Origin of the sequence: Bathymodiolus japonicus methanotrophic gill symbiont (assembly GCF_019721995.1) — a bacterium.
Taxonomy (GTDB): domain Bacteria; phylum Pseudomonadota; class Gammaproteobacteria; order Methylococcales; family Methylomonadaceae; genus Methyloprofundus.
The window spans coordinates 42,501-154,080 of sequence record NZ_BLYC01000008.1; the positions used below are offsets into that span (position 1 = coordinate 42,501).

A 111,580-nucleotide genomic window follows, 5' to 3' on the forward strand; every position below is an offset into this window, starting at 1 on the left:
GCTGGTTCTCCTCGAAATCTATTTAGGTAGAGCCTCGTGTATAACTGTTGGGGGTAGAGCACTGTTACGGCTAGGGGGTCATCCCGACTTACCAAACCGTTGCAAACTCCGAATACCAACAAGTTTCAGCACGGGAGACACACGGCGGGTGCTAAGGTCCGTCGTGAAAAGGGAAACAGCCCAGACCGTCAGCTAAGGTCCCAAAATCTATGCTCAGTGGGAAACGATGTGAAAAGGCCCAGACAGCCAGGAGGTTGGCTTAGAAGCAGCCATCCTTTAAAGAAAGCGTAATAGCTCACTGGTCGAGTCGGTTTGCGCGGAAGATTTACCGGGGCTAAGCATAGTACCGAAGCTACGGATCGACGTTTATTTATAAACGGAGGTGGTAGAGGAGCGTTCCGTACGCCTGCGAAGGTTAACTGAGAAGTTGGCTGGAGGTATCGGAAGTGCGAATGCTGACATGAGTAACGATAATGGGGGTGAAAAACCCCCACGCCGAAAACCCAAGGTTTCCTGCGCAACGCTAATCGACGCAGGGTTAGTCGGGACCTAAGGCGAGGCCGAAAGGCGTAGTCGATGGAAAACAGGTTAATATTCCTGTACTTGTTCTAACTGCGATGGGGTGACGGAGAAGGCTAGATCAGCTTACTGTTGGAAATGTAAGTTTAAGCGTGTAGGCAGAGAGTTTAGGAAAATCCGGACTCTTAATGCTGAGGCGTGATGACGAGTTTTTCCTTGTGAAAAACGAAGTGATTGATGCCCTGCTTCCAAGAAAAACCTCTAAGCATCAGGTTAAAACAACCCGTACCCCAAACCGACACAGGTGGGTGGGATGAGAATTCTAAGGCGCTTGAGAGAACTCGGCTGAAGGAACTAGGCAAAATGGAACCGTAACTTCGGGAGAAGGTTCACCTTTTGTATGTGAAGCCCCTGCGGGTGGAGCAGAAGAAGGTTGCAATAAATTGGTGGCTGCGACTGTTTATCAAAAACATAGCACTCTGCAAACACGAAAGTGGACGTATAGGGTGTGACGCCTGCCCGGTGCCGGAAGGTTAATTGATGGGGTTATCTTCGGAGAAGCTCTTGATCGAAGCCCCGGTAAACGGCGGCCGTAACTATAACGGTCCTAAGGTAGCGAAATTCCTTGTCGGGTAAGTTCCGACCTGCACGAATGGCGTAACGATGGCCACACTGTCTCCAGCCGAGACTCAGTGAAATTGAAATTGCGGTGAAGATGCCGTATACCCGCGGCTAGACGGAAAGACCCCGTGCACCTTTACTATAGCTTTACACTGGACTTTGAACCTACTTGTGTAGGATAGGTGGGAGACTATGAAACCATGTCGCTAGATGTGGTGGAGTCACCCTTGAAATACCACCCTGGTATGTTTGAAGTTCTAACCTAGGCCCCTTATCGGGGTTGGGGACAGTGTATGGTGGGTAGTTTGACTGGGGCGGTCTCCTCCCAAAGAGTAACGGAGGAGCACGAAGGTACCCTAATCCTGGTCGGAAATCAGGAGTTTAGTGCAATGGCATAAGGGTGCTTGACTGCGAGACGGACAAGTCGAGCAGGTACGAAAGTAGGTCATAGTGATCCGGTGGTTCTGAATGGAAGGGCCATCGCTCAACGGATAAAAGGTACGCCGGGGATAACAGGCTGATACCGCCCAAGAGTTCATATCGACGGCGGTGTTTGGCACCTCGATGTCGGCTCATCACATCCTGGGGCTGAAGCAGGTCCCAAGGGTATGGCTGTTCGCCATTTAAAGTGGTACGCGAGCTGGGTTCAGAACGTCGTGAGACAGTTCGGTCCCTATCTGCCGTGGGCGTTTGAGATTTGAGGGAAGCTGCTCCTAGTACGAGAGGACCGGAGTGGACGAACCACTGGTGTTCGGGTTGTCATGCCAATGGCATTGCCCGGTAGCTACGTTCGGACAGGATAACCGCTGAAAGCATCTAAGCGGGAAGCCCCTCCCAAGATGAGATCTCACTGGAACTTAAAGTTCCCTGAAGGGTTGTTGAAGACTACAACGTTGATAGGCTAGGTGTGGAAGCTCAGTAATGAGTGAAGCTAACTGGTACTAATTGCCCGTGAGGCTTGACCATATAACACCAAATAGGTTTTACCTGTTTGAGTTATATGAAAGCGACAAGACGTTTTTACTGTAAGAGAGCGAAGACTCTTAAACTCAGACACAGATTTCCAATTATTTAGCCACAAGCTGAATAAGAGACGATTGATAGCGAGAGACATACCGCACAAGGTAAACATCAAAGCTAGTCAATCAACACCGATTGCTTGGTGACCATAGCGAGCGTGAACCACCCGATCCCATCTCGAACTCGGAAGTGAAACCGCTTAGTGCCGATGATAGTGTGGATTTATCCATGTGAAAGTAGGGAATTGCCAAGCTCTTAATATTAAAACCCATTCTTTAACCAGAATGGGTTTTTTTTTGCTTCGAACTTTGTTGTACAATATCAAGCACTACTCTGTAGAGCATGGCCTCAGCCCGCCTTTATCTTATTTTCAGCTATTTGGCGGGCTAAAGCCACGCCCTACGCTTTTAATGTTCTTATGGAAAAATTCCTTAAATCAGCCTGGGGTGATGTATTTGCTGTTATTGCAGGTGTTTTATTTACTTTGGCCTTTGCACCCTTTGATTACGCTTATTTAGTTTTTATTGCCCTAGCATTTTTTAGGTTATCTTTAATCGATCTAGGTGTTAAAAGATCGACATTAAGAGGCTTTCTGTTTGGGCTGGGCTTATTTGGGCTAGGTGTCTCCTGGGTGTTTGTCAGTCTGGTTGTCAATCAACAATCCGGTTTAGCGCTTCCTGTGTTGATGACATTTTTATATTGCAGTTTCTGGGCAATATTTCCTGCAATTGTGGCTTTTCTATACGCAAAAATATGCGTGAATAGCAAGATTGACTGGCTCATTTTTGCCTGTGTATGGATGTTTGTTGAATATATTCGAGGCGAATGGGCATTAGGCGGCTTCCCCTGGTTACAAGTAGCCTATAGTCAGCTAGAAACGCCTTTAACTGGCTATGCGCCAGTATTGGGTGTATATGGATCGGGGCTGGTTGTAACTATGATTTCTGCTTTGATGGCTGAGTTATTTATAACCAGTACCTACCGTATTCGCAACTTGCTGGTAATTATTTGTCTATTTAGTACGGGTGTTTTATTACAGTCGGTAAGCTGGACAGATGTTTCCGGAAAGCCGCTTAAAGTTAGTTTGATTCAAGGTAATATTGCTCAAAAGGATAAGTGGGCAGTTGAAAATCGCAATGCTACTTTGAAACAATACTATGATGATACTGCTGCCCATTGGCAATCGGATCTTATTCTCTGGCCGGAAACTGCTATTCCAGCATACTTTAATGACGTGAAGCAGGATTATTTATTACCCTTGGAGCAAGAAGCACAGGTACATCATACGGATATAATTACCAGCCTGCCATATAAAGACAAGGATGGTAAATTGTACAATTCTGTACTAGTTCTAGGTGAAAATCGCGGTATATATAAAAAGATTCACTTATTGCCCTTTGGTGAGTATTTACCCTGGCAACCTGTTTCGGGCTATATACTAGGTTTGATGAATGTTAGATTAGGCAGGTTTAGTTCGGGGGAAATTGATCAGCCTTTGCTGAAGGCTGCAGGGCATCATTTTGTCACTTCAATCTGCTATGAAGATGCTTTTGGTGAGCAGAGCATCCGTTATGTTGAGCAGGCAAAGTTTTTGGTTAATGTTACTAATGACGGCTGGTTTGATGGCTCGATTGAACCTTATCAGCATATGCAAATTGCCAGAATGCGTGCATTGGAATCCGGGCGATATTTATTGCGGGTAACAAATACTGGTGTTAGCGCTATTGTGGATGATAAAGGCAAGGTTACCAAACAAGCAGCCATCATGGAAAGGGTTGTTTTAACTTCAGATATAAGGCCTATGAGTGGCTTAACGCCATATGCAAGGATAGGTGATAAGCCAGTTATATTTTTTATTGTTTTAATAATATGTTATTCGCTTGTTAGTCGATATTATTTTAGATGCGAGGGTTGGTTTCATGGATAATGCAATAACATTACCTGACCAAAGATAACCCTGAAAATTGCTGGGCTACATTTTTTCTCCAACAAAATCTAAACCGGCCTATATGTTTTATCTTAGGGAGATGGAAACACACATCATCCAAAACTGCTGGTCTTTTTGCCCGTCCGCTGTCAGCCCCGGACGGGCTGATAGTCTCCAGAAGGCGCAGGGAAATTTGCCAATCCGAAGTGCGCGATAGCGCGCGAGGGAGGCTAAAATTTTATCCCGAATAGCCGTAGAGCCATTTGTGGTAGCCATGACTGAGCTGCTTTGTGCTCAGTCTGTGGCGGACGCAGGGCGGCTGGAGCATCTCCTATTCGCTGCGTAGGTGAACGAATTACGGCGACAGGAGTCCCGGAATTTCGTGAGGTAGCATGGCGCGCCTGTTCTGCGTTGTAGTAACAGTTACGTAGCCTGCTATGCGCCTGTTACTACGTCTTGAATACGAACAAAAACCCTGCCCAATATTGGACACTTATTTATTTCCAGCTCCCTTAGTTATGGATTTCTATATGCAATTCACGAAACTCGTTAGTAAGTTTATGGTTAGGTGCGTAATGCACCAGGGGTTGAGACTGGCTATGGGATTCACGCACTTTAACTGAAGGCGATATTTTACTATTTAATACTGGTAAGCCTTCAGCAATAAGTTCTTCTACCAGTTGTTTAGGTAAGTTTGCCTGCCCCTGGAACTGGTTAACAATAATGCCTTCAATTTCCAGATCTGCATTATGGTCCGCTTTTACTTCACTTAAGGTTTGCATGAGTGTGTAAAGGGCTTCACGAGCAAATGTGTCGCAATCAAACGGGATTAAGCATTTATTTGCAGCAATTAGTGCTGATTGACTATAGAAATTAAGTACGGGTGGGGTGTCGATATAGATCTCATCAAAGCCTTCCAGTTTATCCAGCTCTTCTTTGAATTTGAATATTTTATATCGAGATTCCAAGCGGCCTTGTAACGGCTCTAGTTCCGGGTGTGAGGGTAATACAAACAGGTTAGGGAAAGGTGTTTCGTGAATCACGTCCTGTATGCTACCGGATTGACCTCCGAACAGAGTGAGACTTAAGCAGCTCTTAAAAAAATGCGCAATGGTTTTATCAGAATCTGCAACCTTCTGTCCTAACAAATACTGTGTTGCATTTCCCTGTATATCCAGGTCGATGACCAAGGTCCGTTTACCTTCCATAGCGCTAATTGCCGCTAAGTTACATGCTATGGTAGATTTACCTACACCACCTTTTTGGTTAAAGATCACTCTGCGCATTTTATTCCCCTATAGTAGCAAGCAATTAAATTGTTATTATTATGTTAACTGAAGTTTCCCAATTATTGAGTAGCTGAAATACACAATGCTGGTGTATCGAGGTTTATTTTAGGTGGTTTTGCCATGTTTATAGCAAACCCCTACTTAATTCCCCTTAGGCAATAGCATTTGAAACGAATGAAAAGACTGTTTTTTTCATATAGTTGTAGCATAGTTTCAATTTTACCATAAATAATTATTGGGAAACTTCAGTTATGTTAATATTAGTGTAACTACTCAGCGTAATTTAAACTCATAACAGATTGATTTAAAATAATAATTAATGTATCTCTCTGAATTTTAGTCCAATTTTCACCCATTTTTAAAGGTGAAAATGACTAAAGTCAGGTTAAATTAAAATATATCCATTTGATTTTAAAGTTAAAAAACACGCTGAGTAGTTACATATTAGTTACGTATAAAAGTATGTGCACCGCATTCCGGACATTCAGGTATCACACTGGTACTTTTAAAGGCAATTACTTTGTTGCACTTTTCACAGCTTAATGTACCTGGCGCTGTTAATTCCCCTGTTTTATAAGGGTGACTATATTGCTTTGCCGTTGCAGATAATTGAGCCAGCTCTATACGCGTCTTATCCGCGACATCGAGAAACGACTCCAGGGCAAAGTTTTCTATCAATTCTATATCAAACTTAAGCCACTCTGACAGTGAATCATTACTATTATCTTCTAGCTTATCCGCTGCATGGTGTATATCTCTGGATACGGAGTCAGCGACATGGTTAATTTCATCCTGTGTCAGGCCACCTATTTCGCTTATTTTTTCTTTGGCAGAATCCAGCTTATCTGCAATTGTATGAATGGTATCATCCGTTGCTTCATACATGTATTCCATAAAGTCGTTGTAGGCTTTAGTTAATTTACTTTCACTCATAAGAATCACTCCCTAAAAAGGCTTTAGATTTAGTTCACTGTAAGGTATTCTAACGCTTTTGAATGCAAAAATACGAGTAACAATGCAAGAAAATTATAAACCACTGGAAATTGAGGCAGAAGTACAGGCTCAATGGGAACAATCAGGCATTTTTCAGGCCTCTGATGATGAGGGTCAAGAAAAGTATTATTGCTTATCCATGTTCCCCTATCCTAGTGGCCGTCTGCATATGGGGCATGTGCGCAATTATACGATTGGTGATGTGATTAGTCGCTATCAGCGTATGCAGGGTAAAAATGTGATGCAACCGATGGGCTGGGATGCCTTTGGCTTGCCCGCAGAAAATGCGGCGATGAAACATAATGTTCATCCTGCCGAATGGACTTATGAAAATATAGATTATATGCGTACCCAGTTAAAAGAACTGGGGTTTGGTTACGACTGGAGTCGTGAACTAGCGACCTGTGATCCAGCTTATTACCGCTGGGAGCAATGGTTTTTTCTGCGCTTACTGGAGAAAGACCTGGTTTATAAGAAAACATCAGCGGTGAACTGGTGTCCGCTTGATCAGACGGTATTAGCCAACGAGCAGGTGATTGATGGTTGCTGCTGGCGCTGTGATACTGCGGTGGAGAAGAAGGATATTTCGCAGTGGTTTCTAAGAATTACTGCCTATGCTGATGAGTTACTCACGACATTAGATAAAATGCCCGGTTGGCCTGAGCAAGTCAGGACTATGCAGGCAAACTGGATAGGTCGGTCAGAAGGTCTGGAAATGACTTTTACCGTGGAGGGGCAGGGAGATGTGCAGATATACACTACTCGTCCAGATACTTTAATGGGCGTTACCTATTTAGCGGTTGCTGCTGAACATCCCTTAGCTTTGCAGGTGGCAAAACAAAATACTGAAATAGCAGATTTCCTGGAAGAATGTCGGCATACAGAAACCTCTGAAGCCGCTTTGGAAACCATGGAAAAGAAAGGCGTGGATTCCGGATTTAAAGCCATGCACCCGGTTACTGGAGAATTAGTACCGGTGTGGATTGCTAATTTTGTATTAATGGGCTATGGCACCGGCGCTGTTATGTCGGTACCTGCGCATGACCAGCGCGATTATGAATTTGCGCAAAAATATGCGATTGATATTAAGCAGGTTATTTTTTCTGCAAATAATGACGAAGATAGTATTGCAGAACAAGCATTTACCGAGAAGGGTGTTTTGCAAAACTCAGCTGAATTTGATGGCTTAAGCTCGGCTGAAGCAGTCAATGCCATTGCGGATAAACTAGAAAAAACAGCTAAAGGGCAGCGCAAAACCAACTTCCGCTTACATGATTGGGGTGTTTCCAGGCAGCGCTATTGGGGAGCGCCGATTCCGATTATTTATTGCGATGAATGTGGTGCCGTGCCTGTTCCCGAAACTGACTTGCCTGTTGAGTTGCCTAAAGATGTGCTCCTGGATGGGTCAAATTCGCCCTTAGTAACTCATGAGGCATTTCTGAATGTAGCTTGCCCTAAGTGCGGTAAAGGTGCAAAACGTGAAACCGATACCTTTGATACCTTTATGGAATCGTCATGGTACTTTGCCCGATATGCCAGTAGCAAGGCCGACTCTATGCTGGATTCTAGTGCTAAATACTGGTTGCCAGTCGATCAGTATATAGGCGGCATCGAACATGCGATTTTGCATTTACTCTATGCGCGGTTTTTTACTAAACTTATGCGTGATGAAGGCTTGTTAGTCTGTGATGAGCCGTTTAAAAATCTACTAACCCAGGGCATGGTGTTAATGGATGGTACAAAAATGTCCAAGTCCAAAGGAAATACAGTCGACCCGCAACATTTAATAGCCGAGTACGGTGCTGATACTGTGCGCTTGTTTATCATGTTTTCAGCACCGCCAGAACAATCGCTAGAGTGGTCAGATAGCGGCGTAGAGGGTAGTTTCAGGTTTTTAAAGCGCCTCTGGAGACAGGTGCATTTGCATGTTGACGTAGGTGACTCGATACCGTTACTCGATAAGCAGGCTTTGACTGCGACTGAGAAAGAGCAGCGTAGACATATCCATCATGCGATAGAGAAAGTCACTGATGATATAGGCCGCAGACATCATTTCAATACCGCGATTGCAACTAATATGGAGCTATTGAACACGCTGACCAAATTTAGCGGTCAAAGTGAAAATGTAACGGCTATACGCCAGGAAGCACTGGAAATGATAGTGCTGATGTTGTATCCAATCGTACCACATATCTGCCAGCAGCTATGGCAGGGTTTAGGTAAAGCGGAAGATATTAATCGGATTTGGCCTGTATTAGACAAAACCGCATTAGTGCAGGATGAATTGCAAATGATCGTACAGGTTAATGGCAAGCTGCGGGGTAAGATAATGGTGGCATCGGATGCTAGCAAGGCAGACATTGAAGCCTTAGCTTTGGCAGAGCAAAATGTGCAGCGTTTTCTTGATGGTAAAGCAGTGAAGAAGCTGATTATTGTTCCTAAAAAACTGGTAAGTATCGTTGTTTAAATGTTCTTTTAAAGACTGGGTAGTTTTCAGAGGTAGTGTGCTTTTACTGACACTGTTGCTGCTTACAGCCTGTGGCTATCATCTACGTGGCGCAATTGATTTACCTGAAGCTTTGAATAAAATGTATGTAAAAGGCGCCTCTCCAGAACTGTCTGCTGCCATTGAACGGACCTTTAGAACGACCTCAGGTGAGTTAGTTGCAAGTCCTGAGGAGGCGGGGATGATCTTGAATGTGCTAGACGAAGATTACCAGCGCCGAACTGTTTCACTAGATGTAACGGGTTATTCCAATGAGTACGAGTTAATTTATCGCTTAAGCTTTGATTTACTGGATAGCGAAGGTAAAGAACTAGTGTCTAATCAAACCATAGAAGTGATGGAATCATATTATAATGCACAGACCAGTACGACCTTGCTATCAAAAGATAATGAAGAAATTGTCTTGCGTCGGGAGTTGTATGAAGAAGCGGTACGTTCGGTGATTCAGCGTGCAAGGGCTGAGTTGAAGAAAAAATTTCACTGATATGTGGTTAAAAGTAGAACAATTGACTGCCGCATTAGCCCGAAAGCTTGCGCCTATTTATTTTATTAGCGGAGATGAGCTTTTGCAATCAGGTGAAGCTGCTGATGCTGTTCGCTTAGCGGCAAAAAATGCGGGGTATGAAAATCGTGAGTTGTTAACCGTAGATAGACACTTTAACTGGGGAGATTTTCTGCAGTCTGCGGATTCATTGTCTATTTTCTCGGATAAGAAAATTATTGACTTACGTATGCCATCGGGGAAGCCAGGTATGGAAGGTAGCAAGGCGCTTGTTAGTTACTGTGAACGGCTACCCGAAGATACGCTGTTATTAATTACCTCGGGTAAAGTGGATAAATCCACCAAAAAATCAAAGTGGCTCACTACACTTGAAAAGCACGGCGTCGTGCTTCAGGTCTGGCCTTTAGAAGGCACTGATCTGGCAAAATGGATTGGGCAACGTATGCAGCGCAGAGGTTTAAGTACAGATAGTAAGGGACTAGGCATAATTTCTTCTCGAGTAGAAGGGAATTTATTAGCAGCAAGTCAGGAAGTCGAAAAGCTGTATGTGCTGTATGGGCAAGGTAAATTGACTGGCCAGCAAATTGCGAAAGTGGTGACGGATGCTTCGCGTTATGATGTATTTAATCTGGTCGATGCGGCCTTGTCAGGCCGAGTGGATCGCGTCAATAAAATTCTGCTTGGCGTGCAGCACGAGGGTATAGCCGCACCGGTTGTTCTCTGGGCATTAAGCCGTGAAATCCGTAGCTTGATTAGTATTCAGCAAAAAATAGACTCTGGTCAGCCGCGTAATAGAGTATTTATGCAGCAGCAAGTGTGGGATAAGCGGCAGAAAGTGGTTAACGATGCTTTAGCCAGGCTTAGCCGGAAAAAATTAATGAACACTTTATTAATTGCAGCTAGGGCAGACCGGCAAATCAAAGGTGAGCAGCTAGGTGATTGCTGGGAAAGTTTCTTGGAAATCAGCTTAGAGCTGGCATGTACTTAGTTTTTGTAGTGCGATGGTCTTCCGCAACACGCAACAGACATCGATAAAAAAACATCAGTGTTCCCATTGAAAGAAGAAGTACCTAAACAAAGCAGCCTATAACCTACCTGAAGGTAGCACCACTCGAATATTTCCATCTTTTTGATTTTAATCACTTATAACAGCAAATAGACACTCTGTAGGCACCGTAAAGAAACAACAAATAATTTCAAATAAAGCTTGCAATTGCCGAAGAATTTTTCTAAAAATTTCCGTTTTAATCACCTCATAAACGGATATCACCCATGCTTAAAGACCTACCACTCTCTGAACATATTCACCAACACTGCAATGAAAGTATGGAACGTGCCCTGTTAGCAGAGCGTCATCCTTTGTGGGCTCGTTCATGCCCAGAGTTGAAGGATATCGACTTTATTCGCCTTGGGTTATTACGCTGTATCAGTGTAGTCGATAGTGGTCGCCATTTCCTCCAAACCAATGAACAGATTTATGGCCAGCTGCTTCCCCACTCAACGTATTTTAAATCACTGAAGTCGCATAGACGAACAAGTATGCTTGAGGCATTTGAACAGCAGAGCTATCATCTTCACGCTGAAACACTGCTATCGCAAGGCATTGATTATCTTAAAGCATTCCCGGAACTTGACGAATACACCATAGAAGCAGCGGATGGACATTTTATTGATCATGCCTGCCATACTGAAAAAAACAGCAAGGGGAAAGTTTATGCGGCCGGGGGGATTTACGCGTTGAATCTCAGAAGTGGGTTGCTCAGATTTCTTTGTCTGGTGACAAACGGAACTCAGAGGCATCAAGAAATACCTGTGTTACGAGATCATATTGAAAAGCAAAACAAGGGAAATAACAGCTCTCAGAAACATCTCTATGTCTACGATAAAGCCGTCACCGACTTTGTCTGGTGGGATCGGCAGAAACGACATGCTAATTACATGATTTCAATGCTAAAAGAAAATTCAATTGCGACTCTGGTTGAGTCTATCCCTTTTGACTCCCGCCATGAGATCAATACAGGGGTTGAAGCATACAGTGTGTACGAAAACAAGGGCATCAAATTTAACGTGGTGGATTACCGTGATCCAGAAACCGGAAAACTTCACCGGTTTGTGACAACCTTGCCAATGACTATTAACCCTGGAACCATTGCCATGCTGTATTTCAAGCGATGGACGATTGAAAAGACATTCAATAACACTAAAAGTAATTTCAAGGAAACTAAAGCTTGGTCTTCCAATACCCGCTCACTTGAAAATCAAATGCGCCTGACTGCAATGAGCTATAATTTAATGCGCGTGTTTGAAGAGATTTCAAAAACACAACAGCCAGAATTGATTCATCCATCGGATAAAAAATATAGCGAGGCTCTGGAGATAAGGCAGCAACAGGCTCAAAAACGAGATCGTTTTGTGAATCCATTATTTTTCCAGGCAAGAATATCTCGTATCAGCTCGTATACCATTCGGGCAGTTCAAAACGCAATAATAACAGGAATGTCTTTACAGTGCTTTATGAGCTCTCTTGTGGCGAGGTTAGTTTCACGGCCTCAATTGATAGGGGAACACTGATGTAAAAAAACCTGATTCAAAACAGTTTGTCCTCACTATGGCTTCTATTCTCAGACAAGCTCCTAGAGGACGTTAATGAATTATAGACTTTCAGAAAATTAATTTCCGAACAAACAAAAACGACAGAGGGGAAACTGGCTTATAATTTTCGTCCCAACACTAACGGAAACAGTCAAAAATGGTATCCCTCACTTTTTCAAAGTCAATTGTAGGCCGACTAAAAAAAAATATGGCGACAACTCTCAAGCTAAGTAATATTCGTTTATATCGATTAACTCAAGCTCTACTCTGGTTCAGTGAATGCATGGGAATCAAAGAAATAGCACGCCTAATGGGAGTCTGTGAAAAAACCATTATAAATTGGCTGAAAACATTCATGCATAAAGGTGTCGGTTGGTTAATAGGGCAACACTATCAAGGACGTGGTCGGAAGTCAAAGTTAACTAAAGACCAGAAAAATAGATTGGTTGAGTTGATAAAGAAAGGCCCAGAAGACAATGGATTTCATTGTGGAATATGGAATACTGCGATGATTGCCGAGCTTATTTGGTTAAAACTTGAAGTTCGTTATAACTTGAACTATTTATCAAGCCTAATGAAAAAACTGGGCTTCAGTTATCAAAAAGCTCGTTTTGTGACTGATCGCCAAGAAGAAGAAAAGTACGAGCTTGAAAGAAAAACGTGGCTGGAAGAAACATTGCCTGCCATTATGGAAAAGGCGGTAGAAGAAAAGAGTGTCGTTTTATTCGGTGATGAGGTGTCATTTGCTATGTGGGGTTCATTGGCACGAACCTGGGCTCCAATAGGAGAGCAACCCACAGTGAAAACATCAGGGATTCGAAAAGGGTTGAAAATGTTTGGTACGATCGAACTCGAAGGAGGGAGTTTTCAATACCGAGAATCATTGGCTTATGAGATAAAACCAAAGTCACTTAGACTTTTAAAAGAAGCTGGGCTGCCTCAAGAATTTTTAGCTATTCTTAAAAGCTTAAAAAATGAGAAATATCCAACACAGAAGCTTTTTATGGAAGCGATATATTCTATTGCCGACAACGTCTTAATCGAGAGTTATAAGCCAATGATATTACAACACGCTGAAACATCTGGGCGTTTTAATGGTGAAAGCTATGTTGAGTTTTTAACACAATTGCTGGCTTATTATAAAGGCAAGATTATTCTAATTGAAGATGGTGCCCCGTATCATGGAAGCGGTGTTATTAAGGAATTTAAGTTAGCTAATGTAGATCGTTTGACAGTAGAACGTCTCCCTGCGTTCTCGCCGGATTTTAATCCGATTGAGAAATTATGGAAAAATACGAAACGCGATTCGACTCATATGAAGTATTTTAAAACTTTTGAAGATCTTCATGATTCAGTTGTGCAAACTTTTAACACTTATATGTATGATGCCAGTAAAGTGATTTGTGTTATGCAAAAATTGCGGGAAGATTTCGTTGTTACCGCCTAAGTTTAAGCGCTCCAAATTTGGAAATTATTTATCTGAGAAACTATAGCAAAAGCGCTGCTTAGGGAAAATGCAACTGAAACAGCTGCCTTTACCGGACTGACTGCGAATTTGTAGCTGAGCATCATGACGGGAAAGCGTGTGTTTGACGATGGCAAGCCCTAGGCCTGTGCCACGCGTTTCATGATTGCGCTGGGCATTAGCGCGGTAGAAGCGCTCGGTTATTTTAGGAATTTCATGTTCGGGTATACCTTCTCCCCGGTCAGTAATATCCAGGATCAAGTTTTCACCCGACAGATACCATTGCACAGTAACAATAGAATCTTCTGCGGAATACTTGAGTGCATTAACAATTAAATTGGAAAAAGCTCCCCGAAGTTCCTGTGCATCACCGATAATCTTAATGTCGGTATCTATAAACAGCTCAATACGACTGTTGAGCTGTTCCAAGGCACTGCTTTCCTGACACACCTGCTTTAATAGTGGGTCGATTTCAACACATTTATGTTGTGTCTTTGTCGTTTCCAGGTTTGCGAGTAGCAGCAAGTCATCCACCAAATATTGCATGCGTAGAGTTTGATTATTCATCTGCTGTAATGAGTGACTTAACAGGGCTGAGTGATTATCATCCATATCAGTCAGCGTTTCCAGGTAGCCTTTTAAAACGGTGAGTGGGGTGCGTAATTCATGCGATATATTGTCGACAAAGTCTTTGCGCATGCGTTCGATATTTTTTAATAATGTGACATCGTGCGCGACTAATAAATGCGCATTTTTAGCATAACTTACAATTTTTAGTTGCAAGGTAATACGCTCGTTCGTCGGTGCTTTAATGCTTAGCACGGAAGCGGGGTCTTTGTTGCTGAGAAACTCAATAAAATCTGGGGTGCGCACTAGATAAGGAAAGCTCTGTCCGGTATCTTTCTTTCTTAGCCCCAGTGTGTTTTTTGCGGCATTATTAAACCACGAAATCTGATCATGCTCACCAAGGGCTACGATAGCATCGGGCAAGGCCGCTGTCGATTGACGGAATTGCTCAATAATTTGTCTGAGTTGTTTTTTGCGTTTTTTATTGGCTTTTTTCAGGCGAAAAATATAATAATAAATTTCAGCCCAGGCACCGTAAGTTGTTGGATAGTTTGATTTTTCCCCTGCTTTTAGCCATTGCTCCATCTGGTGCAACAAAAATGCCTGGCGCAGACTATATACAATACAGATAATGAGTAGTAAATATACAAAGTGACCAATAAATAAGCTGATGATAGCTGCCAGGATGGTCGAAATAATTAGGAGTAATAAATCCCTATACAAAGAAGTCATTAGCTGCTTTTTACAGAAAAACGGTAGCCAAAGCCGCGCACAGTTTGTAGCCAGTCCTCGCGTTGATGGTTAGCCAGTATTTTTCGTAAACGACGGATATGCACATCGACTGTACGTTCCTCTATATAAACATTACGCCCCCAAACCTGGTCTAATAGCTGTGTGCGGTTATAAACTTTATCCGGGTGGGTAAGGAAAAAACTGAGCAGTCGAAATTCTGTAGGGCTCACTTCTATCTCTTTATCTGCAATGATAACGCGGTGTTGTTCTGTGTCGAGCACAATATCCTGAAACTTGATTTGGGTTAAATCATGGATTTTCCCACTTCTGCGTAATACTGCTTTGATTCTGGCGATTAGTTCTTTAGGTGAGAAAGGTTTGGTTACATAATCATCAGCCCCGATATCCAGGCCGTGGATTTTATCAGCTTCCTCACCTTTTGCTGTGAGTAAGATAATTGGCAGGTCACGATAATCATCACTAGACTTTAAGCGCCGTGTCCACTCATCACCTGTGACACGGGGAAGCATCCAGTCCAGCAGGATCAAGTCAGGCAGGTTGTCATTCAAGATCGTATGAGCCTGCGCAACGTCAGCTGCTTCCAGCACGTTAAAATCATATTGCTGTAGCACCATAACCAGCATGCTGCGAATTGCCTGTTCATCTTCAACGACTAATATTGTAAATTGGCTCATAATGTATTTAGCATCCTGTTTTGCCGAAGCATTGTATACCATTTTATATGACGGTTTTATGACAGTTTTTTTCTATACTGGAATAAACTACGTCCAGTTTGCTTAGGGAAGGTGAAGTTGATTAGTTGTATAAACTTAGTTATTATAATGAATTAGAGTAGATTTTGAGATAGCTAAAATTTTCTCTACTAATATAGACCCCTTGAGGACTTGATTTTGAAGTTCTAAATACCTGGGTTTATATTTTGTTGTCGCTTATGTAGCAACGTGCTGGATAGATGTACATATGCTTGTAATTTTGAGATTAGTTTCAATAATATACAAATTCCTCTATCAGTCAAACCAATACGCTGCTGCACATGTAGGGTTATAAACCCACTCGGCTATTCCAGCATGTGTCAGCAGTAGGCTTAGACTAATATCCAGGATAAAAGCGTTGCAAGTGGCGAACACTTTTGTTGCCGAAAGTCAGGACTGGGTAACTAGCTACAAAGTTACCAAAACTGTTAGAAATAGATTTTCTCACTATCAGCACATTTTTCATTTGCTGAGTGTAAAAAACTACATTACCCTGAATGTTTATGTTAGAGTGAAATGCGTTCGGTTTAAATTAAAACTGAAGTTTCCCAATAATTATTTATGGTAAAATTGAAACTATGCTACAACTATATGAAAAAAACAGTCTTTTCATTCGTTTCAAATGCTATTGCCTAAGGGGAATTAAGTAGGGGTTTGCTATAAACATGGCAAAACCACCTAAAATAAACCTCGATACACCAGCATGGTGTATTTCAGCTACTCAATAATTGGGAAACTTCAGAATTAAAAGTAATTAATTCTTTATAGAATACCTATGGAAAGAACTAAACAAAATGGCTTTGTCAGGTCACACCGCCCTAAAATTGTTGCGCTTATCCGCTTGCTCGATATCGTAATTATTGGGCTGCTGTTACAGCTATTATTAAATCATTATACATTGGACTTTTCACAGTTTCAGGTGTGGTGGTTACTGATTGCGATAACAATGTTTGAATTTTTTGCAGAATTAAATCTGTTATATAATGCGCCACGCGGGGTGAATTTAATAACTGAATCCCAGCGTACAGGAGGCGCCTGGTTAGGTGTTTTAGTAGCATTCTTTCGCTGAAAATCATGGAAACGTAGCTTAGCGAAGTGGTGATTTTTAGTCCCTGATAGGCGGCGACAGGGCAATTCGCTGATTCGACGTGTGCTAGCAGCACGCGAGAGGAGCAAGAATTGCATTCCGAATAGCCGTCCAGCCAGTGAGGTAGTAATGACGAAGCTGCTTTTGTGCGTAGTCATTGCGGACGCAGGGCGTTCAGGGCATCTCCCATCCGCTGCGTAGGTGAACGAATTATGGCGACAGGAGTCCCAGAATTTCGTGAGGTAGCATGGCGCGCCTGAGTTTCCTTGAAATTACTTTTAGTGTTATTGAATGTCTTTTCAATCGTCCATCGCTTGAAATACAGCATGGCAATGGTTCCAGGGTTAATAGTCATTGGCAAGGTTGTCACAAACCGGTGAAGTTTTCCGGTTTCTGGATCACGGTAATCCACCACGTTAAATTTGATGCCCTTGTTTCCGTACACACTGTATGCTTCAACCCCTGTATTGATCTCATGGCGGGAGTCAAAAGGGATAGACTCAACCAGAGTCGCAATTGAATTCTCTTTTAGCATTGAAATCATGCAATTAGCATGTCGTTTCTGCCGATCCCAGCAGACAAAGTCGGTGACGGCTTTATCGTAGACATAGAGATGTTTCTGAGAGCTGTTATTTCCCTTGTTTTGCTTTTCAATATGATCTCGTAACACAGGTATTTCTTGATGCCTCTGAGTTCCGTTTGTCACCAGACAAAGAAATCTGAGCAACCCACTTCTGAGATTCAACGCGTAAATCCCCCCGGCCGCATAAACTTCCCCCTTGCTGTTTTTTTCAGTATGGCAGGCATGATCAATAAAATGACCATCCGCCGCTTCTATGGTGTATTCGTCAAGTTTCGGGAATGCTTTAAGATAATCAATGCCTTGCGATAGCAGTGTTTCAGAGTGAAGATGATAGCTCTGCTGTTCAAATGCCTCAAGCATACTTGTTCGTCTATGCGACTTCAGTGATTTAAAATACGTTGAGTGGGGAAGCAGCTGGCCATAAATCTGTCGCTGAAAATCCTGGAAACGGAGCTTTAGCGAAGTGATGATTTTTAGTCCGCGATAGCCGTAGGGCCGTTGTTTTGTCGGAGTCTGAGCGTTAGGGAAGGTAGAGACAAAATAAAAGGCCATCCGACACGGCGTCAAGTCATTTGGAGCCTATGTTCCGACCCCTTGTTGGGTCGGGACGAGGTGACGAGGACGAATCGGGGCCGCCGGAGGCATAAGTGGTCGCGTTAAGTTTTTGCTGCTTGCTTGGGCTGGGATGCCCAAAACAAGCTTTCGCAAAAATAGCGACTCCCCAATCATTGGTTTGGAGGAAATGGCGACCACTATCGACTACACTGATACAGCGTAATAACCCAAGGCGAATAAAGTCGATATCCTTCAACTCTGGGCATGAACGAGCCCACAAAGGATGACGCTCTGCTAACAGGGCACGTTCCATAATTTCATTGCAGTGTTGGTGAATATGTTCAGAGAGTGGTAGGTCTTTAAGCATGGGTGATATCCGTTTATGAGGTGATTAAACAGGCGCGCCATGCTACCTCACGAAATTCCGGGACTCCTGTCGCCATAATTCGTTCACCTACGCAGCGGATGGGAGATGCCCTGAACGCCCTGCGTCCGCAACGACTACGCACAAAAGCCGCTTCGTCATTACTACCTCACTGGCTGGACGGCTATTCGGAATGCAATTCTTGCTCCTTTCGCGTGCTGCTAGCACACGTCGAATCAGCGAATTGCCCTGTCGCCTATCAGGGACTAAAAATCACCACTTCGCTAAGCTCCGTTTCCATGATTTTCAGCGACGGAAATCTTTAGAAAAATTTTTTCGGCAAATGCAAGCTTTATTTGAAATTATTTGTTGTTTTTTTTACGGTGCCTACAGAGTGTCTATTTGCTGTTATAAGTGATTAAAATCAAAAAGATGGAAATATTCGAGTGGTGCTACCTTCAGGTAGGTTATAGGCTGCTTTGTTTAGGTACTTCTTCTTTCAATGGGAACACTGATGAAAAAGGTAGTGAGGTTGCCTTGATCTTTGATGAATTCGACTCATAAGTGCACCACTCTTAATTTACGGACATCAACGCCAGTATTTTCAAAAAACACCTCCTAAGGCAACTAGCAATAAATAACCTACCCAAAATATAAGATATATTGCTCAGATTGTTGTATTCTAATGGTTTTAATGTAAGCACCCAACGAAGCGCGTACTTGCCCTATTCAGGCGGATCTGATTTTTTAATATTCCAAGGCAACAAGGCTTCTACTTTATCAGCCGTATCAGCATAGGGTAAAGCAGTGAGAACCTGCTTAAGATATGCATAAGGCTCCCGTCCATTTGCTTTAGCCGTTTCGATCAGACTGTAATGTATTGTGCACTGGCATGGGCACCCGCCGGTGTATCAGAAAATAACCAGGCTTCCCGCCCTATCACAAACGGCCGAATCGCATTTTCCGCCAGAATATTGCTTATATTGAGCTCACCATGGGTGCAATACACATTGAGTTTTTCCCACTGGTTACTCAGGTTAGTCATTGCCTTGCCGGATGGTGGAGACTGAGATTCCATCCTTTTCCTTCAGTCGTCCACAGGTCTGCTCAGGACTCCAGTCTTGTTGCAAGCAGGCAGAGATTGTTGTTCTCAAAGAGTCGTCATCTTTACGGCCTTTTCTTTGCTCTTATGTCTTGCCTTCGTTTTGATCTGCGCCTGTTGGTATCGATAGCCTTTTATTCAAGTATTAAGCGCTACATCTTGGCTAACGGTGGTGTGGCAGCAACCTATATCTCTGGCTACTTGTCGAATTGAATCTCCATTACCAAGATCTATTCCAATATAATCTCTCTCTTCAGAGGCTAGTTATGTCTACATAATTCACTCCGTTTTTGCAAGAACCGGAAATTATAGCGCCGACCAGCCTCTGTCGTAACAAAATAAAATTTTACTATATTAGTGTTTTATTATATTATAGGTCGTTAGTATTCTTACACTACCTCATGAATCAGGAGTCAGACCCATGCTATTTAAACAACTATTTGACACAGAAAGCTGTACTTATACTTATTTAATTGCCGACCCAGACAATAAAGAAGCTGTTTTAATTGACCCAGTGGATACGCAACTAGACGTGTATCTCGACTTATTAAAAGAACATAAGCTTACTTTAAAGTATTCACTAGAAACCCATGTGCATGCTGATCATGTCACCGCAAGTGGCATGTTGCGCCAAAAGCTAGGTGCAAAAACAGCCGTCAATTCGCTTTGTGGTGCAGACAGTGCAGATACTCAGATTCAGGATGGCGATATCTTTGAATTCGGAGCGAATGAAACAATCAAGGTTATTTCTACGCCGGGACATACACCTGGCAGTACGTCATTTTTGTGGCGCGATAGAGTTTTTACCGGTGATGCTTTATTAATTGATGGCTGTGGACGCACTGACTTTCAAGGCGGTAGTGCAGGTGCGCAATATGACAGCATTACCCAGCGATTATTCACCTTGCCAGACGATACTATCGTTTATCCAGGTCATGATTATAAAGGCCGCTGGATTAGTAATACCGCTCAGGAGCGTCGATCTAACTCCCGCCTAGCGGGTAAAACCAAACAGGAATTTGTGGATATTATGCACAATCTGAATTTGCCGAAGCCTAAGTTAATCGATATGGCTGTTCCGGCAAACCGTTATTGCGGCATCGATGAAGAGCTTGCAAATCAGGCGGCTGAGCAGCGAGTCGAAGGCTCTGACCCTAAGCGTCAGACGTCAACTATGGAAGAGCTGGTCAATCAGGTCAGGCCGAATATCACTGAAATTGCCGTACAAAAAGCCAGAGATATCATTGACAATAGCGCAGTGACAATTGTTGATGTAAGAGAAGAGAATGAGTTTAATGTCGGTCATCTGGACAATGCTATTTTGCTACCACGCGGTGTGCTGGAATTTAAAATCAATTCGGTGCCAGCACTTGCAGATAAGTCGGCTGCAATTATTGTCTACTGCGCTACAGGAAAGCGCTCTGCCCTTTCTGCTAACACCATGCAAAATATGGGCTACACCAATGTGCTTTCAATTGCAGGTGGTTATGAAGCTTGGAAACAGCAAACTTAAAGAGTATTATTGAGCCAGCAAAACTCAAATAAAGTTTTGTAAATCATTACCCTACAAAAAATAACAATTATAATTAACATTACAAACAGCGAGGAATTATGTCTGAACTACACCACTCTATTCTTATTGTTGGCGGAGGGGCTGCTGGAGTCTCTGTCGCAAATAATATGCATCGTAAAAACCCGAGCATAGATATTGCCCTGATCGAACCTTCTGAAAAACACTATTATCAACCCGGCTTTACTATCATTGGCGGAGGGGCTTATACATTAAAAAGAGCCACTAAAAATGAAGCGGATCTGATCCACTCTAGTGTTAACTGGATTAAGGATTACGCGGAGAGCTTTCAACCCAGTGATAATAAAGTCACCTTAAAGTCTGGCGATGTGATCAGCTATGACTTTTTAGTCGTCTGCCCTGGCCTGCAACTGGATTTTAATAAAATAGAGGGTTTAGTTGGAACATTAGGCAAGAATGGTGTGTGCAGTAATTATTCTGCAGATACAGTTGAATATACCTGGGAAGTCTTGCAAAAACTGGAATCAGGCAATGCCCTGTTTACCCAGCCACCGATGCCCATTAAATGTGCCGGTGCGCCACAAAAAATCATGTACCTGGCCGCTGACCGTTTCCGTAAAAAAGGTATCGCGGATAAAGTAAATGTGGAGTTCCTTAATGCAGGACCTGGTATGTTCGGTGTTCCTTTCTTTGCTAAAGCACTGAGCCTGGTTATTAAAGATTATGGTATTACTACGCACTTTAATCATAATTTAGTAGCGATAGATGGCGAAGCTAAAACCGCAACTTTTGCCGCGACTGATGCCGATGGTAATACATCTACAGTCACTAAAGAATTTGACATGATTCATGTCACACCTCCGCAAAGTGCGCCAGATTTTATTAAGGCTAGTCCTCTCGCTAATGATGGTGGCTGGGTAGATGTACACCCAGGTACTTTACAGCATACTGTGTTCAGCAATGTTTTTGGGCTCGGCGATGTAACGTCTACACCGAATGCTAAAACCGCTGCAGCAGTCAGAAAACAGGTGTCTGTCGTAGTCGATAATATTCTTAAATTAATAGCGAGCCAGGAAGTTATAGAAGGCTATGATGGATATGGTTCTTGCCCGCTAACGACATCTTTAAACACGGTGATGTTAGCCGAATTTTCCTATGGTGGAAAAGTTACGCCGTCATTCCCGCTCCTGGATCCAAGAACTAATAGTCGCCTATGGTGGTTTGGTAAAACTTCCGGTTTTCCATGGTTATACTGGCATATTATGATTAAAGGTCTACGTATTGATATTCCTCATAAAGAATCCTACGCAGAGAAATTTACCAAAGAAGACTGATAGGCAACTCTCAATAAACAAACTAATTAACCCTCGTTCCCACGTTTTGTATCACTGCGATTAAGTTAATAATTAAATCAATAAATTACACACTGTAGGCTGATGATATGGACTCCTCTCCCACCAACAGTGTCATAATGCACCTAAGAGTAATAACGGAGCAAAGAGGAGCCCGACATGAATAATAGCGTAATTGGATTGGATATAGCAAAAAATATTTTTCACATGTATACATTTGATGAAAAAAAATCACAACCTGTTAAGAAAAAGCTAAAACGAGCTGAGCTTTTAATATTTTTTGCAAATTATCCAGTGAGCTTAATTGGAATAGAAGCCTGTGGCGGAGCTCATCACTGGGCAAGAGAGTTAACTAAACAAGGGCATGAAGTCATTTTTCTTAATGCCCGTTATGTAAAGGGTTTTGTGGTGGGGAACAAAAATGACTTTAATGATGCCGCTGCTATATTTGATGCGGTTACCCGTCCAAATAAGCGCACAGTGTCGATAAAAACGATTGAACAGCAAGACATTCAACTTGTTCATAGAATACGTGAAGGCCCTGTTGGCAAACGTACTGCGCTGGTTAATCAAGTGCGAGGGCTACTCAGTGAAAGAGGCATTGTTATTCCTAAAGGTATAACTCGATGTTCAAGTTTTCAGCTATAACTGGGCTAAGAAAAGTAAATTTTTCCGGCTTTGTTTTATAAGTGATTGATTTACAATGATGTTGATGCTTTCTTTGTCAGTAAAATTATCAATAAAATCAATTAGTTAAAAAACTTGAACATCGAGTATAAAGAAAGTAAGAGTAGAATTACCGTTGATTTTAGAAGATAGCGACAATGATTTGACTGATTTAAGTCGAGAAATGTTTGCTGAGCAATATGAAAAACTAGTTGCACTAGATGAAGAGATTAAACAACAGGACAGACGTATTAGCCGGCTATGTAATAGCAATCAGTTAAGCCAGCGTTTTCTTGATGTGCCAGGTATTGGGGCAATAACAGCCACCATCATTGCCTCAGACATAGGGGCAGGTAAAAGCTATCAGAGTAGCCGAGATTATGCAGCCAGCTTAGGGATTGTTCCGAGACAACATAGCAGTGGTGATAATCAGGTTTATTTAGGAATTAGTAAGCGAGGTAACCGCTATATTCGTACGATGTTAATTCATGGAGCACGATCGGTGTTAAAGCACTGTAGTGGTAAAAAAGATAAATTAAGCCTATGGCTACAAGCACTCATTGAGCGGCGTGGATTTAATAAAGCCGCCGTTGCGCTGGCCAATAAAAATGCCCGAATACTGTGGGCGATGGCGAGTCAGGATAAAGAATATGATGCAGCTCTGACATAGTTAGAGTGCATAAGCAGGGTTGCCCACCCTTTGCCCACCGACTGCGAGCTAGGAGGGCTCTTCGTCTGTGGACAAAGCGTGGATAACCCTGAGATAACCGAGTAACCAAGATTGTGGAGGCAAGTTAACCAATATTGATGACAACAACAGGTCAGACCGATACTTTTACAGAACCCGTGCAACCCAGAGAGTCCATTGCGAGACCGTTAGGCTGGTAGGGTCAAAAAGTATGCGAATAGATTCATCAGGAGTCCTGAGGCAAAAAGCCTCTGTTAGAGACCGAATATATGGCTGCAATCTTGTTCACTGTTATTAGCATCAATTATGTAAAACTTGGCTTGCAATAAACGAGGAGTCCATATATGGGTTAGCTTATCTAAGCATAGCGGAGATAACGTAACCCAGCATTTTGTGAATTACCTAACATGCTGGGTTACGTTATTATTGCTACGTAAAATAATCTAACTCACCCTATGCTGTAAGATTTTGTTATTTAAATAAATGTTCCTTAACTTAATGCAGTGAAGCTTTGTGTGGAAATGTTTATTGTAGAGCGAACTTAACCCCGCGCTACCCTGTCCACCACTCCCTGATTACATCCACGCGTAAAAACTTCATGGCTATGCAGCGAACCAGCAACTGGATTAACACCTACTTCCCAATCTCTACCTGGTTAAAAAATTACACCCGCGAAGACCTGAGTGGCGATGTTTTTGCCGGTATTATTACTGCCATTCTATTAGTTCCCCAGGGTATTGCTTATGCAATGCTGGCAGGGTTGCCTGCGCAAGTCGGTTTATATGCCAGCATATTACCGCCGCTGATGTATGCACTTTTGGGCACCAGCAGAACCTTGTCGGTAGGTCCTGTTTCCATCGCTGCAATTATGATCGCCAGTGTTTTAGCCGCCCCCGAAATCACCGCCTTAGGTGGCACAGTGGAAAATGCCATTATTCTGGCAGCGGAAGGGGGGGTAATTTTATTGTTGATGGCGATGCTACGCATGGGAGGGCTGGTTAATTTTATCAGTCATCCGGTGCTAACAGGATTTACCAGTGGAGCTGCAATATTGATCGTATTAAGCCAGGCCCCGCATTTATTTGGCTTAACAAAAAACCAGTGCGGCCTTGATCTACTCTGCTACAGTAACTATTTTCAGCAACTCAATCTCTATACTTTGGCGCTTAGCCTGTTTAGTATTACTCTGTTACTTGCATTCGGCTCTCCTCTGTCTACACTGCTCAAGCGCTTTAATGTTAAGCCAAGCTTGATTACCGGACTTAGTAAAAGCGCCCCGCTATTAGCCGTCATCATTACCACTTTAGTGGTAACTGTATATCAATTATCAGACCTGCAACATGTTGCTATCGTCGGTGAGATTCAGCCCGGTTTGCCAGATATTAGCTTTGCATTTTTCACTAATATGACTCAATGGCAGGCTTTATTACCCGGCGCGACTTTTATAGCTATTATTGCCTATGTAGAAAGCGTTGCTATTGCCAAAGTTACCGCGAACCTAAGAAACCAGAAAATCAATCCTAACCAGGAGCTCATTGCTCTGGGGGTATCTAATTTAGCGACTGCATTTTCAGGTGGCATGTCAGTTGCGGGGGGATTTAGCCGTACCATGGTTAACTTCTCCGCCGGTGCGCGCACGCAAATGGCAATGCTCATAGCCGTTGTATTGCTTAGCATAGCAGTGATGTTTTTTACCGAGCAGTTTACTTATCTGCCTAAAGCAGCATTAGCCGCCATTATTCTTATCGCAATTTTTCCGTTGATAAGATTACGCGAAATAATTAGCACCTGGAAATATGATTCTGGCGACGGGATTGCCCAACTAATAACATTACTTGGCGTGTTAGTCCTAGGCATCGAGGAAGGCATCGCCCTCGGCGTTATTATTACCATATTAAGTTATTTGCGCCGCACTAGTCGTCCGCATATTGCAGTCGTTGGGCGTATAAAGGCAACCGAGCATTTTAGAAATATCAAGCGTCACCAGGTCGAAACCTGGAAAAATCTATTATTAATCAGGATCGATGAGAATATCAGCTTCGCCAATGTCAGTTATATTGTTGATTTTATTGAAGATGAAACTAATAACAATGCTGACTTAAAGCATGTCGTGCTAATTTTCTCTTCAGTTAGTTACATTGATAGCACAGCTTTTGAAGCGCTAGAAAATCTGATTAGCGCATTAAAAACCAAAAAGATCTTATTACATTTAGCTGAAGTGAAAGGTCCTGTGCTGGATAAACTAAAACAAACCAGTTTTCTTGACCAGTTAAGTCCCGGTAAGGTCTTTTTCCAGACTATTGAAGCGGTAGAAAAGCTTAATAAGCAATAGCTATTTTTTCGAACTATACCCGTCAATACAGCGCTAGCCGACGCTGAAAATCATGGAAACGGAGCTTAGCGAAGTGGTGATTTTTAGTCCCTGATAGGCGACAGGGCAATTCGCTGATTCGACGTGTGCTAGCAGCACGCGAGAGGAGCAAGAATTGCATTCCGAATAGCCGTCCAGCCAGTGAGGTAGTAATGACGAAGCGGCTTTTGTGCGTAGTCGTTGCGGACGCAGGGCGTTCAGGGCATCTCCCATCTGCTGCGTAGGTGAGCGAATTATGGCGACAGGAGTCCCGGAATTTCGTGAGGTAGCATGGCGCGCCTGATGGGCAGGCAGTGCTGATTTCAGTGCTTACTATGCTGATGATGTCGGATTTTTTTAGACACTGGCTGACTCTTACGGGAAGAAGCTCCATCCAGCCTAATGTTTATGAGCCTAATCAGGGCTCTGCTTTTGTCTGCAATCCTAAACCGGGTTTTTTGATGCTTATTCCTGGATGTTCTTTAATCGCTTGGGGTTAAGTTTAATAACTGAAGTTTCCCAATTATTGAGTAGCTGAAATACACAATGCTGGTGTATCGAGGTTTATTTTAGGTGGTTTTGCCATGTTCATAGCAAACCCCTACTTAATTCCCCTTAGGCAATCGCTGTCAGCCCCGGACGGGCTGATAGTCTCCAGAAGGCGCAGGGAAATTTGCCAATCCGAAGTGCGCGATAGCGCGCGAGGGAGGCTAAAATTTTATCCCGAATAGCCGTAGAGCCATTTGTGGTAGCCATGACTGAGCTGCTTTGTGCTCAGTCTGTGGCGGACGCAGGGCGGCTGGAGCATCTCCTATTCGCTGCGTAGGTGAACGAATTACGGCGACAGGAGTCCCGGAATTTCGTGAGGTAGCATGGCGCGCCTGAGCATTTGAAACGAATGAAAAGACTATTTTTTTTCATATAGTTGTAGCATAGTTTCAATTTTACCATAAATAATTATTGGGAAACTTCAGTGCACATTAAGAACCTCTTTTAGAAATATTTATAGTAATGGTAACAATTCTCATTTAGAAGTAAAGTGTTAATTGTGATTTTTGTAGAAATACAGTACGCGCTTCGTTGGGCGCTTACGCCTGAATTGCAAAAAAAAATATGTAGTGCCAACACCTAGGCATGATTTACGTATCCACTTGTTTTTAAATAACTTGTTGTCATTAAAATCGAAAGATGGGTTAGATGCTAACTATTAGCAAATGGCAAGGGCTAATCCTCGAGGAATTACAGGCGGTTCAATCCTTCTGCTATGTTCATCAGTGTTCCCCTATCAATTGAGGCCGTGAAACTAACCTCGCCACAAGAGAGCTCATAAAGCACTGTAAAGACATTCCTGTTATTATTGCATTTTGAACTGCCCGAATGGTATACGAGCTGATACGAGATATTCTTGCCTGGAAAAATAATGGATTCACAAAACGATCTCGTTTTTGAGCCTGTTGCTGCCTTATCTCCAGAGCCTCGCTATCGCTGAAAATCAGGGAAACGGAGCCTAAGCGAAGTGATGATTTTTAGTCCGCGATAGCCGTAGGGCCGTTATTTTGTCGGAGTCTGAGCGTTAGCGAAGGTGGAGACAAAATAAAAGGCCATCCGACACGGCGTCAAGTCATTTGGAGCCTATGTTCCGACCCCTTGTTGGGTCGGGACGAGGTGACGAGGACGAATCGGGGCCGCCGGAGGCATAAGTGGTCGCGTTAAGTTTTTGCTGCTTGCTTGGGCTGGGATGCCCAAAACAAGCTTTCGCAAAAATAGCGACTCCCCAAAAATTTGATGCCCTTGTTTTCGTACACACTGTATGCTTCAACTCCTGTATTGATCTCATGCTGGGAGTCAAAAGGGATAGACTCAACCAGAGTCGCAATTGAATTTTCTTTTAGCATTGAAATCATGTAATTAGCATGTCGTTTCTGCCGATCCCACCAGACAAAGTCGGTGACGGCTTTATCGTAGACATAGAGATGTTTCTGAGAGCTGTTATTTCCCTCGCTGAGAATCATGGAAACGGAGCTTAGCCCATCTTCGTCACTATTGATGATGTAGTTGTTATAAATCAATTGGTTGAAATTTTAAAAAGTAGCCAGTTGGCACTACAGATTTTGTGTTTTTGTATAAAACGTTGGATTTTTTAGAGTATTTTTGTCGCATGTAAATTACACTCAAATAATGATGATTTTTTTGACAAAAGTTAATGAATTTATCGACAAAAATAATATAAATGGCACTACAAAACTTTCAAAAAAAACACCATTGATTTTAAAGAGAATTTTTCGACAAAAAATCGCTTAAACCGATGAATCAATGGCTTAGAAAGATGAAAGTGACGAAGATGGGTTAGCGAAGTGGTGATTTTTAGTCCCTGATACTCGATGTTCAAGTTTTTCCATCCCATTGCCATCAAACTCTTACCTTCACCCAGCAGAACAATACTTTAATGATGGTGTTGGCCCTAAGCGCCCTAAATCTCTGCCAATCATATGTTTTCCTGATGGCATCAGTTGAAACACATCCTTTATTAATTCACCTAACTCTTTCAGCTTATCACCAGGATCTGGAAACTCTAGCAATGACGTGATGAACTCAAGCAGTACATCCATTTGAGACTTGCGCTGTAAGCTTCCTACGGTATACGCAGGTAGTTTGCTTTCAATGCGGGCTATTTGCTCTGGGTGAAGGAGAAGGCAATGGTCAAACAAAAGACTCAGAATCAGGCCACGGCTTGATCCCTCTTCATCTAATTGTTTGGCCTCCGCTGAAAATCATGGAAACGGAGCTTAGCGAAGTGGTGATTTTTAGTCCCTGATAGGCGACAGGGCAATTCGCTGATTCGACGTGTGCTAGCAGCACGCGAGAGGAGCAAGAATTGCATTCCGAATAGCCGTCCAGCCAGTGAGGTAGTAATGACGAAGCGGCTTTTGTGCGTAGTCGTTGCGGACGCAGGGCGTTCAGGGCATCTCTCATCCGCTGCGTAGGTGAACGAATTATGGCGACAGGAGTCCCGGAATTTCGTGTGAGGTAGCATGGCGCGCCTGACGCCCCCATCCTTCGCTGAAAATCAGGGAAACGTAGCCTAAGCGAAGTGATGATTTTTAGTCCGCGATAGCCGTAGGGCCGTTGTTTTGTCGGAGTCTGAGCGTTAGCGAAGGTGGAGACAAAATAAAAGGCCATCCGACACGGCGTCAAGTCATTTGGAGCCTATGTTCCGACCCCTTGTCGGGACGAGGTGACGAGGACGAATCGGGGCCGCCGGAGGCATAAGTGGTCGCGTTAAGTTTTTGCTGCTTGCTTGGGCTGGGATGCCCAAAACAAGCTTTCGCAAAAATAGCGACTCCCCGACATAAAGCTTCCAGTCCTCAAAGAAAACCTCAATCAGCCATCTCAACGTATAGGCTTGAATAATATCTTGTGTGCGCCAAGTCAGGTCTGTCGCCACTAAATAGCGATAGTCGTTTTCACCGTCATATTTTAAGGCAATGACAAAGCGTTTTTTACTGTGTGAACTCACCTTTAATCGTGCACTGCTGACAGTCACTTTAATCTCTTTGCCGCCACGTACGCGTATTATCTGATCAATGCCTTTGTTAATCGAATTAAAGTAGCTCTCGACTGACCTTATTCTACCTCTATAGTTTCTCAGATAAATAATTTCCAAATTTGGAGCGCTTAAACTTAGGCGGTAACAACGAAATCTTTCCGCAATTTTTGCATAACACAAATCACTTTACTGGCATCATGCATATAAGTGTTAAAAGTTTGCACAACTGAATCATGAAGATCTTCAAAAGTTTTAAAATACTTCATATGAGTCGAATCGCGTTTCGTATTTTTCCATAATTTCTCAATCGGATTAAAATCCGGCGAGAACGCAGGGAGACGTTCTACTGTCAAACGATCTACATTAGCTAACTTAAATTCCTTAATAACACCGCTTCCATGATACGGGGCACCATCTTCAATTAGAATAATCTTGCCTTTATAATAAGCCAGCAATTGTGTTAAAAACTCAACATAGCTTTCACCATTAAAACGCCCAGATGTTTCAGCGTGTTGTAATATCATTGGCTTATAACTCTCGATTAAGACGTTGTCGGCAATAGAATATATCGCTTCCATAAAAAGCTTCTGTGTTGGATATTTCTCATTTTTTAAGCTTTTAAGAATAGCTAAAAATTCTTGAGGCAGCCCAGCTTCTTTTAAAAGTCTAAGTGACTTTGGTTTTATCTCATAAGCCAATGATTCTCGGTATTGAAAACTCCCTCCTTCGAGTTCGATCGTACCAAACATTTTCAACCCTTTTCGAATCCCTGATGTTTTCACTGTGGGTTGCTCTCCTATTGGAGCCCAGGTTCGTGCCAATGAACCCCACATAGCAAATGACACCTCATCACCGAATAAAACGACACTCTTTTCTTCTACCGCCTTTTCCATAATGGCAGACAATGTTTCTTCCAGCCACGTTTTTCTTTCAAGCTCGTACTTTTCTTCTTCTTGGCGATCAGTCACAAAACGAGCTTTTTGATAACTGAAGCCCAGTTTTTTCATTAGGCTTGATAAATAGTTCAAGTTATAACGAACTTCAAATTTTAACCAAATAAGCTCGGCAATCATCGCAGTATTCCATATTCCACAATGAAATCCATTGTCTTCTGGGCCTTTCTTTATCAACTCAACCAATTTATTTTTCTGGTCTTTAGTTAACTTTGACTTCCGACCACGTCCTTGATAGTGTTGCCCTATTAACCAACCGACACCTTTATGCATGAATGTTTTCAGCCAATTTATAATGGTTTTTTCACAGACTCCCATTAGGCGTGCTATTTCTTTGATTCCCATGCATTCACTGAACCAGAGTAGAGCTTGAGTTAATCGATATAAACGAATATTACTTAGCTTGAGAGCTGTCGCCATATTTTTTTTTAGTCGGTCTACAATTGACTTTGAAAAAGTGAGGGATACCATTTTTGACTGTTTCCGTTAGTGTTGGGACGAAAATCATAAGCCAGTTTCCCCTCTGTCGTTTTTGTTTGTTCGGAAATTAATTTTCTGAAAGTCTATATCAGGCGCGCCATGCTACCTCACGAAATTCCGGGACTCCTGTCGCCATAATTCGTTCACCTACGCAGCGGATGGGAGATGCCCTGAACGCCCTGCGTCCGCAACGACTACGCACAAAAGCCGCTTCGTCATTACTACCTCACTGGCTGGACGGCTATTCGGAATGCAATTCTTGCTCCTCTCGCGTGCTGCTAGCACACGTCGAATCAGCGAATTGCCCTGTCGCCTATCAGGGACTAAAAATCACCACTTCGCTAAGCTACGTTTCCATGATTTTCAGCGATGGTAAAGATATCCATACCCACTATCCCCAAGCGAGCAAAAATCATGAGAATTTTAACCCTTCTTATCATTCTTAATGTATTAATCTGCCTGCCTTCAATAAGCCATGCGCAAAACGTACCAGAAGCACCTAATGGCATCGCATACCCGCAAGGCTTAACCAACTGGCGTGTTATCGGCACTTCACTACGTAGCGATAATAATACTCAGCGAGTTATCCTGGGCAATTCCATTGCCATAAAAGCCGCACGTGCAAAAACCGATAAACTAGTATGGCCAAAGGGAACGATTCTCGCTAAATTGGTCAGGCGCGCCATGCTACCTCACGAAATTCCGGGACTCCTGTCGCCATAATTCGCTCACCTACGCAGCGGACGGGAGATGCCCTGAACGCCCTGCGTCCGCAACGACTACGCACAAAAGCCGCTTCGTCATTACTTCCTCACTGGCTGGACGGCTATTCGGAATGCAATTCTTGCTCCTCTCGCGTGCTGCTAGCACACGTCGAATCAGCGAATTGCCCTGTCGCCTATCAGGGACTAAAAATCACCACTTCGCTAAGCTCCGTTTCCATGATTTTCAGCGGTGGAAAAACACCACGTTACCAACTTGGCAAACGGCAACGGTACCAGGAGAATTTGTGCATGCAGAAATCATGGTCAGAGACACAAAGAAATACGCGGCCACTGGTGGCTGGGGCTATGCTCGCTGGGCAGGGCTGGATTTAAAGCCGTATGGCAAAGATAGTGCTTTTGTAGAGATCTGCGCTAACTGCCATAAAGCAGCGGAAAGTACAGATTTTGTCTTTACGCAGCCTGCAAAAATACCCTAATTAAGGCTATAATATCGGATACTACCCTTAGGTCAGTCAATTCATAATCCATTAAAAATACATGGCACAATATATTTTCTCTATGAACCGGATGGGCAAAATAGTCCCGCCTAAAAAATATATCTTAAAAGATATTTCCCTATCCTTTTTCCCCGGCGCAAAAATTGGTGTCCTAGGGCTGAATGGCTCTGGAAAATCTACCCTTCTACGTATCATGGCAGGTGTTGATACTGAAATCGAAGGCGAAGCGATTCCCATGAAAGGGATTAATATTGGCTATCTGTCTCAGGAGCCACAACTGGATCCAGAAAAAGATGTGCGTGGTAATGTCGAAGAAGGACTGGGGGAAATACAAAAAATCGTCAACCGCTATAATGCAGTCAATGATGCATTTGCAGAGCCAGATGCTGATTTTGACGCCCTATTAGCCGAACAAGCTGAGTTACAGGAAAAGATTGAAGCTGCTAATGCATGGGAATTAGATAGAGAGCTGGAAATAGCGGCTGATGCGCTACGACTTCCCCCTTGTGATGCCGATGTCACCAAACTTTCAGGCGGTGAAAAGCGCCGTGTTGCCCTATGTCGATTATTACTATCCAAGCCAGACATGCTTACTGGATGAACCGACTAACCACCTTGATGCAGAATCAGTCGCCTGGCTAGAGAGATTCCTACATGATTACCCAGGAACAGTCGTTGCCGTAACACATGACCGGTACTTTCTGGATAATGTTGCAGGCTGGATTTTAGAGCTAGATCGTGGTCAGGGTATTCCATGGGAAGGTAATTATTCCTCATGGCTAGAGCAAAAACAAAACCGCTTGGCACAAGAAGAAAAACAGGAAACTTCGCGCCAGAAAGCCATGAAAGCCATGAAAGCCATGAAAGCCGAATTAGAATGGGTACGTTCTAACGCAAAAGGCCGGCATGCAAAAAGCAAAGCACGTTTAGCACGCTTTGATGAGCTGTCGTCTCAGGAAACCCAAAAACGGAATGAGACACAGGAAATCTTTATCCCCCCTGGCCCTCGCTTGGGTGATATGGTGATTGAAGCAGAGCATATCAGCAAAGGCTTTGGCGAGCGCTTATTAATTAACGACTTAAGCTTCAAATTACCACCCGGCGGCATCGTCGGCATTATCGGCCCTAATGGTGCGGGTAAAACCACCCTGTTTCGCATGATGTCAGATGTAGAAAAAGCAGATGCAGGAGAAATAAAGCTGGACTCAACAGTACAACTATCGCATGTTGATCAATCCCGCGATGTTCTGGATGACAATAAAACCGTCTGGGAAGAAATTTCCGATGGCCTGGATTTAATCACCGTAGGCACTTATGAAACACCCTCCCGTTCATACTGTGGTCGCTTTAATTTCAAAGGCGGAGATCAGCAAAAGCGCATTGGTGATTTATCAGGTGGAGAACGCAACCGGGTGCATTTAGCCACGCTATTACGTAGCGGCGGGAATGTACTATTACTTGATGAACCGACCAACAATTTAGATGTAGAAACCCTGAGTGCTCTGGAAGAAGCACTATTAGCCTTTCCAGGTTGCGCCGTGGTTATCTCGCATGATCGATGGTTTCTGGATAGAATCGCTACCCATATGCTGGCTTTTGAGTGTGATAGTAACGTGGTGTGGTTTGAAGGTAATTACTCAGATTATGAAGCCGACCGGCATAAGCGCCTAGGTACTGATGCGGATACCCCTCATCGCATCAAATACAAAAAAATCAGCCATTAAAATACTGCGGTGCCACTCGTGCACCACATAAAATATATGTTGACTGCGCCTATTTTTTCAGAGTATGTATTAAAATAATTGCTATAATAACGCAAAAGTCCCCGTTGCATAACTGGATAATGCAGTCCCCTCCTAAGGGATAGCTGGCGGTTCGAGTCCGTCCGGGGACGCCATTTTTTAATGTGAGCCGTCAAGTAGGGTGGGATATCACCAGCAATCCTAAATATAACAAATTCGTAAAAACTGCCGAACAAAAGCCTTCTCCTCTTGTATAGCATTATGGGAGACTATAAATCAGGTAAAGGCATTGGCATATCACGGCGAAACCGTTCTAAAGCTGAAGTTTCCCAATAATTATTTATGGTAAAATTGAAACTATGCTACAACTATATGAAAAAAATAGTCTTTCATTCGTTTCAAATGCTATTGCCTAAGGGGAATTAAGTAGGGGTTTGCTATAAACATGGCAAAACCACCTAAAATAAACCTCGATACACCAGCATTGTGTATTTCAGCTACTCAATAATTGGGAAACTTCAGTTCTAAAGTTCTTGGCTTTATAATTAAATCATGATTTTTCTTGAGTTCTTGGTCATTCTCAGATAATCAAATACTCGCCGCACATTGCGAGCTATCTTTACTCATGGATTTAATCAAGTTAGTCGCAAATCTTCGTAGGCAAGTTATATTTTCAGGGCCATGGCCTACAATGCGGTAAGTGAAATAAGCTGAGCCGTCTTCAAGGTTTATTGTTTTGGTTCTTCGAATATACATATCACTAGCATCGGTGAAAAACCAGTGAAAATCAAGGGGCAGAGCAAGTTAAGATGGCACTACAGAGGCTCTCAAAAAAACACCATTGATTCTAAAAGGCATTTTTAGCCCATCTTCGTCACTTTCATCTTTCTAAGCCATTGATTCATCGGTTTAAGCGATTTTTTGTCGAAAAATTCTCTTTAAAATCAATGGTGTTTTTTTTGAAAGTTTTGTAGTGCCATTTATATTATTTTTGTCGATAAATTCATTGACTTTTGTCAAAAAAATCATCATTATTTGAGTGTAATTTACATGCGACAAAAATACTCTAAAAAATCCAACGTTTTATACAAAAACACAAAATCTGTAGTGCCAACTAGCTACTTTTTAAAATTTCAACCAATTGATTTATAACAACCACATCATCAATAGTGACGAAGATGGGTTAGGATGAAAATTTAATGTGAACTATAAATCAATGACCTGGGGAGGTCAAAATAACGAAGATAAGTTAAAATAACTAAAACGTATTTTTATAACCGCATGAACTATCTTTTGTTAAAATAACGCTCATCACTTTAGTTTCCCAGTTTCCTATACAAATTATGACGAATTTCTCTCTTACCGCAATTTCTCCAATTGATGGGCGCTATGCAAATAAAGTAGCAGCCTTACGCCCTATCTTCAGCGAATATGGATTAATTCGTTTTCGCTTGCAAGTAGAAGTGCGCTGGCTACAAGCCCTGGCGCAACACGATCAAATTACCGAAGTACCGGTTTTTAGCGAATCTGCAGATCAAGTGCTAAATAGTATTATCAATGATTTCTCCGAGGCTGATTCGCAGCGAGTTAAAGATATAGAAAGCACAACCAATCACGATGTCAAAGCGGTTGAGTACTTTTTAAAAGAAAAAATTGCCAATAATGCCGAACTCAATGCAGTCAGCGAATTTATACACTTTGCTTGTACCTCTGAGGACATTAACAACCTTTCTTATGCATTGATGCTAAAAGAAGGCCGCGCCGCCATTCTACCGCAAATTACCGATTGCATAGAAGCGCTTAGAAACCTGGCGCATGAAAATGCTGCTCAGCCGATGTTGTCACGTACACACGGCCAATCCGCCAGCCCGACCACAGCAGGCAAAGAATTTGCTAATGTCGTGGCACGTATGCTGCGCCAGAAAGACCAGTTCGAAGCAGTCGAAATTTTAGGTAAAATTAATGGTGCCGTAGGTAATTATAATGCCCATACAGTTGCCTACCCTGAAATAGACTGGCTGGAATTTTCCAAGAACTTTGTCCACTCGCTGGGGCTATTCTGGAATGCCTATACTATCCAGATTGAGCCACACGATTATATCGCCGAATTTTTTCAGTCCTTATCGCGTTTTAATACCATTCTATTAGATTTCGACCGTGACATCTGGGGCTATATTTCCCAGGGATTTTTTAAACAAAAAACCATCGCCGGCGAAATTGGCTCTTCGACTATGCCGCATAAAGTCAACCCGATTGACTTTGAAAATTCAGAAGGCAATATAGGTTTGGCAAATGCTCTATTCCATCATCTGGCAGAAAAACTCCCGGTTTCTCGCTGGCAACGTGACTTGACTGATTCTACTGTACTGCGTAATATTGGTGTCGGTGTTGCGCATACCAGCATTGCCATTCAGTCTACATTGAAAGGTATTTCCAAATTAGAAATAAATGCGGATGTTATTGAAGCCGACCTTGATGCTAACTGGGAGGTGCTCGCAGAACCAGTACAAACAGTGATGCGCCGTTATGGCATAGAAAAGCCTTATGAGAAATTAAAAGAGCTTACACGCGGACAGCGTATTACCGGAACTGATATGCAGACTTTTATTGAAAAACTGGAAATTCCTGATGAAGCAAAACAGGAACTTATTAAATTATCACCAAGAAGTTATACAGGTAATGCGGAAAAACTCGCATCGGAAATTTAATTTCACATCGCTGGCACACTCGACGTGGCTACACATACTAAAACACAGCCGTGCCACAAAAAAGGCAGAAATATCAAATACTTTAAAAACCAGGAAACTTCAGTTCAATATGTCCCAAGCTAAAATAATAGCCAAAAATCGCTATTGAAAACATCAGTGTTCCCCTATCAATTGAGGCCGTGAAACTAACCTTGCCACAAGAGAGCTCATAAAGCACTGTAAAGACATTCCTGTTATTATTGCGTTTTGAACTGCCCGAATGGTATACGAGCTGATACGAGATATTCTTGCCTGGAAAAATAATGGATTCACAAAACGATCTCGTTTTTGAGCCTGTTGCTGCCTTATCTCCAGAGCCTCGCTATATTTTTTATCCGATGGATGAATCAATTCTGGCTGTTGTGTTTTTGAAATCTCTTCAAACACGCGCATTAAATTATAGCTCATTGCAGTCAGGCGCATTTGATTTTCAAGTGAGCGGGTATTGGAAGACCAAGCTTTAGTTTCCTTGAAATTACTTTTACTCGATGTTCAAGTTTTTCCATCCCATTGCCATCAAACTCTTACCTTCACCCAGTAGAACAATACTTTAATGATGCTGTTGGCCCTAAGCGCCCTAAATATCTGCCAATCATATGTTTTCCTGATGGCATCAGTTGAAACACATCCTTTATTAATTCACCTAACTCTTTCAGCTTATCACCAGGATCTGGAAACTCTAGCAATGACGTGATGAACTCAAGCAGTACATCCATTTGAGACTTGCGCTGTAAGCTTCCTACGGTATACGCAGGTAGTTTGCTTTCAATGCGGGCTATTTGCTCTGGGTGAAGGAGAAGGCAATGGTCAAACAAAAGACTCAGAATCAGGCCACGGCTTGATCCCTCTTCATCTAATTGTTTGGCCTCACGCCCCCATCCTTCATAAAGCTTCCAGTCCTCAAAGAAAACCTCAATCAGCCATCTCAACGTATAGGCTTGAATAATATCTTGTGTGCGCCAAGTCAGGTCTGTCGCCACTAAATAGCGATAGTCGTTTTCACCGTCATATTTTAAGGCAATGACAAAGCGTTTTTTACTGTGTGAACTCACCTTTAATCGTGCACTGCTGACAGTCACTTTAATCTCTTTGCCGCCACGTACACGTATTATCTGATCAATGCCTTTGTTAATCGAATTAAAGTAGCTCTCGACTGACCTTATTCTACCTCTATATTCAATATTTTGGTTTTTACGTAATTGGCTAATCACCTGCGAGCCTCCAGATTCTTTAGCGGCTTCGTCCATAAAGGCTTTTTCACCATACAGCGCATCAGCCAGTACGCCTTTAATTTTAATCAGGCTATGCGCAACTTTAAACTCTTTTAATAAGCCTAATGCAATCTCTGTTTTGGTCGGGTAGGCACTGTCACGTTCAGGCTTAATAGGCCGATCTTTTTTTGCTATACCGCTCTTTTTCAACCGTTTATCTTCTTTATCCCACTGCTTTAAGGCTGGATCCGGCATATAAAAGAAAAAACCGACAGGCACTGTAATGGATGAGGTAACTAGCAGCAATAATACTATCGTTTGTCCATTAACATACCCGCCGGAGCCTTTGTGTTTCTGCTTGTAAACCTTATAAATACGTTTTGTAGACTTAGATCGTGCTCGGTCTGATTCATCAAAGGCCAACACACCCGCTGTCAGCCCCGGACGGGCTGATAGTCTCCAGAAGGCGCAGGGAAATTTGCCAATCCGAAGTGCGCGATAGCGCGCGAGGGAGGCTAAAATTTTATCCCGAATAGCCGTAGAGCCATTTGTGGTAGCCATGACTGAGCTGCTTTGTGCTCAGTCTGTGGCGGACGCAGGGCGGCTGGAGCATCTCCTATTCGCTGCGTAGGTGAACGAATTACGGCGACAGGAGTCCCGGAATTTCGTGAGGTAGCATGGCGCGCCTGTTCAGTAATGCCATAACGTTTTAAAATTAAGACCACACTCACCCGTAGCAACCAGTCCCAGGGTATACTTGCTTTACGAAACACCCAGGATAATGCGGCTACTTTGCAATCTCCAAGGCTTGCTCGCTCAAACTTAGCCCAGCAACCAGAGTTCATTAGCAGTATGCACGTTAAACAAGTGCCCAACCAAGCGGCTTGAATCCGTATCAAAGCGGCTCCGGGTTTTAGCTGATTGAGCGCATCATTTAAATCGTCAATATAGCTTTGGATAAAGGTGGCTGGGGCATTCATTAACATGGGCTTACACCGATAAAATTACAACAACCTCAGAATACCTGATTTTACCTTCTGAATATCAAAAACTTGAACATCGAGTTTTAGTGTTATTGAATGTCTTTTCAATCGTCCATCGCTTGAAATACAGCATGGCAATGGTTCCAGGGTTAATAGTCATTGGCAAGGTTGTCACAAACCGGTGAAGTTTTCCGGTTTCTGGATCACGGTAATCCACCACGTTAAATTTGATGCCCTTGTTTTCGTACACACTGTATGCTTCAACTCCTGTATTGATCTCATGCTGGGAGTCAAAAGGGATAGACTCAACCAGAGTCGCAATTGAATTTTCTTTTAGCATTGAAATCATGTAATTAGCATGTCGTTTCTGCCGATCCCACCAGATAAAGTCGGTGACGGCTTTATCGTAGACATAGAGATGTTTCTGAGAGCTGTTATTTCCCTTGTTTTGCTTTTCAATATGATCTCGTAACACAGGTATTTCTTGATGTCTCTGAGTTCCGTTTGTCACCAGACAAAGAAATCTGAGCAACCCACTTCTGAGATTCAACGCGTAAATCCCCCCGTCCGCATAAACTTTCCCCTTGCTGTTTTTTTCAGTATGGCAGGCATGATCAATAAAATGTACGTAAGCGTCAATTAAAGTACACATTCTAAACCAATATAAAAAATGGCAGACTAATACCTCCAATTAACTCAGGAGGAATTTATGAGTCCATCTCAAAATAAAGCGGCTATGCAAAATCATATACCGCAATGGCAAGCCAGTCGTTTAACTCAGGTCGGGTATTGCAAAGCCCATGATATCAAGCCGCATATCTTCAGTTATTACAAAAAGCAATTCAGTTCGCTCGCTCCACCAGTGTTACAAGCCAAGCAATTGGTTCCGGTAACACTGGTTGCAGACGACATGTTGAACGGATCAGGCGTACCTGCTGATTCATCAGTTATCAAAGTGACTCATTCTAATGGCTTCAGTCTGGAAATTTGTGTCAGTACAGAACTTGCATCATTAAAGCCGCTTCTGAAACTGGTTAGGCCTATCTCATGATAAACGGGCTTGTTGTTAATCAACTGAAGTTTCCCAATTATTGAGTAGCTGAAATACACAATGCTGGTGTATCGAGGTTTATTTTAGGTGGTTTTGCCATGTTTATAGCAAACCCCTACTTAATTCCCCTTAGGCAATAGCATTTGAAACGAATGAAAAGACTATTTTTTTCATATAGTTGTAGCATAGTTTCAATTTTACCATAAATAATTATTGGGAAACTTCAGCTAATCAAGTGTTTTTGGCGACCGGCGTTACTGATATGCGTAAATCTATCAATGGTCTGTCACTGATTGTTTCGGAACAGTTTGGCCATGATCCCTTTGCCGGAAGTATTTTTGTCTTTTGTAACCGCTCTCGCGATAAACTGAAAATACTCTATTGGGAGTGTAATGGGTTCTGGCTTTATTATCGGCGCCTGGATAAGGGGAAGTTTCAGTGGCCAACCGAGTTAAACGAACATCCGTTATCATTAACCTTACGTGAATTACACTGGTTATCCTATCGGCAAGCGCAAGCTCATACCGCTATTTCTGGCTTAATAAATAATTGATTTGTTGCCGTTATTTTACGTGTAAAATATCTAATAAAACAGCCAGTTAAATGATTATTTAACCCTGTTTTGCGGTATAATAAACACCATGAAATCACTTCCTGAAATACTGCCAGACGGGACGAATGTACTGCACAAAATGGTGCTGGACTATCAGCCGACAGTGGATCAATTACAGGAAAAACTGACATGGTATGAGGAGCAGTTTCGTCTGTTGCAACATAAGCGTTTTGGCACCTCCAGTGAGAAATGTCCGGGTCAAATGGAGTTGTTTAATGAAGCGGAGTCCATTCTTGATAGCTTAAAGCAGGATGATTCCGGCCCTGAAGAAACCCTAAGCTATCAGCGTAAAAAGCCAGGCCGCAAGCCATTATCCAGAGATATCCCGCGCGAAGTTATCCGTTATGAATTACCTGAAGCAGAGCGTGTTTGTGCCTGCGGTCATGCATTGCATGAGGCTGGCGAAGACAAGTCAGAGCAGCAGGCGCGCCATGCTACCTCACGAAATTCCGGGACTCCTGTCGCCATAATTCGTTCACCTACGCAGCGGATGGGAGATGCCCTGAACGCCCTGCGTCCGCAACGACTACGCACAAAAGCCGCTTCGTCATTACTACCTCACTGGCTGGACGGCTATTCGGAATGCAATTCTTGCTCCTCTCGCGTGCTGCTAGCACACGTCGAATCAGCGAATTGCCCTGTCGCCTATCAGGGACTAAAAATCACCACTTCGCTAAGCTCCGTTTCCATGATTTTCAGCGTATGTATATTCGAAGAACCAAAACAAAAAGCCTTGAAGACGGCTCAGCTTATTTCACTTACCGCATTGTAGAATCTGTGCGTATAGGAAAACAAGTCAAGCAACGTACATTGCTCAATATAGGTGCGGACTTTACGATTGATAAAAAGTACTGGCCCTTGCTGACGGCCAGAATCGAACAATTACAGCAAGGTTTGGAACCACATCAGGAAGAGCTATTCAATTTAGCCGATGATTTAAATCAACTTCTGGAAGCAACAGCCCAGCGCTATAGCTCACTGATGACTGCAAAACTGTCATAACCGCTAGATCCAAAAACAACAACGCGAGATTTTCATCATGTCGATATTAATCATGTCGAAGCCATTAATGCCCGTAGTATTGGTGTTGAAACCCTGGCACTGCATGCCGCACAGCAGTTACAGCTAGACGAAAAACTCATGGCGCTGGGCTTTAATAAAGTAGATACGGCGACGGCCCTGGGCACTATCATAGGACGTATGGTTTCACCCGGCAGTGAACTGCAAACACATGACTGGTTGCAAAATCAAACAGGCCTGGGCGAATTACTGGGTCATGACTACGGTAACACCAGCCTGACGCGATTATATACAGTCAGTGACAAGCTACTCAAACATCAGGCAACTCTTGAATATTTTCTGGCTGACCGAGAGCAGACGTTGTTCAATTTAAACCGCAAGATTGTATTGTACGATCTGACCAATACTTATTTTGAAGGCCAGTGCGCCCGAAACCCGAAAGCGAAATTCGGTCGCTCTAAAGAGAAACGCACTGATTGCCCGTTGGTTACTCTGGGGCTGGTTCTGGATGGTGACGGCTTTCCATTGAGTAGTCAGGTTTTTCCCGGCAACGCCAGTGAGCCCGCGACCTTGAAACTGATGCTTGACGAACTGCGAGACAAGGATCCCTTTCATCAAATAAAGCCGGTGGTTATCATGGATGCCGGCATTGCCAGCGCTGACAATATTGCCTGGTTAATCGAACAAGATTATCATTATCTCGTTGTCAGTCGAGAACAACATGTAAAAAACCCAAGAGATCAGAAAACTCCGGTAGCGGTCAGGGATACCTGGGACAGCAATGTTGTTGTTTATCGTGAAGTTGATCAAGAAACCGGGGAAACCCGACTCTATTGTCATTCAGAACAAAAAGCAAAAAAAGAACAAGGTATCCGTAATCGCTTCCATGCTCGTCTGGAAGAGGCCCTGGAAAAACTGCACACAGGTCTGAGCAAAAAAGGCACCCTTAACCCATCTTCGTCACTTTCATCTTTCTAAGCCATTGATTCATCGGTTTAAGCGATTTTTTGTCGATAAATTCTCTTTAAAATCAATGGTGTTTTTTTTGAAAGTTTTGTAGTGCCATTTATATTATTTTTGTCGATAAATTCATTGACTTTTGTCAAAAAAATCATCATTATTTGAGTGTAATTTACATGCGACAAAAATACTCTAAAAAATCCAACGTTTTATACAAAAACACAAAATCTGTAGTGCCAACTGGCTACTTTTTAAAATTTCAACCAATTGATTTATAACAACTACATCATCAATAGTGACGAAGATGGGTTAAAAAATACGACAAAATACTGGAACGTATCGGACGACTACGTGAAAAACATAGCCGTGTTGCTGCAGATTACACCATTAACGTTATCGCGGATGACAAAAAAAACAAAGCCATCGGTATAGAATGGTAACGTAAACCTGAAAGTGACCAAAAAGATAAGCACCGTGGTGTTTACTGCCTAAGAACGAATATCCCTGACTGGTCGGAAGAACAGTTATGGCTAACCTATACCATGCTGACTGAGATTGAAGCGACCTTTAGAAGCCTGAAAACCGAGCTAGGCTTGCGCCCTGTCTATCACAAAAAAGAAGAGCGGGTTACCGGACACCTATTCATCACATTATTAGCTTACCACCTGGTACATGTACTGCGTTATCAACTTAGATTGCAGGACATCCATCTAAGCTGGGAAAGCATTCGCAACAGGATGTCGACCCAGCAACGCATGACCATTACTTTACCCACGGATAACGATACAATCATTCACCTGCGAACCACAAGCAAAGCAGAAACCAGACAAAAACAAATATACACTGCGTTGAATATTAACCCCGACCCGATTGGAAAAGTTAAAACGATCGTTGATATGAAACCTGTAGTGCCAACTGGGGCCGATTGAAAAATTTAACTCATTGAAATAATGGGAAATTGACTGTATATGTCACGAAGATAGGTTAGCAGAGCGTCATCCTTTGTGGGCTCGTTCATGCCCAGAGTTGAAGGATATCGACTTTATTCGCCTTGGGTTATTACGCTGTATCAGTGTAGTCGATAGTGGTCGCCATTTCCTCCAAACCAATGAACAGATTTATGGCCAGCTGCTTCCCCACTCAACGTATTTTAAATCACTGAAGTCGCATAGACGAACAAGTATGCTTGAGGCATTTGAACAGCAGAGCTATCATCTTCACGCTGAAACACTGCTATCGCAAGGCATTGATTATCTTAAAGCATTCCCAGAACTTGACGAATACACCATAGAAGCACAGGCGCGCCATGCTACCTCACGAAATTCCGGGACTCCTGTCGCCGTAATTCGTTCACCTACGCAGCGAATAGGAGATGCTCCAGCCGCCCTGCGTCCGCCACAGACTGAGCACAAAGCAGCTCAGTCATGGCTACCACAAATGGCTCTACGGCTATTCGGGATAAAATTTTAGCCTCCCTCGCGCGCTATCGCGCACTTCGGATTGGCAAATTTCCCTGCGCCTTCTGGAGACTATCAGCCCGTCCGGGGCTGACAGCGGACGAATACACCATAGAAGCAGCGGATGGACATTTTATTGATCATACCTGCCATACTGAAAAAAACAGTAAGGGGAAAGTTTATGCGGCCGGGGGGATTTACGCGTTGAATCTCAGAAGTGGGTTGCTCAGATTTCTTTGTCTGGTGACAAACGGAACTCAGAGACATCAAGAAATACCTGTGTTACGAGATCATATTGAAAAGCAAAACAAGGGAAATAACAGCTCTCAGAAACATCTCTATGTCTACGATAAAGCCGTCACCGACTTTGTCTGGTGGGATCGGCAGAAACGACATGCTAATTACATGATTTCAATGCTAAAAGAAAATTCAATTGCGACTCTGGTTGAGTCTATCCCTTTTGACTCCCAGCATGAGATCAATACAGGAGTTGAAGCATACAGTGTGTACGAAAACAAGGGCATCAAATTTAACGTAGTGGATTACCGTGATCCAGAAACCGGAAAACTTCACCGGTTTGTGACAACCTTGCCAATGACTATTAACCCTGGAGCCATTGCCATGCTATATTTCAAACGATGGACGATTGAAAAGACATTCAATAACACTAAAAGTAATTTCAAGGAAACTAAAGCTTGGTCTTCCAATACCCGCTCACTTGAAAATCAAATGCGCCTGACTGCAATGAGCTGTAATTTAATGCGCGTGTTTGAAGAGATTTCAAAAACACAACAGCCAGAATTGATTCATCCATCGGATAAAAAATATAGCGAGGCTCTGGAGATAAGGCAGCAACAGGCTCAAAAACGAGATCGTTTTGTGAATCCATTATTTTTCCAGGCAAGAATATCTCGTATCAGCTCGTATACCATTCGGGCAGTTCAAAACACAATAATAACAGGAATGTCTTTACAGTGCTTTATGAGCTCTCTTGTGGCGAGGTTAGTTTTACCGCCTCAATTGATAGGGGAACACTGATGAGGGTAAGAGCAAAAAACACTAAACAAGCCACACTCTAAAAGTTCAACCAATCAGCTAGATCTCGCTAAAAAGCGATTCAATAATCAGAACAGAGCAGGGGCCTTTGAGTTGGGTTTATATCCCAACCCAATCTCACTTGTTAACTGGAAAACACCTTCATAAGCCCTATTCTGCCAACCAGTCCCGCGCATGCAAATAGTCTTTATATAATACCGCTTCTGGACTTCCCTCTTCAGGATGCCAGTCATACTTCCAATGCACTACGGGTGGCATAGACATTAATATCGACTCGGTACGCCCATCTGATTGCAGGCCAAATAAAGTACCACGATCGTAGACCAGATTAAATTCGACATAACGGCCTCGACGGTATAACTGAAAGTTCCGTTCGCGCTCGCCATACTCTATTGCTTTACGCTTCTTCACTATGGGCAGGTAGGCTTTTAGATAATGCTCTCCCACGCTTTGCATAAAGGCAAAACTCTGCTCAAAGCCATATTCGTTTAAATCATCAAAAAATAGACCTCCAACACCCCGCGTTTCACTACGATGTTTTAAATAGAAATATTCATCACACCAATGCTTATATTTTGCATACACTTCCTGTCCAAAGGGATCACAGGCAGCTTTTGCAGTTTTGTGCCAGGCAATCGCATCTTCTTTAAACGGGTAAAATGGAGTCAAATCAAAGCCGCCGCCGAACCACCAGATAGGCTCTTCGCCTTCTTTTTCGGCAATAAAAAAACGTACATTTGCATGCGAGGTAGGCACATAGGGGTTATGCGGGTGTATCACTAAGGATACGCCCATCGCCTGAAAGTCACGCCCTTCTAGTTCAGGGCGTTTTTCCGTAGCAGAAGGCGGTAGTTTGTGCCCAAATACATGCGAGAAGTTAACCCCCGCCTGCTCAAAGGTTTTGCCCTTAGTTAATACGCGGGAACGGCCACCACCTCCTTCAGCTCTATCCCATGAGTCTTCGACAAATACCGCACCACCATCTTCGCGCTGCAGACATGCGCAGATGCTATCTTGCAGGCTTAGTAGAAAGGCTTTTACTTGTTCGATTTGAGTTTGATTTATCTGTGCCACTATTCATTTTCTCCTTAATGTTTTTTCCTGCGTACAAAACGGTGTTTTTTAAGTAAAATTAGCATTCTGCTTTTATGATGACACAAATGAATTCACTTAAAGATACTTTATACGCGAGCCCGCTGGGTGATGTAGACGGATTTAAATTCGATAACAGCGTGGTCGATGTTTTCCCGGATATGATACAGCGTTCTGTACCTGGATACAGCGCTATTATATCTGCTATAGGCTTGCTTGCCAGCCGCTTTGCTCAACCAGATAGCGTTTGTTATGACCTGGGTTGTTCATTAGGCGCTGCAACTCTATCCATGCGCCATAAAATTTCCGCAGCCAACTGTAAAATCATAGCGGTAGATAGTTCCACCGCCATGCTGTCGCGTTGCCAGAAGATCATCACACGAGATACTGCTGCCATTCCGGTTGAGCTTATTTGTAGCGATATACAAGACATTAAGATACATAACGCATCGGTTATTGTGTTGAACTTTACACTACAATTTATTCCTCTGGCTGATCGCGATGCATTTATTGGTCAAATCTATAATGGGCTGCGCCCCGGTGGCTTACTTATTTTATCCGAAAAACTTATGTTCAGTGATGCAAGACAGCAAGCCTTACAGACTGAAATGCACCATGCTTTTAAAAAATCCCACGGCTATAGTGATATGGAAATCAGCCAGAAACGTGCCTCGCTGGAAAATGTGCTTATTCCCGAAACATTTAAGCAGCATAAAGACCGCCTTTTACAGTCGGGTTTTGATAATGCTGAAGTCTGGTTTCAATATTTTAATTTTGCCTCCCTGATTGCGCTGAAATGATCGACTATCAACCACTGTACGAATTACTTACTGAACGAAATGCTGAGCACTGGAGTGCAATATTACCCGACCAGATCCCGCAAAAACTTAACCCCGAAGCACATGGCAATTTCAGCAAATGGAATGCGGCTGTTGAGCAATTACCTATCCCGAAAAAACCCAGTATCCAGCTAGATAATGAGGGCTTTAAAATTGGACTGGTAGATGAGTTATCGGCACAACAGAGACAACAACTAGAAACAGGCCTAAAGAACCTATTCCCCTGGCGCAAAGGTCCGTATGATTTATTTGGCTTGCACCTTGATACCGAGTGGCGTTCTGACTGGAAGTGGGAGCGAATAAAACACCATATTACGCCACTGGATAATCGCCTGGTTTTAGATGTGGGCTGCGGCAATGGCTATCACTGCTGGCGGATGCTGGGAGCGGGCGCACAAATGGTGATCGGCGTTGATCCAGTGCAATTACATGTAATACAGTTTCAGGCAATCCGCCGTCTGTATGGCGCAGCGCCTGTGTATGTTTTGCCTCTCACACTGGAAGAAATACCCGAAAAAACCAATATTTTTGATAGCGTATTTTCTATGGGCGTACTCTACCACCGGCGTTCACCGATTGATCATTTAATGGACTTACGTAACTGCCTACGCAGTGGTGGTGAACTCGTACTGGAAACACTAGTCATTGAAGGCCAGCTAGGGGAAGTATTAGTTCCCGAAGGGCGATATGCGCGTATGCGTAATGTCTGGTTTTTACCCACTTGCGACACTCTGGTAAGCTGGATGAAGCGCTGTGGTTTTATTAATATACGCGTGGTTGATATTAATCAGACCAGCATGCAAGAGCAACGCTCTACCCCGTGGATGACGTTTAATTCACTCGAGGATTTTTTAGATGCGGATAATCCGGATTTAACCATTGAAGGTCACCCGGCTCCTAGGCGTGCGACTTTTGTTGCGACGGTTAAGTAAATTTTCTTGTTTTCTTCGAAGTCAGCCCCGGACGGGCTGATAGTCTCCAGAAGGCGCAGGGAAATTTGCCAATCCGAAGTGCGCGATAGCGCGCGAGGGAGGCTAAAATTTTATCCCGAATAGCCGTAGAGCCATTTGTGGTAGCCATGACTGAGCTGCTTTGTGCTCAGTCTGTGGCGGACGCAGGGCGGCTGGAGCATCTCCTATTCGCTGCGTAGGTGAACGAATTACGGCGACAGGAGTCCCGGAATTTCGTGAGGTAGCATGGCGCGCCTGCCGAAGTACTTTAAGCTAGAATTTTATGAATCCTCTAAGATGCTGGGTTTCGTTTTTATTGCTGCGCAAAAAAAAAACTAACCCATATATGGACTCCTCGTTTATTGCAAGCCAAGTTTTACATAATTGATGCTAATAACAGTGAACAAGATTGCAGCCATATATTCGGTCTCTAACAGAGGCTTTTTGCCTCAGGACTCCTGATGAATCTATTCGCATACTTTTTGACCCTACCAGCCTAACGGTCTCGCAATGGACTCTCTGGGTTGCAAGGGTTCTGTAAAAGTATCGGTCTGACCTGTTGTTGTCATCAATATTGGTTAACTTGCCTCCGCAATCTTGGTTACTCGGTTATCTCAGGGTTATCCACGCTTTGTCCACAGACGAAGAGCCCTCCTAGCTCGCAGTCGGTGGGCAAAGGGTGGGTAACCCTGCTTATGCACTCTAACTATGTCAGAGCTGCATCATATTCTTTATCCTGACTCGCCATCGCCCACAGTATTCGGGCATTTTTATTGGCCAGCGCAACGGCGGCTTTATTAAATCCACGCCGCTCAATGAGTGCTTGTAGCCATAGGCTTAATTTATCTTTTTTACCACTACAGCGCTTTAACACCGATCGTGCTCCATGAATTAACATCGTACGAATATAGCGGTTACCTCGCTTACTAATTCCTAAATAAACCTGATTATCACCACTGCTATGTTGTCTCGGAACAATCCCTAAGCTGGCTGCATAATCTCGGCTACTCTGATAGCTTTTACCTGCCCCTATGTCTGAGGCAATGATGGTGGCTGTTATTGCCCCAATACCTGGCACATCAAGAAAACGCTGGCTTAACTGATTGCTATTACATAGCCGGCTAATACGTCTGTCCTGTTGTTTAATCTCTTCATCTAGTGCAACTAGTTTTTCATATTGCTCAGCAAACATTTCCCGACTTAAATCAGTCAAATCATTGTCGCTATCTTCTAAAATCAACGGTAATTCTACTCTTACTTTCTTTATACCTTTAGGAATAACAATGCCTCTTTCACTGAGTAGCCCTCGCACTTGATTAACCAGCGCAGTACGTTTGTCAACAAGGCCTTCACGTATTCTATGAACGAGTTGAATGTCTTGCTGTTCAATCGTTTTTATCGACACTGTGCGCTTATTTGGACGGGTAACCGCATCAAATATAGCAGCGGCATCATTAAAGTCATTTTTGTTCCCCACAACAAAACCCTTTACATAACGGGCATTAAGAAAAATGACTTCATGCCCTTGTTTAGTTAACTCTCTTGCCCAGTGATGAGCTCCGCCACAGGCTTCTATTCCAATTAAGCTCACTGGATAATTTGCAAAAAATATTAAAAGCTCAGCTCGTTTTAGCTTTTTCTCTCGATGTTCAAGTTTTTGATATTGAGAAGGTAAAATCAGGTATTCTGAGGTTGTTGTAATTTTATCGGTGTAAGCCCATGTTAATGAATGCCCCAGCCACCTTTATCCAAAGCTATATTGACGATTTAAATGATGCGCTCAATCAGCTAAAACCCGGAGCCGCTTTGACACGGATTCAAGCCGCTTGGTTGGGCACTTGTTTAACGGGCATACTGCTAATGAACTCTGTTTGCTGGGCTAAGTTTGAGCGAGCAAGCCTTGGAGATTGCAAAGTAGCCGCATTATCCTGGGTGTTTCGTAAAGCAAGTATACCCTGGGACTGGTTGCTACGGGTGAGTGTGGTCTTAATTTTAAAACGTTATGGCATTACTGAAGGTGTGTTGGCCTTTGATGAATCAGACCGAGCACGATCTAAGTCTACAAAACGTATTTATAAGGTTTACAAGCAGAAACACAAAGGCTCCGGCGGGTATGTTAATGGACAAACGATAGTATTATTGCTGCTAGTTACCTCATCCATTACAGTGCCTGTCGGTTTTTTCTTTTATATGCCGGATCCAGCCTTCAGGCGCGCCATGCTACCTCACGAAATTCCGGGACTCCTGTCGCCATAATTCGTTCACCTACGCAGCGGATGGGAGATGCCCTGAACGCCCTGCGTCCGCAACGACTACGCACAAAAGCCGCTTCGTCATTACTACCTCACTGGCTGGACGGCTATTCGGAATGCAATTCTTGCTCCTCTCGCGTGCTGCTAGCACACGTCGAATCAGCGAATCGCCCTGTCGCCTATCAGGGACTAAAAATCACCACTTCGCTAAGCTCCGTTTCCATGATTTTCAGCGAAAGCAGTGGGATAAAGAAGATAAACGGTTGAAAAAGAGCGGTATAGCAAAAAAATATCGGCCTATTAAGCCTGAACGTGACAGTGCCTACCCGACCAAAACAGAGATTGCATTAGGCTTATTAAAAGAGTTTAAAGTTGCGCATAGCCTGATTAAAATTAAAGGCGTACTGGCTTGATGCGCTGTATGGTGAAAAAGCCTTTATGGACGAAGCCGCTAAAGAATCTGGAGGCTCGCAGGTGATTAGCCAATTACGTAAAAACCAAAATATTGAATATAGAGGTAGAATAAGGTCAGTCGAGAGCTACTTTAATTCGATTAACAAAGGCATTGATCAGATAATACGTGTACGTGGCGGCAAAGAGATTAAAGTGACTGTCAGCAGTGCACGATTGAAGGTGAGTTCTCACAGTAAAAAACGCTTTGTCATTGCCTTAAAATATGACGGTGAAAACGACTATCGCTATTTAGTGGCGACAGACCTGACTTGGCGCACACAAGATATTATTCAAGCCTATACGTTGAGATGGCTGATTGAGGTTTTCTTTGAGGACTGGAAGCTTTATGAAGGATGGGGGCGTGAGGCCAAACAATTAGATGAAGAGGGATCAAGCCGTGGCCTGATTCTGAGTCTTTTGTTTGACCATTGCCTTCTCCTTCACCCAGAGCAAATAGCCCGCATTGAAAGCAAACTACCTGCGTATACCGTAGGAAGCTTACAGCGCAAGTCTCAAATGGATGTACTGCTTGAGTTCATCACGTCATTGCTAGAGTTTCCAGATCCTGGTGATAAGCTGAAAGAGTTAGGTGAATTAATAAAGGATGTGTTTCAACTGATGCCATCAGGAAAACATATGATTGGCAGAGATTTAGGGCGCTTAGGGCCAACAGCATCATTAAAGTATTGTTCTACTGGGTGAAGGTAAGAGTTTGATGGCAATGGGATGGAAAAACTTGAACATCGAGTAACAGGTTGTGATTTTTTTTCATCAAATGTATACATGTGAAAAATATTTTTTGCTATATCCAATCCAATTACGCTATTATTCATGTCGGGCTCCTCTTTGCTCCGTTATTACTCTTAGGTGCATTATGACACTGTTGGTGGGAGAGGAGTCCATATCATCAGCCTACGCAAAGAATCTTACACTTACATCGCATTAGCCTGATTGATCACCTGCGTAGAAGCCAGCTCCAGACCTAATTTATAACATTCGCTGGCACGTTCCTGATCACCTTCCGAGGCAAGAAAGTTACCAAGGATGCGATACGCCTCAACAGTCGGCTCCACGCCTATGCTTTTAGCCAGGTATTTTTTAGCTTTCTCGGAAAATTCGCATTTGATGGCAATTTTACCTAAGACACGCAACAAGATCGCATCATTACCATGTTGCAATAGCCATTTCTCTGCTATTTCCAGTTGCCCGCGAAAATCTATCGACTGTACACTGCCGAATAAAACCAACAGCGTCATATCCCATTTATTATTTAAAGACTTAACTAGCTCGTTTTCAATTTTAGCACCGGCACCAGCTTCAATCATTGCCGCGTAATAAATGGCCGGCACTCCCGACATGGTTTTAACATGCGCGGGAACATTCGCCCAGAGCTCCTCAATTTCCCGTGGATCTTCGTGTTCCGCAGCTTCTTTAAGTAAAACGCTATAGGTCTCTACTTCTAATAACCTTACTTCGGCTTCCATAAAAACCTTGTTCTCATGAAAAGCCGGCAGCAAGGAGCGGATCGCTTTCCAGTCGCCTAACTGCTGATAGGTTTGATGCAGTAGCTTTAAAACGCTGGCATGTGAAGAGTCGATGGAATGTAGTTTAGTTAAAGTTTCTAGCGCCTCGTCAAATTGCTTTTGAGATAAATGCAGTTCTGCTTTGGTCAAGCCTACAGCAACTTCCGATCCTGGCGCACCTTTGGTTGCGCGTTGTAAATATTCATCACGCTTGTCCATTGCCCCACGAGAATGTGCTGCACGGGCAGCCGTTAAATAATGGATTAATGGCGCACCACTATTTGAAGCATGTTTTATTAACGTGCGCTCTGCTCGTTCCCAATTACCTTCTGCCGAATCAACCAGACCTGCAATTAAAGCATCTTGTGAGCGGTTAAACTTAATGGATTTACCCCGCTGCCTAATCCTGCCTGGAAGCCGAAAAAGCCAGCCGAGGATTCTAAACAAAACATAAAAAACAAAAAAGCTGATAATAAGCCCGACAATAAAGACTATCAGCGATGTTTCCATCGCCCAATGCCCGACACCTATTAGCACATAGCCCGGGTCATTATACTGCAGCATCCACTCGTGCACGATAAATGCAATACCCAGTGCTGCGGCTAACGTTCCCAGAAAAAATAAAATATTTTTCATCATTAGTCTCCCTTATTTTTGTGCGTCCTGGGGGGGCGCCTGCACTGCCGGTTGTGCGGCCTTATCACTCTCCAGTCTTAGCTTGGCAATATTTATCAACATTTTTAGTGACTTACTAATATCCGGAAAATTACTGCGTATCCGTACTGCTTTTAATTCTTCTAGCTCACCAAGGAAATGCTTATATTCTGCATCTTTGCTAAAATTTTTGCTTAACCACTGTTCAGTATCCGCTAAGCCTGCCTGATAAAGCGCATCATCATGCTGCACTAAAGCAAGTTTGACGATAACCAGTTTGCTACTTAATTGCTCGCTTATAAATGTTTTCTGTTCCGGGCTTATAATCGATGTTACCGAGTGATCTAGGCGCCTGATCGTAATAATCCCCTCAATTTCGACAAAAGCATCATTCAGAATATCTCTGATATCATCCGTAGCTTTATCATCTTGCGCTGGCTCTTTTTCTGCAGCTTCGCGCGCACTCTGCAGATCTTTTGCCTTACCTGAATAGGGCAACAATACGTTGAGTTTGGCAACATCTTCTTCCAGCATTTCCAGCTTCGCATAGATGCCGACCACATCTGCTACTTTTACTTTTTTAACCTGCGCTATTTCTTTGGCTATCTGACCACGCACTTTAAATCCCGCTGTATCACCACTCTCGCGCAAACGATTATCAGCAGCTTTCAAGGCTTCAATCGTCGTTGATACATCGCCCATTAAATGCAATCGCCGATTGGCAACGCTTAATAGATACTCTGCATCAGCAACTAGCCAATCACCTCTTGTTCTGCCTAATTGCCGCTGGATATGCTGTATGGACTCTTTCAATCGCGCCGCAGCATTTTCTAATCGCTCATTATGAAAATCACTCATTTGATTGAGTTTATGCTCATAATTAGTTGCTTTACTGCCGACCTCTTTACTTAAACCGGTCAATTGCTTTTGAATTGCGACTAGCTGTTCCTGATAACCAGAAATTTGCTTAGTCAATTCCATCACTTGTTGCGAATCTTTACTCAACTCGCCACCGAGGTCTTGCTGCTTATCGCGCAACTGCTGCAGTAACAGAAAGCCTGCTCCTGCAATACCCAGGATAATTAATATAATAATCAGTCCAAACCAGATACCATTTCCCGATTTATTTTCCGAAGGTAGCGGCGTTGGTACCGGAGCAGCTACAGGCTCTGCCTCTTGTTGATTTTGTTCTTCAATAATTTCAGCCACGTTCTTCCCCATTCAATAATGCATTCATCATTGCTGCATCAGATGCTTCAGCAGCAATAATTATATTCTTAAACCCGATATTTCTGGCTAAATCTCGTACCCGCGGACTAATAACAACGATAGGCGTATTTAGCAAATTTTTATTTAATTTTTCCTTAGTCAGCATTTGCAACAGGTTTTTTAAAGCATCCCCACTATATATAAGGATGGCAGCAAGTGCATTCTGCCGTATATATGCGTTCAGCAAATGGCTATCAACCATCGGCATTGCGCGCTGATAAACTTGCAGATAATGTACCCTGGCACCCCGTTCGCGCAAACTATCCGCTAAAAATCCGCGCCCACCTGCTCCGCGTATTATCAGGCAGCTCTGACCGTGCAGATCTTGCACTTCTGCCATTGCCAGTATTGCTTCGCTATTAAATCCCTGCTCTGGTACTAATACTTGCTTAATGCCATATGCTTTTAATGCGGTGTAACTTGCTTTACCTACTGCTATACACACAGTCTTTTGCAATTGCTCCATTTTGCCATTAAATAACGGCAGTGCAAAATTTACTGCATTGGCACTGATAAAAAAAACCAGCTGATACTGATCTAGATTATGCAAGCGCATTTGTTCCTGAGCAGATATTGAACTAGCTTGAATTTCTATCAACGGAAATCGAATAGCCTCCCAGCCTTGCTGCTCAATCAGCACACACATGTTCTCTGCTTGATGTTTAGGCCGAGTGACTAAGATTTTTTTTCCGCTGTGCTGCATTTCCACAGCCTATAGTGATTCAATCCTTAGGCATATAGCTCTTTTAATACCTCGGCTGCACCCAGCGCCAATAGTTCATCAGCAACCGCACGACCTATCGCCTCGGCCTCTATAATCGGGCCGGTTTTTTCTGCACGATAGATAATGCTACCATCTGGCTTACCTACTAAGCCACGCATAAATAATTGCTCACCTTGTAATTCAGCGTAACCAGCGATTGGTACCTGACACCCGCCATTCAAACGTGCATTCATCGCGCGTTCTGCGCTGACTCTAATACTACTTGCTGTATCTTGCAATGGCGCTAGTAATTGATTCATTTCAGTATCATCTATGCGACATTCTATGCCGACAGCACCCTGTCCTATTGCTGGCAAACTGACCGTACTATCCAGTTGCTGAGTGATTCTATTGGCATAACCCAGGCGCTTTAAGCCCGCCGCCGCCAAAATAATGGCATCATAATCTCCCGCATCCAGCTTGGCCAGACGCGTATTGACATTGCCACGCAGGGTTAAGATTTGCATATCAGGCTCCCGCTCAGCGATCTGGCATTGGCGGCGTAAGCTTGAGGTGCCAATTTTCGCACCGACAGGTAGATCTGCTATAGATTTATACTTATTAGATACAAATGCATCACACGGGTCTTCACGTTTTAAGATAACAGCTAAGTGCAAGCCCTGCGGAAATTCTACCGGCACATCCTTCATCGAATGTACCGCAATATCGGCTATGCCATCCAGCATGCCTTGCTCTAGTTCTTTAACAAATAACCCTTTACCACCGATTTTGGCTAACGGCGCATCCAGGATCTTATCGCCCTTGGTAAGCATTTTCACCAATTTGGTTTGTATACCCGGGTGCGAAAGTTGTAATTGTTGTGCTACATATTCCGCCTGCCATAATGCTAAAGGACTTTGCCGTGTTGCAATTTTAATAATTCGCTGTGTCACTTGCTGATTTCCATTTGCTATAACGCTCGATATTGTACCTTTTTTATGCCTTTTATTAGCATAATAATCTGTGTTTTTTGTTGTTCAGTCTACTATTTCAGCAAGAAAAGCACGCAAACTTCTGTTTTACACTATAGTTAGCATCAGTGTTCCCATTGAAAGAAGAAGTACCTAAACAAAGCAGCCTATAACCTACATGAAGGTAGCACCACTCGAATATTTCCATCTTTTTGATTTTAATCACTTATAACAGCAAATAGACACTCTGTAAGCACCGTAAAAAAACAACAAATAATTTCAAATAAAGCTTGCAATTGCCGAAAAAATTTTTCTAAAAATTTCCGTTTTAATCACCTCATAAACGGATATCACCCATGCTTAAAGACCTACCACTCTCTGAACATATTCACCAACACTGCAATGAAAGTATGGAACGTGCCCTGTTAGCAGAGCGTCATCCTTTGTGGACTCGTTCATGCCCAGAGTTGAAGGATCAGGCGCGCCATGCTACCTCACGAAATTCCGGGACTCCTGTCGCCGTAATTCGTTCACCTACGCAGCGAATAGGAGATGCTCCAGCCGCCCTGCGTCCGCCACAGACTGAGCACAAAGCAGCTCAGTCATGGCTACCACAAATGGCTCTACGGCTATTCGGGATAAAATTTTAGCCTCCCTCGCGCGCTATCGCGCACTTCGGATTGGCAAATTTCCCTGCGCCTTCTGGAGACTATCAGCCCGTCCGGGGCTGACAGCGGTAGCCGCATTATCCTGGGTGTTTCGTAAAGCAAGTATACCCTGGGACTGGTTGCTACGGGTGAGTGTGGTCTTAATTTTAAAACGTTATGGCATTACTGAAGGTGTGTTGGCCTTTGATGAATCAGACCGAGCACGATCTAAGTCTACAAAACGTATTTATAAAGTTTACAAGCAGAAACACAAAGGCTCCGGCGGGTATGTTAATGGACAAACGATAGTATTATTGCTGCTAGTTACCTCATCCATTACAGTGCCTGTCGGTTTTTTCTTTTATATGCCGGATCCAGCCTTAAAGCAGTGGGATAAAGAAGATAAACGGTTGAAAAAGAGCGGTATAGCAAAAAAAGATCGGCCTATTAAGCCTGAACGTGACAGTGCCTACCCGACCAAAACAGAGATTGCATTAGGCTTATTAAAAGAGTTTAAAGTTGCGCATAGCCTGATTAAAATTAAAGGCGTACTGGCTTGATGCGCTGTATGTTGAAAAAGCCTTTATGGACGAAGCCGCTAAAGAACCTGGAGGCTCGCAGGTGATTAGCCAATTACGTAAAAACCAAAATATTGAATATATAGACTTTCAGAAAATTAATTTCCGAACAAACAAAAACGACAGAGGGGAAACTGGCTTATAATTTTCGTCCCAACACTAACGGAAACAGTCAAAAATGGTATCCCTCACTTTTTCAAAGTCAATTGTAGACCGACTAAAAAAAAATATGGCGACAGCTCTCAAGCTAAGTAATATTCGTTTATATCGATTAACTCAAGCTCTACTCTGGTTCAGTGAATGCATGGGAATCAAAGAAATAGCACGCCTAATGGGAGTCTGTGAAAAAACCATTATAAATTGGCTGAAAACATTCATGGATAAAGGTGTCGGTTGGTTAATAGGGCAACACTATCAAGGACGTGGTCGGAAGTCAAAGTTAACTAAAGACCAGAAAAATAAATTGGTTGAGTTGATAAAGAAAGGCCCAGAAGACAATGGATTTCATTGTGGAATATGGAATACTGCGATGATTGCCGAGCTTATTTGGTTAAAATCTGAAGTTCGTTATAACTTGAACTATTTATCAAGCCTAATGAAAAAACTGGGCTTCAGTTATCAAAAAGCTCGTTTTGTGACTGATCGCCAAGAAGAAGAAAAGTACGAGCTTGAAAGAAAAACGTGGCTGGAAGAAACATTGCCTGCCATTATGGAAAAGGCGGTAGAAGACAGGCGCGCCATGCTACCTCACGAAATTCCGGGACTCCTGTCGCCGTAATTCGTTCACCTACGCAGCGAATAGGAGATGCTCCAGCCGCCCTGCGTCCGCCACAGACTGAGCACAAGGCAGCTCAGTCATGGCTACCACAAATGGCTCTACGGCTATTCGGGATAAAATTTTAGCCTCCCTCGCGCGCTATCGCGCACTTCGGATTGGCAAATTTCCCTGCGCCTTCTGGAGACTATCAGCCCGTCCGGGGCTGACAGCGAATGACGAAGCGGCTTTTGTGCGTAGTCGTTGCGGACGCAGGGCGTTCAGGGCATCTCCTATCCGCTGCGTAGGTGAACGAATTATGGCGACAGGAGTCCCGGAATTTCGTGAGGTAGCATGGCGCGCCTGCGAACTCGAAGGAGGGAGTTTTCAATACCGAGAATCATTGGCTTATGAGATAAAACCAAAGTCACTTAGACTTTTAAAAGAAGCTGGGCTGCCTCAAGAATTTTTAGCTATTCTTAAAAGCTTAAAAAATGAGAAATATCCAACACAGAAGCTTTTTATGGAAGCGATATATTCTATTGCCGACAACGTCCGCTGAAAATCCTGGAAACGGAGCTTTAGCGAAGTGAAGATTTTTAGTCCGCGATAGCCGTAGGGCCTTTTATTTTGTCTCCACCTTCGCTAACGCTCAGACTCCGACAAAACAACGGCCCTACGGCTATCGCGGACTAAAAATCTTCACTTCGCTAAAGCTCCGTTTCCAGGATTTTCAGCGAATGTAGATCGTTTGACAGTAGAACGTCTCCCTGCGTTCTCGCCGGATTTTAATCCGATTGAGAAATTATGGAAAAATACGAAACGCGATTCGACTCATATGAAGTATTTTAAAACTTTTGAAGATCTTCATGATTCAGTTGTGCAAACTTTTAACACTTATATGCATGATGCCAGTAAAGTGATTTGTGTTATGCAAAAATTGCGGGAAGATTTCGTTGTTACCGCCTAAGTTTAAGCGCTCCAAATTTGGGAATTATTTATCTGAGAAACTATAGAGGTAGAATAAGGTCAGTCGAGAGCTACTTTAATTCGATTAACAAAGGCATTGATCAGATAATACGCGTACGTGGCGGCAAAGAGATTAAAGTGACTGTCAGCAGTGCACGATTAAAGGTGAGTTCTCACAGTAAAAAACGCTTTGTCATTGCCTTAAAATATGACGGTGAAAACGACTATCGCTATTTAGTGGCGACAGACCTGACTTGGCGCACACAAGATATTATTCAAGCCTATACGTTGAGATGGCTGATTGAGGTTTTCTTTGAGGACTGGAAGCTTTATGAAGGATGGGGGCGTCAGGCGGCCATGCTACCTCACGAAATTCCGGGACTCCTGTCGCCATAATTCGTTCACCTACGCAGCGGATGGGAGATGCCCTGAACGCCCTGCGTCCGCAACGACTACGCACAAAAGCCGCTTCGTCATTACTACCTCACTGGCTGGAGGGCTATTCGGAATGCAATTCTTGCTCCTCTCGCGTGCTGCTAGCACACGTCGAATCAGCGAATTGCCCTGTCGCCTATCAGGGACTAAAAATCACCACTTCGCTAAGCTCCGTTTCCATGATTCTCAGCGAAAGATGTGTTTCAACTGATGCCATCAGGAAAACATATGATTGGCAGAGATTTAGGGCGCTTAGCCCATCTTCGTCACTTTCATCTTTCTAAGCCATTGATTCATCGGTTTAAGCGATTTTTTGTCGAAAAATTCTCTTTAAAATCAATGGTGTTTTTTTTGAAAGTTTTGTAGTGCCATTTATATTATTTTTGTCGATAAATTCATTGACTTTTGTCAAAAAAATCATCATTATTTGAGTGTAATCTACATGCGACAAAAATACTCTAAAAAATCCAACGTTTTATACAAAAACACAAAATCTGTAGTGCCAACTGGCTACTTTTTAAAATTTCAACCAATTGATTTATAACAACTACATCATCAATAGTGACGAAGATGGGTTAGGGCCAACAGCATCATTAAAGTATTGTTCTACTGGGTGAAGGTAAGAGTTTGATGGCAATGGGATGGAAAAACTTGAACATCGAGTAATAATAAATTAAGCGAATATGAGCAACTTGCTATTTTAATGACCTGTAATGAGGACGAGTATGCCAATTTACCACCGAGTCAAATCGTCCCTATCCTGGCAGACAAAGGCATCTACATTGCCTCCGAATCATCATTTTATCGAGTGTTGCATAAAGCAGAACAAGTCACACATAGAGGGCGGGCTAAAGAGCGCAAAAACACCTCCAAGCCAACGAGTTATATCGCAGAAAAAGCGAACCAGGTATGGACGTGGGATATCAGCTACATGCCAACACCCATCGTGGGTCAGTTCTACTATTTATATATGATAGAGGACATTTATAGCCGAAAAATAGTCGGGGCTGAAGTGTATGAACAAGAAAGTGGCGAAGATGCCGCTACACTACTTGAGCGTAGCCTATTAAAGGAAAAAATGATGTATAACTCGATGTTCAAGTTTTTGATATTGAGAAGGTAAAATCAGGTATTCTGAGGTTGTTGTAATTTTATCGGTGTAAGCCCATGTTAATGAATGCCCCAGCCACCTTTATCCAGAGCTATATTGACGATTTAAATGATGCGCTCAATCAGCTAAAACCCGGAGCCGCTTTGACACGGATTCAAGCCGCTTGGTTGGGCACTTGTTTAACGGGCATACTGCTAATGAACTCTGTTTGCTGGGCTAAGTTTGAGCGAGCAAGCCTTGGAGATTGCAAAGTAGCCGCATTATCCTGGGTGTTTCGTAAAGCAAGTATACCCTGGGACTGGTTGCTACGGGTGAGTGTGGTCTTAATTTTAAAACGTTATGGCATTACTGAAGGTGTGTTGGCCTTTGATGAATCAGACCGAGCACGATCTAAGTCTACAAAACGTATTTATAAGGTTTACAAGCAGAAACACAAAGGCTCCGGCGGGTATGTTAATGGACAAACGATAGTATTATTGCTGCTAGTTACCTCATCCATTACAGTGCCTGTCGGTTTTTTCTTTTATATGCCGGATCCAGCCTTAAAGCAGTGGGATAAAGAAGATAAACGGTTGAAAAAGAGCGGTATAGCAAAAAAAGATCGGCCTATTAAGCCTGAACGTGACAGTGCCTACCCAACCAAAACAGAGATTGCATTAGGCTTATTAAAAGAGTTTAAAGTTGCGCATAGCCTGATTAAAATTAAAGGCGTACTGGCTGATGCGCTGTATGGTGAAAAAGCCTTTATGGACGAAGCCGCTAAAGAATCTGGAGGCTCGCAGGTGATTAGCCAATTACGTAAAAACCAAAATATTGAATATAGAGGTAGAATAAGGTCAGTCGAGAGCTACTTTAATTCGATTAACAAAGGCATTGATCAGATAATACGTGTACGTGGCGGAAAAGAGATTAAAGTGACTGTCAGCAGTGCACGATTAAAGGTGAGTTCACACAGTAAAAAACGCTTTGTCATTGCCTTAAAATATGACGGTGAAAACGACTATCGCTATTTAGTGGCGACAGACCTGACTTGGCGCACACAAGATATTATTCAAGCCTATACGTTGAGATGGCTGATTGAGGTTTTCTTTGAGGACTGGAAACTTTATGAAGGATGGGGGCGTGAGGCCAAACAATTAGATGAAGAGGGATCAAGCCGTGGCCTGATTCTGAGTCTTTTGTTTGACCATTGCCTTCTCCTTCACCCAGAGCAAATAGCCCGCATTGAAAGCAAACTACCTGCGTATACCGTAGGAAGCTTACAGCGCAAGTCTCAAATGGATGTACTGCTTGAGTTCATCACGTCATTGCTAGAGTTTCCAGATCCTGGTGATAAGCTGAAAGAGTTAGGTGAATTAATAAAGGATGTGTTTCAACTGATGCCATCAGGAAAACATATGATTGGCAGAGATTTAGGGCGCTTAGAGCCAACACCATCATTAAAGTATTGTTCTGCTGGGTGAAGGTAAGAGTTTGATGGCAATGGGATGGAAAAACTTGAACATCGAGTATAACCCATTGGTGCTCCATTCTGATAATGGCGCACCAATGAAATCACTCACCTTGCGCAGCAAAATGTATGATTTAAACTTAACCAGCTCATACAGCCGCCCACGAGTGAGTAATGACAACCTTTATTCTGAAGCTTTGTTTAGAACGGTAAAGTATTGTCCTGACTGGCCTGGCAGTGGCTTTGATAGTCTTGATGAAGCCCGGGAATGGGTAGGTAACTTTGTCGAATGGTATAACAACGAGCACCGGCACAGCAAAATAAAATTCGTCACACCTGCGGAACGACATGAAGGAAAAGACAAAAATATTCTTGAAATGCGAGATAAATTATATCTCCAGAAGAAAAAAGAAAAACCTTCCAGATGGTCTGGCTCAACCAGAAACTGGGATGCTACAGGGCCAGTTTCATTAAATCCTGACAGGACTGATGAAGCGGCTTAAATAATTTAGGCGAAAACTATCTTGAAAAACACCGCGGTGTGTACGAAAACAAGGGCATCAAATTTAACGTGGTGGATTACCGTGATCCAGAAACCGGAAAACTTCACCGGTTTGTGACAACCTTGCCAATGACTATTAACCCTGGAACCATTGCCATGCTGTATTTCAAGCGATGGACGATTGAAAAGACATTCAATAACACTAAAACTCGATGTTCAAGTTTTTTAACTGATTGATTTTATTGACAATTTTACTGACAAAGAAAGCATCAACATCATTGTAAATCAATACTTATAAAACAAAGCCGTAAAAATTTACTTTTCTTAGCCCAGTTATAGCTGAAAACTTGAACATCGAGTAAAAGTAATTTCAAGGAAACTAAAGCTTGGTCTTCCAATACCCGCTCACTTGAAAATCAAATGCGCCTGACTGAAATGAGCTATAATTTAATGCGCGTGTTTGAAGAGATTTCAAAAACACAACAGCCAGAATTGATTCATCCATCGGATAAAAAATATAGCGAGGATCTGGAGATAAGGCAGCAACAGGCCCAAAAACGAGATCGTTTTGTGAATCCATTATTTTTCCAGGCAAGAATATCCCGTATCAGCTCGTATACCATTCGAGCAGTTCAAAACTCAATAATAACAGGAATGTCTTTACAGTGCTTTATGAGCTCTCTTGTGGCGAGGTTAGTTTCACGGCCTCAATTGATAGGGGAACACTGATGTTTTTTTTTCATCAAATGTATACATGTGAAAAATATTTTTTGCTATATCCAATCCAATTACGCTATTATTCATGTCGGGCTCCTCTTTGCTCCGTTATTACTCTTAGGTGCATTATGACACTGTTGGTGGGAGAGGAGTCCATATCATCAGCCTACGGTGTAGCTCATTGTTTACAATAGCGGTAAGGTTTAATTTATTGCCGGTGAGTAAGATAGAAATTTATACAAATAGAGTGCAGATACAGATGAAAATATATAAGCAAAGTCCATGTTTATATAGCTTGCAAGCACAGACTAACCGCGTACCCCTATAAAGGAGGGTATTAAGCTAAGGGTTCTCTATCTTGAAAGTACAGTGACTAAACTGATTAGACATAACCGTTCTACTGGAGTTAATAAACATGATTTACGCAGCACCGAATACAACTGAAAGTAAGGTCGACTTTAAGCAACGCTATGGAAATTTTATCGGGGGGGAATGGGTTCCGCCTGTGAAAGGGCAATATTTCGAGAATAAAAGTCCTGTCAATGGGCAGGTATTTTGTGAAATCCCACGCTCTACTGAGGAAGATATCAATCTGGCTCTGGATGCTGCGCATCAGGCAAAAGAAGCCTGGGGAAAAACGTCGGTGACCGCAAGATCAAATATTTTATTGAAGGTTGCAGATCGTATTGATGCAAACCTGGAAAAACTCGCCGTTGCTGACACCTGGGATAACGGCAAAGCAGTACGTGAAACGTTGGCGGCGGATGTGCCTTTATGTGCAGATCACTTTCGTTATTATGCAGGCTGCATGCGAGCCCAGGAAGGGTCTATTGGTGAAATCGATGAAAATACCGTGGCGTATCATTTTCATGAGCCATTGGGCGTAGTCGGACAGATTATTCCGTGGAACTTCCCGTTGCTGATGGCTTGCTGGAAACTAGCGCCTGCTCTGGTGACTGGTAATTGCGTGGTGATGAAACCCGCTGAGCAAACGCCTGCGTCCATTCTGATCTTAATAGAAATTATTGGCGATTTATTACCTGCCGGGGTACTGAATATTGTTAATGGCTTTGGCGCTGAGGCAGGACAGGCTCTTGCAACGAGTACACGTATTGCTAAAATTGCCTTTACCGGATCGACTCCGGTGGGCGAACATATTCTTAAGTGTGCTGCGGAAAATATTATCCCATCGACTGTAGAGTTGGGTGGTAAATCGCCAAATATTTTCTTTGCCGATGTACTAGATCAGGAAGACGAATTTGTTAGTAAATGCATCGAGGGGGCAGTGCTGGCATTTTTCAATCAGGGTGAAGTTTGTACCTGCCCGTCAAGATTATTGGTAGAAGAGTCTATCTATGATGAATTTATAGAAAAAGTGATCGTCCGGGCAGAGCAAATCAAACGCGGTAATCCTCTGGACACTGAAACCATGGTTGGTGCCCAGGCATCAAAGGAACAGTTCGACAAGATATTGAGTTATGTTGAAATTGGCAAACAGGAAGGCGCTAAACTCTTGATGGGTGGTAAGATTGCTGAACTGGGAGGGGATCTGAAGGATGGCTATTATATTCAGCCGACAGTGATGCAGGGAAATAATAAAATGCGCATCTTTCAGGAAGAAATTTTTGGCCCCTTTATCTCGGTAACGACCTTTAAAGGTGAAGCCGAAGCGCTGGCGATTGCCAATGATACCGAATTTGGTTTAGGTGCAGGTCTGTGGACCCGTGATATGAACCTCGCCTATCGTATGGGACGCGGTATTCAGGCAGGGCGAGTTTGGACCAACTGCTACCATCATTATCCGGCTCATGCGGCATTTGGTGGTTATAAAAAGTCAGGCATTGGTAGAGAGACGCATAAAATGATGCTGGATCACTATCAGCAAACCAAGAATATGCTAGTCAGTTATGACATTAATCCATTGGGCTTTTTCTAAGTCTTATTGCTAGGCGACCGCTGAAAATCAGGGAAACGGAGCCTAAGCGAAGTGATGATTTTTAGTCCGCGATAGCCGTAGGGCCGTTATTTTGTCGGAGTCTGAGCGTTAGCGAAGGTGGAGACAAAATAAAAGGCCATCCGACACGGCGTCAAGTCATTTGGAGCCTATGTTCCGACCCCTTGTTGGGTCGGAACGAGGTGACGAGGACGAATCGGGGCCGCCGGAGGCATAAGTGGTCGCGTTAAGTTTTTGCTGCTTGCTTGGGCTGGGATGCCCAAAACAAGCTTTCGCAAAAATAGCGACTCCCCGAGGCTGGGATGCCCAAAACAAGCTTTCGCAAAAATAGCGACTCCCCAATGATAAGTGTATACCACGCTGAGCGTGGGAATGAAAAATGTGTCATGCTAGTCGTGACCTGAGGAATAAAAATGTCTAAACATCAAACCTATGCAAGCGAGAGTTATCCGGTTAAAGCAAATATCGCTGCAAAAGCACATATTAATAATGAGCAATATTTAGCTTTATATAAGCAATCTATTGATCAGCCTGAAGTTTTTTGGGCAGAACAAGCAGAGCAATTTTTGGATTGGCACAAACTCTGGGATAAAGTGACGGATTATGACTATCATCAGGGAAAAATCAGCTGGTTTGAGGGAGCCGAGCTTAATGTCAGTGTTAATTGCCTGGATAGACATCTGGCAACGAGAGGCGATCAGGTCGCTTTAATCTGGGAAGGTGATAACCCTGCTAATGATAAAAAAATGACTTATCGGGAACTACATACGGAAGTGTGTCAGTTTGCCAATGTTTTAAAAGCTCAAGGTGTAAAGAAAGGGGATCGGGTGTGTATTTATTTACCCATGATTATCGAAGCGGCAGCGGTGATTTTAGCCTGCACTCGAATAGGTGCAGTACATTCGATAGTGTTTGGCGGTTTTTCCGCTGAGGCACTCAAAGACAGGATTAATGACTCTGAGTGCACCGCCGTTGTGTGTGCAGATGAAGGCTACCGTGGTGGCAAAATCATCCCTATTAAAGCTGTCGTAGATACTACACTGGAATCCTGTCCCGGAGTACAAAGGGTTATCGTCGTAAAAAATACAGGTAACTCTGTTGCATGGCAGGACGAGCGTGATATCTGGTATCATCAGACGATGGCTGAAGCCTCGACCGAGTGTGAACCCGTATGGATGGATGCCGAAGACCCACTATTTATTTTGTATACTTCCGGCTCAACGGGTAAGCCTAAAGGTTTATTGCATACCACAGGTGGTTACTTGTTATATGCAGCGATTACGCATAAATACATCTTTGATTATCAGGAAGGTGAAATCTACTGGTGTACTGCCGATATTGGTTGGGTTACCGGACATACCTATATGATTTACGGGCCTTTATGCAATGGCGCAACAACTTTATTATTTGAAGGTGTACCGACTTACCCGGATGCCAGTCGATTCTGGCAAGTGGTCGATAAACATCAGGTGAATATTTTCTATACCGCACCCACGGCATTAAGGGCTTTAATGGCAGTAGGTGATCAATATTTAGAGAATACTCAACGAAGCAGTTTGCGTATTCTGGGTTCAGTAGGCGAGCCAATTAACCCGGAAGCTTGGGAGTGGTATTATGAACTTGTGGGTAAGGCAAATTGCCCGATTGTGGATACCTGGTGGCAGACAGAAACCGGTGGTATCTTGATTACACCACTGCCGGGCGCGTCGGAATTACTACCTAGTTCGGCTACACGACCTTTCTTTGGAGTGAAACCGGCTATTTTAAGCAATGAAGGGCAAGTCATAGATGATGACTCAGAAGGAGTGTTGGTATTAGAGCGGCCCTGGCCAGGACAGGCACGCAGCATTTATGGCGATCATCAACGTTTTATCGATACCTATTTTAAAAGTTATCCGGGGTATTATTTTACCGGAGATGGCGCGCGATGTGATGAGCAGGGCTATTACTGGATTACCGGTCGAGTTGATGATGTGATTAATGTATCTGGCCATCGTATGGGAACGGCCGAAGTTGAAAGTGCGCTGGATGAGCACCCATTAGTAGCGGAATCTGCCGTAGTGGGCTATCCGCATGATATTAAAGGGCAGGGCATTTATGCCTATGTCACATTGAATGTTGGTACTGAAGGTACTGAAGAATTAAAGAAAGAGTTAGTTAAATTAGTACGTGCCGACATCGGTCCTATTGCGACTCCGGATATTATTCAATGGGCACCGCAATTGCCAAAAACCCGCTCCGGGAAAATTATGCGTCGCATATTGCGCAAAGTTGCTGCGAATGAGATTGACAGCTTGGGTGATACTTCAACTCTAGCAGACCCAAGCGTAGTTGAAAGTATTATTGCTAATCGGTTTAATCGATAGGTGCTTCGATTGATGCATAATATTTCCCCCGCTGAAAATCATGGAAACGGAGCTTAGCGAAGTGGTGATTTTTAGTCCCTGATAGGCGACAGGGCAATTTGCTGATTCGACGTGTGCTAGCAGCACGCGAGAGGAGCAAGAATTGCATTCCGAATAGCCGTCCAGCCAGTGAGGTAGTAATGACGAAGCGGCTTTTGTGCGTAGTCGTTGCGGACGCAGGGCGTTCAGGGCATCTCCCATCCGCTGCGTAGGTGAACGAATTATGGCGACAGGAGTCCCGGAATTTCGTGAGGTAGCATGGCGCGCCTGTCTTTTTGCAGGAGGGTTAGGGTCGATTTAATAACAATATCCTCAACCCTCCTTTCCAAAAGGGAGGTGAACCTCAGTTTCTAGAGATCCGCACCTCAGGGTTGCTCAAGCGCTGTCAGCCCCGGACGGGCTGATAGTCTCCAGAAGGCGCAGGGAAATTTGCCAATCCGAAGTGCGCGATAGCGCGCGAGGGAGGCTAAAATTTTATCCCGAATAGCCGTAGAGCCATTTGTGGTAGCCATGACTGAGCTGCTTTGTGCTCAGTCTGTGGCGGACGCAGGGCGGCTGGAGCATCTCCTATTCGCTGCGTAGGTGAACGAATTACGGCGACAGGAGTCCCGGAATTTCGTGAGGTAGCATGGCGCGCCTGTAACTTATTGCACATTCCTCAGCCAAAAATAGACATAGCACATGCATTATCACGGAATTACAAAAAAAATTGTCGAACGCCCATTGCTAGGTCGAGTTGCAGGAGTGTCAGAGCAAAACCCGATCCTCAAGCGTATTTATCTGGCGCGGGGTATCAAGTTCGATACCGACCTGCAGCGCGGCCTGGCACAACTGCCCTCACCCTGGTTATTAACGGGTATGGAGGAAATGGTGGTGTACTTAATCAACGCCATTGAGCAGCAAAAGAAAATCATCATCGTTGCTGATTTTGATGCCGATGGCGCAACGAGTTGTACAGTGGCTATGCAAGGTTTTCAATTGCTGGGAGCAGAAAATATAGATTTTATCGTGCCCAATCGCTTTGAATATGGCTATGGCCTAACGCCTGAAATCGTTGAACTGGTGATAGCAAAACAGGCGGATGTGCTAGTCACGGTAGACAATGGAATTTCCAGTCTGGCAGGTGTTGAAGTCGCAAAGCAGGCAGGAATACAGGTGCTAGTGACGGACCATCATTTGCCTGGCGAGAAATTACCTGATGCAGATGCTATTGTAAATCCTAACCTGCCAGATGATGAATTTCCCAGTCGCGCGCTGGCAGGTGTTGGCGTTATGTTTTATATTTTAATGGCGATGCGTAGTCGTATGCGTGAGCAGGGCTGGTTTGTCACACGTAATATAGCTGAACCCAACCTGGCCCAATTACTGGATCTGGTGGCTTTAGGTACTGTTGCAGATGTAGTGGCTCTGGATCAGGTTAATCGTATACTGGTACATCAGGGGTTATTGCGAATCAGGTCTGCTAATGGTCATGTGGGCATTAAAGCACTGGTTGAAATAGCAGGGAAACATTTACCTAGCCTGGTATCCTCTGATTTAGGCTTTGCCATAGGACCACGGCTGAATGCCGCAGGGCGCATGGATGATATGAGCATCGGTATTCAGTGCCTGTTGTCAGATGACGTTATACATGCAAAACAACTAGCGCAACAAATGGACGATCTAAATGTTGAGCGGCGCGAGGTGGAAGGGCAAATGAAGCAGGAGGCGATGTGCTTATTAAAAGATATGCATGCCCTGGATGAACAGCACTTAACGGCGGGTGTGTGTATTTATAATGAAGACTGGCATCAGGGCGTCATTGGTATTTTGGCATCACGAATTAAAGACCGCTTAAACCGACCGGTGATTGCATTTGCCAATGCTGGTAATGGTGAAATAAAAGGCTCGGCACGTTCCATTCCCTGGGTGCATATTAGAGATGTACTCAGTGATATTGCCGTTGCGCATCCAAAAGTGCTGCAGAAATTTGGTGGGCATGCGATGGCAGCAGGATTAAGTCTGCAATTACATGATTACCCCGCGTTTATGCTGGCTTTTGATAAGGCGGTAGAGCAACGGCTGGTGGATGTGGATTTAGACCAGAAAGTTTATACCGATGGCGAGTTGACGGATGCTGAAATGACCATTGGTTTTTGTGAGTTATTAAAAAATGCTGGTCCCTGGGGGCAGGAATTTCCAGAGCCATTATTTCATGGCGTATTCGATGTAGTCCAGTCCCGGGTTGTCGGCCAGCAGCATCTGAAACTGGTTTTACGCAAGCCTGATAGCGAATTATTAGTCGATGCGATTGCCTTTTTCGTCGAGCGCCCAGAATACTGGCTAGGTATCCGCCAGGTTAAAATCGCCTATAAATTAGATATCAATGAATACAAAGGTCAGCGCAGTATACAATTTATTATCGATTATATAGAAAAGCTGGTATAAGCCCAATGCAGGTAGGCTCACGTAGGCCGGAATAGCGCAGCGTTTTCCGGCACAAACGCACCAAACAAAAGAGCATCCTCAAGCTTCTGGTAAACGCCGTATTGTTGCAGGTTCGTTGTGTTTACGTACTGAAGTTTACCAATTATTGAGTAGCTGAAATACACAATGCTGGTGTATCGAGGTTTATTTTAGGTGGTTTTGCCATGTTTATAGCAAACCCCTACTTAATTCCCCTTAGGCAATAGCATTTGAAACGAATGAAAAGACTATTTTTTTCATATAGTTGTAGCATAGTTTCAATTTTACCATAAATAATTATTGGGAAACTTCAGTTTACGTATTTCGTGCATTTTTTATGGTCAAGGCTGCGCTATTTCACCCTACGTCTGGCTAAATTTTTTTGGCTCTAAGTGTGATGTGTAGTGGGTAATGCGATAATAGGCACCAGGAATAGTGAATTTTTACATAACTACTCAGCTTTGCTGAGTAGTTACAAATTCGATTACCCACTGTATTTCACATAGAGCCACAATATTTGAATCCTCTGTTTATGACAGAAGGTTGTCGGGTTTTGTACAAACCGCGCAGATCGTGTCTTCAGCAGCAATATCATGTTCTTCTTCAATGATCGGCAAATCAGGGCGGTGCGTCCGTCCATGTCCCTTGCTACCTTTTTGCTGACCACGGGGCCGGGGGGGTATCCGTATATGATGCCTTCCAGAAATATCTCTCTTGGCAGCGCCTTTTTCAGTTTTTTGCCAAATAGACGCTGCTTCAAGTCCCGGGTGCATGCATAGGCAGATTCAAGTTCTTGCTTGAGATCGTCATTTTTCTGTTTGACTTGCTGGAATTGTCCTTTCCAGTAGTTTGCACCCCATTTGAGCAGTACATACTCTTCTTGTGTCAGTGTCATGACAACTTGGGAAAAGGGAGGTTTTGTAGTCTCTCCTGTTTCTATAAGTCGGGGCGTGTCGGTGTTTTTCAAGATAGTTTTCGCCTAAATTATTTAAGCCGCTTCATCAGTCCTGTCAGGATTTAATGAAACTGGCCCTGTAGCATCCCAGTTTCTGGTTGAGCCAGACCATCTGGAAGGTTTTTCTTTTTTCTTCTGGAGATATAATTTATCTCGCATTTCAAGAATATTTTTGTCTTTTCCTTCATGTCGTTCCGCAGGTGTGACGAATTTTATTTTGCTGTGCCGGTGCTCGTTGTTATACCATTCGACAAAGTTACCTACCCATCCCCGGGCTTCATCAAGACTATCAAAGCCACTGCCAGGCCAGTCAGGACAATACTTTACCGTTCTAAACAAAGCTTCAGAATAAGGGTTGTCATTACTCACTCGTGGGCGGCTGTATGAGCTGGTTAAGTTTAAATCATACATTTTGCTGCGCAAGGTGAGTGATTTCATTGGTGCGCCATTATCAGAATGGAGCACCAATGGGTTATACATCATTTTTTCCTTTAACAGGCTACGCTCAAGTAGTGTAGCGGCATCTTCGCCACTTTCTTGTTCATACACTTCAGCCCCGACTATTTTTCGGCTATAAATGTCCTCTATCATATATAAATAGTAGAACTGACCCACGATGGGTGTTGGCATGTAGCTGATATCCCACGTCCATACCTGGTTCGCTTTTTCTGCGATATAACTCGTTGGTTTGGAGGTGTTTTTGCGCTCTTTAGCCCGCCCTCTATGTGTGACTTGTTCTGCTTTATGCAACACTCGATAAAATGATGATTCGGAGGCAATGTAGATGCCTTTGTCTGCCAGGATAGGGACGATTTGACTCGGTGGTAAATTGGCATACTCGTCCTCATTACAGGTCATTAAAATAGCAAGTTGCTCATATTCGCTTAATTTATTATTAGGAGATGGGCGTATGGCATCCGACCTTCTATCGGCCTCTACTCCTCCGTTAACTTGCCAGTTTTGTAAGGTACGAATGCTGATACCAACAATATTACAGACTTTGCCCTAATTTTTTGTTTTCACTACGTAATTGTTTTAATACGTTTTTATCTGTTTTTTCTTGCGTCACGTTTTGCTCTGATCCTTTAATAAAATGGGTCTTCCAGGACTCAAGTTCAGCTTTATAAAGCCCACGTGTACGACAATATTCATTACACTCTTGCTCGCTCAGGGTACTTGTTTCTATAATGGCTGATAGTTTTTTCTCGGCTGTCCACTGTATAGGAGAATGGCTTGTGTTTTTAGTGTTTTTGCACTTATCAAAAAGCTCGTTTTGTGACTGATCGCCAAGAAGAAGAAAAGTACGAGCTTGAAAGAAAAACGTGGCTGGAAGAAACATTGCCTGCCATTATGGAAAAGGCGGTAGAAGAAAAGAGTGTCGTTTTATTCGGTGATGAGGTGTCATTTGCTATGTGGGGTTCATTGGCACGAACCTGGGCTCCAATAGGAGAGCAACCCACAGTGAAAACATCAGGGATTCGAAAAGGGTTGAAAATGTTTGGTACGATCGAACTCGAAGGAGGGAGTTTTCAATACCGAGAATCATTGGCTTATGAGATAAAACCAAAGTCACTTAGACTTTTAAAAGAAGCTGGGCTGCCTCAAGAATTTTTAGCTATTCTTAAAAGCTTAAAAAATGAGAAATATCCAACACAGAAGCTTTTTATGGAAGCGATATATTCTATTGCCGACAACGTCTTAATCGAGAGTTATAAGCCAATGATATTACAACACGCTGAAACATCTGGGCGTTTTAATGGTGAAAGCTATGTTGAGTTTTTAACACAATTGCTGGCTTATTATAAAGGCAAGATTATTCTAATTGAAGATGGTGCCCCGTATCATGGAAGCGGTGTTATTAAGGAATTTAAGTTAGCTAATGTAGATCGTTTGACAGTAGAACGTCTCCCTGCGTTCTCGCCGGATTTTAATCCGATTGAGAAATTATGGAAAAATACGAAACGCGATTCGACTCATATGAAGTATTTTAAAACTTTTGAAGATCTTCATGATTCAGTTGTGCAAACTTTTAACACTTATATGCATGATGCCAGTAAAGTGATTTGTGTTATGCAAAAATTGCGGGAAGATTTCGTTGTTACCGCCTAAGTTTAAGCGCTCCAAATTTGGAAATTATTTATCTGAGAAACTATAGAGGTAGAATAAGGTCAGTCGAGAGCTACTTTAATTCGATTAACAAAGGCATTGATCAGATAATACGTGTACGTGGCGGCAAAGAGATTAAAGTGACTGTCAGCAGTGCACGATTAAAGGTGAGTTCACACAGTAAAAAACGCTTTGTCTCGGGGAGTCGCTATTTTTGCGAAAGCTTGTTTTGGGCATCCCAGCCCAAGCAAGCAGCAAAAACTTAACGCGACCACTTATGCCTCCGGCGGCCCCGATTCGTCCTCGTCACCTCGTCCCGACCCAACAAGGGGTCGGAACATAGGCTCCAAATGACTTGACGCCGTGTCGGATGGCCTTTTATTTTGTCTCCACCTTCGCTAACGCTCAGACTCCGACAAAACAACGGCCCTACGGCTATCGCGGACTAAAAATCTTCACTTCGCTAAAGCTCCGTTTCCAGGATTTTCAGCGATTGCCTTAAAATATGACGGTGAAAACGACTATCGCTATTTAGTGGCGACAGACCTGACTTGGCGCACACAAGATATTATTCAAGCCTATACGTTGAGATGGCTGATTGAGGTTTTCTTTGAGGACTGGAAGCTTTATGAAGGATGGGGGCGTGAGGCCAAACAATTAGATGAAGAGGGATCAAGCCGTGGCCTGATTCTGAGTCTTTTGTTTGACCATTGCCTTCTCCTTCACACAGAGCAAATAGCCCGCATTGAAAGCAAACTACCTGCGTATACCGTAGGAAGCTTACAGCGCAAGTCTCAAATGGATGTACTGCTTGAGTTCATCACGTCATTGCTAGAGTTTCCAGATCCTGGTGATAAGCTGAAAGAGTTAGGTGAATTAATAAAGGATGTGTTTCAACTGATGCCATCAGGAAAACATATGATTGGCAGAGATTTAGGGCGCTTAGGGCCAACAGCATCATTAAAGTATTGTTCTGCTGGGTGAAGGTAAGAGTTTGATGGCAATGGGATGGAAAAACTTGAACATCGAGTAAAAGTAATTTCAAGGAAACTAAAGCTTGGTCTTCCAATACCCGCTCACTTGAAAATCAAATGCGCCTGACTGCAATGAGCTATAATTTAATGCGCGTGTTTGAAGAGATTTCAAAAACACAACAGCCAGAATTGATTCATCCATCGGATAAAAAATATAGCGAGGCTCTGGAGATAAGGCAGCAACAGGCCCAAAAACGAGATCGTTTTGTGAATCCATTATTTTTCCAGGCAAGAATATCTCGTATCAGCTCGTATACCATTCGGGCAGTTCAAAACGCAATAATAACAGGGATGTCTTTACAGTGCTTTATGAGCTCTCTTGTGGCGAGGTTAGTTTCACGGCCTCAATTGATAGGGGAACACTGATGGATAATCAAGGTAGCTATTTTCTTAAACATATCTTTCTCCATTAATTGTTATCAAACGATTTTACGCGCACGCACGCTACGCCCTTTCACTTTACCATTACTAAAAAAACCAAGCGCCTTATTCACAGCAGAACGTTGTATGGCAACATAACTGGATATATCAAATATATCAATTTTACCAATCTGCAAACCTGACAACCCTGCATCACCTGTAAGCGCTCCTAAAAGATCACCCGGTCGAATTTTATTTCTGCGTCCCGCATCCAGTTGTATAGTCACCATAGGTGATTGCAGGGTAAATCCAGTGCTCGCATTTAAGGCATCTAACTCCTTAACTAAACAGGCCTTGCCCTGAAACTCGGCAATCGCTTTAACGCGCGGCTGTTCCTGTTCGATAAATAAACTCAACGCAATACCTTTCTCCCCTGCACGACCGGTACGCCCAATCCGGTGTATATAAATATCGGCATCATGAGGTAATTCAAAATTAATAACCGCCTGTAAAGATTTAATATCCAGACCGCGAGCAGCAACATCCGTGGCAACCAGTACCGAGCAACTATGATTGGCAAAGCGCACCAGCACCTGATCGCGTTCGCGCTGCTCCAGGTCTCCATGAATCGCTAACGCCTCAATCTGGTGATCATGCAGAAATCGGGCAACTGCATCGCATTGTATTTTAGTGTGGCAGAAAACCAAGGTAGTCTCAGGCTGGTAATGTTCAAACAGGGCTAATAAAGCCTCATTACGCCGCGAGGCTTTTGCTTGATAAAATATCTGCTCAATCACGCTTTCAGTGTGTTCGGCCTCGACAGAAACCGTCACTGGATCCTGCAGGATAGCGGCACACATCTTTTTAATTGTGCTCGGATAGGTTGCCGAAAATAATAAGGTTTGCCGTTTATCAGGGGTTTGCGCAATGATCTCGTTGATCACATCAATAAAACCCATATCCAGCATACGATCCGCTTCATCCAGCACCAATGTATTCACACCTGCCAGTGTTAAGGTTCCGCGACTTAAGTGATCCTGAATTCGTCCTGGCGTGCCAACGACGATATGCGCACCATGCTCCAGCGAGCTTTTTTGAGGTGCAAAAGGTTTACCACCACAGAGTAAAACCAGTTTGATATTAGGCGTGCTACGCGCCAGCTTACGCAATTCTTTACCGACCTGGTCAGCCAGCTCACGCGTGGGACATAATATTAGCGCCTGTATACCAAAAAATCGTGGATTAATACGCTGCAATAAACCGATACCAAAAGTTGCTGTTTTGCCACTGCCGGTTTTTGCCTTGGCGATAAGATCCTTACCCTGTAATACATAGGGCAATCCCTGCGCCTGAATAGCGGTCATTTTTTTATAGCCGAGCGAATCCAGGTTAGCAACAAACGCACTGGAAATTGGAAGAGAAGAAAAGCTGTCGCTGGTCATATAGGTTACCGTATTTAAATCAGGCAATTATACCAGAGCTATAAACCACTCATTTAAATAGCGTCATAAACATTTTTTCTTTGGAGCGAGACTATATTAACTGAAGTTTCCCAATTATTGAGTAGCTGAAATACACCATGCTGGTGTATCGAGGTTTATTTTAGGTGGTTTTGCCATGTTTATAGCAAACCCCTACTTAATTCCCCTTAGGCAATAGCATTTGAAACGAATGAAAAGACTATTTTTTTCATATAGTTGTAGCATGGTTTCAATTTTACCATAAATAATTATTGGGAAACTTCAGTAAAGTAGTATCCAAAGCATGGCTTTGTTGCTTATTTTGCTGCGTACTGGCAACTGCTCTAGCCACTTCGTCCGCGCGCTGCAAAACTAGAGGCTGCTGGTGTTGCCACACCTCATTCAAAAAATTAGCTGTACGAGCCTGATAGTCTTTACCTTTGGCAAGATAAGCCGCGAGCAAATCTGATTGCATTTCAGGTGGATAATATTGCATATCAGCGACCGCTCCTACGTTGTAAATGAAACTGACTACGATAACAGCTGCGTGTTTCCATTTGCAGAATAACATAACTTAACTCCTGTTAATTTCTAATAACCTGCCTTAATCCTGGTACTGTACGTCATTCATTGTACTAAAACTTAGGCTTTTGATTTATTTAACTTAACTAAGGATTTATGCTACAATTATCGGTTGCTCTTGTCATGAATATTGTATTGTGTCTAGAGGCAATATTATTATTACTTGGCTGTCTTTTCACGTTAGTAGGGGAATTTCGGCGGGCTAAAGACCCACTTTATAGCCATAAATACCATTAATATATTTAAACTCGATTACCATCTAATCTTAGATATTCGGAGAACCCTTAATATGCGTTTTTTAATTTCCTACCCACAAACAAATTGTGATTATGCCAAGTTTCGCTTGAATCGCATTATCAAGGGCAAGGATAAATCAAATGATGTTTTTACTGGTTCTCCCGGCGGAAAAATTCAATTACTGGAGCAACTCGAGCCTTTAGGTGAATTTCGCCTGGTGGATGAAATCTATCCTACCAAGCCTTTTGGCATGGAGTATGTGCCTGGTGAAGGCCTGTATTTTTTGACCGGCCTACCCTGTTGTGTTGATGGCGTACCAGGAGATGAGCATATCCTGCGCTTAAATGATCAAGGTGAGATAGACCTGGAAATAAAGCACCCGCTATTTTCACAATTACGTTCTCTACGGCGTACTAAAAATGGCTTATTAATTACCTCCAGTGGTATCGATGCGATTCTGGAAGTTAATTTACAAGGTGAAATCATCTGGACATGGTTTGGCACCGAGCAGGGTTATTCAACTAAATATGGCGGTGGCGAACGAACTATTGATCATGATCTTGATCATCGTAACTTATGCTATCCAGGGCGTTTACAAACTACACATTTGAATTCAGCCATCGTAGACCCTTATGATGAGAGTAAAATTCTAACTATCCTGTTTTATCAGGGCAAAGTGGCTCGTATCGACCAGGAAACACTACAACTGAATCTGGTGATTGAAAACCTGAACGGCGCGCACCATATTCGACCACATTCCAAAGGCTATATCCTAGCAAACTCACGTAAAGGCGAGGCCCGAGTGTATGACCACGATTTTAAATTACTGGACGTTATTGCCGGAACCAGTCCATTATTTCCAGTGAAGTGGGTACAAGATACTATTGAACTCCCTTCTGGCTCCCATTTAATTGCCGATTGTAATTCATTTAATTTACGTGAACGCGATTCAAATGGGCAGGAAAGAAAATTTAACACTAAGATGCCCAACCGAATTTTCCAGATTGAACCCGTCAGTGATGACTTTACGTTTACCGAACTTGCTCACAGCCACTTTAACCAGGACTAGCTACTTATGCGCACTATCATCTTTTTATTCACATCCCTGATTTCATTTTCTACTCTGGCATATGATGATATTCCCCCACAATAGCCGACTGGCAAAGAGCTTCACAAAATCCGTTAAGCCCTAATTTTAGCATACCGATTGAGTACAAATTCCATGGAGGTGCAACTGCTGGGGATGTGCATATAGGAAGCTTTGGCGCCATTATGTCAGCTAAATTTGATGGCTGGAATATTATTAGCGAGCTAACTTTAAATATTATGGGTACGCCGGGCGATATAACCGGAATCAGAGGGATACCCCAACCTTATACGGGTACTGGGCATGGTGGTAGTGCTGGCGATGCTGCAGGTTTAGCCGACACATTTTTTACCACATACGCTGAAAATCTCGGGGAGTCGCTATTTTTGCGAAAGCTTGTTTTGGGCATCCCAGCCCAAGCAAGCAGCAAAAACTTAACGCGACCACTTATGCCTCCGGCGGCCCCGATTCGTCCTCGTCACCTCGTCCCGACCCAACAAGGGGTCGGAACATAGGCTCCAAATGACTTGACGCCGTGTCGGATGGCCTTTTATTTTGTCTCCACCTTCGCTAACGCTCAGACTCCGACAAAATAACGGCCCTACGGCTATCGCGGACTAAAAATCATCACTTCGCTTAGGCTCCGTTTCCCTGATTTTCAGCGATGGAAACGGAGCTTAGCGAAGTGGTGATTTTTAGTCCCTGATAGGCGACAGGGCAATTCGCTGATTCGACGTGTGCTAGCAGCCCCCCGTGTCAGGATAGTTTTCGCCTTATTTGAAAAATAATAACTCAAACAAGGGGCGGAAAAATAAAACCATGACAACTCAATACCCAAAAGAAAGAAAAGATGCCATCATTAACAAAACTGAAGTTTCCCAATTATTGAGTAATTGAGTAGCTGAAATACACAATGCTGGTGTATCGAGGTTTATTTTAGGTGGTTTTGCCATGTTTATAGCAAACCCCTACTTAATTCCCCCGCTGTCAGCCCCGGACGGGCTGATAGTCTCCAGAAGGCGCAGGGAAATTTGCCAATCCGAAGTGCGCGATAGCGCGCGAGGGAGGCTAAAATTTTATCCCGAATAGCCGTAGAGCCATTTGTGGTAGCCATGACTGAGCTGCTTTGTGCTCAGTCTGTGGCGGACGCAGGGCGGCTGGAGCATCTCCTATTCGCTGCGTAGGTGAACGAATTACGGCGACAGGAGTCCCGGAATTTCGTGAGGTAGCATGGCGCGCCTGTTAGGAAATAGCATTTGAAACGAATGAAAAGACTATTTTTTTCATATAGTTGTAGCATAGTTTCAATTTTACCATAAATAATTATTGGGAAACTTCAGTAACAAAATGCTTCCCCCCTTAAATATGAGCGTACCTGAATTAGCTAAGGCCGAAAATATTCCTTACGGAACGCTGTATACGTGGAAGCAAACTTATGTTGATACTCGATGTTCAAGTTTTTTAACTGATTGATTTTATTGACAATTTTACTGACAAAGAAAGCATCAACATCATTGTAAATCAATCACTTATAAAACAAAGCCGGAAAAATTTACTTTTCTTAGCCCAGTTATAGCTGAAAACTTGAACATCGAGTGATAAGAAGTGCAAAAACACTAAAAACACAAGCCATTCTCCTATACAGTGGACAGCCGAGAAAAAATTATCAGCCATTATATAGTTTCTCAGATAAATAATTTCCAAATTTGGAGCGCTTAAACTTAGGCGGTAACAACGAAATCTTCCCGCAATTTTTGCATAACACAAATCACTTTACTGGCATCATGCATATAAGTGTTAAAAGTTTGCACAACTGAATCATGAAGATCTTCAAAAGTTTTAAAATACTTCATATGAGTCGAATCGCGTTTCGTATTTTTCCATAATTTCTCAATCGGATTAAAATCCGGCGAGAACGCAGGGAGACGTTCTACTGTCAAACGATCTACATTAGCTAACTTAAATTCCTTAATAACACCGCTTCCATGATACGGGGCACCATCTTCAATTAGAATAATCTTGCCTTTATAATAAGCCAGCAATTGTGTTAAAAACTCAACATAGCTTTCACCATTAAAACGCCCAGATGTTTCAGCGTGTTGTAATATCATTGGCTTATAACTCTCGATTAAGACGTTGTCGGCAATAGAATATATCGCTTCCATAAAAAGCTTCTGTGTTGGATATTTCTCATTTTTTAAGCTTTTAAGAATAGCTAAAAATTCTTGAGGCAGCCCAGCTTCTTTTAAAAGTCTAAGTGACTTTGGTTTTATCTCATAAGCCAATGATTCTCGGTATTGAAAACTCCCTCCTTCGAGTTCGATCGTACCAAACATTTTCAACCCTTTTCGAATCCCTGATGTTTTCACTGTGGGTTGCTCTCCTATTGGAGCCCAGGTTCGTGCCAATGAACCCCACATAGCAAATGACACCTCATCACCGAATAAAACGACACTCTTTTCTTCTACCGCCTTTTCCATAATGGCAGGCAATGTTTCTTCCAGCCACGTTTTTCTTTCAAGCTCGTACTTTTCTTCTTCTTGGCGATCAGTCACAAAACGAGCTTTTTGATAACTGAAGCCCAGTTTTTTCATTAGGCTCATCAGTGTTCCCCTATCAATTGATGCCGTGAGACTAACCTCGCCACAAGAGAGCTCATAAAGCACTGTAAAGACATTCCTGTTATTATTGCGTTTTGAACTGCCCGAATGGTATACGAGCTGATACGAGATATTCTTGCCTGGAAAAATAATGGATTCACAAAACGATCTCGTTTTTGAGCCTGTTGCTGCCTTATCTCCAGAGCCTCGCTATATTTTTTATCCGATGGATGAATCAATTCTGGCTGTTGTGTTTTTGAACTCTCTTCAAACACGCGCATTAAATTATAGCTCATTGCAGTCAGGCGCATTTGATTTTCAAGTGAGCGGGTATTGGAAGACCAACGCTGAAAATCAGGGAAACGGAGCCTAAGCGAAGTGATGATTTTTAGTCCGCGATAGCCGTAGGGCCGTTATTTTGTCGGAGTCTGAGCGTTAGCGAAGGTGGAGACAAAATAAAAGGCCATCCGACACGGCGTCAAGTCATTTGGAGCCTATGTTCCGACCCCTTGTTGGGTCGGGACGAGGTGACGAGGACGAATCGGGGCCGCCGGAGGCATAAGTGGTCGCGTTAAGTTTTTGCTGCTTGCTTGGGCTGGGATGCCCAAAACAAGCTTTCGCAAAAATAGCGACTCCCCGAGCTTTAGTTTCCTTGAAATTACTTTTAGTGTTATTGAATGTCTTTTCAATCGTCCATCGCTTGAAATACAGCATGGCAATGGTTCCAGGGTTAATAGTCATTGGCAAGGTTGTCACAAACCGGTGAAGTTTTCCGGTTTCTGGATCACGGTAATCCACCACGTTAAATTTGATGCCCTTGTTTTCGTACACACTGTATGCTTCAACCCCTGTATTGATCTCATGGCGGGAGTCAAAAGGGATAGACTCAACCAGAGTCGCAATTGAATTTTCTTTTAGCATTGAAATCATGTAATTAGCATGTCGTTTCTGCCGATCCCACCAGACAAAGTCGGTGACGGCTTTATCGTAGACATAGAGATGTTTCTGAGAGCTGTTATTTCCCTTGTTTTGCTTTTCAATATGATCTCGTAACACAGGTATTTCTTGATTCAGATAATACGTGTACGTGGCGGCAAAGAGATTAAAGTGACTGTCAGCAGTGCACGATTAAAGGTGAGTTCTCACAGTAAAGAACGCTTTGTCATTGCCTTAAAATATGACGGTGAAAACGACTATCGCTATTTAGTGGCGACAGACCTGACTTGGCGCACACAAGATATTATTCAAGCCTATACGTTGAGATGGCTGATTGAGGTTTTCTTTGAGGACTGGAAGCTTTATGAAGGATGGGGGCGTGAGGCCAAACAATTAGATGAAGAGGGATCAAGCCGTGGCCTGATTCTGAGTCTTTTGTTTGACCATTGCCTTCTCCTTCACCCAGAGCAAATAGCCCGCATTGAAAGCAAACTACCTGCGTATACCGTAGGAAGCTTACAGCGCAAGTCTCAAATGGATGTACTGCTTGAGTTCATCACGTCATTGCTAGAGTTTCCAGATCCTGGTGATAAGCTGAAAGAGTTAGGTGAATTAATAAAGGATGTGTTTCAACTGATGTCATCAGGAAAACATATGATTGGCAGAGATTTAGGGCGCTTAGAGCCAACACCATCATTAAAGTATTGTTCTGCTGGGTGAAGGTAAGAGTTTGATGGCAATGGGATGGAAAAACTTGAACATCGAGTATAAAGGTTTTACCCTCGCTGAAAATCATGGAAACGTAGCTTAGCGAAGTGGTGATTTTTAGTCCCTGATAGGCGACAGGGCAATTCGCTGATTCGACGTGTGCTAGCAGCACGCGAGAGGAGCAAGAATTGCATTCCGAATAGCCGTCCAGCCAGTGAGGTAGTAATGACGAAGCGGCTTTTGTGCGTAGTCGTTGCGGACGCAGGGCGTTCAGGGCATCTCCCATCCGCTGCGTAGGTGAACGAATTATGGCGACAGGAGTCCCGGAATTTCGTGAGGTAGCATGGCGCGCCTGTGCTTTCTTTTGTAATTTTTTCTACTCGGCCATAGCAGCTAGATCCTTATCTAATTTCTTTACTGCCGCTTTTTGCTCTTCCGGGCTAATGTCTTTGGGAGGAGTGAATTCTTTGCCTCCTTGTTTGCAGGGAAACTGTTGATAGCTTTTTAAGCCATTTTCTTCGCATTCATAAATAGTTGCATGAACAAGCGATACAGCAAGTACCAGAATGAATATAGAGATGATTTTCATGGAGAGTATCCTCATGTGTACAATAGCGCAATATGTATTGGTTGTGAATATTTTGAGCCGTATCTTGCGGGTTGACTGTTAGTCTAATTATATGCCTATTCACTAGGCAGTGTAATGCTATTTTCTGAGCAACAAAATCACGCCTATTTTTTAATCTCTTGACCTATCTGACAATTACCAAATGACAAAAATAGCTTACGTAGTATGACAAAAAATCTCTCTTTATTTGCAGCTCATAAGTTCTGCGTAGCGCCTATGCTGGACTGGTCAGATAGACACTGCCGTTATTTTCACCGGATATTGACTAGGCATGCAGTTTTATATACCGAAATGGTCACTACCGGGGCGTTATTAAATGGTGATATAGAGCGCCATCTTGGCTTTACTCGGCAAGAGCAGCCGGTGGCTTTGCAGTTAGGAGGAAGCTCGGCAAAAGAGCTGGCAACCTGTAGCAAAATGGCACAGGACTATGCTTATAATGAAGTTAATTTGAATGTCGGCTGCCCCAGTGACCGCGTGCAAAATGGTCGTTTCGGTGCCTGTTTGATGGCCGACCCTGAATTAGTTGCCGAATGTGTTGCTGCCATGCAAAACGCGGTAACTATTCCGGTTACGGTTAAGTCGCGCATCGGGATTGATGATCAGGATTCTTATCAGCAACTGGCACACTTTATTAACACTATTGCAACCAGTGGTTGTCATACCTTTATTATTCATGCGCGCAAGGCCTGGCTTTCGGGACTTTCTCCTAAACAAAACCGGGAGGTTCCACCCTTGCGTTATGATGTGGTGCAACAGATTAAGCAAGACTTTCCCGATCTGGAAATTATTATTAATGGTGGGATCACTACCCTGGAGCAAGCAGCAGGCTTTTTGACTAGTGTTGATGGCGTGATGATTGGTCGCGAAGCATACCACAATCCTTATCTCCTGGCCGAAGTGGACGCGATGATTTATCAGCAGCCAGCCAGACTTCAATCGCGGCATGAGGTGGTGAGTGCGATGCTACCTTATATACAGCAACAATTAGCGGCAGGCGTCCGCTTGCACAGTATTACGCGGCATATGCTGGGATTATTCCACGGCATTAAAGGTGCGCGAGCATGGCGCCGACACTTAAGTGAGAGCGGGCCTAGGGCAGGCGTAGATGAGAATGTTGTTTTAGAGGCATTAGAATTAGTGCAAGTATGATGTATACTAGCAAGCTATTTAATTTTAGAGGCGGATGATGGAAGAGTATTTCAGTAAAATTATTGAAGAAATCGGTGAAGATGTGACGCGCGAGGGCTTAATTGATACGCCCAAGCGAGCCGCGAAAGCCTTTAAATTTTTAAATAATGGATATGAAAAAAACCTGGAAGAAGTGCTAAATGGTGCGATATTTGAGGCGGATACTGAGGATATGGTGATCGTAAAAGATATCGAGCTGTATTCTTTATGTGAGCATCATTTACTGCCATTTGTGGGTAAGTGTCATATTGCTTATTTACCAGATGGACATGTACTGGGTTTATCTAAATTAGCTAGAATTGTAGATATGTATGCCCGACGTTTACAGATTCAGGAAAGGCTCACCAAGCAAATTGCCGATGCTGTTGAAACCGCAGTGCATGCCAAAGGCGTGGCTGTGGTTATTGAGGCCAAGCATATGTGCATGATGATGCGTGGTGTCGAAAAGCAAAATTCAGTGATGACCACATCGGTAATGACCGGAATATTCCGCAAAGAACACAGTACGAGAACTGAATTTTTAAGTTTAATTAATCGCTAATCAGGATGGTGGCGAGTGGGCTATAAAAAAAAGGCAATATTAATAGTTAACCTGGGTTCCCCCGGCAAGTTAACGACAGGTGCCGTAAGGCGGTTTTTACGTCAGTTTTTGAGCGGCCCCCGGGTGGTGAATTTACCGCGTTCACTCTGGTGGCTGATTTTAAACTTTCTTATATTGCCCTTTAGGCCGCGTAGATCAAAGAAAGCCTATGCTAAAGTGTGGGCAGAGCGCGGCTCACCATTAACCTATTTAACCCAGGATCTGACTGACAAAGTGGCGCAGCACTTTCAGCTAGAGCCCCAGGTGTCGGTACATATGGTCATGAGTTATGGTCAGCCCTCACTAAGCAAGCAATTACGCAAATTACGCCAGACGCAGTGTGAGCAAATTAGCATTGTGCCTTTATATCCGCAATATTCGTCTACAACAACGGCCAGTGTGTTTGATGCGGTGGCAGCTGAATTAGTGCAATGGCGCTATATTCCAGAATTAAATTTTATCAGTGATTACCATCAGCACCCTTTATACATCACCGGTATTGCTGATTCTATTCAACAATCCTGGGCTAGGCAGGGACGAGGAGAGTTATTGCTGCTCTCATTTCATGGCTTACCTGATTTGCTGACCAAAAAAGGGGATCCATATTATTATCAGTGCTTGAGAACGGCGGAACTTATTGCGGCACAATTAAATTTACAAGAGCATGGATGGCGCGTAGTGTTTCAGTCGCGCTTTGGCCGAGCAAAATGGTTACAGCCTTATTGCATAGAAACGTTAATGGCACTGCCTGGGGAAGGCATTAAAAATATCGACATCATCTGCCCTGGTTTTGCGGTAGATTGTCTGGAAACCCTGGAAGAAATCAATATGGCAAACCGGGATATCTTTATTAAGGCAGGAGGAGAGCAGTATCAGTATGTTCCTGCCTTAAATGATTCTGATGCGAATGTACAGTTGATGTTAGCTTTGATTGACAGTAGAGGTAGTTAATAAACTGAAGTTTCTTAGAAATTCATCAAGCAACCATTCACAATAAAACGGCTACCACCGAATTTACAGGGGAGCTGCTGTATTTGGGGCAAACCCTTTCAAAATCCGGATCCAAAGCCGCTTCGGCAATGATGCGGCGGATATCTGAAAATGCGAAACTGGCTCGCCCCTTCACTTTGTACCGACGTTCCGGATCGGTTTTTAAACGATCCGCGTAAATCCACGTCAGCGTTGTTGCCATCATACAGAAGTTCAAATGGTTGGTCACTGCCTGCGCATTTCGACACTGACTTTTATGGCTCCCTATGTCTTGCTTGAGCTCTTTGAACCCGGATTCGATTTTCCATCGCGCACCATAATACTCAATAATCTGTGTGACGGATAAACTTAGATCAGTCGTAAACAAAGCAATCCACTGTGTGCGACGAAACACCCAGACAACCTGAACGGGTCGTTTCAATGTTTTCAGCATGACAACGCGACTATAAGCCCTGACTTCACGCTGTTTTCCATAGAGATTCACGGTATACGATCGGGCCTTCGCTATCAGCCCCGGACGGGCTGATAGTCTCCAGAAGGCGCAGGGAAATTTGCCAATCCGAAGTGCGCGATAGCGCGCGAGGGAGGCTAAAATTTTATCCCGAATAGCCGTAGAGCCATTTGTGGTAGCCATGACTGAGCTGCTTTGTGCTCAGTCTGTGGCGGACGCAGGGCGGCTGGAGCATCTCCTATTCGCTGCGTAGGTGAACGAATTACGGCGACAGGAGTCCCGGAATTTCGTGAGGTAGCATGGCGCGCCTGTTGTTGTACTGTTTTTGCCATGTCTGTGGCTGCCCCCAGACGCTGCCCGTACTTTTTATTCCGCCCCCTCTGCTTGGGTTTTCTTTTTTCTGGACGATCGTACAGTACATTATTGCACCTTAACCTAGAGAGAATATTAAACCGGCTTCCGATAGCTTTGTAAACAGGCTTCCATAGGCCATTGTTGCCAAACCAGCTATCAGTGACTGTCAATATCGGAGCGGTGGAAAAATGTTCTGCAATTGCAATTGCAATCAGCATTTGAGCCGCCTGAGCCATCTTGGTCTGGAAAGGAACGACATCACCTATTATCGTGGCGGTTTCTTTTTTTGCCTGAATTGTTTTTAAGGGCAGATAAAATCGGAAATCTAAAAATAAGCACGCCCAGCGACCTTTGACCTGTTTCAGCAACCTTACCGATACAATATTTTGTGCCCATGGATATTTGCTTTGATTCGATTTGGCCGCGTGGTCAAAAATGGCTTCACAGCCGAAGATATTCTTGCCTACTTTAGTGATAATGGAGTCATCCAGTGCAACCAATATGCGCCCATCTGTTTCAGGAGACGGAATCAGCTCCCAGATCATCAGTGTTCCCATTGAAAGAAGAAGTACCTAAACAAAGCAGCCTATAACCTACCTGAAGGTAGCACCACTCGAATATTTCCATATTTTTGATTTTAATCACTTATAACAGCAAATAGACACTCTGTAGGCACCGTAAAAAAACAACAAATAATTTCAAATAAAGCTTGCAATTACCGAAAAAAATTTTCTAAAAATTTCCGTTTTAATCACCTCATAAACGGATATCACCCATGCTTAAAGACCTACCACTCTCTGAACATATTCACCAACACTGCAATGAAAGTATGGAACGTGCCCTCGCTGAAAATCAGGGAAACGGAGCCTAAGCGAAGTGATGATTTTTAGTCCGCGATAGCCGTAGGGCCGTTGTTTTGTCGGAGTCTGAGCGTTAGCGAAGGTGGAGACAAAATAAAAGGCCATCCGACACGGCGTCAAGTCATTTGGAGCCTATGTTCCGACCCCTTGTTGGGTCGGGACGAGGTGACGAGGACGAATCGGGGCCGCCGGAGGCATAAGTGGTCGCGTTAAGTTTTTGCCGCTTGCTTGGGCTGGGATGCCCAAAACAAGCTTTCGCAAAAATAGCGACTCCCCGCGTTAGCAGAGCGTCATCCTTTGTGGGCTCGTTCATGCCCAGAGTTGAAGGATATCGACTTTATTCGCCTTGGGTTATTACGCTGTATCAGTGTAGTCGATAGTGGTCGCCATTTCCTCCAAACCAATGAACAGATTTATGGCCAGCTGCTTCCCCACTCAACGTATTTTAAATCACTGAAGTCGCATAGACGAACAAGTATGCTTGAGGCATTTGAACAGCAGAGCTACCATCTTCACTCTGAAACACTGCTATCGCAAGGCATTGATTATCTTAAAGCATTCCCAGAACTTGACGAATACACCATAGAAGCAGCGGATGGACATTTTATTGATCATGCCTGCCATACTGAAAAAAACAGCAAGGGGAAAGTTTATGCGGCCGGGGGGATTTACGCGTTGAATCTCAGAAGTGGGTTGCTCAGACGCTGAAAATCCTGGAAACGGAGCTTTAGCGAAGTGAAGATTTTTAGTCCGCGATAGCCGTAGGGCCGTTGTTTTGTCGGAGTCTGAGCGTTAGCGAAGGTGGAGACAAAATAAAAGGCCATCCGACACGGCGTCAAGTCATTTGGAGCCTATGTTCCGACCCCTTGTTGGGTCGGGACGAGGTGACGAGGACGAATCGGGGCCGCCGGAGGCATAAGTGGTCGCGTTAAGTTTTTGCTGCTTGCTTGGGCTGGGATGCCCAAAACAAGCTTTCGCAAAAATAGCGACTCCCCGATACTTAATTCCCCTTAGGCAATAGCATTTGAAACGAATGAAAAGACTATTTTTTTCATATAGTTGTAGCATAGTTTCAATTGTACCATAAATAATTATTGGGAAACTTCAGATTTGTTTATTCCTATTGGTTTTTTCAGCTTATCACCTGCGGTCGCTATTTTTGTTGTGCCCATGATGTTGATTTACTTTCCCATTATTGGTGGTTTTGACAGAGATAGCTGTATTAAGCCGCTACGGGAGGAATATAGAAAATCGAATGATCTGGGCAGAACTTTAGATGTGATAGGGCCGCTAGATGAGCTAATCTCACTAGTCAAATACGCAGAAACAAATACCCACAACGTAGTCTTGCCTGAGTTGATTGATGCGGAACATCATAAAATCAGCCTAAAGAATGCAAAAAATCCAGTGTTAAGCAAAGTTGATGCAGCTTATGTCGGTAATGACTTTGCTATCGATGAGGGAAAGCTGGTGCTTATTACTGGGCCGAATAGCGGCGGGAAAACAGCTTTTTGTAAAACCGTAACCCAGATTCAATTATTGGCGCAGATTGGTAGCTATGTGACTGCAGACTCTGCGACATTAACCGTCGCAGATAAAATTTTCTATCACTCGATGTTCAAGTTTTTCCATCCCATTGCCATCAAACTCTTACCTTCACCCAGCAGAACAATACTTTAATGATGGTGTTGGCTCTAAGCGCCCTAAATCTCTGCCAATCATATGTTTTCCTGATGGCATCAGCTGAAACACATCCTTTATTAATTCACCTAACTCTTTCAGCTTATCACCAGGATCTGGAAACTCTAGCAATGACGTGATGAACTCAAGCAGTACATCCATTTGAGACTTGCGCTGTAAGCTTCCTACGGTATACGCAGGTAGTTTGCTTTCAATGCGGGCTATTTGCTCTGGGTGAAGGAGAAGGCAATGGTCAAACAAAAGACTCAGAATCAGGCCACGGCTTGATCCCTCTTCATCTAATTGTTTGGCCTCACGCCCCCGCTGTCAGCCCCGGACGGGCTGATAGTCTCCAGAAGGCGCAGGGAAATTTGCCAATCCGAAGTGCGCGATAGCGCGCGAGGGAGGCTAAAATTTTATCCCGAATAGCCGTAGAGCCATTTGTGGTAGCCATGACTGAGCTGCTTTGTGCTCAGTCTGTGGCGGACGCAGGGCGGCTGGAGCATCTCCTATTCGCTGCGTAGGTGAACGAATTACGGCGACAGGAGTCCCGGAATTTCGTGAGGTAGCATGGCGCGCCTGCATCCTTCATAAAGCTTCCAGTCCTCAAAGAAACCTCAATCAGCCATCTCAACGTATAGGCTTGAATAACATCTTGTGTGCGCCAAGTCAGGTCTGTCGCCACTAAATAGCGATAGTCGTTTTCACCGTCATATTTTAAGGCAATGACAAAGCGTTTTTTACTGTGAGAACTCACCTTTAATCGTGCACTGCTGACAGTCACTTTAATCTCTTTGCCGCCACGTACACGTATTATCTGATCAATGCCTTTGTTAATCGAATTAAAGTAGCTCTCGACTGACCTTATTCTACCTCTATATTCAATATTTTGGTTTTTACGTAATTGGCTAATCACCTGCGAGCCTCCAGATTCTTTAGCGGCTTCGTCCATAAAGGCTTTTTCACCATACAGCGCATCAGCCAGTACGCCTTTAATTTTAATCAGGCTATGCGCAACTTTAAACTCTTTTAATAAGCCTAATGCAATCTCTGTTTTGGTCGGGTAGGCACTGTCACGTTCAGGCTTAATAGGCCGATCTTTTTTTGCTATACCGCTCTTTTTCAACCGTTTATCTTCTTTATCCCACTGCTTTAAGGCTGGATCCGGCATATAAAAGAAAAAACCGACAGGCACTGTAATGGATGAGGTAACTAGCAGCAATAATACTATCGTTTGTCCATTAACATACCCGCCGGAGCCTTTGTGTTTCTGCTTGTAAACCTTATAAATACGTTTTGTAGACTTAGATCGTGCTCGGTCTGATTCATCAAAGGCCAACACACCTTCAGTAATGCCATAACGTTTTAAAATTAAGACCACACTCACCCGTAGCAACCAGTCCCAGGGTATACTTGCTTTACGAAACACCCAGGATAATGCGGCTACTTTGCAATCTCCAAGGCTTGCTCGCTCAAACTTAGCCCAGCAAACAGAGTTCATTAGCAGTATGCACGTTAAACAAGTGCCCAACCAAGCGGCTTGAATCCGTGTCAAAGCGGCTCCGGGTTTTAGCTGATTGAGCGCATCATTTAAATCGTCAATATAGCTTTGGATAAAGGTGGCTGGGGCATTCATTAACATGGGCTTACACCGATAAAATTACAACAACCTCAGAATACCTGATTTTACCTTCTCAATATCAAAAACTTGAACATCGAGTATCAGGCGCCGGAAATAAGTCAGCTAGATGATGGCGAAGGCCGCTTTGGCACCGAATTAAAACGTACCAAAGCAGTATTTCTGGCATCAACAGCAAAAAGCATGGTGGTACTGGATGAGTTATCCGAAGGCACTACGTTTGAAGAAAAAATGGAGACCTCGGCAAATGTGCTGAATGGCTTTTATCAAAAAGGCAATAACACAATATTAATCTGAAGTTTCCTAGTTTTTAAAGCATAAGGATATCAGCTAATGCTTATTTTTCTGAAATATTAGATATTACTAATACTAAATGGCATTCCGTTGACTAAAAGCCTTGAATTCTTTTTAAAAAACAACAGGTTAATCGTGAATGAGGCCTAGTTTTAGTGTATAATGGAAGTTTCTAACACATTGATTATACAAATAAAACGACCTCATTCATGTTCATTTTACGCGATATTTTACTCCCGCTTCAAGATCATTTTTCCGAAACCACTTTAGGCCGCGAACGAGCCTCTCTGTTCGTTTACACGATCCTGTCCATTATCGTTCCTTTTACGTCATCAATGACCTCTAATCTTTGGCGTTGCCTTGATACGTTGCTTGGGTTTGAGATCAAGAATAAGCGCTTTTACACTTTCATGGCTTCTTCCGCTGTCAGCCCCGGACGGGCTGATAGTCTCCAGAAGGCGCAGGGAAATTTGCCAATCCGAAGTGCGCGATAGCGCGCGAGGGAGGCTAAAATTTTATCCCGAATAGCCGTAGAGCCATTTGTGGTAGCCATGACTGAGCTGCTTTGTGCTCAGTCTGTGGCGGACGCAGGGCGGCTGGAGCATCTCCTATTCGCTGCGTAGGTGAACGAATTACGGCGACAGGAGTCCCGGAATTTCGTGAGGTAGCATGGCGCGCCTGAACTTTGCCGTGTGCTGGGCTGTGGAAAACTATCTGGGAGCTGATTCCGTCTCCTGAAACAGATGGGCGCATATTGGTTGCACTGGATGACTCCATTATCACTAAAGTAGGCAAAAATATCTTCGGCTGTGAAGCCATTTTTGACCACGCGGCCGAATCAAAGCAAATATCCATGGGCACAAAATATTGTATCGGTAGGGTTGCTGAAACAGGTCAAAGGTCGCTGGGCGTGCTTATTTTTAGATTTCCGATTTTATCTGCCCTTAAAAACAATTCAGGCAAAAAAAGAAACCGCCACGATAAGAGGTGATGTCGTTCCTTTCCAGACCAAGATGGCTCAGGCGGCTCAAATGCTGATTGCAATTGCAGAACATTTTTCCACCGCTCCGATATGGACAGTCACTGATAGCTGGTTTGGCAACAATGGCCTATGGAAGCCTGTTTACAAAGCTATCGGAAGCCGGTTTAATATTCTCTCTAGGTTAAGGTGCAATAATGTACTGTACGATCGTCCAGAAAAAAGAAAACCCAAGCAGAGGGGGCGGAATAAAAAGTACGGGCAGCGCCTGAGGTCAGCCACAGACATGGCAAAAACAGTACAACAAAAGGCCCGATCGTATACCGTGAATCTCTATGGAAAACAGCGTGAAGTCAGGGCTTATAGTCGCGTTGTCATGCTGAAAACATTGAAACGACCCGTTCAGGTTGTCTGGGTGTTTCGTCGCACACAGTGGATTGCTTTGTTTACGACCGATCTAAGTTTATCCATCACACAGATTATTGAGTATTATGGTGCGCGATGGAAAATCGAATCCGGGTTCAAAGAGCTCAAGCAAGACATAGGGAGTCAGAAAAGTCAGTGTCGAAATACGCAGGCAGTGACCAACCATTTGAACTTCTGTATGATGGCAACAACGCTGACGTGGATTTACGCGGATCGTTTAAAAACCGATCCGGAACGTCGGCACAAAGTGAAGGGGCGAGCCAGTTTCGCCTTTTCAGATATCCGCCGCATCATTGCCGAAGCGGCTCTGGATCCGGATTTTGAAAGGGTTTGCCCCAAATACAGCAGCTCCCCTGTAAATTCGGTGGTAGCCGTTTTATTGCGAATGGTTGCTTGATGAATTTCTAAGAAACTTCAGTATTAATTACCCATAACCATCAATTGGTCGATCATTTTCTGGCGGAAAAAAAGGTGTAGCCTTGCAAGTTGAATTTGCTGATGAAGATCCAAGCTATAAACTAATTCCGGGGATTTCAAGAGTAAGTCATGCGCACCGGGTAGCGAAAAAGATAGGCTTTTCCAAGGAAGATATCGCCGGGTATCTGGCAGATAGCTAGTGCTATGAAAAACGGCTTAAGTCTAATTTTTCTGGCATCAGGCTTATTGACTGTTAACTTGAATTGCCTGGCAGATGTTTATAAATACACTGCACCTGATGGGCGCGTTTATTACACTGACCAGCCTCAGCATAAAAAATACAAGCTGATTATTCGCAGCAAGCCTAAAGGCTATCAGGCATCGTTTAAGCACCTGAAGAAGAATAAAAAGAAATACACGCCAATTATTGAAGCGGCAGCCAGCAAGCATGGAATTGATCCAAAGCTGGTGCATGCAGTAATTTATGCCGAATCTGCCTATAATGCAGCCGCTGTTTCTAGTGCCGGTGCAGTGGGTTTAATGCAGTTAATGCCTGCGACAGCGCGGCTGTATGGCGCGCAAAACCGCAAAGACCCTAAACAGAATATTTTTGCCGGTACCAAATACCTCAAATATTTGCTTGGTCTTTTTAAGGATGACCTAAGCTTGTCTATTGCCGCTTATAATGCCGGTGAAAATGCTGTCAAAAAATATAATAATCAAATCCCGCCATATCCCGAAACTCAAAAATATGTAAAGCAGGTGTTGCGCCTTTATAAGCAAGATCAGAGTTAGGCAATAAAATCATCCTTGATAATCTCTACATACTATTATAGGGGGCTGGCTTTAGTCAGCAGAGAGTACAATAGCTTTAGCTATTGCTTTTCAATAGAAAAAAGCTAAATCTTTTTTACTCCTCCCAGGAGTTTAAAGCAAACCCCTTTCTTATCGCATACAAATCCCCAACACATTTCCAGCTGTAATAATTCATAAGACTCTGCAATTGGTTAATAATATCTAAATTAACCACGATTTCATGCGAGTGAAAACAATAATTATAACGGATCAACCCAGCTAAATATTTCCAGCAAACTTCCATTTTTCATGAGTTCATCTTTCTGCATAATACCTCCCAAGCCAAGAAACAAAAAACTGGATAATAACAGATTTAATTTCAGCTTTAAATGAGATTATGTAACAGCGAAGAATTCGCTTGAAGGAGACTTAGGATGTTTGATCAACGTAATGTGTTTTTAAAAAATGTCAGCCCTATTCAGAATCTGGTTAATTCTGAACAGCAGTTGCATAAGCTAGATGTTGAACAAGCTATCGAGGTGAAATTTTCAGGCGATTCTAACACATTACAGTTTAATTATAATGGATTGGTGATCAATGCTAAAGTGGATCGGCCTTTAATGCACCAACTGGGTGGCAGATCCTGGGGGCAAGGGCTGGCGTTTAAGTCGATAGCTGAAATATGGAAGAAAAAACTTATCCAGAATCGCTCTATATTAGAGCAGGAACTTGCAGAGGTTTTTAGTCGCTATGATCTTACTATTCGACTGAAGTTTCCCAATAATTATTGATGGTAAAATTGAAACTATGCTACAACTATATGAAAAAAATAGTCTTTTCATTCGTTTCAAATGCTATTGCCTAAGGGGAATTAAGTAGGGGTTTGCTATAAACATGGCAAAACCACCTAAAATAAACCTCGATACACCAGCATTGTGTCTTTCAGCTACTCAATAATTGGGAAACTTCAGTTCAGTTTATTAATATCCAGAACTAAATATTCTGTAGGGTGAGCTAAGAAACGAAGCGCACCATTGTATGTGATGCGCTTCGTTCCTCATCAGCATCCTACAGGTTTCGATTTTTATTTAATCCATAACCCTAAGTATCATTAATTTAGCAACAAACATACCATCGCTGTCAGCCCCGGACGGGCTGATAGTCTCCAGAAGGCGCAGGGAAATTTGCCAATCCGAAGTGCGCGATAGCGCGCGAGGGAGGCTAAAATTTTATCCCGAATAGCCGTAGAGCCATTTGTGGTAGCCATGACTGAGCTGCTTTGTGCTCAGTCTGTGGCGGACGCAGGGCGGCTGGAGCATCTCCTATTCGCTGCGTAGGTGAACGAATTACGGCGACAGGAGTCCCGGAATTTCGTGAGGTAGCATGGCGCGCCTGCGTTATTCATTGTAGGCCGTGGCTAAAGCCAAGCCCTACATCGGTGTTGTTATTCTAATGGTGGTTGAGCCGAGCCGGTTTTATTAATAATCACAAAACCACCAGTTTGCAAAACGCCCAGATTATCATGCAGTGCATTCTGGCCAAAAAACACCTCGTTATTCCATTTTCTGGTTTTTGCCAAGGTGCGCAGCGGTTCTTTGTCGGATATGGCTGTATCAGGGTTTATCTGAGGTATGGCGCAGCGAGCGCAGGGTATGGGTAGTCTGAATGAAATACCGCCGATACTGATTTTACGCCAGCGGTCTTCTGCATAAGCGGCGCAGTCTTTAATGACTAGGTTAGGGCGAAAGCGGCGCATGGATAATGCTAGATTCATTTGCAGGTTCAATTGCGCTAAAGAGGCCTCGGAAACAATTAGAAAAGGAAAGCCATCGCTAAATGAGGTCTGGTCATTTGACTGCGCATATTTTTGATCAACTGTGCGAATATTTTTATCCGGCTGATATACGAGTGTGCAGGGGAATTGTAAATAATCTCTAAACCACTGACTGGCTTGCTGGTTGACTTCTTGTGCCTGGCATTTATCTCCCCACACCGTGACTTTCCGGGTAGGATCTGTTTCTGGTGGGTTAAGATCAAGCACTAAATTTTCCTGACTGGACGCGGAGATAATTAATTGCTGAGCAATAATCTGTGTTTTTAGCAGGGCCATTTTAGGCAGGCGGCGCTGTGATAAAAACTGCTGATGCTCATCGACTAGCATCCATTTCCTATCGTATTTTAGCCCAGTTGGGGTGACGGCACACTGGTCTACCTGAATGCCGGCAAGGGATTTAATTGGGTATATAAAAATTTGGCTTAAAGAGGGCAAGGTTTTGTACCAGAATCTGAATTACATAAGGGAAATTGTTGCTTCTAATATATAATAAAAATACTGATAGCCATAGATTTTCGCACTAAAGATGCCTACTCGATTATTTTCAATTTTTATACTTATAGTCTCGCTAGTTTGCAGTACTCAGATATTTGCCAGCGATCATCAGGATATTAAAATTGCCTATATTACCCAGGAACAACAAGTGCCGGCGGCTTTGTCGAATCTTGAGCCATTTGTTGCCGATAAAGGCTTGCAGGGAGCTCTATTAGGCCTTAAAGACAATAATACTACGGGGCAGTTTGCTGACCAGAGCTACTTGTTGGAGCAGGTGATTGTACCGATTGGTGGCGATGTAAAGCAGGCGTTCGCTGAAAAAATTAAACAGGGCATACAACTTATTATTGTAAATTTGCCAGCCAGCCAGCTTGTAGAGTTACAGCAGTTGAATAATAATCGGGCGCTGTTATTTGATATTGCCACGCGCACGGATACTTTTCGCTATAAACAGTGTTTAAGTAATGTATTACATTTACTGCCTAGCCGAGCGATGCGTGCAGATGCCCTGGCGCAATATATGCTTAAAAAACGTTGGAATCGCTGGTTTCTGGTACAGGGAAATACCCCGAAAGATGCTTTGTATGCGCAGGCAATTAAGCGCTCAGCTAAACGCTTTGGCATGAAAATCGTCGCAGAGAAGAAGTGGCTGCATACTTATGATGCTAGACGTACGGCGCAGTCTGATATTCCGGTGTTTACTCAAGTTGATGATTATGACGTGTTGGTGGTTGCCGATGAGCAGGGCTTGTTTGGTGAATATATCAGCTACCGAACCTGGTTACCCAGACCGGTCATTGGCACACAAGGGCTGGTTGCTACCTCATGGCATCGCACCCATGAGCAATGGGGCGCGGTGCAAATTCAAAATCGCTTTAAAGCCCTGGCCAACCGGCAGATGCAGGAACGAGATTATGCTGCATACTTAGCTGTTAGAGCCATAGGAGAGGCAGTGACGCGCACAAAAAAAAATGATGCGCCATCTATAAAGGCCTATTTATTGAGTGAGCGCTTTAAGTTACAAGGCTATAAAGGTCGACCACTCAGCTTTAGAAGCTGGAATGGGCAATTACGCCAGCCGGTTTTATTGGCGGCTCCTACGTCATTAGTAACTGCACCGCCTTTAGAAGGTTTTTTGCACCCCAAAAATGAATTAGACACATTAGGCTATGACCAGCCAGAAACACAATGCCAATAGGAATGGAAATGAAAACAAAAGTATTAATAAGCGCAGTTTCTTTGTTATTTGTACATGTGAGTTTAGCCGAAACTGTTTTTGTCAGTCTGGAGAAAGATAATGCTATCGCAGTCGTCGACCCCATTGCAGGCAAATTAATCAAGACCGTGAATATCGGGCAAAGGCCGCGTGGTATACAGCTTAGTCCTGATGCTCAGACGCTCTATATTGCTACCAGTGATGATGATACTGTACTGGAGGTGGATGCGAATACGCTGGTGGTTAAAAATAAACTGCCATCTGGTGAAGACCCTGAGACCTTTGCTATTAATTCGGATGGCACGCGCATGTATGTCTCTAATGAAGATGATAACCAGGTGACGGTTATAGACCTATCGACTAAACAGGCCGTTCATACTATAGGTGTGGGCGTTGAGCCCGAAGGTATTGCGGTTAGTCCAGATAAGCAATGGGTCGTCAGTGCCTCGGAAACTACCAATATGGTACACTGGATTGATGCTAAAACGTATGAAATTAAAGCGAATACGCTGGTTGATCCGCGCCCTAGAGCCTTAAGTTTTACTGCTGATAGTCAGCAGTTATGGGTGACTTCTGAGATCAATGGAACTTTGATGATTATTGATGTCGCAAGCAAGGAAATTACTCAACGGGTTCATTTTTCTGTGCCAGGAGTTGGCAAGGAAAAAATTCAGCCTGTGGGGGTGATTGTCGATAAGGGTCGTAAATGGGGCTATGTTGCTTTAGGCCCAGCTAATCGGGTTGCTGTGATTAATGCACAAACATACGAGGTAGAAAAGTATCTGCTTGTAGGGGAAAGAGTCTGGAATTTAGCTTTCTCGCCTGAGCAGAAGCGCTTATATACGACTAACGGTGTGAGTCATGATATTTCTATTATCGATCTGGACGAGCATAAAGTAACCAAATCGATAGCAGTAGGTCGTTACCCGTGGGGAGTGGCTGTTAAGCCTTAGGCTTAATGAAATGGGGAGCAGGGTAGTAAGAGGTTGAGAAAATATCCAATGCAGTGTATATAGGCTGGGTTGAGGTACAAAACCAGCAACAAAAATGCAGGGATTACGCCGCCTCCATCCCAGCCTACAAAAGCCATCCGCTCCCTATTGTGTCAAAATTTTTTTACATTTACACAATATAAAGATAACAATGGCTAAACACTTGGCACTGGAAATAACAGACTTAAATTTTTCCTACGGGAAAAAACAGGTTCTGTATGACTTGAATTTAACGGTAGCAGCAGGGCAGTGTGGTATTTTACTCGGCCCAAATGGTGCTGGGAAAAGCACCTTATTTGCATTAATTACCCGCCTATACGCACATAAGTATGGAAAAATTCATCTTGCCGGTTTTAATATTCAGAAAAAACCGTTAAAAGCATTGGCTCAACTAGGGGTGGTGTTTCAGCAAACCACGCTGGATCTTGATTTAACGGTACAGCAAAATCTGCGTTACCATGCTGCTTTGCAAGGCATGAGCAGAAAAAAATCCAATCTGGGTATACTGGAGCAATTAGAGCGCCTGGGCATGTATGAGCGGCGCAAGGAAGTGGTGCGCCAACTTAATGGAGGACATAGGCGGCGTGTAGAAATAGCTCGCGCATTAATGCATAAACCACGAGTGTTGTTACTGGATGAGCCGACTGTGGGGCTAGATGCGCCAAGTAGACATGCGATTGTTGAACATGTGCATCAGCTGGTTGCAGATGGTGATCTGGCGGTACTCTGGGCAACGCACTTAATGGATGAAATCTATGCTTCAGATAAAGTAGCGCTTATTCATCAGGGGGCTGTTAAAGCAGAAGGTGCGGTAGAAGATATTATTCAGCAGGCTCAAGCAGATAATATTAATGATGCGTTTTTTAAATTAACATTGGGAAAAGGCTGATGCGTATCTTTCATTACTGGTTTGCTCTCTGGGGAATTGTATTTCGGGAATTGTTACGCTTTGTCAAGCAAAAGGAGCGCTTCTTGTCCGCGCTAGTCAGACCATTGATCTGGCTTTTCGTCTTTGCTGCCGGGTTTAGGGCTGCGCTAGGTATCGCTATTATTCCACCCTATGAAACTTATATCCTTTACGAAGTGTATATTACTCCCGGCTTAATTGGCATGATCCAGTTATTTAATGGTATGCAGAGTTCATTGTCCATGGTTTATGATCGGGAAATGGGCAGCATGCGTATTTTATTAGTCAGCCCTTTGCCACGCTGGTATTTATTATTGTCGAAGTTGCTGGCCGGTGTTTTTGTTTCCATCTTGCAAGTCTATGTGTTTTTAGCAATCGCCTGGTTTTATGAAATACAGGCACCTTTAGAAGGCTATTTATGGTTACTGCCTGCCCTGCTACTTTCTGGTTTGATGCTGGGCGCGTTAGGGTTGTTGCTGTCATCATTTATCAAGCAGCTGGAAAACTTTGCCGGGGTGATGAATTTTGTTATCTTTCCCATGTTTTTTATGTCTACGGCGTTATATCCGCTCTGGAAGCTACAGGAATCCAGTGCATGGTTGTATAAAATAGCAGAATATAACCCTTTTTCTCAGGCGGTTGAATTTTTACGTTTTGCATTGTATGCTCAGTTCAATCAGCATGCTTTTGTTTATACTGCTGTTGCATTTGCGCTATTTTTGATACTTGCTATCATAGGCTATAATCCTTCCAAAGGAATGATGAAACGCAAAGGGCGTTAGTTTTGAAGTATAATGACTGAATGGTTTTTTCAGGCCTGTAGCAATTTCGCGTAGTTGTTTAAAAACAACTAGATAAATAATAAAAACTGAAGTTTCCCAATAATTATTTATGGTAAAATTGAAACTATGCTACAACTATATGAAAAATAGTCTTTTCATTCGTTTCAAATGCTATTGCCTAAGGGGAATTAAGTAGGGGTTTGCTATAAACATGGCAAAACCACCTAAAATAAACCTCGATACACCAGCATTGTGTATTTCAGCTACTCAATAATTGGGAAACTTCAGATAATAAAAATAACTAATTAGATAATGAGGAGTCACACATGAGTGAAGATAAGTCGACTGATGAAATCATAGAAAACGTTAAAGAAGTGGTAGAAGAAGCAGTTGATGCGGTAGAAGATGCCGTAGACGCAGCAAAGCCGCCTTTAATGAAACTTAAAGAAGAGAATCCTAAGGTATTTTATGGTGGTATCGCTGCTATTGCAGTTGTTGCCGGTCTGTTTTTTTTCTCGGGTGGAAGTTCAAACACGCAGCATGTACAGCAAATCGCGCATACGGTTGGAGAAACATATACCTTGCAGGCGCCTAATGCAACGCCTGGTTCTGGTGTAACACTGAAGATATTAAAAATACCAGGACAAATGGCATCATTTGATACTGAAAGTGAAGATGTAGTTTGTAATGCACCATCAGGTACTCGGGCGACTATCAAAAGTTTCCAGGAAGCTTTTGGTAAGAAAAATCTTTTTGCACATATAGAAATCCTGGATGCAGTTAATGACTGCCGTCAGGGTGTTAAAGGCTGGACGTTGACTACAAACTTAAAATAAAATCGAAAAATTTATTAGGGTTTGTTGACAGAATTCATAATATAGCTATAATAAGCAATTCAAATAGAGCGGGAATAGCTCAGCTGGTAGAGCACAACCTTGCCAAGGTTGGGGTCGCGAGTTCGAATCTCGTTTTCCGCTCCAAAAGATTTAAAAAGCCGCGTAACTCGCGGCTTTTTTTATTTCGATTATAAGGCTGCGTAGCAAAGTGGTTATGCAGTGGCCTGCAAAGCCATCTACAGCGGTTCGATTCCGCTCGCAGCCTCCATAAATTTACTTCAGTACACTCAAATGCGGGAATAGCTCAGCTGGTAGAGCACAACCTTGCCAAGGTTGGGGTCGCGAGTTCGAATCTCGTTTTCCGCTCCATAGTTTTCAGGTTTATCTTCTGAATATTAAACTACAGTAGCTAAAGCTAGTAATAGCTAGGTACTTCATCATGATTATCCTTGTTTCTGGTTTTTACGTTACAATTAAATACGTTAAATTTAGTCTCCCGTGATGAAAAAATTATTAATAAGATGAGCAGATATTCAAAAAAACAACAAGTATCCCCTGAAACTCAAGATGAATCGCTTAAAATTGCTAAAGCTACTCAGCGGCCTGGACAGACAAAGGAACAGAGAAAATTAATTGCCCAGGGTATTCAGAAGGGCATAGATCTGTATAAGAAGCAGCAAAAAGAAAAATCGCGGGAGCTGAATAAAAAGCTGAAACAGGTGAAGGGGAAATTAAACCAGTTTGATGAAAACCTGGAGGTTAAGCCTGATGCAGAGGTTATTTATCGTCAGAGCTTTCTAGCGTGGATTTTATTGCTTTTAAGCTGGGGCGGTTTCGCGGCTTATTTTTTTATGTGCAAGGGCGTTGCTTAGCTTTTTAGGATTATGCACCAGGATAGTCATATATTAAGTGAAATTGAAAGCATTACGCTAGACCACTATGCTCAAAGTGCAGATTCCTTTTGGTTGGGGACCAAAGATCATGATGCCTGAATTCAAGTCATAAGTACATAACCCAATAAATTTTTCATATCTATCCCAGTCAGCTCTTCAAATACCTCATAAGGTGTTTTGTAATTGAGACACTTTTTAGGGCGACTATTTAGCTTATCAACGGCTATAAAAACCTCTTTTATCGTAACATCAATCAACTCCATTACTTTAGGGAAATACTGTCTTAATAAGCCATTAGCATTCTCATTTTGCCCTCTTTCCCAAGAGCTGTATGGAGTCGCAAAATACGTATCACAACCTAGTGCTTCTGCTATTTTTTCATGCAGGGTAAACTCTTTCCCGTTATAAAAAGTAATTGTTTTAACAAAGCTTTTTATAGGATCAAGCATTAAAATAGTTGCGTCTAATACATATTGAGCCTTTTTCCCCGCTAAAGGGAAGGCCAACCGTAATTTAGAGACTCGCTCATCCAACGTTACAATCGCCCCTTTGTGATTTTTCCCAATGATTGTATCTGCCTCCCAATCACCTATACGCTTACGGTTGTTGACCTCTTCAGGACGCTCATCTATATCGACTCTATTAGGGATTCCTGTCCTATTATGGGCTGACCCATACCGCTTGCGATAGGTTTTGTTCTGATGCCGAAGATGCTTGTATAGTTCACCCCCTGCCTTTTTGTCCGCCAGAATATGCTGGTAGATTGTTTCATGATGAAGACTAATTATACCTTCTTGTTTTAACCGCCCTGCAATCTGCTCAGGACTCCAGTCATCCTCAATGCGAACATTAACAATGCCTTTTATTTCATCCGTTAATTTAACCTCTTTAGGCTTGCGCTGTCAGCCCCGGAAGGGCTGATAGTCTCCAGAAGGCGCAGGGAAATTTGCCAATCCGAAGTGCGCGATAGCGCGCGAGGGAGGCTAAAATTTTATCCCGAATAGCCGTAGAGCCATTTGTGGTAGCCATGACTGAGCTGCTTTGTGCTCAGTCTGTGGCGGACGCAGGGCGGCTGGAGCATCTCCTATTCGCTGCGTAGGTGAACGAATTACGGCGACAGGAGTCCCGGAATTTCGTGAGGTAGCATGGCGCGCCTGTTTTTGTGTCGTTCTTGGGCAAAATCTTCTGCTTGTTTATGCCTGTAGCCTCTTTGACCTGTATTGCGTTTAATCTCGCGTGAAATATTGCTTTGGCTTTGTTCTAAGGCTTCTGCTATTTTATTCTGTGAAGTTCCCTTTTTTAATTCAATCGCTGTCAGCCCCGGACGGGCTGATAGTCTCCAGAAGGCGCAGGGAAATTTGCCAATCCGAAGTGCGCGATAGCGCGCGAGGGAGGCTAAAATTTTATCCCGAATAGCCGTAGAGCCATTTGTGGTAGCCATGACTGAGCTGCTTTGTGCTCAGTCTGTGGCGGACGCAGGGCGGCTGGAGCATCTCCTATTCGCTGCGTAGGTGAACGAATTACGGCGACAGGAGTCCCGGAATTTCGTGAGGTAGCATGGCGCGCCTGTTTAGCGCCATTTACACCAGGAATGGCTTTGGATATTTTAGATTTTGGCTGTGGTCCCGGGCGGGATATTAAATATTTTCAATCATTAGGGCATCGACCTGTTGGTTTGGACGGATGCCAGTGATTCTGTAGGATGGCTAGTTTTTATACAGGTTGCGAGGTTCTGCAGCAAAGTTTTCTTCAGCTGGCATTGCCACAACAAGTTTTTGACGGGATCTTTGCCAATGCTTCATTGTTTCATGTGCCTAGTCAGGAATTACCACGCGTGCTCACTGAATTACATGCGACTTTAAGAGCAGACGGGATTTTTTTTATCTAATCCACGAGGTAGTCAGGAAGGCTGGAATGGACAAAGGTATGGTCATTATATGCAATTCCAGGAAAGCCAAAGGTATCTTAATGATGCTGGCTTTGACATTCTGGATTATTATTATCGTCCACCAGGAAAACCTATTTCAGAGCAACCCTGGCTAGTCATCGTTAGTCGTAAAGTAGTATAAAGTACGACTACTGAATACTAATAATTAAGTTGAGGGTGTAGGGGAGGGTTAGTCTTGCTCGGGTGGCTTGTCTGCAATCCCGGTGAAGCCCTGAATTTGTTGAATCGTGCGATGTAAGGAGTCAATCACACGGAGTTTATCTATGCGCTTTAAATCTACATGCATGGAAAAGCCCTCATGTTCATCGATCCACTTGTTTTCCATAGCATTTCTCGTAGCAGTATCAGGATTAACACCGATAGCCTAATACTCGATGTTCAAGTTTTTTAACTGATTGATTTTATTGACAATTTTACTGACAAAGAAAGCATCAACATCATTGTAAATCAATCACTTATAAAACAAAGCCGTAAAAATTTACTTTTCTTAGCCCAGTTATAGCTGAAAACTTGAACATCGAGTAATAGGTTTTTACTGGATGGGCAATGCCCTTTACGGCAATTTCACTCAGACTTTCGCAATTAATCGCGTCTTTTACTAAGGCATAAGTTTCATGTGAAATCAGGATCTGGTCGGTTCCTGCACTGGATTCAAGCAGGCTTGCAAGGTTAACCTGACCTCCAACGATGGTGTAATCCAGGCGGTTTTCACTGCCAAAATTTTCTACTGTACAGTAGCCTGTGTTAATCCCTATTCTGATATGTAATGGATCTGAGATACCCTGATTTACCCACTTTTCGCGTAGGAATTTTAAGTGCTCGCGCATTTCAATTGCCATCATTACGCAGGCTATCGCATCTTGTTGTTCGCCACGGCTTTTAGGGTCGCCAAAGAAAATCATTATTGCATCACCGATAAATTTATCTAATGTGCCACCAAAGCGCGCTGCAATTTCAGCCATTTCTTTTAAATAGCTATTCAGCAAGGTCGCTAGTGCTTCGGCTTCCATGGAATCGGTAATCTCGGTAAAGCCTTTAATATCAGAAAAGAATACGGTTATTTTTTTTCTTTGTGTTTCCAGATTGACTTCTTTCTCACCGGTAAAGATGGAGTTATATATTTCCGGGGACAGGTATTTGGCTAGTTTTTTCATCAGTGTTCCCATTGAAAGAAGAAGCACCTAAACAAAGCAGCCTATAACCTACCTGAAGGTAGCACCACTCGAATATTTCCATCTTTTTGATTTTAATCACTTATAACAGCAAATAGACACTCTGTAGGCACCGTAAAAAAACAACAAATAATTTCAAATAAAGCTTGCAATTGCCGAAAGAATTTTTCTAAAAATTTCCGTTTTAATCACCTCATAAACGGATATCACCCATGCTTAAAGACCTACCACTCTCTGAACATATTCACCAACACTGCAATGAAAGTATGGAACGTGCCCTGTTAGCAGAGCGTCATCCTTTGTAGGCTCGTTCATGCCCAGAGTTGAAGGATATCGACTTTATTCGCCTTGGGTTATTACGCTGTATCAGTGTAGTCGATAGTGGTCGCCATTTCCTCCAAACCAATGAACAGATTTATGGCCCGCTGCTTCCCCACTCAACGTATTTTAAATCACTGAAGTCGCATAGACGAACAAGTATGCTTGAGGTATTTGAACAGCAGAGCTATCATCTTCACTCTGAAACACTGCTATCGCAAGGCATTGATTATCTTAAAGCATTCCCGGAACTTGACGAATACACCATAGAAGCAGCGGATGGACATTTTATTGATCATGCCTGCCATACTGGAAAAAACAGCAAGGGGAAAGTTTATGCGGCCGGGGGGATTTACGCGTTGAATCTCAGAAGTGGGTTGCTCAGATTTCTTTGTCTGGTGACAAACGGAACTCAGAGGCATCAAGAAATACCTGTGTTACGAGATCATATTGAAAAGCAAAACAAGGGAAATAACAGCTCTCAGAAACATCTCTATGTCTACGATAAAGCCGTCACCGACTTTGTCTGGTGGGATCGGCAGAAACGACATGCTAATTACATGATTTCAATGCTAAAAGAAAATTCAATTGCGACTCTGGTTGAGTCTATCCCTTTTGACTCCCGCCATGAGATCAATACAGGGGTTGAAGCATACAGTGTGTACGAAAACAAGGGCATCAAATTTAACGTGGTGGATTACCGTGATCCAGAAACCGGAAAACTTCACCGGTTTGTGACAACCTTGCCAATGACTATTAACCCTGGAACCATTGCCATGCTGTATTTCAAGCGATGGACGATTGAAAAGACATTCAATAACACTAAAAGTAATTTCAAGGAAACTAAAGCTTGGTCTTCCAATACCCGCTCACTTGAAAATCAAATGCGCCTGACTGCAATGAGCTATAATTTAATGCGCGTGTTTGAAGAGATTTCAAAAACACAACAACCAGAATTGATTCATCCATCGGATAAAAAATATAGCGAGGCTCTGGAGATAAGGCAGCAACAGGCTCAAAAACGAGATCGTTTTGTGAATCCATTATTTTTCCAGGCAAAAATATCTCGTATCAGCTCGTATACCATTCGGGCAGTTCAAAACGCAATAATAACAGGAATGTCTTTACAGTGCTTTATGAGCTCTCTTGTGGCGAGGTTAGTTTCACGGCCTCAATTGATAGGGGAACACTGATGATGTTTATAGCAAACCCCTACTTAATTCCCCTTAGGCAATAGCATTTGAAACGAATGAAAAGACTATTTTTTTCATATAGTTGTAGCATAGTTTCAATTTTACCATAAATAATTATTGGGAAACTTCAGTTATAGATAAAAGCGCTAAAAAATACACCGCATAAAATCAGGATGATAGAGAAATACAGCGCCAGTGTGACTTGACTAATCACCATGCAAATTATTCTGGGGACTACGAAATAATCATCTACATCAATGCCTAGGTATTCTAATGGCGCTATTTCACCGCGTATCTTGGTATTCCCCAAGTCAACTGCAATGGCTGAACACGAACGTCCAACCAGGATAATTCCGGTAATCACTGGACCAAGTTCGCTAACCACTAATCGGGCGAGTATAGCAGTCAAATCACTAGCTCCGGTAAGAGCCTGCATGATGTAGATTAGCTGGGAAGTGACGCCAATTCCGGCTAAAACGGCAAGAAATGATATCATGGCAATTGCATCTACACCGGTAAAAATGAGTTGCCCCAGTAAGCTGGAGTAGACTGCCCGGTTAAATATGTTTCGATGCGCCTGCCAGACACTGAGAGATTGAATTAAAAAGTAGGCGAAATCAATGATGTAAAGGAGAGAATCTATACAATGCCGTCCTATCCATCCGAAGAAATTCATTTGCTTACACTAAAAAATACAGTAGCCAGGCGCGCCATGCTACCTCACGAAATTCCGGGACTCCTGTCGCCATAATTCGTTCACCTACGCAGCGGATGGGAGATGCCCTGAACGCCCTGCGTCCGCAACGACTACGCACAAAAGCAGCTTCGTCATTACTACCTCACTGGCTGGACGTCTATTCGGAATGCAATTCTTGCTCCTCTCGCGTGCTGCCAGCACACGTCCGCTGTCAGCCCCGGACGGGCTGATAGTCTCCAGAAGGCGCAGGGAAATTTGCCAATCCGAAGTGCGCGATAGCGCGCGAGGGAGGCCAAAATTTTATCCCGAATAGCCGTAGAGCCATTTGTGGTAGCCATGACTGAGCTGCTTTGTGCTCAGTCTGTGGCGGACGCAGGGCGGCTGGAGCATCTCCTATTCGCTGCGTAGGTGAACGAATTACGGCGACAGGAGTCCCGGAATTTCGTGAGGTAGCATGGCGCGCCTGGAATCAGCGAATTGCCCTGTCGCCTATCAGGGGCTAAAAATCACCACTTCGCTAAGCTCCGTTTCCATGATTTTCAGCGTGAGCAGGAAGTCAACATCAGTCTCTGCCTGCTTAGGTCTGATATTACTTGTTGAGGGCTGCATGAAGCGAGTAGTAAAACGGTGTTTACCACCGCTTATTTCGACAAAATAAGGGGTGTCCCTTAATAATTTGATGATCACTATCTGGTAGGGTTGGGTCTGCTCCAGAGTAGCCTGATAAAAGCCCTTGTGGGCTGTTTCTCTTGTGGTGCTACCGCTACGGCGAATGAAATTTAGAATCAGGTCGACTGCAGTGCGAATCGGAGAAAACAGACTGATCCACATGTCTAAGTCTTCATTCTGTCGTTCTTTTTCCTGTTCCAGCCAGTAGTGATAAGAAGGTAGGTCAAATGAACAAGTGCCGCCTGGTATGCTGCTTCGCTGGCTAATGGTTTGAAATAGATCACTTTTCAAGCTGGAAATATCAATTTTTCCATTGGTCGCATAGAGGATTTTGCTGGTTGAATTTAAATCATCCAAAATTTTACGCAATCTTTTAGTATCAATACCTTCGTGATTGGATAGTTGATTGAGCCGGTTTGAATGACGTTCGAGTTCTTTAAGTGTTTCTGCTTTTAAGTCGTGGCGACTAAAAACTTGTAAAATATCCACCAGTGTACTAACCGCAGCACGTTTATCCCATATATTGGAGCCGGCAAGGAAGTGGTCTAGCTGTAGAAAAAGCTGTTCCAGGCGTATGAATACACGCATGCGTTCATTAAGTGGAAATTCGTAGCTAATGTATTCAGTATTCACTGTGCTTGAGTAAGAAATTGCTTATGTAAGAGGTCAACTTGATGACGTAGATTGCTTAATCCCTGGGTGTTATTAATCACACTATCGGCTTGTGCCAGGCGCTCTGTTCTGTCCAGCTGACTACTAATAATAGCAGTAATCTTCGCATCACTGAGTTGGTTGCGTAATTTTACTCTATTAATCTGCATTTCCATAGGGCAGTCAATGACTAAAATATGATCCACCAGTGCCTGCATGCCTGTCTCTATTAATAGTGGAATTGAAACAATGGCATAAGGGCTATTCAGATGACTTAACTGCTGGTTGATTTGCGCATACACTAATGGATGCATAATACTTTCTAGTAGCAGCTTCTTATCCGGCTCACGAAAAATGCAATCACGTAACTGATTTCTGTTTAAGCAGCCATCAGGCGTAATATAGTCTGTTCCGAAAGCCAGTTTAATCTGCTGTAGCGCTTTTTGACCCGGTGCAACAAGTTGATGTGCAATTTCATCGGCATCGATGACGGCAATGGCTTGCTGCTTAAAAAATTCCGAAACCGTGGATTTTCCACTACCTATTCCCCCCGTAAGCCCTACTTTATACATTGCGACTAAAGTAAGCCGGTGCTTGTTAAATACAGCGTATTGATTTCATCGCCCCATAATAAAGCGATCCAGCCAGCAATAGCGAGATAAGGTCCAAATGGGATAGGTACGTTTTTATCCCGTTGTACAAAAATAATCATTGCAGTACCGATAATGGCTCCTACTAAAGACGATAGCAGGATAATCAATGGCAGGTACTGCCAGCCTAACCATGCACCCAATAAGGCGAGTAATTTGAAGTCACCGTAACCCATGCCTTCTTTTCCTGTCAGCAGCTTGAATAATTGATAGATAGTCCACAGAAACAGGTATCCGGCAATTGCGCCAATAATACTGGAAACAGGATCGGTGAAAATATTAAACAGGCTTAAAAATAAGCCCAGCCATAATATCGGCAAGACAATATTGTCAGGTAATAACTGATGGTCAAAATCAATGCCACTCAGCGCAATCAACGTCCAGGTAAGGAGCAGGGCGTATAAGGTTTCAATTTGACCGCCTAGCTGGTAGGCAACAACAATGGATAGGATGCTCGATAATGCCTCAACTAAAGGGTAACGCATCGAGATGTGGGTCTGGCAGTTAGCACATTTGCCTTTTAGCCAAAGATAGCTGAACACGGGGATATTTTGCATCGCAGTTATTTTGGCATTACAAATAGGACAGTGTGAACCCGGCAGGGCCAGATTAAACGTATTGTCCGATGGATCGGTTATTGCTAATTCAAGGAACTCCTGGCATTCCTGCTTCCAGCCGCGTTGCAACATAATAGGCAGGCGGTAAATAACGACATTGAGAAAGCTACCTACCATTAAGCCGATGACGCCAACGAGAGTGCAAAGTAATACAGGTGAATTCAAGATAATAGTATAGGACGACATATTGCTCTAAAAATAAGAAATGCGTTAGTACAGCACCATGTTTGATGAATAGGATGTTGTTTAAGCTACTGATTCAAAATATAACTCAGTTATACTTCGCACGGTCACGACTGTGGATTTCTAGCGGCTGAGTTTTTGCCAATAGCTACGTTGCTGAAACCGTTACGTAGCCAGCTATGCGCTAGTTTCAGCGCCTTGCTCTCGACAAAAATCAGCTCACTATATTTTCCGCATCTGTAACCGCGCGAAGTATATCTATTAACCCGTCCGACAGACAGGGTGATGTACTAGCAGGGATTTACATGCTGGGTACAAGGGAACGGGGGTCTTTGGCCCCGTCTGTACATTGTGGGGTTAAAGACCCCGTTTCCGGTTTTAGTTATAGGTTTAACCTATTAACCAAAGTAAAAATCGTTTCATACGCTGTCAGCCCCGGACGGGCTGATAGTCTCCAGAAGGCGCAGGGAAATTTGCCAATCCGAAGTGCGCGATAGCGCGCGAGGGAGGCTAAAATTTTATCCCGAATAGCCGTAGAGCCATTTGTGGTAGCCATGACTGAGCTGCTTTGTGCTCAGTCTGTGGCGGACGCAGGGCGGCTGGAGCATCTCCTATTCGCTGCGTAGGTGAACGAATTACGGCGACAGGAGTCCCGGAATTTCGTGAGGTAGCATGGCGCGCCTGTTTTTATATCTCATGTAGCTGGTTGAAATAATGTTAGTTTACAGGGTTCATTTGTTTTTCTCATGAATAATCGTTACATAGGGGCTGTTTTTTCCAGTAAACCAACATGAAGAATTAAAGAATGAAACGTTTTCTAGTTAGGTGCTTTAACGCTTATTAGTCATATAAAATGAAACGATAATAATTAATATCTTCATTATAGACTACAAATCGCCTTTGTGTGAGCGGAAGACGCGTAACATATGAATATAATGCAGCAAGAAGATTAAAAAAGATCACAGATAATGAAGGAAGCAGTTTTAATTATCAGTTTGATAGTATGGGTAATCCTATTCTTGCGGAAAGCAGAGATAAAAATAATGCTTTAACTCAAACACTCTCAAACCAATACAATCAACTGGGACAATTGACTCAATCCTTAGGCGGTGAAGGTCAGATCGATGCGTTAACGTATGATAATAACGGAAATGTTAGACAATCAAACGATGCCTATAACCAGGTTAATAAAACGCTTTATGATGCTTTAAACCGAGTGAAAGAACAGATTGATCCAAACAATAATCCTTCTAATTTTGCGTATGATAGCGCCGGTAATTTATCGGAAGTCATCGACCAGAAAGGTAACTTAACACAGTATCAATATAACGGATTTAATGAAGTCGTTGAAATAAACAGTCCGGATACCGGTGTTGAAACCTTTATCTATGATTTAAACGGTAACCTGATCAGTCATACTGACGCAAGAAATATTACCACAACTTTTCGTTAAGACGGATTGAACAGATTAATCCAAAAATCTACACAGAATACTCAGGTTACCTATACCTACCCCATCTTCGTCACTATTGATGATGTAGTTGTTATAAATCAATTGGTTGAAATTTTAAAAAGTAGCCAGTTGGCACTACAGATTTTGTGTTTTTGTATAAAACGTTGGATTTTTTAGAGTATTTTTGTCGCATGTAAATTACACTCAAATAATGATGATTTTTTTGACAAAAGTCAATGAATTTATCGACAAAAATAATATAAATGGCACTACAAAACTTTCAAAAAAAACACCATTGATTTTAAAGAGAATTTTTCGACAAAAAATCGCTTAAACCGATGAATCAATGGCTTAGAAAGATGAAAGTGACGAAGATGGGCTACGATGTCAATATCAACGGCGTTTTATCTCAGATTACTGATCATAACAGCACCGTCAATTACGGTTATGATTTAGAAAAAAGATTGATTTTAACGGAAAGAAATATGGAAGGTAAAACCTCTTCAATCGCCTATAACTATGATATCGATGGCAATATAAACGAGATCACTTAGCCCAGCGGAAACATTATTCGTTACGGCAGAGGATTAAGCGGAAGAGTGGATAGTGTTAAACTAAATAATAACAGTTTAATTGATGATATTTTATGGAAACCATCAGGTAATATTCAGTCTTTATCCTATGCTAACGGATTCAATTACGAAGCCGGTTTTGACTTCAGGGGAAGATTAATCACTGCAGACGGGGTTAATTCGCTGGGTTATGAATATGATAAAACCAATAATATAAAAGTCATTGATGATGAACTCGCGTATCAAAAATCGTATTCTTATCCCATCTTCGTCACTTTCATCTTTCTAAGCCATTGATTCATCGGTTTAAGCGATTTTTTGTCGAAAAATTCTCTTTAAAATCAATGGTGTTTTTTTTGAAAGTTTTGTAGTGCCATTTATATTATTTTTGTCGATAAATTCATTGACTTTTGTCAAAAAAATCATCATTATTTGAGTGTAATTTACATGCGACAAAAATACTCTAAAAAATCCAACGTTTTATACAAAAACACAAAATCTGTAGTGCCAACTGGCTACTTTTTAAAATTTCAACAAATTGATTTATAACAACTACATCATCAATAGTGACGAAGATGGGTTATGATGTTTTAAATCGACTTGTTGATGAAAACAGTCTGTTTTCGTATGAATACGATGAAATAGGCAATAGAT

137 protein-coding genes, 4 tRNA genes, 2 rRNA genes and 15 pseudogenes (2 of these 158 only partly in view) are annotated in these 111,580 nt (G+C 43.2%); 92 read left to right on the forward strand and 66 right to left on the reverse strand.

Annotation, left to right across the window (positions count from 1 at the left end; translation table 11 throughout):
* The 3 genes from K6984_RS12590 to lnt form a co-directional block, all read left to right on the forward strand.
* Window positions 1-2,106 (forward strand): 23S ribosomal RNA (locus K6984_RS12590); it begins 1,079 nt to the left of the window's first position.
* 192 nt (window positions 2,107-2,298) lie between these two features.
* Window positions 2,299-2,413: ribosomal RNA gene (gene rrf / locus K6984_RS12595) — 5S ribosomal RNA — on the forward strand.
* Window positions 2,414-2,578: 165 nt separating this feature from the next.
* Window positions 2,579-4,087 carry an apolipoprotein N-acyltransferase gene (lnt, locus tag K6984_RS12600; RefSeq protein ID WP_221895859.1) on the forward strand — a complete coding sequence of 503 codons (1,509 nt, stop codon included), beginning with the start codon at window positions 2,579-2,581 and terminating at the stop codon, window positions 4,085-4,087.
* An 87-nt stretch (window positions 4,088-4,174) separates the two neighbouring features.
* On the opposite strand, the gene K6984_RS12605 is transcribed toward lnt, so the two are convergent.
* Window positions 4,175-4,363: a hypothetical protein gene (locus K6984_RS12605; RefSeq protein WP_221895860.1), complete on the reverse strand. Its 189-nt coding sequence runs from the start codon at window positions 4,361-4,363 to the stop codon at window positions 4,175-4,177.
* Window positions 4,364-4,375: 12 nt separating this feature from the next.
* On the opposite strand from K6984_RS12605, the gene K6984_RS33410 reads away from it, so the two are divergent.
* The gene (locus K6984_RS33410) at window positions 4,376-4,504 is read left to right on the forward strand and encodes a hypothetical protein (RefSeq protein WP_263458739.1); all 129 of its coding nucleotides are present in this window, start codon (window positions 4,376-4,378) and stop codon (window positions 4,502-4,504) included.
* A 95-nt stretch (window positions 4,505-4,599) separates the two neighbouring features.
* Here the strand turns inward: K6984_RS33410 and K6984_RS12610 are convergent, their stop codons facing one another.
* On the reverse strand, window positions 4,600-5,373 hold the full coding sequence (locus tag K6984_RS12610) for a ParA family protein (RefSeq protein ID WP_221895861.1): 774 nt from the start codon (window positions 5,371-5,373) through the stop codon (window positions 4,600-4,602).
* Between the two features lie 447 nt (window positions 5,374-5,820).
* Window positions 5,821-6,309, reverse strand: coding sequence for a zinc ribbon-containing protein (locus tag K6984_RS12615; protein ID WP_221895862.1), 489 nt, complete (start codon window positions 6,307-6,309; stop codon window positions 5,821-5,823).
* An 82-nt stretch (window positions 6,310-6,391) separates the two neighbouring features.
* On the opposite strand from K6984_RS12615, the gene leuS reads away from it, so the two are divergent.
* The 5 genes from leuS (at window position 6,392) to K6984_RS12640 (ending at window position 13,416) form a co-directional block, all read left to right on the forward strand.
* Entirely contained in the window at window positions 6,392-8,836 is a 2,445-nt protein-coding gene (leuS, locus tag K6984_RS12620; protein ID WP_221895863.1) for a leucine--tRNA ligase, read from the forward strand.
* Between the two features lie 37 nt (window positions 8,837-8,873).
* On the forward strand, window positions 8,874-9,359 hold the full coding sequence (locus K6984_RS12625; protein WP_221895864.1) for an LPS-assembly lipoprotein LptE: 486 nt from the start codon (window positions 8,874-8,876) through the stop codon (window positions 9,357-9,359).
* A gap of 1 nt (window position 9,360) precedes the next feature.
* Window positions 9,361-10,365, forward strand: a complete 1,005-nt coding sequence (gene holA / locus K6984_RS12630; protein ID WP_221895865.1) for a DNA polymerase III subunit delta — start codon at window positions 9,361-9,363, stop codon at window positions 10,363-10,365.
* 284 nt (window positions 10,366-10,649) lie between these two features.
* Complete coding sequence (locus tag K6984_RS12635) at window positions 10,650-11,948, forward strand: transposase (RefSeq protein WP_221894571.1); 1,299 nt, start codon at window positions 10,650-10,652, stop codon at window positions 11,946-11,948.
* A 178-nt stretch (window positions 11,949-12,126) separates the two neighbouring features.
* Entirely contained in the window at window positions 12,127-13,416 is a 1,290-nt protein-coding gene (locus K6984_RS12640; protein ID WP_221895866.1) for an IS630 family transposase, read from the forward strand.
* A 24-nt stretch (window positions 13,417-13,440) separates the two neighbouring features.
* Here the strand turns inward: K6984_RS12640 and phoR are convergent, their stop codons facing one another.
* From phoR to K6984_RS33415, 6 genes are all read right to left on the reverse strand, one after another.
* Window positions 13,441-14,733 (reverse strand): phosphate regulon sensor histidine kinase PhoR, encoded by a 1,293-nt coding sequence (gene phoR / locus K6984_RS12645; protein ID WP_221895867.1) that lies wholly within the window; start codon window positions 14,731-14,733, stop codon window positions 13,441-13,443.
* Entirely contained in the window at window positions 14,733-15,428 is a 696-nt protein-coding gene (gene phoB, locus K6984_RS12650; protein ID WP_221895976.1) for a phosphate regulon transcriptional regulator PhoB, read from the reverse strand. The genes phoR and phoB overlap by 1 nt, the downstream gene beginning before the upstream one ends.
* A gap of 935 nt (window positions 15,429-16,363) precedes the next feature.
* Complete coding sequence (locus K6984_RS12655; RefSeq protein WP_221895868.1) at window positions 16,364-16,669, reverse strand: hypothetical protein; 306 nt, start codon at window positions 16,667-16,669, stop codon at window positions 16,364-16,366.
* Window positions 16,670-16,747: 78 nt separating this feature from the next.
* Window positions 16,748-17,728 (reverse strand): hypothetical protein, encoded by a 981-nt coding sequence (locus K6984_RS12660; protein WP_221895869.1) that lies wholly within the window; start codon window positions 17,726-17,728, stop codon window positions 16,748-16,750.
* Between the two features lie 16 nt (window positions 17,729-17,744).
* Window positions 17,745-18,098, reverse strand: a complete 354-nt coding sequence (locus K6984_RS12665) for a hypothetical protein (RefSeq protein WP_221895870.1) — start codon at window positions 18,096-18,098, stop codon at window positions 17,745-17,747.
* 13 nt (window positions 18,099-18,111) lie between these two features.
* Window positions 18,112-18,240, reverse strand: a complete 129-nt coding sequence (locus K6984_RS33415; RefSeq protein WP_263458740.1) for a hypothetical protein — start codon at window positions 18,238-18,240, stop codon at window positions 18,112-18,114.
* Here K6984_RS33415 and K6984_RS12670 point away from each other — a divergent pair.
* Window positions 18,197-18,421, forward strand: a complete 225-nt coding sequence (locus K6984_RS12670; protein WP_221895871.1) for a hypothetical protein — start codon at window positions 18,197-18,199, stop codon at window positions 18,419-18,421. The genes K6984_RS33415 and K6984_RS12670 overlap by 44 nt on opposite strands.
* A 399-nt stretch (window positions 18,422-18,820) precedes the next feature.
* Here the strand turns inward: K6984_RS12670 and K6984_RS30965 are convergent.
* Window positions 18,821-19,149: pseudogene (locus tag K6984_RS30965) on the reverse strand (transposase domain-containing protein); the annotation flags it as partial.
* Between the two features lie 469 nt (window positions 19,150-19,618).
* Between K6984_RS30965 and K6984_RS12685 the strand changes: the two are divergent.
* From K6984_RS12685 to K6984_RS12705, 5 genes are all read left to right on the forward strand, one after another.
* Window positions 19,619-20,710 (forward strand): MBL fold metallo-hydrolase, encoded by a 1,092-nt coding sequence (locus tag K6984_RS12685; RefSeq protein WP_221895873.1) that lies wholly within the window; start codon window positions 19,619-19,621, stop codon window positions 20,708-20,710.
* A 98-nt stretch (window positions 20,711-20,808) separates the two neighbouring features.
* A complete protein-coding gene (locus tag K6984_RS12690) occupies window positions 20,809-22,062 on the forward strand; it encodes an NAD(P)/FAD-dependent oxidoreductase (RefSeq protein WP_221895874.1) in 1,254 nt (417 codons plus the stop codon).
* Between the two features lie 177 nt (window positions 22,063-22,239).
* Window positions 22,240-22,728 (forward strand): IS110 family RNA-guided transposase, encoded by a 489-nt coding sequence (locus tag K6984_RS12695; RefSeq protein WP_230988056.1) that lies wholly within the window; start codon window positions 22,240-22,242, stop codon window positions 22,726-22,728.
* 127 nt (window positions 22,729-22,855) lie between these two features.
* Entirely contained in the window at window positions 22,856-23,416 is a 561-nt protein-coding gene (locus K6984_RS12700; RefSeq protein WP_263458749.1) for an IS110 family RNA-guided transposase, read from the forward strand.
* Window positions 23,417-23,945: 529 nt separating this feature from the next.
* Window positions 23,946-25,766, forward strand: coding sequence for a SulP family inorganic anion transporter (locus K6984_RS12705; RefSeq protein WP_338024503.1), 1,821 nt, complete (start codon window positions 23,946-23,948; stop codon window positions 25,764-25,766).
* Window positions 25,767-25,799: 33 nt separating this feature from the next.
* On the opposite strand, the gene K6984_RS12710 is transcribed toward K6984_RS12705, so the two are convergent.
* From K6984_RS12710 to K6984_RS12750, 10 genes are all read right to left on the reverse strand, one after another.
* Window positions 25,800-26,018, reverse strand: coding sequence for a hypothetical protein (locus tag K6984_RS12710; RefSeq protein WP_221895875.1), 219 nt, complete (start codon window positions 26,016-26,018; stop codon window positions 25,800-25,802).
* A 381-nt stretch (window positions 26,019-26,399) separates the two neighbouring features.
* Window positions 26,400-26,540 carry a hypothetical protein gene (locus K6984_RS12715; RefSeq protein WP_221895876.1) on the reverse strand — a complete coding sequence of 47 codons (141 nt, stop codon included), beginning with the start codon at window positions 26,538-26,540 and terminating at the stop codon, window positions 26,400-26,402.
* 515 nt (window positions 26,541-27,055) lie between these two features.
* A complete protein-coding gene (locus K6984_RS12720) occupies window positions 27,056-27,214 on the reverse strand; it encodes a hypothetical protein (protein WP_221893805.1) in 159 nt (52 codons plus the stop codon).
* Window positions 27,215-27,416: 202 nt separating this feature from the next.
* Window positions 27,417-27,545, reverse strand: a complete 129-nt coding sequence (locus K6984_RS33420) for a hypothetical protein (protein ID WP_263458596.1) — start codon at window positions 27,543-27,545, stop codon at window positions 27,417-27,419.
* Entirely contained in the window at window positions 27,494-27,853 is a 360-nt protein-coding gene (locus K6984_RS12725; protein WP_221895877.1) for a hypothetical protein, read from the reverse strand. The genes K6984_RS33420 and K6984_RS12725 overlap by 52 nt, the downstream gene beginning before the upstream one ends.
* Before the next feature lie 167 nt (window positions 27,854-28,020).
* A complete protein-coding gene (locus K6984_RS12730) occupies window positions 28,021-28,197 on the reverse strand; it encodes a hypothetical protein (RefSeq protein WP_221894994.1) in 177 nt (58 codons plus the stop codon).
* A gap of 10 nt (window positions 28,198-28,207) precedes the next feature.
* A complete protein-coding gene (locus K6984_RS12735) occupies window positions 28,208-28,492 on the reverse strand; it encodes a hypothetical protein (protein WP_221895580.1) in 285 nt (94 codons plus the stop codon).
* A 34-nt stretch (window positions 28,493-28,526) separates the two neighbouring features.
* Window positions 28,527-28,964 carry a hypothetical protein gene (locus tag K6984_RS12740; RefSeq protein WP_221895878.1) on the reverse strand — a complete coding sequence of 146 codons (438 nt, stop codon included), beginning with the start codon at window positions 28,962-28,964 and terminating at the stop codon, window positions 28,527-28,529.
* Window positions 28,965-28,980: 16 nt separating this feature from the next.
* Window positions 28,981-29,448, reverse strand: a complete 468-nt coding sequence (locus tag K6984_RS12745) for a hypothetical protein (protein ID WP_221895879.1) — start codon at window positions 29,446-29,448, stop codon at window positions 28,981-28,983.
* A 17-nt stretch (window positions 29,449-29,465) separates the two neighbouring features.
* The gene (locus K6984_RS12750; RefSeq protein WP_221895880.1) at window positions 29,466-30,755 is read right to left on the reverse strand and encodes an IS630 family transposase; all 1,290 of its coding nucleotides are present in this window, start codon (window positions 30,753-30,755) and stop codon (window positions 29,466-29,468) included.
* A 167-nt stretch (window positions 30,756-30,922) separates the two neighbouring features.
* Between K6984_RS12750 and K6984_RS12755 the strand changes: the two genes are divergently transcribed.
* From K6984_RS12755 to purB, 7 genes and pseudogenes are all read left to right on the forward strand, one after another.
* On the forward strand, window positions 30,923-31,210 hold the full coding sequence (locus tag K6984_RS12755; protein ID WP_221895881.1) for a hypothetical protein: 288 nt from the start codon (window positions 30,923-30,925) through the stop codon (window positions 31,208-31,210).
* Entirely contained in the window at window positions 31,179-31,487 is a 309-nt protein-coding gene (locus tag K6984_RS12760; protein ID WP_221895882.1) for a cytochrome P460 family protein, read from the forward strand. The genes K6984_RS12755 and K6984_RS12760 overlap by 32 nt, the downstream gene beginning before the upstream one ends.
* 134 nt (window positions 31,488-31,621) lie before the next feature.
* Entirely contained in the window at window positions 31,622-31,861 is a 240-nt protein-coding gene (locus tag K6984_RS30970; protein WP_230988071.1) for a hypothetical protein, read from the forward strand.
* On the forward strand, window positions 31,774-31,965 hold the full coding sequence (locus tag K6984_RS30975) for a cytochrome P460 family protein (protein WP_230988067.1): 192 nt from the start codon (window positions 31,774-31,776) through the stop codon (window positions 31,963-31,965). Before K6984_RS30970 ends, K6984_RS30975 begins: the two co-directional genes overlap by 88 nt.
* A gap of 61 nt (window positions 31,966-32,026) precedes the next feature.
* A pseudogene (ettA, locus tag K6984_RS12770) lies at window positions 32,027-33,710 on the forward strand (energy-dependent translational throttle protein EttA).
* A gap of 97 nt (window positions 33,711-33,807) precedes the next feature.
* A tRNA-Arg gene (locus K6984_RS12775) sits at window positions 33,808-33,883 on the forward strand.
* 1,188 nt (window positions 33,884-35,071) lie between these two features.
* On the forward strand, window positions 35,072-36,436 hold the full coding sequence (gene purB / locus K6984_RS12780; protein ID WP_221895884.1) for an adenylosuccinate lyase: 1,365 nt from the start codon (window positions 35,072-35,074) through the stop codon (window positions 36,434-36,436).
* 153 nt (window positions 36,437-36,589) lie between these two features.
* On the opposite strand, the gene K6984_RS12785 is transcribed toward purB, so the two are convergent.
* The 4 genes from K6984_RS12785 to K6984_RS12800 form a co-directional block, all read right to left on the reverse strand.
* On the reverse strand, window positions 36,590-36,898 hold the full coding sequence (locus tag K6984_RS12785; RefSeq protein WP_221894087.1) for a hypothetical protein: 309 nt from the start codon (window positions 36,896-36,898) through the stop codon (window positions 36,590-36,592).
* 107 nt (window positions 36,899-37,005) lie between these two features.
* Window positions 37,006-38,247: a transposase gene (locus tag K6984_RS12790; RefSeq protein WP_221895885.1), complete on the reverse strand. Its 1,242-nt coding sequence runs from the start codon at window positions 38,245-38,247 to the stop codon at window positions 37,006-37,008.
* The gene (locus K6984_RS12795) at window positions 38,202-38,672 is read right to left on the reverse strand and encodes a hypothetical protein (protein ID WP_221895886.1); all 471 of its coding nucleotides are present in this window, start codon (window positions 38,670-38,672) and stop codon (window positions 38,202-38,204) included. Before K6984_RS12795 ends, K6984_RS12790 begins: the two co-directional genes overlap by 46 nt.
* Window positions 38,673-38,730: 58 nt before the next feature.
* On the reverse strand, window positions 38,731-39,321 hold the full coding sequence (locus tag K6984_RS12800) for a transposase (protein WP_221895887.1): 591 nt from the start codon (window positions 39,319-39,321) through the stop codon (window positions 38,731-38,733).
* Window positions 39,322-39,378: 57 nt separating this feature from the next.
* Here K6984_RS12800 and tnpA point away from each other — a divergent pair, with 57 nt between their 5' ends.
* The 3 genes and pseudogenes from tnpA to K6984_RS36170 form a co-directional block, all read left to right on the forward strand.
* On the forward strand, window positions 39,379-39,720 hold the full coding sequence (gene tnpA, locus K6984_RS12805) for an IS66 family insertion sequence element accessory protein TnpA (protein WP_221895888.1): 342 nt from the start codon (window positions 39,379-39,381) through the stop codon (window positions 39,718-39,720).
* A 241-nt stretch (window positions 39,721-39,961) separates the two neighbouring features.
* Complete coding sequence (gene tnpB, locus K6984_RS12810; RefSeq protein WP_221894189.1) at window positions 39,962-40,273, forward strand: IS66 family insertion sequence element accessory protein TnpB; 312 nt, start codon at window positions 39,962-39,964, stop codon at window positions 40,271-40,273.
* 139 nt (window positions 40,274-40,412) lie between these two features.
* Window positions 40,413-40,661 (forward strand): annotated as a pseudogene (locus K6984_RS36170) (transposase domain-containing protein); the annotation flags it as partial.
* Window positions 40,662-40,714: 53 nt separating this feature from the next.
* Here K6984_RS36170 and K6984_RS30980 read toward each other — a convergent pair.
* Window positions 40,715-40,867, reverse strand: coding sequence for a hypothetical protein (locus tag K6984_RS30980; protein ID WP_230988058.1), 153 nt, complete (start codon window positions 40,865-40,867; stop codon window positions 40,715-40,717).
* Between K6984_RS30980 and K6984_RS36175 the strand changes: the two genes are divergently transcribed.
* The 5 genes and pseudogenes from K6984_RS36175 (at window position 40,824) to K6984_RS12840 (ending at window position 44,808) form a co-directional block, all read left to right on the forward strand.
* Window positions 40,824-41,105: a hypothetical protein gene (locus K6984_RS36175; protein WP_420831641.1), complete on the forward strand. Its 282-nt coding sequence runs from the start codon at window positions 40,824-40,826 to the stop codon at window positions 41,103-41,105. The two genes, K6984_RS30980 and K6984_RS36175, sit on opposite strands and share 44 nt — an antisense overlap.
* A pseudogene (locus K6984_RS12825) lies at window positions 41,036-42,298 on the forward strand (IS1634 family transposase); the annotation flags it as partial. The gene K6984_RS36175 and the pseudogene K6984_RS12825, both read left to right, overlap by 70 nt.
* Before the next feature lie 326 nt (window positions 42,299-42,624).
* Window positions 42,625-43,242 (forward strand): annotated as a pseudogene (locus tag K6984_RS36180) (IS1634 family transposase); the annotation flags it as partial.
* 73 nt (window positions 43,243-43,315) lie between these two features.
* Complete coding sequence (locus tag K6984_RS12835) at window positions 43,316-43,783, forward strand: hypothetical protein (protein WP_221895892.1); 468 nt, start codon at window positions 43,316-43,318, stop codon at window positions 43,781-43,783.
* A complete protein-coding gene (locus tag K6984_RS12840; RefSeq protein WP_221895893.1) occupies window positions 43,738-44,808 on the forward strand; it encodes a transposase in 1,071 nt (356 codons plus the stop codon). Before K6984_RS12835 ends, K6984_RS12840 begins: the two co-directional genes overlap by 46 nt.
* A gap of 168 nt (window positions 44,809-44,976) precedes the next feature.
* Here K6984_RS12840 and hemF read toward each other — a convergent pair whose 3' ends face one another.
* The gene (hemF, locus tag K6984_RS12845) at window positions 44,977-45,891 is read right to left on the reverse strand and encodes an oxygen-dependent coproporphyrinogen oxidase (protein ID WP_221895980.1); all 915 of its coding nucleotides are present in this window, start codon (window positions 45,889-45,891) and stop codon (window positions 44,977-44,979) included.
* 95 nt (window positions 45,892-45,986) lie between these two features.
* On the opposite strand from hemF, the gene cmoA reads away from it, so the two are divergent.
* Together cmoA and cmoB are read left to right on the forward strand one after the other, a co-directional pair.
* Window positions 45,987-46,718, forward strand: a complete 732-nt coding sequence (gene cmoA / locus K6984_RS12850) for a carboxy-S-adenosyl-L-methionine synthase CmoA (protein ID WP_221895981.1) — start codon at window positions 45,987-45,989, stop codon at window positions 46,716-46,718.
* Entirely contained in the window at window positions 46,715-47,689 is a 975-nt protein-coding gene (gene cmoB / locus K6984_RS12855) for a tRNA 5-methoxyuridine(34)/uridine 5-oxyacetic acid(34) synthase CmoB (RefSeq protein WP_221895894.1), read from the forward strand. Before cmoA ends, cmoB begins: the two co-directional genes overlap by 4 nt.
* Here cmoB and K6984_RS12860 read toward each other — a convergent pair.
* Window positions 47,682-47,837, reverse strand: coding sequence for a hypothetical protein (locus K6984_RS12860; RefSeq protein ID WP_221895895.1), 156 nt, complete (start codon window positions 47,835-47,837; stop codon window positions 47,682-47,684). The two genes, cmoB and K6984_RS12860, sit on opposite strands and share 8 nt — an antisense overlap.
* Before the next feature lie 12 nt (window positions 47,838-47,849).
* Here K6984_RS12860 and K6984_RS33425 point away from each other — a divergent pair, with 12 nt between their 5' ends.
* Window positions 47,850-47,984, forward strand: coding sequence for a hypothetical protein (locus K6984_RS33425; RefSeq protein ID WP_263458741.1), 135 nt, complete (start codon window positions 47,850-47,852; stop codon window positions 47,982-47,984).
* Between the two features lie 429 nt (window positions 47,985-48,413).
* On the opposite strand, the gene K6984_RS12865 is transcribed toward K6984_RS33425, so the two are convergent.
* Entirely contained in the window at window positions 48,414-49,445 is a 1,032-nt protein-coding gene (locus K6984_RS12865; protein WP_338024509.1) for an IS110 family RNA-guided transposase, read from the reverse strand.
* Between K6984_RS12865 and K6984_RS12870 the strand changes: the two genes are divergently transcribed.
* The 4 genes from K6984_RS12870 to K6984_RS12885 are packed head-to-tail and all read left to right on the forward strand — an operon-like array spanning window position 49,427 to window position 51,114.
* A complete protein-coding gene (locus K6984_RS12870) occupies window positions 49,427-49,963 on the forward strand; it encodes a hypothetical protein (protein ID WP_221895896.1) in 537 nt (178 codons plus the stop codon). The genes K6984_RS12865 and K6984_RS12870 overlap by 19 nt on opposite strands.
* A gap of 20 nt (window positions 49,964-49,983) precedes the next feature.
* The gene (locus tag K6984_RS12875) at window positions 49,984-50,226 is read left to right on the forward strand and encodes a hypothetical protein (RefSeq protein WP_221895897.1); all 243 of its coding nucleotides are present in this window, start codon (window positions 49,984-49,986) and stop codon (window positions 50,224-50,226) included.
* The gene (locus K6984_RS12880; RefSeq protein WP_221895898.1) at window positions 50,223-50,372 is read left to right on the forward strand and encodes a hypothetical protein; all 150 of its coding nucleotides are present in this window, start codon (window positions 50,223-50,225) and stop codon (window positions 50,370-50,372) included. Before K6984_RS12875 ends, K6984_RS12880 begins: the two co-directional genes overlap by 4 nt.
* A gap of 25 nt (window positions 50,373-50,397) precedes the next feature.
* Window positions 50,398-51,114 (forward strand): hypothetical protein, encoded by a 717-nt coding sequence (locus tag K6984_RS12885; protein ID WP_221895982.1) that lies wholly within the window; start codon window positions 50,398-50,400, stop codon window positions 51,112-51,114.
* 230 nt (window positions 51,115-51,344) lie between these two features.
* Here the strand turns inward: K6984_RS12885 and K6984_RS12890 are convergent, their stop codons facing one another.
* Genes K6984_RS12890 through hemC form a run of 4 tightly spaced genes read right to left on the reverse strand, consistent with a single transcriptional unit; the run spans window position 51,345 to window position 55,514 of the window.
* Entirely contained in the window at window positions 51,345-52,574 is a 1,230-nt protein-coding gene (locus tag K6984_RS12890; protein WP_230988061.1) for a heme biosynthesis HemY N-terminal domain-containing protein, read from the reverse strand.
* A gap of 9 nt (window positions 52,575-52,583) precedes the next feature.
* A complete protein-coding gene (locus tag K6984_RS12895; protein ID WP_221895899.1) occupies window positions 52,584-53,798 on the reverse strand; it encodes a uroporphyrinogen-III C-methyltransferase in 1,215 nt (404 codons plus the stop codon).
* A complete protein-coding gene (locus K6984_RS12900) occupies window positions 53,791-54,561 on the reverse strand; it encodes a uroporphyrinogen-III synthase (RefSeq protein WP_221895900.1) in 771 nt (256 codons plus the stop codon). Before K6984_RS12900 ends, K6984_RS12895 begins: the two co-directional genes overlap by 8 nt.
* A gap of 26 nt (window positions 54,562-54,587) precedes the next feature.
* Complete coding sequence (gene hemC, locus K6984_RS12905) at window positions 54,588-55,514, reverse strand: hydroxymethylbilane synthase (RefSeq protein ID WP_221895901.1); 927 nt, start codon at window positions 55,512-55,514, stop codon at window positions 54,588-54,590.
* Between the two features lie 622 nt (window positions 55,515-56,136).
* Between hemC and K6984_RS12910 the strand changes: the two genes are divergently transcribed.
* The 13 genes and pseudogenes from K6984_RS12910 (at window position 56,137) to exaC (ending at window position 64,631) form a co-directional block, all read left to right on the forward strand.
* Window positions 56,137-56,739, forward strand: coding sequence for a hypothetical protein (locus K6984_RS12910; RefSeq protein WP_221895902.1), 603 nt, complete (start codon window positions 56,137-56,139; stop codon window positions 56,737-56,739).
* A 25-nt stretch (window positions 56,740-56,764) separates the two neighbouring features.
* Window positions 56,765-56,902: a hypothetical protein gene (locus K6984_RS12915; RefSeq protein WP_221895903.1), complete on the forward strand. Its 138-nt coding sequence runs from the start codon at window positions 56,765-56,767 to the stop codon at window positions 56,900-56,902.
* A 33-nt stretch (window positions 56,903-56,935) separates the two neighbouring features.
* Window positions 56,936-57,535 carry a helix-turn-helix domain-containing protein gene (locus K6984_RS12920; RefSeq protein WP_221895904.1) on the forward strand — a complete coding sequence of 200 codons (600 nt, stop codon included), beginning with the start codon at window positions 56,936-56,938 and terminating at the stop codon, window positions 57,533-57,535.
* A gap of 79 nt (window positions 57,536-57,614) precedes the next feature.
* Window positions 57,615-58,073 carry a hypothetical protein gene (locus tag K6984_RS12925; protein WP_221895905.1) on the forward strand — a complete coding sequence of 153 codons (459 nt, stop codon included), beginning with the start codon at window positions 57,615-57,617 and terminating at the stop codon, window positions 58,071-58,073.
* Between the two features lie 153 nt (window positions 58,074-58,226).
* Window positions 58,227-58,481 (forward strand): annotated as a pseudogene (locus K6984_RS12930) (transposase); the annotation flags it as partial.
* 17 nt (window positions 58,482-58,498) lie between these two features.
* On the forward strand, window positions 58,499-58,876 hold the full coding sequence (locus tag K6984_RS12935) for a hypothetical protein (protein WP_221895906.1): 378 nt from the start codon (window positions 58,499-58,501) through the stop codon (window positions 58,874-58,876).
* 20 nt (window positions 58,877-58,896) lie between these two features.
* Complete coding sequence (locus K6984_RS12940) at window positions 58,897-59,199, forward strand: hypothetical protein (protein WP_221895907.1); 303 nt, start codon at window positions 58,897-58,899, stop codon at window positions 59,197-59,199.
* 383 nt (window positions 59,200-59,582) lie between these two features.
* A pseudogene (locus K6984_RS12945) lies at window positions 59,583-59,993 on the forward strand (IS3 family transposase); the annotation flags it as partial.
* Between the two features lie 89 nt (window positions 59,994-60,082).
* Window positions 60,083-61,489, forward strand: a complete 1,407-nt coding sequence (locus tag K6984_RS12950) for a transposase (RefSeq protein WP_221895909.1) — start codon at window positions 60,083-60,085, stop codon at window positions 61,487-61,489.
* A gap of 52 nt (window positions 61,490-61,541) precedes the next feature.
* Window positions 61,542-61,979, forward strand: a pseudogene (locus K6984_RS12955) (transposase); the annotation flags it as partial.
* Window positions 61,980-62,017: 38 nt separating this feature from the next.
* The gene (locus tag K6984_RS12960; RefSeq protein ID WP_221895911.1) at window positions 62,018-62,215 is read left to right on the forward strand and encodes a hypothetical protein; all 198 of its coding nucleotides are present in this window, start codon (window positions 62,018-62,020) and stop codon (window positions 62,213-62,215) included.
* Window positions 62,216-62,398: 183 nt separating this feature from the next.
* Window positions 62,399-62,707: a hypothetical protein gene (locus K6984_RS12965; protein WP_221895912.1), complete on the forward strand. Its 309-nt coding sequence runs from the start codon at window positions 62,399-62,401 to the stop codon at window positions 62,705-62,707.
* Between the two features lie 403 nt (window positions 62,708-63,110).
* Window positions 63,111-64,631 carry an acetaldehyde dehydrogenase ExaC gene (gene exaC, locus K6984_RS12970; RefSeq protein WP_221895913.1) on the forward strand — a complete coding sequence of 507 codons (1,521 nt, stop codon included), beginning with the start codon at window positions 63,111-63,113 and terminating at the stop codon, window positions 64,629-64,631.
* Window positions 64,632-64,798: 167 nt separating this feature from the next.
* On the opposite strand, the gene K6984_RS33430 is transcribed toward exaC, so the two are convergent.
* Window positions 64,799-64,927, reverse strand: a complete 129-nt coding sequence (locus K6984_RS33430; protein WP_263458596.1) for a hypothetical protein — start codon at window positions 64,925-64,927, stop codon at window positions 64,799-64,801.
* A gap of 135 nt (window positions 64,928-65,062) precedes the next feature.
* Between K6984_RS33430 and acs the strand changes: the two genes are divergently transcribed.
* Complete coding sequence (gene acs, locus K6984_RS12975) at window positions 65,063-67,015, forward strand: acetate--CoA ligase (RefSeq protein ID WP_221895914.1); 1,953 nt, start codon at window positions 65,063-65,065, stop codon at window positions 67,013-67,015.
* On the opposite strand, the gene K6984_RS12980 is transcribed toward acs, so the two are convergent.
* On the reverse strand, window positions 66,962-67,255 hold the full coding sequence (locus tag K6984_RS12980; protein WP_221895915.1) for a hypothetical protein: 294 nt from the start codon (window positions 67,253-67,255) through the stop codon (window positions 66,962-66,964). The two genes, acs and K6984_RS12980, sit on opposite strands and share 54 nt — an antisense overlap.
* Here K6984_RS12980 and K6984_RS12985 point away from each other — a divergent pair.
* Window positions 67,212-67,355, forward strand: coding sequence for a hypothetical protein (locus K6984_RS12985; protein WP_221895916.1), 144 nt, complete (start codon window positions 67,212-67,214; stop codon window positions 67,353-67,355). The genes K6984_RS12980 and K6984_RS12985 overlap by 44 nt on opposite strands.
* 64 nt (window positions 67,356-67,419) lie before the next feature.
* Here the strand turns inward: K6984_RS12985 and K6984_RS12990 are convergent, their stop codons facing one another.
* Entirely contained in the window at window positions 67,420-67,566 is a 147-nt protein-coding gene (locus K6984_RS12990; RefSeq protein ID WP_221895917.1) for a hypothetical protein, read from the reverse strand.
* Between the two features lie 12 nt (window positions 67,567-67,578).
* On the opposite strand from K6984_RS12990, the gene K6984_RS30990 reads away from it, so the two are divergent.
* Window positions 67,579-67,950, forward strand: coding sequence for a hypothetical protein (locus tag K6984_RS30990; protein ID WP_230988062.1), 372 nt, complete (start codon window positions 67,579-67,581; stop codon window positions 67,948-67,950).
* Window positions 67,865-69,481, forward strand: coding sequence for a single-stranded-DNA-specific exonuclease RecJ (gene recJ / locus K6984_RS12995; RefSeq protein ID WP_230988068.1), 1,617 nt, complete (start codon window positions 67,865-67,867; stop codon window positions 69,479-69,481). Before K6984_RS30990 ends, recJ begins: the two co-directional genes overlap by 86 nt.
* Before the next feature lie 502 nt (window positions 69,482-69,983).
* Here recJ and K6984_RS13000 read toward each other — a convergent pair.
* Together K6984_RS13000 and K6984_RS13005 are read right to left on the reverse strand one after the other, a co-directional pair.
* Window positions 69,984-70,466 carry a hypothetical protein gene (locus K6984_RS13000; protein ID WP_221895919.1) on the reverse strand — a complete coding sequence of 161 codons (483 nt, stop codon included), beginning with the start codon at window positions 70,464-70,466 and terminating at the stop codon, window positions 69,984-69,986.
* Between the two features lie 21 nt (window positions 70,467-70,487).
* A complete protein-coding gene (locus K6984_RS13005) occupies window positions 70,488-71,444 on the reverse strand; it encodes an IS3 family transposase (protein WP_221895984.1) in 957 nt (318 codons plus the stop codon).
* Between the two features lie 285 nt (window positions 71,445-71,729).
* Between K6984_RS13005 and K6984_RS13010 the strand changes: the two genes are divergently transcribed.
* The 6 genes from K6984_RS13010 to K6984_RS13025 all read left to right on the forward strand — a co-directional run bounded on the left by K6984_RS13010 (window position 71,730) and on the right by K6984_RS13025 (window position 73,960).
* Window positions 71,730-72,563, forward strand: coding sequence for a transposase (locus K6984_RS13010; protein ID WP_221895920.1), 834 nt, complete (start codon window positions 71,730-71,732; stop codon window positions 72,561-72,563).
* Between the two features lie 17 nt (window positions 72,564-72,580).
* Window positions 72,581-72,826, forward strand: coding sequence for a hypothetical protein (locus K6984_RS13015; protein WP_221895921.1), 246 nt, complete (start codon window positions 72,581-72,583; stop codon window positions 72,824-72,826).
* A complete protein-coding gene (locus K6984_RS33435; protein WP_263458596.1) occupies window positions 72,775-72,903 on the forward strand; it encodes a hypothetical protein in 129 nt (42 codons plus the stop codon). Before K6984_RS13015 ends, K6984_RS33435 begins: the two co-directional genes overlap by 52 nt.
* Before the next feature lie 27 nt (window positions 72,904-72,930).
* Window positions 72,931-73,062, forward strand: a complete 132-nt coding sequence (locus tag K6984_RS33440) for a hypothetical protein (protein ID WP_263458742.1) — start codon at window positions 72,931-72,933, stop codon at window positions 73,060-73,062.
* 32 nt (window positions 73,063-73,094) lie between these two features.
* Window positions 73,095-73,544, forward strand: a complete 450-nt coding sequence (locus tag K6984_RS13020; protein WP_221895267.1) for a hypothetical protein — start codon at window positions 73,095-73,097, stop codon at window positions 73,542-73,544.
* A gap of 107 nt (window positions 73,545-73,651) precedes the next feature.
* Window positions 73,652-73,960, forward strand: coding sequence for a hypothetical protein (locus K6984_RS13025; RefSeq protein ID WP_221894087.1), 309 nt, complete (start codon window positions 73,652-73,654; stop codon window positions 73,958-73,960).
* Window positions 73,961-74,013: 53 nt separating this feature from the next.
* Here the strand turns inward: K6984_RS13025 and dbpA are convergent, their stop codons facing one another.
* Both dbpA and K6984_RS13035 read right to left on the reverse strand, forming a co-directional pair.
* Window positions 74,014-75,396, reverse strand: coding sequence for an ATP-dependent RNA helicase DbpA (gene dbpA, locus K6984_RS13030; RefSeq protein ID WP_221895985.1), 1,383 nt, complete (start codon window positions 75,394-75,396; stop codon window positions 74,014-74,016).
* 274 nt (window positions 75,397-75,670) lie between these two features.
* On the reverse strand, window positions 75,671-75,910 hold the full coding sequence (locus K6984_RS13035; protein ID WP_221895922.1) for a hypothetical protein: 240 nt from the start codon (window positions 75,908-75,910) through the stop codon (window positions 75,671-75,673).
* Between the two features lie 375 nt (window positions 75,911-76,285).
* Here K6984_RS13035 and K6984_RS13040 point away from each other — a divergent pair, with 375 nt between their 5' ends.
* Both K6984_RS13040 and K6984_RS33445 read left to right on the forward strand, forming a co-directional pair.
* A complete protein-coding gene (locus tag K6984_RS13040; protein WP_221895923.1) occupies window positions 76,286-77,302 on the forward strand; it encodes an RHS repeat protein in 1,017 nt (338 codons plus the stop codon).
* Window positions 77,303-77,706: 404 nt separating this feature from the next.
* Window positions 77,707-77,835: a hypothetical protein gene (locus K6984_RS33445; protein WP_263458596.1), complete on the forward strand. Its 129-nt coding sequence runs from the start codon at window positions 77,707-77,709 to the stop codon at window positions 77,833-77,835.
* A 440-nt stretch (window positions 77,836-78,275) separates the two neighbouring features.
* Here K6984_RS33445 and K6984_RS13045 read toward each other — a convergent pair whose 3' ends face one another.
* Window positions 78,276-78,434, reverse strand: coding sequence for a hypothetical protein (locus K6984_RS13045; protein WP_221893820.1), 159 nt, complete (start codon window positions 78,432-78,434; stop codon window positions 78,276-78,278).
* Window positions 78,435-78,646: 212 nt separating this feature from the next.
* On the opposite strand from K6984_RS13045, the gene K6984_RS13050 reads away from it, so the two are divergent.
* Window positions 78,647-78,793, forward strand: coding sequence for a hypothetical protein (locus K6984_RS13050; protein ID WP_221895924.1), 147 nt, complete (start codon window positions 78,647-78,649; stop codon window positions 78,791-78,793).
* A gap of 248 nt (window positions 78,794-79,041) precedes the next feature.
* On the opposite strand, the gene K6984_RS13055 is transcribed toward K6984_RS13050, so the two are convergent.
* The 3 genes from K6984_RS13055 to K6984_RS13065 all read right to left on the reverse strand — a co-directional run bounded on the left by K6984_RS13055 (window position 79,042) and on the right by K6984_RS13065 (window position 80,976).
* Window positions 79,042-79,914, reverse strand: a complete 873-nt coding sequence (locus K6984_RS13055) for a transposase (RefSeq protein ID WP_221895925.1) — start codon at window positions 79,912-79,914, stop codon at window positions 79,042-79,044.
* A gap of 8 nt (window positions 79,915-79,922) precedes the next feature.
* Window positions 79,923-80,231: a hypothetical protein gene (locus K6984_RS13060; protein ID WP_221895926.1), complete on the reverse strand. Its 309-nt coding sequence runs from the start codon at window positions 80,229-80,231 to the stop codon at window positions 79,923-79,925.
* Between the two features lie 172 nt (window positions 80,232-80,403).
* Entirely contained in the window at window positions 80,404-80,976 is a 573-nt protein-coding gene (locus tag K6984_RS13065; RefSeq protein WP_221895927.1) for a transposase, read from the reverse strand.
* A gap of 9 nt (window positions 80,977-80,985) precedes the next feature.
* Here K6984_RS13065 and K6984_RS13070 point away from each other — a divergent pair, with 9 nt between their 5' ends.
* The 5 genes from K6984_RS13070 (at window position 80,986) to hemH (ending at window position 84,914) form a co-directional block, all read left to right on the forward strand.
* The gene (locus tag K6984_RS13070; RefSeq protein ID WP_230988063.1) at window positions 80,986-81,576 is read left to right on the forward strand and encodes a hypothetical protein; all 591 of its coding nucleotides are present in this window, start codon (window positions 80,986-80,988) and stop codon (window positions 81,574-81,576) included.
* Between the two features lie 230 nt (window positions 81,577-81,806).
* Window positions 81,807-82,061 (forward strand): hypothetical protein, encoded by a 255-nt coding sequence (locus K6984_RS13075; RefSeq protein ID WP_221895928.1) that lies wholly within the window; start codon window positions 81,807-81,809, stop codon window positions 82,059-82,061.
* Window positions 82,062-82,357: 296 nt separating this feature from the next.
* Entirely contained in the window at window positions 82,358-83,344 is a 987-nt protein-coding gene (gene dusA, locus K6984_RS13080; protein ID WP_221895929.1) for a tRNA dihydrouridine(20/20a) synthase DusA, read from the forward strand.
* Window positions 83,345-83,381: 37 nt separating this feature from the next.
* Complete coding sequence (gene folE, locus K6984_RS13085; RefSeq protein ID WP_221895987.1) at window positions 83,382-83,924, forward strand: GTP cyclohydrolase I FolE; 543 nt, start codon at window positions 83,382-83,384, stop codon at window positions 83,922-83,924.
* A 15-nt stretch (window positions 83,925-83,939) separates the two neighbouring features.
* Window positions 83,940-84,914: a ferrochelatase gene (gene hemH / locus K6984_RS13090; protein WP_221895930.1), complete on the forward strand. Its 975-nt coding sequence runs from the start codon at window positions 83,940-83,942 to the stop codon at window positions 84,912-84,914.
* Window positions 84,915-84,951: 37 nt separating this feature from the next.
* On the opposite strand, the pseudogene K6984_RS13095 reads toward hemH, so the two are convergent.
* The 4 genes and pseudogenes from K6984_RS13095 to K6984_RS33450 form a co-directional block, all read right to left on the reverse strand.
* Window positions 84,952-85,455, reverse strand: a pseudogene (locus K6984_RS13095) (transposase); the annotation flags it as partial.
* Window positions 85,456-85,541: 86 nt separating this feature from the next.
* Window positions 85,542-86,315, reverse strand: coding sequence for a transposase (locus K6984_RS36190; protein WP_221895931.1), 774 nt, complete (start codon window positions 86,313-86,315; stop codon window positions 85,542-85,544).
* A gap of 222 nt (window positions 86,316-86,537) precedes the next feature.
* Window positions 86,538-86,723, reverse strand: coding sequence for a hypothetical protein (locus tag K6984_RS13105; protein ID WP_221895932.1), 186 nt, complete (start codon window positions 86,721-86,723; stop codon window positions 86,538-86,540).
* Between the two features lie 27 nt (window positions 86,724-86,750).
* The gene (locus K6984_RS33450; RefSeq protein WP_263458600.1) at window positions 86,751-86,879 is read right to left on the reverse strand and encodes a hypothetical protein; all 129 of its coding nucleotides are present in this window, start codon (window positions 86,877-86,879) and stop codon (window positions 86,751-86,753) included.
* A 36-nt stretch (window positions 86,880-86,915) separates the two neighbouring features.
* Between K6984_RS33450 and K6984_RS13110 the strand changes: the two genes are divergently transcribed.
* Window positions 86,916-87,326 (forward strand): hypothetical protein, encoded by a 411-nt coding sequence (locus tag K6984_RS13110; protein ID WP_221895933.1) that lies wholly within the window; start codon window positions 86,916-86,918, stop codon window positions 87,324-87,326.
* On the opposite strand, the gene K6984_RS13115 is transcribed toward K6984_RS13110, so the two are convergent.
* Entirely contained in the window at window positions 87,287-87,442 is a 156-nt protein-coding gene (locus tag K6984_RS13115; protein ID WP_221895934.1) for a hypothetical protein, read from the reverse strand. The two genes, K6984_RS13110 and K6984_RS13115, sit on opposite strands and share 40 nt — an antisense overlap.
* A gap of 27 nt (window positions 87,443-87,469) precedes the next feature.
* The gene (locus K6984_RS33455) at window positions 87,470-87,598 is read right to left on the reverse strand and encodes a hypothetical protein (RefSeq protein ID WP_263458596.1); all 129 of its coding nucleotides are present in this window, start codon (window positions 87,596-87,598) and stop codon (window positions 87,470-87,472) included.
* Window positions 87,599-87,728: 130 nt separating this feature from the next.
* Here K6984_RS33455 and K6984_RS13120 point away from each other — a divergent pair, with 130 nt between their 5' ends.
* Window positions 87,729-88,298 (forward strand): MutS-related protein, encoded by a 570-nt coding sequence (locus K6984_RS13120; protein WP_338024506.1) that lies wholly within the window; start codon window positions 87,729-87,731, stop codon window positions 88,296-88,298.
* Here K6984_RS13120 and K6984_RS13125 read toward each other — a convergent pair.
* From K6984_RS13125 to K6984_RS13135, 3 genes are read right to left on the reverse strand one after another with little or no spacing between them, the layout of a single operon-like run.
* The gene (locus K6984_RS13125) at window positions 88,275-88,559 is read right to left on the reverse strand and encodes a hypothetical protein (protein WP_221894708.1); all 285 of its coding nucleotides are present in this window, start codon (window positions 88,557-88,559) and stop codon (window positions 88,275-88,277) included. The two genes, K6984_RS13120 and K6984_RS13125, sit on opposite strands and share 24 nt — an antisense overlap.
* A 52-nt stretch (window positions 88,560-88,611) precedes the next feature.
* Window positions 88,612-88,752 carry a hypothetical protein gene (locus tag K6984_RS13130; protein ID WP_221895935.1) on the reverse strand — a complete coding sequence of 47 codons (141 nt, stop codon included), beginning with the start codon at window positions 88,750-88,752 and terminating at the stop codon, window positions 88,612-88,614.
* 18 nt (window positions 88,753-88,770) lie between these two features.
* Window positions 88,771-89,940, reverse strand: a complete 1,170-nt coding sequence (locus tag K6984_RS13135; RefSeq protein WP_221895936.1) for a transposase — start codon at window positions 89,938-89,940, stop codon at window positions 88,771-88,773.
* A 72-nt stretch (window positions 89,941-90,012) separates the two neighbouring features.
* Between K6984_RS13135 and K6984_RS13140 the strand changes: the two are divergent.
* A pseudogene (locus K6984_RS13140) lies at window positions 90,013-90,231 on the forward strand (P-loop NTPase family protein); the annotation flags it as partial.
* A gap of 400 nt (window positions 90,232-90,631) precedes the next feature.
* On the opposite strand, the gene K6984_RS13145 reads toward K6984_RS13140, so the two are convergent.
* The gene (locus tag K6984_RS13145) at window positions 90,632-90,784 is read right to left on the reverse strand and encodes a hypothetical protein (RefSeq protein ID WP_221895937.1); all 153 of its coding nucleotides are present in this window, start codon (window positions 90,782-90,784) and stop codon (window positions 90,632-90,634) included.
* Window positions 90,785-90,916: 132 nt separating this feature from the next.
* Between K6984_RS13145 and K6984_RS13150 the strand changes: the two are divergent.
* The 4 genes and pseudogenes from K6984_RS13150 to K6984_RS13160 all read left to right on the forward strand — a co-directional run.
* Window positions 90,917-92,033: pseudogene (locus K6984_RS13150) on the forward strand (IS701 family transposase); the annotation flags it as partial.
* A 14-nt stretch (window positions 92,034-92,047) separates the two neighbouring features.
* A pseudogene (locus K6984_RS31000) lies at window positions 92,048-92,253 on the forward strand (MutS-related protein); the annotation flags it as partial.
* Between the two features lie 4 nt (window positions 92,254-92,257).
* Complete coding sequence (locus K6984_RS13155) at window positions 92,258-92,848, forward strand: transglycosylase SLT domain-containing protein (RefSeq protein ID WP_221895939.1); 591 nt, start codon at window positions 92,258-92,260, stop codon at window positions 92,846-92,848.
* Window positions 92,849-93,282: 434 nt separating this feature from the next.
* A complete protein-coding gene (locus tag K6984_RS13160) occupies window positions 93,283-93,639 on the forward strand; it encodes a hypothetical protein (RefSeq protein WP_221895940.1) in 357 nt (118 codons plus the stop codon).
* Window positions 93,640-93,959: 320 nt separating this feature from the next.
* Here K6984_RS13160 and K6984_RS13165 read toward each other — a convergent pair whose 3' ends face one another.
* Window positions 93,960-94,115: a hypothetical protein gene (locus tag K6984_RS13165; protein WP_221895941.1), complete on the reverse strand. Its 156-nt coding sequence runs from the start codon at window positions 94,113-94,115 to the stop codon at window positions 93,960-93,962.
* 12 nt (window positions 94,116-94,127) lie between these two features.
* On the opposite strand from K6984_RS13165, the gene K6984_RS13170 reads away from it, so the two are divergent.
* Window positions 94,128-94,301 carry a hypothetical protein gene (locus K6984_RS13170; protein ID WP_221895942.1) on the forward strand — a complete coding sequence of 58 codons (174 nt, stop codon included), beginning with the start codon at window positions 94,128-94,130 and terminating at the stop codon, window positions 94,299-94,301.
* Here K6984_RS13170 and K6984_RS13175 read toward each other — a convergent pair.
* A complete protein-coding gene (locus tag K6984_RS13175; RefSeq protein WP_221895943.1) occupies window positions 94,293-95,117 on the reverse strand; it encodes an MOSC domain-containing protein in 825 nt (274 codons plus the stop codon). The two genes, K6984_RS13170 and K6984_RS13175, sit on opposite strands and share 9 nt — an antisense overlap.
* 91 nt (window positions 95,118-95,208) lie before the next feature.
* Here K6984_RS13175 and K6984_RS13180 point away from each other — a divergent pair, with 91 nt between their 5' ends.
* From K6984_RS13180 to K6984_RS13220, 9 genes are all read left to right on the forward strand, one after another.
* Window positions 95,209-96,375, forward strand: coding sequence for an ABC transporter substrate-binding protein (locus K6984_RS13180; protein ID WP_221895944.1), 1,167 nt, complete (start codon window positions 95,209-95,211; stop codon window positions 96,373-96,375).
* A gap of 8 nt (window positions 96,376-96,383) precedes the next feature.
* Window positions 96,384-97,346, forward strand: a complete 963-nt coding sequence (locus tag K6984_RS13185; protein WP_221895989.1) for a PQQ-dependent catabolism-associated beta-propeller protein — start codon at window positions 96,384-96,386, stop codon at window positions 97,344-97,346.
* 190 nt (window positions 97,347-97,536) lie between these two features.
* Window positions 97,537-98,274, forward strand: coding sequence for an ABC transporter ATP-binding protein (locus K6984_RS13190; RefSeq protein ID WP_221895990.1), 738 nt, complete (start codon window positions 97,537-97,539; stop codon window positions 98,272-98,274).
* Window positions 98,274-99,074, forward strand: coding sequence for an ABC transporter permease (locus K6984_RS13195; protein WP_221895945.1), 801 nt, complete (start codon window positions 98,274-98,276; stop codon window positions 99,072-99,074). Before K6984_RS13190 ends, K6984_RS13195 begins: the two co-directional genes overlap by 1 nt.
* 326 nt (window positions 99,075-99,400) lie before the next feature.
* Window positions 99,401-99,910 carry a hypothetical protein gene (locus K6984_RS13200; protein WP_221895946.1) on the forward strand — a complete coding sequence of 170 codons (510 nt, stop codon included), beginning with the start codon at window positions 99,401-99,403 and terminating at the stop codon, window positions 99,908-99,910.
* A gap of 68 nt (window positions 99,911-99,978) precedes the next feature.
* Window positions 99,979-100,054 (forward strand) — tRNA-Gly (locus K6984_RS13205).
* Between the two features lie 50 nt (window positions 100,055-100,104).
* Window positions 100,105-100,178 (forward strand) — tRNA-Cys (locus K6984_RS13210).
* A gap of 25 nt (window positions 100,179-100,203) precedes the next feature.
* Window positions 100,204-100,279: transfer RNA gene (locus K6984_RS13215), tRNA-Gly, on the forward strand.
* A gap of 152 nt (window positions 100,280-100,431) precedes the next feature.
* Window positions 100,432-100,782, forward strand: coding sequence for a DUF2956 domain-containing protein (locus K6984_RS13220; protein ID WP_221895947.1), 351 nt, complete (start codon window positions 100,432-100,434; stop codon window positions 100,780-100,782).
* 122 nt (window positions 100,783-100,904) lie between these two features.
* Here the strand turns inward: K6984_RS13220 and K6984_RS13225 are convergent.
* The 3 genes and pseudogenes from K6984_RS13225 to K6984_RS13235 all read right to left on the reverse strand — a co-directional run.
* Window positions 100,905-101,705 (reverse strand): annotated as a pseudogene (locus K6984_RS13225) (IS30 family transposase); the annotation flags it as partial.
* Window positions 101,692-101,832: a hypothetical protein gene (locus K6984_RS13230; RefSeq protein WP_221895948.1), complete on the reverse strand. Its 141-nt coding sequence runs from the start codon at window positions 101,830-101,832 to the stop codon at window positions 101,692-101,694. The pseudogene K6984_RS13225 and the gene K6984_RS13230, both read right to left, overlap by 14 nt.
* Before the next feature lie 79 nt (window positions 101,833-101,911).
* Complete coding sequence (locus K6984_RS13235) at window positions 101,912-102,244, reverse strand: hypothetical protein (protein ID WP_221895949.1); 333 nt, start codon at window positions 102,242-102,244, stop codon at window positions 101,912-101,914.
* Window positions 102,245-102,406: 162 nt separating this feature from the next.
* On the opposite strand from K6984_RS13235, the pseudogene K6984_RS13240 reads away from it, so the two are divergent.
* A pseudogene (locus K6984_RS13240) lies at window positions 102,407-102,872 on the forward strand (class I SAM-dependent methyltransferase); the annotation flags it as partial.
* Window positions 102,873-103,275: 403 nt separating this feature from the next.
* Here the strand turns inward: K6984_RS13240 and K6984_RS13245 are convergent.
* Window positions 103,276-103,908, reverse strand: a pseudogene (locus K6984_RS13245) (adenylate/guanylate cyclase domain-containing protein); the annotation flags it as partial.
* A 338-nt stretch (window positions 103,909-104,246) separates the two neighbouring features.
* Between K6984_RS13245 and K6984_RS13250 the strand changes: the two are divergent.
* Complete coding sequence (locus K6984_RS13250; protein WP_221895951.1) at window positions 104,247-105,434, forward strand: transposase; 1,188 nt, start codon at window positions 104,247-104,249, stop codon at window positions 105,432-105,434.
* 127 nt (window positions 105,435-105,561) lie between these two features.
* On the opposite strand, the gene K6984_RS13255 is transcribed toward K6984_RS13250, so the two are convergent.
* The 3 genes from K6984_RS13255 to K6984_RS13260 are packed head-to-tail and all read right to left on the reverse strand — an operon-like array spanning window position 105,562 to window position 106,469.
* Window positions 105,562-106,110, reverse strand: coding sequence for an MlaE family ABC transporter permease (locus K6984_RS13255; RefSeq protein ID WP_221895952.1), 549 nt, complete (start codon window positions 106,108-106,110; stop codon window positions 105,562-105,564).
* Window positions 106,111-106,114: 4 nt separating this feature from the next.
* Window positions 106,115-106,249, reverse strand: a complete 135-nt coding sequence (locus tag K6984_RS33460) for a hypothetical protein (RefSeq protein WP_263458743.1) — start codon at window positions 106,247-106,249, stop codon at window positions 106,115-106,117.
* 19 nt (window positions 106,250-106,268) lie between these two features.
* Window positions 106,269-106,469: a hypothetical protein gene (locus K6984_RS13260; protein WP_221895953.1), complete on the reverse strand. Its 201-nt coding sequence runs from the start codon at window positions 106,467-106,469 to the stop codon at window positions 106,269-106,271.
* Window positions 106,470-106,481: 12 nt separating this feature from the next.
* Here K6984_RS13260 and K6984_RS13265 point away from each other — a divergent pair, with 12 nt between their 5' ends.
* Entirely contained in the window at window positions 106,482-106,634 is a 153-nt protein-coding gene (locus K6984_RS13265; protein WP_221895954.1) for a hypothetical protein, read from the forward strand.
* On the opposite strand, the gene zapD is transcribed toward K6984_RS13265, so the two are convergent.
* The 4 genes from zapD to K6984_RS13285 all read right to left on the reverse strand — a co-directional run bounded on the left by zapD (window position 106,624) and on the right by K6984_RS13285 (window position 109,457).
* Entirely contained in the window at window positions 106,624-107,433 is an 810-nt protein-coding gene (gene zapD / locus K6984_RS13270) for a cell division protein ZapD (protein ID WP_221895955.1), read from the reverse strand. The two genes, K6984_RS13265 and zapD, sit on opposite strands and share 11 nt — an antisense overlap.
* A complete protein-coding gene (gene coaE, locus K6984_RS13275; RefSeq protein WP_221895956.1) occupies window positions 107,430-108,023 on the reverse strand; it encodes a dephospho-CoA kinase in 594 nt (197 codons plus the stop codon). Before coaE ends, zapD begins: the two co-directional genes overlap by 4 nt.
* A gap of 5 nt (window positions 108,024-108,028) precedes the next feature.
* Complete coding sequence (locus tag K6984_RS13280; protein WP_221895957.1) at window positions 108,029-108,904, reverse strand: prepilin peptidase; 876 nt, start codon at window positions 108,902-108,904, stop codon at window positions 108,029-108,031.
* Between the two features lie 379 nt (window positions 108,905-109,283).
* Window positions 109,284-109,457, reverse strand: a complete 174-nt coding sequence (locus K6984_RS13285; RefSeq protein WP_221895958.1) for a hypothetical protein — start codon at window positions 109,455-109,457, stop codon at window positions 109,284-109,286.
* 12 nt (window positions 109,458-109,469) lie between these two features.
* On the opposite strand from K6984_RS13285, the gene K6984_RS13290 reads away from it, so the two are divergent.
* The 4 genes from K6984_RS13290 to K6984_RS35590 form a co-directional block, all read left to right on the forward strand.
* The gene (locus K6984_RS13290) at window positions 109,470-109,616 is read left to right on the forward strand and encodes a hypothetical protein (protein ID WP_221895959.1); all 147 of its coding nucleotides are present in this window, start codon (window positions 109,470-109,472) and stop codon (window positions 109,614-109,616) included.
* Window positions 109,617-109,805: 189 nt separating this feature from the next.
* On the forward strand, window positions 109,806-110,354 hold the full coding sequence (locus tag K6984_RS13295) for an RHS repeat domain-containing protein (RefSeq protein ID WP_221895960.1): 549 nt from the start codon (window positions 109,806-109,808) through the stop codon (window positions 110,352-110,354).
* A 374-nt stretch (window positions 110,355-110,728) separates the two neighbouring features.
* A complete protein-coding gene (locus tag K6984_RS13300) occupies window positions 110,729-110,908 on the forward strand; it encodes a hypothetical protein (protein ID WP_221895961.1) in 180 nt (59 codons plus the stop codon).
* Window positions 110,909-111,501: 593 nt separating this feature from the next.
* Window positions 111,502-111,580, forward strand: the 5' portion of a protein-coding gene (locus K6984_RS35590) for an RHS repeat domain-containing protein (RefSeq protein WP_221895962.1). 668 nt of this gene lie beyond the right edge of the window; only the first 79 of its 747 coding nucleotides appear in the window; the start codon lies at window positions 111,502-111,504; its stop codon lies beyond the right edge, outside the window.

Coding starts and splice junctions, on each gene's coding strand:
- K6984_RS12750 (WP_221895880.1), bottom strand. CDS start 30,755: ATGGTATCCCTCACTTTTTCAAAGTCAATTGTAGACCGACTAAAAAAA.
- K6984_RS12910 (WP_221895902.1), top strand. CDS start 56,137: ATGGCTACCACAAATGGCTCTACGGCTATTCGGGATAAAATTTTAGCC.
- K6984_RS36175 (WP_420831641.1), top strand. CDS start 40,824: ATGGGAGATGCCCTGAACGCCCTGCGTCCGCAACGACTACGCACAAAA.
- K6984_RS13130 (WP_221895935.1), bottom strand. CDS start 88,752: ATGGCTACCACAAATGGCTCTACGGCTATTCGGGATAAAATTTTAGCC.
- K6984_RS13105 (WP_221895932.1), bottom strand. CDS start 86,723: ATGGCCTTTTATTTTGTCTCCACCTTCGCTAACGCTCAGACTCCGACA.
- coaE (WP_221895956.1), bottom strand. CDS start 108,023: ATGTATAAAGTAGGGCTTACGGGGGGAATAGGTAGTGGAAAATCCACG.
- K6984_RS12660 (WP_221895869.1), bottom strand. CDS start 17,728: ATGGCCTTTTATTTTGTCTCTACCTTCCCTAACGCTCAGACTCCGACA.
- K6984_RS13115 (WP_221895934.1), bottom strand. CDS start 87,442: ATGGCCTTTTATTTTGTCTCCACCTTCGCTAACGCTCAGACTCCGACA.
- holA (WP_221895865.1), top strand. CDS start 9,361: ATGTGGTTAAAAGTAGAACAATTGACTGCCGCATTAGCCCGAAAGCTT.
- K6984_RS12640 (WP_221895866.1), top strand. CDS start 12,127: ATGGTATCCCTCACTTTTTCAAAGTCAATTGTAGGCCGACTAAAAAAA.
- K6984_RS12950 (WP_221895909.1), top strand. CDS start 60,083: ATGTTAATGAATGCCCCAGCCACCTTTATCCAGAGCTATATTGACGAT.
- K6984_RS12690 (WP_221895874.1), top strand. CDS start 20,809: ATGTCTGAACTACACCACTCTATTCTTATTGTTGGCGGAGGGGCTGCT.
- K6984_RS13135 (WP_221895936.1), bottom strand. CDS start 89,940: ATGTTAATGAATGCCCCAGCCACCTTTATCCAAAGCTATATTGACGAT.
- K6984_RS12875 (WP_221895897.1), top strand. CDS start 49,984: ATGGGAGATGCCCTGAACGCCCTGCGTCCGCAACGACTACGCACAAAA.
- K6984_RS12915 (WP_221895903.1), top strand. CDS start 56,765: ATGGACGAAGCCGCTAAAGAACCTGGAGGCTCGCAGGTGATTAGCCAA.
- K6984_RS12965 (WP_221895912.1), top strand. CDS start 62,399: ATGCGCCTGACTGAAATGAGCTATAATTTAATGCGCGTGTTTGAAGAG.
- K6984_RS12695 (WP_230988056.1), top strand. CDS start 22,240: ATGAATAATAGCGTAATTGGATTGGATATAGCAAAAAATATTTTTCAC.
- K6984_RS13165 (WP_221895941.1), bottom strand. CDS start 94,115: ATGGCTACCACAAATGGCTCTACGGCTATTCGGGATAAAATTTTAGCC.
- K6984_RS12990 (WP_221895917.1), bottom strand. CDS start 67,566: ATGGCTACCACAAATGGCTCTACGGCTATTCGGGATAAAATTTTAGCC.
- K6984_RS13220 (WP_221895947.1), top strand. CDS start 100,432: ATGAGCAGATATTCAAAAAAACAACAAGTATCCCCTGAAACTCAAGAT.
- K6984_RS13195 (WP_221895945.1), top strand. CDS start 98,274: ATGCGTATCTTTCATTACTGGTTTGCTCTCTGGGGAATTGTATTTCGG.
- lnt (WP_221895859.1), top strand. CDS start 2,579: ATGGAAAAATTCCTTAAATCAGCCTGGGGTGATGTATTTGCTGTTATT.
- K6984_RS36190 (WP_221895931.1), bottom strand. CDS start 86,315: ATGGGAACACTGATGATCTGGGAGCTGATTCCGTCTCCTGAAACAGAT.
- K6984_RS12635 (WP_221894571.1), top strand. CDS start 10,650: ATGCTTAAAGACCTACCACTCTCTGAACATATTCACCAACACTGCAAT.
- cmoB (WP_221895894.1), top strand. CDS start 46,715: ATGATCGACTATCAACCACTGTACGAATTACTTACTGAACGAAATGCT.
- leuS (WP_221895863.1), top strand. CDS start 6,392: ATGCAAGAAAATTATAAACCACTGGAAATTGAGGCAGAAGTACAGGCT.
- K6984_RS12615 (WP_221895862.1), bottom strand. CDS start 6,309: ATGAGTGAAAGTAAATTAACTAAAGCCTACAACGACTTTATGGAATAC.
- phoB (WP_221895976.1), bottom strand. CDS start 15,428: ATGAGCCAATTTACAATATTAGTCGTTGAAGATGAACAGGCAATTCGC.
- K6984_RS12685 (WP_221895873.1), top strand. CDS start 19,619: ATGCTATTTAAACAACTATTTGACACAGAAAGCTGTACTTATACTTAT.
- K6984_RS12790 (WP_221895885.1), bottom strand. CDS start 38,247: ATGGCTACCACAAATGGCTCTACGGCTATTCGGGATAAAATTTTAGCC.
- K6984_RS12800 (WP_221895887.1), bottom strand. CDS start 39,321: ATGTGTACTTTAATTGACGCTTACGTACATTTTATTGATCATGCCTGC.
- K6984_RS13060 (WP_221895926.1), bottom strand. CDS start 80,231: ATGCGCCTGACTGCAATGAGCTATAATTTAATGCGCGTGTTTGAAGAG.
- K6984_RS12610 (WP_221895861.1), bottom strand. CDS start 5,373: ATGCGCAGAGTGATCTTTAACCAAAAAGGTGGTGTAGGTAAATCTACC.
- K6984_RS12795 (WP_221895886.1), bottom strand. CDS start 38,672: ATGTTAATGAATGCCCCAGCCACCTTTATCCAAAGCTATATTGACGAT.
- K6984_RS13300 (WP_221895961.1), top strand. CDS start 110,729: ATGGGCTACGATGTCAATATCAACGGCGTTTTATCTCAGATTACTGAT.
- K6984_RS13255 (WP_221895952.1), bottom strand. CDS start 106,110: ATGAATTTCTTCGGATGGATAGGACGGCATTGTATAGATTCTCTCCTT.
- K6984_RS12665 (WP_221895870.1), bottom strand. CDS start 18,098: ATGCTTAAAGACCTACCACTCTCTGAACATATTCACCAACACTGCAAT.
- purB (WP_221895884.1), top strand. CDS start 35,072: ATGACGAATTTCTCTCTTACCGCAATTTCTCCAATTGATGGGCGCTAT.
- K6984_RS13260 (WP_221895953.1), bottom strand. CDS start 106,469: ATGGCTACCACAAATGGCTCTACGGCTATTCGGGATAAAATTTTGGCC.
- K6984_RS12885 (WP_221895982.1), top strand. CDS start 50,398: ATGGACGAAGCCGCTAAAGAATCTGGAGGCTCGCAGGTGATTAGCCAA.
- K6984_RS12755 (WP_221895881.1), top strand. CDS start 30,923: ATGGGAGATGCCCTGAACGCCCTGCGTCCGCAACGACTACGCACAAAA.
- cmoA (WP_221895981.1), top strand. CDS start 45,987: ATGAATTCACTTAAAGATACTTTATACGCGAGCCCGCTGGGTGATGTA.
- K6984_RS12890 (WP_230988061.1), bottom strand. CDS start 52,574: ATGATGAAAAATATTTTATTTTTTCTGGGAACGTTAGCCGCAGCACTG.
- K6984_RS13155 (WP_221895939.1), top strand. CDS start 92,258: ATGAAAAACGGCTTAAGTCTAATTTTTCTGGCATCAGGCTTATTGACT.
- dbpA (WP_221895985.1), bottom strand. CDS start 75,396: ATGACCAGCGACAGCTTTTCTTCTCTTCCAATTTCCAGTGCGTTTGTT.
- tnpA (WP_221895888.1), top strand. CDS start 39,379: ATGAGTCCATCTCAAAATAAAGCGGCTATGCAAAATCATATACCGCAA.
- K6984_RS13180 (WP_221895944.1), top strand. CDS start 95,209: ATGCCTACTCGATTATTTTCAATTTTTATACTTATAGTCTCGCTAGTT.
- K6984_RS13280 (WP_221895957.1), bottom strand. CDS start 108,904: ATGTCGTCCTATACTATTATCTTGAATTCACCTGTATTACTTTGCACT.
- acs (WP_221895914.1), top strand. CDS start 65,063: ATGTCTAAACATCAAACCTATGCAAGCGAGAGTTATCCGGTTAAAGCA.
- K6984_RS13200 (WP_221895946.1), top strand. CDS start 99,401: ATGAGTGAAGATAAGTCGACTGATGAAATCATAGAAAACGTTAAAGAA.
- K6984_RS13025 (WP_221894087.1), top strand. CDS start 73,652: ATGCGCCTGACTGCAATGAGCTATAATTTAATGCGCGTGTTTGAAGAG.
- K6984_RS12740 (WP_221895878.1), bottom strand. CDS start 28,964: ATGGCCTTTTATTTTGTCTCCACCTTCGCTAACGCTCAGACTCCGACA.
- K6984_RS13160 (WP_221895940.1), top strand. CDS start 93,283: ATGTTTGATCAACGTAATGTGTTTTTAAAAAATGTCAGCCCTATTCAG.
- K6984_RS12925 (WP_221895905.1), top strand. CDS start 57,615: ATGGCTACCACAAATGGCTCTACGGCTATTCGGGATAAAATTTTAGCC.
- K6984_RS13190 (WP_221895990.1), top strand. CDS start 97,537: ATGGCTAAACACTTGGCACTGGAAATAACAGACTTAAATTTTTCCTAC.
- K6984_RS13045 (WP_221893820.1), bottom strand. CDS start 78,434: ATGGCTACCACAAATGGCTCTACGGCTATTCGGGATAAAATTTTAGCC.
- K6984_RS12760 (WP_221895882.1), top strand. CDS start 31,179: ATGAGAATTTTAACCCTTCTTATCATTCTTAATGTATTAATCTGCCTG.
- K6984_RS13230 (WP_221895948.1), bottom strand. CDS start 101,832: ATGGCTACCACAAATGGCTCTACGGCTATTCGGGATAAAATTTTAGCC.
- K6984_RS12840 (WP_221895893.1), top strand. CDS start 43,738: ATGGCTACCACAAATGGCTCTACGGCTATTCGGGATAAAATTTTAGCC.
- K6984_RS12605 (WP_221895860.1), bottom strand. CDS start 4,363: ATGGCTACCACAAATGGCTCTACGGCTATTCGGGATAAAATTTTAGCC.
- K6984_RS13285 (WP_221895958.1), bottom strand. CDS start 109,457: ATGGCTACCACAAATGGCTCTACGGCTATTCGGGATAAAATTTTAGCC.
- K6984_RS12870 (WP_221895896.1), top strand. CDS start 49,427: ATGTTAATGAATGCCCCAGCCACCTTTATCCAAAGCTATATTGACGAT.
- K6984_RS12710 (WP_221895875.1), bottom strand. CDS start 26,018: ATGGGAGATGCCCTGAACGCCCTGCGTCCGCAACGACTACGCACAAAA.
- exaC (WP_221895913.1), top strand. CDS start 63,111: ATGATTTACGCAGCACCGAATACAACTGAAAGTAAGGTCGACTTTAAG.
- K6984_RS12900 (WP_221895900.1), bottom strand. CDS start 54,561: ATGCAGCACAGCGGAAAAAAAATCTTAGTCACTCGGCCTAAACATCAA.
- K6984_RS12920 (WP_221895904.1), top strand. CDS start 56,936: ATGGTATCCCTCACTTTTTCAAAGTCAATTGTAGACCGACTAAAAAAA.
- K6984_RS13055 (WP_221895925.1), bottom strand. CDS start 79,914: ATGAAAAAACTGGGCTTCAGTTATCAAAAAGCTCGTTTTGTGACTGAT.
- dusA (WP_221895929.1), top strand. CDS start 82,358: ATGACAAAAAATCTCTCTTTATTTGCAGCTCATAAGTTCTGCGTAGCG.
- K6984_RS13145 (WP_221895937.1), bottom strand. CDS start 90,784: ATGGCTACCACAAATGGCTCTACGGCTATTCGGGATAAAATTTTAGCC.
- K6984_RS13185 (WP_221895989.1), top strand. CDS start 96,384: ATGAAAACAAAAGTATTAATAAGCGCAGTTTCTTTGTTATTTGTACAT.
- K6984_RS12715 (WP_221895876.1), bottom strand. CDS start 26,540: ATGGCTACCACAAATGGCTCTACGGCTATTCGGGATAAAATTTTAGCC.
- K6984_RS12940 (WP_221895907.1), top strand. CDS start 58,897: ATGGGAGATGCCCTGAACGCCCTGCGTCCGCAACGACTACGCACAAAA.
- K6984_RS13235 (WP_221895949.1), bottom strand. CDS start 102,244: ATGGCTACCACAAATGGCTCTACGGCTATTCGGGATAAAATTTTAGCC.
- K6984_RS13035 (WP_221895922.1), bottom strand. CDS start 75,910: ATGCAATATTATCCACCTGAAATGCAATCAGATTTGCTCGCGGCTTAT.
- K6984_RS12785 (WP_221894087.1), bottom strand. CDS start 36,898: ATGCGCCTGACTGCAATGAGCTATAATTTAATGCGCGTGTTTGAAGAG.
- K6984_RS12980 (WP_221895915.1), bottom strand. CDS start 67,255: ATGGGAGATGCCCTGAACGCCCTGCGTCCGCAACGACTACGCACAAAA.
- folE (WP_221895987.1), top strand. CDS start 83,382: ATGGAAGAGTATTTCAGTAAAATTATTGAAGAAATCGGTGAAGATGTG.
- K6984_RS13040 (WP_221895923.1), top strand. CDS start 76,286: ATGCGTTTTTTAATTTCCTACCCACAAACAAATTGTGATTATGCCAAG.
- K6984_RS33440 (WP_263458742.1), top strand. CDS start 72,931: ATGGCCTTTTATTTTGTCTCCACCTTCGCTAACGCTCAGACTCCGACA.
- phoR (WP_221895867.1), bottom strand. CDS start 14,733: ATGACTTCTTTGTATAGGGATTTATTACTCCTAATTATTTCGACCATC.
- K6984_RS12860 (WP_221895895.1), bottom strand. CDS start 47,837: ATGGCTACCACAAATGGCTCTACGGCTATTCGGGATAAAATTTTAGCC.
- K6984_RS12670 (WP_221895871.1), top strand. CDS start 18,197: ATGGGAGATGCCCTGAACGCCCTGCGTCCGCAACGACTACGCACAAAA.